The organism is Cupriavidus sp. TMH.W2 (assembly GCF_050847365.1).
Taxonomy (GTDB): domain Bacteria; phylum Pseudomonadota; class Gammaproteobacteria; order Burkholderiales; family Burkholderiaceae; genus Cupriavidus.
The window spans coordinates 904,444-1,015,367 of sequence record NZ_CP193793.1; the positions used below are offsets into that span (position 1 = coordinate 904,444).

Here is a 110,924-nt window from a genome sequence, read left to right on the forward strand (position 1 = left end):
GCTGCGGCAGGCGGGGCCCGCCGAATCGCCTGGCTCGGCGCTGGTCTTCATCGGTGCCTTCGATGCCGCGGCGGAACCTGCCATCCGTGCTTGCATGGAGGCCGCGCTGGCCTGAGCCGCGCTGCCAGTGCCCTGCAATGCGGTGTCCCCCGGACCAGCGCTTCAGGTATGTAACTCGCCCGGCGAGCCATGAGGGCCTGGCGGCCTGCCCCAGTCGCCGCGCTCGAACTCCGCAATCACCTGCGCCCCAAGCAGCAGCAAGGTCGCGGCAATCTCCAGGCTCAGCAGCACCACGATCGCCGTGGTGAGCGAGCCGTAGACCCGGCTGACTTGCGACAGCGTGGTGAAGTACCACACCAGCACATGGCGCGAGATCTCCCACAGCACCGCCGCCATCAACGCCCCGCACAGTGCATGCCACAGCGACAGCCTGCCAACCGGCATCACCATGTAGATCGACGTGAGCATCAGCACTTCGCCAATGAAGCCGAGCAGGTAGAGCAGGCCGGTCGAGAGCCGGCCCAGGGACCAGTCGTGGCCCAGCACTTCCACATGCCGTTCGCCTATGACCAGCAGGCTGCCTGACACCACCGTGACCAGCAGGAGGCCCACGCTCAATATTGCAATGTAGCAATAGGGCAGCAGCGCCGAGACCAGGAAATGCCGGCGCCGGATCGCCACGCGGTGCTCGAAGATGACCGACATGGCGTTCTCCAGCACCGTGAAGGCGAGCGAGCTGAAGAACAGCATGGTGCCCAGCAGCACCCAGCCGATCGTGCCACGGTTGCGCAGAAAGGCGGCCAGCTCGGTAATCAGCGCCCTGGACTGCCCCGGCACCACCCACTCAAGGTAGCGCGCGAGCGTGGACAGCAGCAGCGCAGGCTCGATCACGTGCGACAGTGCAATCACCATCAGGATCAGCAGCGGCACAATCGACAGCAGCGCGTAGTAGGCCACCGCACCGGCCAGCAGCAGGCCCTGGTTGGCGCGGAACTGCCTGAGCGTGTGCCAGGCAAAGCGCCCCGGATGACGGAGCAGGTCGCGGACGCGGGCGTCTGGAAGCTGCATGGCGGACGTTGGGGAGGAGCAGTTTCGCCATTATGCGGCTTGCGGTGCCGGTGTAGTGGAACGACACCAATCGCTGCGCCGCACACTGCGGCACCTGCTGCTGCCGTCCGACATTCCGCCGGGTTATGCCTCCATTCCGAATAGATCATTGTGGTCATGTCCCGCGGCCATGCAACATGGCGCCTGCGGCCTGCACCACGCGGGCTAGCATCTCATGCACATAAGGCGGCGCACCGTGCGTGCAGCCGCTTAGACAAGGATGGAGACAGCATGCAAGGGCTTTCGGTGTCGCGCGGGACGGGACTCAGGCGCAGTCTGGTGTGGTTGGCGGTGGCGCTGCTGGTGACGCCGATGAGCGTGTCGCTGGCGCAGGGCGCCGGCCAGCCCTCGGCCGTTGCCGCGGACGAGGTCATGCAGGGCTTTCCGCCGCCGCCCGACAAGCAAGTCAGCCGCGGCAACGGCCTGCGCCCGCCATATATGCGCTGGGCGTTCCGGCATGCGCGCGAGATGTCGTTCACGGCGGGTATCCGGCACGCCAGCCAGCCGCTGGCCCTGGCGGGTCAGCCCGGTACCGGGCTGGACGGCACCACGTTTGCCATCGCGGGAAACACCATCCGGCTGGCCGACTACCTGCGCGATACCCATACCGACGGCTTTATCGTGCTGCACCAGGGCAAGGTCGTCTATGAGCGCTACTTCGCCGGCTTTGATCCCCACCAGCCGCATATCTGGGCCTCGATGACAAAGTCGGTCACCGGTCTGCTGGCCGCCATGCTGGTGGAGGAGGGCAAGCTCGATCCGCAGGCCCGGCTGGCGCAGTATGTGCCGGAGCTGGCCGGCAACCCGTTCGGCGAGGCTACGGTGCAGCAGAACCTGGACATGGAGGTGCCGGTGGGCTACCCCGAGGCGCTCCCGCCGGACCTGGGGCTGTTCGGGGCGGTGGGGATCGTGCCGCGCAAGGCGGATGCGCCCGACACCATCTATGACTTTCTCAAGGTCGTCCACGCCACCGGCGGGCGCGATGCGGGCGGCGGGGGCGGCATCTGGTACTACCAGAACGGCTCGCCGGAAGCGGTGGCATGGGCGCTGCGGCGCATTACCGGCAAGAGCTGGGCGCAACTGGTGACTGAGCGGCTGTGGTCGCGCTTTGCCGACGATGATGCCTACACCCAGGTGGACCGCCAGGGCACGGAAATGGCGAGCGGCGGCATGAACTCCACGCTGCGTGACGCCGCCCGCTTTGCCGAGGCCGTGCGGCGGGCGGCGGCGGGCGATGCTTCGGGCGGGATCTCGCCGGCGGCGGTGCGTATCGCGCTGCAGCCTGCCGGCAACCAGGCCCGCTTTGCGCGCGGCAACGCCATGCCGGGCCGCGACGGCTATGGCTATCGCAACTACTGGTTCCAGCGCAACGACGGCGACGGCAGCATCGAGGCCAGCGGACGCTTCGGGCAGAAAATCTATATCAACCCGGCCAAGGGGCTGACCGTGGTGAAGTTCTCCGCCAGCCCCGACGGCGCCGCGCGTGCAACCAGCGCTGCCGGGGTGCGCAAGCGCGACGATCCGGCGCGCGCGCTCGAATCCGCCGAGGTCATGGTGGCCGCGGCGCTCGCGATCCATCGCGTGGTCAGCCGCTGAGCGACGCCGGGCAGGGCCCGGCAACGCCTCCCGACTCACTTCTCACGCACGCCGCCAAGTCGTGCGGAGGATAGCTGCGCGCCTGCAGCGGCGTAATGCCGGACCGTTGTTGTCCGGTAATCCTCGCACGCCTGTGCAGTCCGCGATCCAGCCATCGGCAGCTTCGCCGTGGCGATGACCAACCACAACGAAACAGGATGGAGACCATGAAAGTCAAGCTTGAAAAGCTGATGCTGCCGGCGGCGCTGGGCATGCTGGCCGGCACCGCGCAGGCGGACGTGACGCTATATGGCGTGGCCGATGCCAATATCGAATACGTCAACCACTTGTCGGCGACGCTGCCGACGCAGGCGGGCTTTCCGGGGCCGGGACATAGCCGCGTGGCGCTGAGCTCCGGCGGCTTGTCCGGCTCGCGCTGGGGCCTGCGCGGCACCGAGGACCTGGGCGACAGCCTCAAGGCGGTGTTCGTGCTGGAGAGCGGCTTCGGCATCGACGATGGCCGCCTGACGCAATCCGGCCGGGTGTTCGGCCGCCAGGCATTTGTCGGCCTGCAGAGCGAGCGTGCCGGCCGCCTGACCTTCGGGCGCCAGTACACGTCAATTTTCGATGCCCTCTCCAACTTCTCGCCCAGTGGCTATTCGACCCAGTATGAGCCGATCGCGGCGCAGCTAGGCCTGGACTTCCGCTCGGACAACAACGTCAAGTACACGGGCACGTTCGGGGGGGTGACCGCCATCGGCAACTATTCGTTCGGCAACGGCGTGTTCGGCGCCGGCGAGGTCGCGGGGCAATCGCGCCGGGATACGGGATTTGGCGCCGGCCTCAACTACTTTGCCGGTGGCTTCGGCGCGGCGCTGGCGTTCAACCGCTACAACCCGACGCTGGCGACGGGTGGCGCCGTCGGCAACTTCCGCAAGGCCGGCGCCGCGCTCAGCTATCGCAACGGTCCGGTCAAGCTGATGGGCGGCTATCGCTGGGGGCTCAACAAGTCGGCCGATGGCGCGACCATCGTGCGTGACGATTACTACTGGGCCGGCATCAACTACCGCGCCACCGCCAGCCTGGACCTGACGCTTGCGTACTACTACGACGACGTCAAGGCGCTGGCCGGCAGCAATGTGAAGAACCCCTGGCAGGTGAGTTTTATCGCCGACTACAGCCTGTCAAAGCGTACCGACGTCTATCTGACCACGGCCTATGTCCAGCATGCCGGCATCAACTTCGATACCTCGGCGGTGAGCTTTGCCAACGGGTATTTCCTTGGCAGCGGGCATCGCAGCATGACGGCGGTGGCGGTGGGGATGCGGCATCGGTTCTGAGCGCGGAGGAACTGGCCGCGCCGTTTTGCCGGAGCGGCCCGCAAACCATCGGCTGACGGCGGCCCAGCGTTTGCTGGAGACGACTGACAAGGGTGTCGACCTGATAGCGGAGCTGGCCGGGTTTGGATCCGCCGTTTCCTTCCGGCAGCGCTTCACCCAGGCATTTGCCGTTTCTCCGTCTGCTTACCGCAAGCAGTTCGGCGCCACGGTGCCGCCGGACAGGTTCAGCTGACCTTCATCAGGAAGGAGGTCGCCGTGCGGATCTCGTCGAAATTGGTGACCAGGCCAAAGCTCAGCAGGAACATGCCCACATGGAACAAGCCCTGGTGCCGTTCGGAGAAATTCAGGAAAGGTGCCGCGATCGGCTCGCGGTACCGCGTCTGAGTCAGCAGCAGGCAAGTCAATACGCCCAGTACGGCCCCGCCCAGCACGTCGGTCGGATAATGCAGTCCGACAAAAACTCGTGCCATGCAGATAAACAGGATGGCATACGCCAGTGCCAGCATGCCAATCCGCCTGGACGCGACCATCACGCCGGTTGCCACGGCGCACCACAACATTGCGTGGTCGCTCGGAAACGAACTCCATGTTCGCACGGTGTCTTCCGAGCCGAGGAGAAAGCGCAGTCCCAACTCGGGATCGGCCAGGGGACGGGCGCGGAATGGCAGCCAGTGTGCCATGACGCGTCCCAGCACCAATACGCAAAAACCGGCAACGATTGTCGCGACCACGATTTCATGATCGCGCCGCTTGTCGGCGCGGTCACGAAACCAGATCCACCATAACAACGCAATCATGGGCAGGCCGCGCAGCATGTAGAACTGGGTCGTGGCCAGGAGAGCGCGGTCGAAGAGGGGCCAGCGGAAAGTAAACTGGTTCAGGAAGTGAATGATGGTGCTGTCGAAGGCGTTCATCACCAGCCCTTCTTGTCAGAAAATAGTGATTGGCAGTCACTTATTCATATTCCGTGAGTATAGATTCGGATCACGCCTGGACAATGAGGAAATATGTCATTTCGGTTAATTGGCGCACATATGGTGTTGCACATCGAATAAAGGGCAACTCGATATCAGCAGGCTGCGCCCGTCGTCGACGCGGCAGTAGCCGGGCCCGGCACGGGCGTGCCCACGCTATTTGCGGCCTTCGGCGATCAGTGCGCTGAGTTGACGCAGGTCAGCCGGCTTGACCAGGTAGTGATCGATTGCGGTTTCCTTGTGCCGGTCATGGTCAGGCTTTCCATACCCGCTGAGCGCTACCACCAGCAGATTGGACTGATCCGGCATCGAGCGGATCCGTCGTGCCACTTCATACCCGTCAAGGTCTGGCAGGCCAATATCCAGCAAGAGGACCTCTGCCCGGAAGCGCTTCAGGCATTTGATCGCGCTCAGGCCATCCCGCGCCACGAGAACCTCGTGACCGTCAAGCCGCAGCAATGCCGCCGTGCTTTGGGCGGCGTCGTCGTTATCGTCGACCACCAGGATGCGGCGGCGGGGGGCTGCTTGCGCGGGCCTGGCATCTATTGCGGGTTGGCGCGCCGGCAACGTTTCATCGGACATCACCGGTAGCCGTACGACAAACCTGCTGCCGCGGTTGCGGCCTTCACTGTAAGCCTCCACGGTGCCGCCATGGAGCTCGACCAGCTTGCGCACCAACGCCAGTCCCACCCCCAGGCCCGCTGCCCGCCGCTCAGGGGAAGGGGCCGCCTGGACAAAGAGATCGAAGATTCTTGCAATGACTTCCTGCTCCATCCCGATGCCATTGTCGGCAAGAGTCATGACGGCCTCTTCCCCCTGGCGCAGCAGGCCCAGTTCGATGCGGCCGCCGTCGGGTGTGTACTTGATGGCATTCAACAGCAGATTGTTGGCAATCTGCTCCAGCCGCAAGGAATCGCCGAAGACCACCAGGGGGGGGGCCGGCAAGGAAAGCACGAGCTGCTGTTGATGAGAGTCGGCGAGCGGGCGCAATGCCTCGACGGCGTGGACGACCGCCTCTTTGAAATCGACGCGGGCGGTTTTCAGGGTAATGATGCCCCGCGTGATCCGGGAGACGTCGAGCAGATCATCCACCAGGCTGATCTCGTGGTCCAGCTGCCGCTGCATGGCGGCTTGTGTCGCCTTGACCGTTGCGGCATCGGTGGTACCCCGCTGCCATAACAGAAGTCCATTGCGGATCGCAGCGAGGGGATTGCGCAATTCATGACCCAGCATGGCGAGGAACTCATTTTTCTGGCGGTCAGCTTCCTGCAGCCTGGAGAAATCCGCCTGCTGCTGGGTAATGTCTTCGATCGTCAGCAGGATCAGCGCCTGGGCGGGCCAGTCCAGGCGCCGCGCATTCAGCCGCATGGTATGCATGCCGATGTGCGGAAACGCATGGCGGATCTCGTAATCGTGCACCACGGTCCGCTGGGGGAGTATGTCTTCCAGCAGTTCGCGCAACGCCGGAATATCCCACTGGCCGTTCCCAAGCGCGTACAGGTGCGTGCCGATCGTGCTTTCGGCCGTGGTCGCGAACACGCGGCAGAAGGCGGTGTTGGCACGCTTGACCCGAAGGTCGCCACTGAGCACCAGGATGGGCTCGGTGATGGTCTCGATGATCGCCTCGGCGAAATCACGGCTACGCGCCACGTCCGCATGCAGTTCCTTGAGCTCGCGCACGCGAAAGCGCAGTTCGTCGTTGGTGGTGGACAGCTCTTCATTGATCGACTGGAGTTCCTCCTTGGCGGTTTCCAGTTCTTCGTTGGTGCTGCGGAACTCCTCGTTGCTGGACAGAAGCTCTTCCTCGCTCGATTTCAGTTCCTCGCGAGCGCTCTCATGCTCTTCCAGCGCCGCCCTCAGCCGTTCCCGGGTAGCGTTGAGTTCCGTGGCAAGCCGCGCGATCTCTTCGTCCTTGTCGTCGCGCGAGCGGGCGGCACTGCGGCCGATGCGCTGTTGCAGCGCCTGGAGCATCCACGTCCTGAGCGGGCCACCGGCGCCTTCTGGTGACATTCCTGCCTGCTGCGGGGCTTCGAAGAAGACCAGAAACCAGCGGGCGTCGATTCCGGCGATCTGCACGGGGTGCACTTCCAGGCTGGCATCAGTGGTCGTGCCGTCCGTGGCGGATAGGCGCAAGCCCGACCTGCGAACCGGCACGCCGTCCTGTCGTACCTGCTTGATGGCTTCGGTCACCGCAAGGAATACTTCTGGCCTGGCCAGCCGTTGCAAGTTGTTGCTTGGCGGGCCTTCGCGATTGACCAGCCATGCGCTGGTATCGCCCCGAAACTCGACGATGTTGAGATCGTCGTCGCAGACAACGCCAGGCGGGGCGTAACGCCGCAGTGCCTTGCGGTCGGCCTCGGCGCGCAACTGCGCCTCGCTGGCGGTTTCCTGGACTGTGGGGGCGCTCACACTGGCGCTGTCCTGCGCACGTGGCGCCGTCATGCTCCCCATGGAGGGTCCCCGCGCGCGATCGGGCCGCGGTTTCCTGATATAGACCTTTGACCGCGTACTCTCCAGCACCCCGAAGTATTCCGAGAAAGCGCCGACAGTTTCGGACGGGCCAAGCATCAGGATCCCTTCTGGACGAAGCGCGTAATGGAAAAGCGGCAGGATATGGCGCTGCAGTATCGGGTCCAGGTAGATCAGCAGGTTCCGGCAACTGACCAGGTCCATGCGTGAGAACGGCGGGTCCTGGGCCACGTTGTGGCGCGCAAAGGTACACAGGTCCCGAATCGACTTGTCGATGCGATAGTGGTCGCCATCGGGCACGAAGTACTGCTTAAGCCGCTCGGGGGAGACGTTGCGAGCGATGTTCTCGATATACCGGCCGGCGCGGGCCGCTTCGAGCGCATCCAGGCTGATATCCGTGCCGAAGATCTGGACTGGCGTATCGGCAAGCCGGGACCCAAGATACTCGGCAAGGCAGATCGCAATGGAATAGACCTCTTCGCCACTGGCGCAGCCCGGCACCCATATCCGCACCGGCAGGTTTGCCCGCCGCTCACCCAGGATGCGTGGGAAAACGTTCTGCACGAGCGCTTCAAACGTCTCGGGGTCGCGGAAGAATTCGGTGACGCGAATGAGCAGGTCGCGACCCAGGGCCAGCGTCTCGGCGGGATCGGCTTCCAGTATGCCGATGTAATCCGTCAACGATGCCGCCTGCCGCAACGCCATGCGACGTGACAGCCTGCGTGCGATGGTGCCGCGCTTGTAATGACTGAAGTCGATCTCGCAGGCCTTGTGGAGCAGCCAGAACACATGCTGCAGTCCCCGATCGGCCGGGTCGTTTTCGTGGCTCGCTGTCTGGTGTCCGTCCGGCAAGCCCTGCGGCCGCGCAATGATCCGCTGGACCTGCGCAGCGATATCGCGCGGCGGCAGGACATAATCGACAGCGCCCGTGCCGATTGCCGCGCGGGGCATGCTGTCGAACTTTGCAGAGACCGGATCCTGGGCGAAGGTAAATCCGCCTTCGCGCTGAATTGCCTGCAAGCCGAGCGCACCATCGGAACCGCTGCCCGAAAGGACGACTCCCATGGCATGCGATCCGAGGTCAGAAGCCAGTGAATCGAGCAGGTCATCGATCGGCATGGGAGGCCCGAGCGTCCTGTCGCGGGCTTGCAGGCGGATCCGTTGCTGGGCCACCAGCATGCGGGTATTGGGCGGGATGACGTAGATGTGATTGGCAAGAATCCGCAGCCCGTCCGCGCCTTCCAGGACCTGCATCCTGGTCTGCGACGAGAGAATGCCCGGCAGCAGGCTGTCCCGGGACGGATCGAGGTGCTGGACGACCAGGAATGCCGCACCGCTGTCGGCGGGCATGCTCGCGAGAAACTCCGACAGTGCTTCGAGTCCTCCTGCGGAAGCGCCGATTCCAACGATCGGTGCCGGGGGAGGGCCCGGCGGTGAGAGGTCAGGAGAAGTATTGGTCACGAGGCGGTTACGGAGAATGCCGCCGGGATTCGTGGCTTGGCGGCACAGGTTCTCTACACATCATAAGCTAGTTGGCCGGGCCTGGGCACTTTGGGCGCCGCCGCGATCGTGGGATCACAAGGTTGCGAATATCCAGCTGAACCGCTCCGGCTTTCGTGGAGGCCTCTTGGCTTGAGTCAGGCCGACATGGCCTGCTGCTCAAGTTGGCAATATGAGCACGCGTTGATACTACGCGCAGTCGTATGGTGAGCAACCGCCGGCAGGGTAACGATGTCATCGTGGATGACTGCGTAGTCCGGATTTTCAGGGATGGATTGGTTCATGCCTGTGCGGCTTTCACGAGGACTGCCCGACGGTGCCGAAGCACCGTCAGACCAGAGGCATTGCTATGCTGCAAGCGGCCCGGTTGCCATCAAGGCATCCAGCTTTGCTTTCACCATTTCAAGCAGGCAGAGCGCACTGAAGCACGCATCCGAGCGCACGCTTTGCTGCTCCAGCAGTACGAGTACGCCTTCAATGCCGGCGCGCACTTCATGCAGGCACGCGTTGGTTTCGATTGCATCGACCATTACTGACTCCTTACCAGGTTAATGCGCGCCACTCATTTGAAGGTGAGGGTGGCGGGCCAGACAGCGAGGGTGGAAACCCGGTCAGAACAGGGAAGAACCTGGCCAGCCTTGCAGCTGCCTCGCTCGGCCCGCCATAGAACCAAACATGTTCGTGCGAGCACAGGCGTTGCCGTTTGAAAGCGCAACGCCTGTCCCTGTTCCGACCTTCGGGTTTCCACGCCCGGTCATCGGCGATCCGATGACGCAGTCAGTATTTCCTGCCGGAGTCATGCAGGCGATAAGAGAAGTCGCATTCGGAAGGGGCGGGCGAAGCTTGCCGGAACGCAGGTGGGTGGGGAATCGCTGAGTATTGAAATGCGAGGTGGTCGCTGTATGGCAGGTTGCCATGCTTGACGGGCGTGGGCTGTTTCGCCGGCGTAGCTGGCGGGCCTCCTGCTTGTTGGCTTGCTTGGGGTATGTCGGTCGGGTTCAATGTTGTCGTAGGTTTTACGGCCTGGTTCCGCCCTGCTGGGCGGGTCACTTTTTGTCCGAGCCCTCCATGTCAGGATAGTTGTCGCCTCGCCGCCTTTCGATGAAGGACAATGGAGGGCGGTAACGGTTGGAAGATGAAGCGTTATCCGGCGGAGTACAAGGAATGGGTGGTTGAGCAGATGATGCCGCCCTTGAATCGGTCGGTTGTGGAGTTGGCCAAGGAGACGGGTGTCACGACGGTGAGCCTGCGTACGTGGCGCAACGAAGCCCGAGAGCAAGGACAGGTTGTGCCAGGCAACGGCAAGCAGAGTGACAAGTGGTCAAGTGCGGACAAGTTCCGGGTGGTGCTGGAGACAGCGCCCCTGAGCGAGGCGGAGCTGTCCGAATACTGCCGCAGGAAGGGCATTCAGCCGGAACAGATCCGGCAGTGGCGCGCCGCCTGTGAGCAGGCTAACGCGAAGACGCTGGCCAAGCCCGGCCTGGCGCAGCGCCGCGAGGAAGAGACTGCCCAGAAACGGATCCGCGATCTGGAGCGCGAACTCAAGCGCAAGAATGCGGCGCTGGCGGAGACAGCGGCGCTGCTGGTGCTGCGAAAAAAAGCCGAGGCGATCTGGGGAAGGGACGAGGAGGACTGATCAACGTCTCGGATCGCCGCGAAGCCATCATGTTGATCGATGAAGCGGTAAAGAGCGGTGCGCGTCAAGCCAGCGCCTGCAGGGAGTTGGGCCTGAACGAGCGCACCTTGCAGCGCTGGCGTCATGTGCCTGCGGATGGCCGCCCGGGCGCGCAGCGCCCAGTGCCGGCCAATAAGCTCAGCGAGGCGGAGCGGCAGGCCGTGCTGGCCGCGGCCAACCAGCGCGGCTACGAGAGCCTGACGCCGCACCAGATCGTGCCGAAGCTGGCCGACGAAGGCCGCTATGTGGCCTCGGAGTCGACGTTCTACCGCGTGCTCAAGGCCGAAGGCCAGGCGCGCCGGCGCGGGCGCAGCCACAATGCCAAGTCCTCGCGCCCGCTGACTACACACCGCGCCGACGGACCGAACCAGGTGTGGTGCTGGGACATCACGTGGATGCCCACGACGGTGAAAGGTCGCTTCTTTTACTGGTACATGATGCAGGACATCTACAGCCGCAAGCTGGTAGTCAACGAGGTGCACGAGAGCGAATCGGCTGAACATGCCAGCCAACTGCTGTCGCTAGGCTGCCTGCGCGAGCAGACCGCCGGGCGGCCGCTGGTGCTGCATTCGGACAATGGCAGCGTCATGAAAGGAGGGACGATGCTGGCGACGATGGGTTACCTGGGCGTGCAGCCCTCATACAGTCGCCCGCGCGTGAGCAATGACAACGCTTACGCAGAAGCGCTGTTCCGCACAGCCAAGTATTGCCCGCTGTGGCCGGATCGGCCATTCGATACGCTGCAGCAAGCGCGCGATTGGGTCCATCGGTTCGTGCACTGGTACAACGAGGAGCACCGCCACAGTGGCCTGAAGTACGTCACGCCGAACCAGCGGCACCGCGAGGAAGCGGTGCCCCTGCTGGCGCGACGCACGATGCTGTATCAGGCAGCCCGCACCCGACATCCGCAGCGCTGGTCGCGGGGAATCCGGAATTGGAAGCTGGAGCCAGTGGTCTACCTGAACCCCGAGCGAGCTGAACAGGAACCCAAGGAATACCGGAAAGCTGCATGACGGCGAACGCGACAACTACCTTGACACACACCGCTCGGACAAAAAGTGACCCGCCCAGCAGGGCGGAACCAGGCCGTAAAACCTACGACAACATCGAACCCGACCGACACACCCAAGCAAGCCAACCAGCAGCAAACCTGCCGGCTACGCCGACGAAACAGCCCCAGCCAACACAGTACACCGCGAAAGGCCGCACCGAGTTGGAGGAAGGGCGGAGAGGCCCCAGCGCCTGCGCGGTGGGGTCGACAACATGTACAAAGGGAACCTTCAGCACTGACTCAATCTCGAGCGCCACCCGGTGCAGCACTACAGCTTCCCTTCGATCGACTTGCGTTCCATCCAGATTTCCTGCACGAACGGATCCGTGACGCCATAGATGCCATGCCCTTTGCGCATGATCAAGTTCGTCGCCATCAGTTCATTGACCACCGGCTGAGCCTCCTCGATACGGACTTCTCGTCCGATTGCTGCGGAGTACGCGGCGGCGGCTTCTGCGGAGAACAATCCGCGGGCGTCTCCGTCAGACAAGGCAATGCGATTGAAGATCGCGGTGGCTAACCCACCCAACTGTTCGAGCTTCATCAGTTCCAGATCCGCGGCGGTCGATCGGAGCGTGTTGGCGATGACAGGGAGGTGTTCATCCGGATCACTGCCCGGGGGCAGGTGAAAATGCAATTGCCGTAACGCCTTGATCATCTCTTCCGGACGGCTTCCCAACGTATGGAATGCCTGGACTGCTACCTCCCGTGAAGGAAGGGAACTGAACCCCTCTGCCAATAGGCGGCCCAGCAGGTACGCGACATAGTCTTCGCCCAGTACAGGGTAAGAGACCGAGGTGGCGCCAGCGAAAGCCTGATTGCGGCGTGCCGTGAGCTCGCCCACCAGCGCCCGGTGCGAGCCAGTGCCTACGAAGAGAAAGTACCCTGGCGTGCCGGGGCGCGGGTTTATGGCGTCGCGCGCGGCCTTGAGCGCCAACAGCATCCGGTTACCCTCGTCGGACGTAATGGCGTGCTGCACCTCGTCTACGATCAGCACGACGTTGGTTTTTGCCTTGTCGACCACCTCCGCCAGCACCTGTGCCAGCGTGGCTCCTCCGGGCTCGCCTACGCTGTCCAGCTTGAATCCGAATTTGAAGCCCAAGGCGCCGACGTCAGCGCCGGATACCCGCTTGAGGTGCTTGAGTGCATTGGAGCCAGGCCGCTCCAACTCGGTCAATGTCCTTTTCACCGCTGCCAGAATGAGTGCGGCGGGGCTGCGCTGGGTGTCGCTCCAGAGGTCGACATAGATCACGATCGCGCCGTCCGCCTCAAGAGCCGGAACGAGGTCATTGATCAAGAACGTCGTCTTGCCGGTGCGCCGCAGTCCGGACAAGAACAGGCCGGAGCGCAAACCTTCATCCAAGACCCCGGGGTGCAACAATTGCCGGGCCATCTGGTCGGCCAGTGCTGGGCGGCGATAGATGTTTGTCATGATGCACTTATCGTGAATTATTGGATTTCAATAATTATAGCCAAACAATAATTCGCAATAAACCATGTGCGTGGAAGGCGTCCATCCCGTTTGAGCGACGCAAAAGTATCTTCCTGACGGATGTACTCTGCCGTTACTCCGGGTTGTGCTCGCCCACTTGCGCCACAAAATCCTCTCCCTCCGGCAAGCCCAGCGAGAACTTCACCGGAAAATTCACAGCAATCCCGCTTTCCTCAGGCAGCGGCCGCACCACCGCCCGCGCCTGCACATGCGCATCCTCAAACAACGCGCCAGCCCCCAGCACCGGCGAGAACGGAATATCCAGCGGCCCGAAGAACATCTCCCAATCGGCCAGGTCGCGCGTGCGGAACACCCCTGCCATCAAATCATTGACCTCCACCTTGTGCCCATACCGCCCGGCCCGCGTGGCAAAGCGCTGATCACGCAAGGCCGGAAACTCGTCGCCCAGCGCCTCGCACAGGTTGACCCAGAACTTGTTCTCCAGGATACCCATCGCCAGATGCCGGCCATCGCGCGTTTCAAAGAGATCGTTCTCCGGCATCACGGTAGGCGATGCCTGCGGCGATGCCTCATGCCCGCGCGCGGCCCACGCGCCATGGGCGGTCCACGACAGGATCGCGTCATGGATCGAAACATCCAGATGCTGCCCCTGCCCGTTCTGGCGCGCGCTCATGATCGCCACGGCAAGCGACAGTGCCGCGTAGCCGGAGGCGGCATAGTCCGATACCCGCACGCGTGGGCGCGAGACCGAGTCGTGCACCTGCACCGGTGTCGCCCAGTAGCCGGCCAGCGCCAGGTAGTTCAGGTCATGGCCTGCATGGCTGGCGTAGGGGCCAGTCTGACCGAAGCCGGACACCGAGCACATCACGATGGCGGGATTGACCGCCGCCAGCGCTTCATAGCCCAGCCCGAGCCGCGCCATCACGCCGGGGCGGAAGCCTTCGACTACGGCGTCGGCATTGCGGACCAGTTCCAGAAAAGCGTCGCGGCCGGCATCGGTCTTCAGGTCCAGCGCGACCGAGCGCTTGCCACGGTTGAACTGGGCAAACACCGTCGGGCCAAGCTGCCGTGCGGTATCGCCGGTGCCGGGCTGTTCGACCTTGATGACATTGGCGCCCAGTTGGCGCAGCAGGCTGCATGCGTGCGGACCGGGCAGCAACTGGCTGATGTCGATGATGGTGACGTCCTTGAGGCAGGACCATTCTGGCTTCATGTCGGGCCTTTGCGGGAAGACAGCGAGAGGGGGCGCACGCGCGCAAGGTGGCGTGCGGCGGGGGCGGGCAGGCGCCTCAGCCCAGGTCGCCGACCATGCCGATCGACTTGATCAGCTCACCGTAACGCGCGTTGTCGCTGGCAACCATGGTGCCGAACTGTGCGGGCGAGGCGCTGCGGCGCAGCTCGCCGGCATTGGCCTTGAGCTGAGCGTCGAACACGCCTGCCGCCTGCAAGGCGCTGACTGCAGCGTGGAACTTCTGCGTTAGTTCGGCCGGGAAATTGGCCGGTGCGAACAGGCCGCTCCAGTTGTCGATGACAAAGCCCGGCGGCAGCGCTTCCGCCATGGTCGGCACGTCGGGGAAGAAGGGCGAACGGGCGGCGGCGGTGACGGCGAGCACCCTGACCTGGTGATTGCGCACGTACTGCGTCGCGGTGCCGAGCACCGGCATGCCGAACTGGGTTTGCCCGCCCATCATGGCGGTGATGATTTCCGGCGCGCCCTTGTAGGGAATATGCACGGCTTCGCAGCCGGTCTGGTGCAGCATGGTTTCCACCGCAAGATGGGCGATGCTGCCCTTGCCGCCGGAGCCGTAGTTGAACTTGCCCGGCGCCTTCTTCATCGCGGCGATCAGTTCGGCAGCGGTCTTGCAGGGCGACGAGACCGGCACCACCAGCGCGGACGGTCCGCCGGACAGCGCGGTGATCGGCGTGAAGTCATGCGCCGGGTCGTACGGCATCTTGCGGTACATGTGCACGTTGATTACGTGCGTATTGGCCAGGATGCCCAATGTATAGCCATCGGGAGCGGCACGGCGCAGCGCGCTGGCGCCGATGATGCCGCCGGCGCCGGGCATGTTCTCGACCACCAGCGGCTGGCCGAGTATCTTGCCCAGCTCCGCCGACAGCGTGCGGGCCACGTTGTCTGGCGTGCTGCCGGCGATAAACGGAACGATCAGCCGGATCGGGCGGTTGGGGTAGCTGGATGATGCGATGGCGGCGCGGGCCGGCAGCAGCAGGCTGCCCAGCGCGGCGGCGCCGGCGGTGGCAAGCCAGTTTCGGCGGTTCATGCGTGGTCTCCGAGGTCTTGTCGTAATGTCCTGATGCCGGCGGCGACCGTGCCGCCGGCACGGTCAGGCCTTCTGCTGCTGCAGCGGTTCGAGGATGGCGCGCGCAATGGTGTTGCGCTGGATCTCGCTGGTGCCGGTGAAGATGCGGAACATGCGCAGCTTGCGGAAGGTCTGCTCCACCGGGTGGCCGCGCGTGACGCCGACATTGCCGTGGATCTGCACGGCCTTGTCCGCCACCTCGAAGCAGCGCTCCGAGACAAAGAGCTTGCACGCCGCGGCCTTCATGCGCAGGTCGGCGCCGGCATCGGCCAGCGCGGCGGTATGCGCGATCATGCTTTCGCAGGCCCACAGCGCGGCGGCCATGTCGGCCAGCATGTGCTGGATCGCCTGGAAACGCGCGATCGGCCCGCCGAACTGGCGGCGCCGGCCGGCATATTCCACCGACGACTCATACGCCCTGGTGGCCAGCCCCAGCATGGTGGGGCAGTGCAGCAGGCGGTTCACGTTGATGCGCGACATGCCCAGCTTGAAGCCGTTGCCTTCGCCGCCAAAGATATTGGCGCGCGGCACGCGCACGTTCTCGAAGCGGATGTCGCCGTCGATATGCTGGCCCGACATCGGCACGTATTCATTGGTCACGGTCACGCCCGGCAGGTCCAGGTCGACCAGCACCGCGGTGATGGCCGGGGGCGTGGTGGTGGCGTCGGTCACGCACATGACGATGGCAAAGTCAGCGAACGGCGCGCCGCTGATGTAGTGCTTGCCGCCGTTGATGACCAACTCATCGCCATCGGCCACGGCCGAGGTCTTGATGCTTTGCGCGTCGGAGCCGGAATGCGTTTCCGTGAGCGCGAAGCAGGTCGATTTCTCGCCGCGGATCACGGGCTCGAAGTAGCGCTTGAGCTGGTCCGGCGTGGCGTACTTGAGCATATTGCCCACGCGCGGCGGGCCGCCCAGGTCGCCCAGCACATGCGCGGCCAGCGTGGCGCCGCTGGCGGCCAGGTCGGCCTTGAGCGCGCATTGTTCCTGGATATTCAGGCCCTTGCCGCCCAGCGATGTCGGCAGGCAGGCGGCGTAGAAGCCCAGCTCGCTGGACCGGCGCCAGACATTGCGCAGGGTCTCGCGCGGCCACGGGTCTTCGGCGCCCAGGCCGAGCTCCTGTTCCAGCGGGCGCAATTCTTCGTCGATAAATCTGCGGATGCCGGCGCGGGTTTCCAGCAGTACGGGATTGGTCAGGTGCTCGAACATGGCGGCTTCCTTCAATTCACGCGGCGCGCGACGCCTTGCCAGTAGCGTTCGCGCACGATCTTGCGGGCCAGCTTGCCGCTGGCGTTCTTGGGCAGCTCGGCGACAAAATCCACCGAGCGCGGCGACTTGTAGTCGGCAATACGCTCGCGGCAGTGCGCGATCAGCTGCTGCGCGGTGGCCTCACGCCCGGGGCGCAGCGTGACCACGGCCTTGACGCTTTCGCCCCAGGTGTCGTCCGGCACGCTGATGACGCAGGCTTCCAGCACATCGGGGTGCTGGTACAGCGTGGCTTCCACCTCGGTCGGATAGACGTTGAATCCGCCGGAGATGATCATGTCCTTCTTGCGGTCGACCAGGTACAGGTAGCCGGCCTCGTCCACGCGCGCCATGTCGCCGGTGTGCAGCCAGCCGTCGATGACGGTTTCGCGCGTCAGCCCGGGCTCGTTAAAGTAGCCGTGGAACACGTCTTCGCCGCGGATTACCAGCTCGCCGATCTCGCCCACGGCGACTTCGTTGCCTTGCTCGTCGACCACGCGCACTTCGGTCTCGCCCAGGGCGCGGCCGCACGAGGCCAGGCGTTCGGGGTGGTTGGCGATGGCGTCGGCATGGTCGATGGTGGACAGGCGCGTGACGCCGGAAGTCGATTCGCTGGCGCCATAGCCTTGCGACAGGATCGGGCCGATGCGCTCCCAGGCCTCGCGGATGCGCGCCGGCGCCATCGGGGCGGCGCCGTAGGCCAGGGTCTTCAGGCTGGACAGGTCGGCCTGCGCCAGCGTGGGCTCGGCCAGCAGCATGTTGATCATGGCCGGGACCATGAAGACATGGGTGATGCGCAGGCGCGCCACCTCGGCCAGGAAGTGCGCGGGCTCGAATTTCTCGAACAGCACCAGCGTGGCGCCCAGGTACAGGTAGGGCTGCATCAGCATGCCGGAGGCGTGCGTGACCGGCCCGATCAGCGCCAGGCGGTCGCCGGGGCGGGCGGGGCGGTCCATGCCGGTCACCATCTTGCGCAGCGCCGCCATGCGGTTGCCGTAGCTCTGCATGGCAGCCTTGATCTTGCCGGTGGAGCCCGACGAGAAGTGCAGCACGGCCAGGTCGTCGGCCGCGGGGGCGATCTCCGGCAGCGTGGTGCCGGCGTTGGCCAGCAGCGCTTCATATTCGACATAGCCCGCCGGGGCGTCGCCGATGGCGATAAAGGTCTCGATGCTACCGAAGCCCGCCGTGGTGCGCGCATAGCCGGTGTAGCCGGGGCCGGCGATCAGCACGCGCGGGGTGCAGTTCTCGACCACGTCGCTGGCCTCGGCCGCGGTGAAGCGCGGGTTGAGCGCCGCCTTGACCAGCCCGGACTTGTACAGCGCGCACTCCAGTTCGACCAGCTCGGGCCGGTTGCGCGACTGCACCGCGACGCGGTCGCCGGGCCGCAGGCCCAGTGCCAGCAGCGCATTGGCCAGGCGCGTGGAGCGTTCGTCCAGCTGGCGATAGGTCACCACCCGGTCCTGGTAGAGGATGGCGGGCTGGTCGCCCCAGTAGCGCGCGGCGCGGCGCAGGAAATACGCGAAACCCATGCTGTCTCCGTTGATGCTTGATGATTCTGGCGAGCGTTTTAGCGTGTGCTCGTGCGCCGTAGTCTGTAAGATGGCAGGCATCACCACAATGACGCATTGGCTATAAAGTCATAACCATCAGGAATGTGAGGCAATGGAGACGCGGGATATCGAATACATCCTCGCCGTGGCGGCGCATGGCGGTATCGGCCGGGCGGCCGATGCGCTGGGCATCAGCCAGCCGGCGCTGACCAAGGCGGTGCAGCGGGTGGAGACGCAGGCCGGGCTGCCGCTGTTCGAGCGCACCGCCAACGGCATGACCGCCACCTATGCAGGCACGCGCTTCCTGGAGCGCGCACGGCGCATCCAGCTGGAATACGAGGACGGCATCAAGGAGATGCTGGGCATCCGCACCGGCGAGCAGGGCGTCCTGCGCATGGGCTATTCGCCGTCAATCCCGGGCAGCGTGATCCTGGGCGCTTGCCGGCAACTGATGCGCGAGCGGCCCGTGGCACGGCTACGGCTGCGGCACCGGCTGGCGCGGGACCTGCTGGACCTGCTGGCGGCCGGGGACCTGGACGTTGCCGTGGCACCGACGCCGTCCGGCGCGCTGGCGACGGCCTTTGCGGTGCAGCCGCTCTTCGACGACCGGCTGGTGGTGGTGGCTGACGAGGGTCACGCCTTGCTGCGGCGGCGCAAGCTGCGGCTAGCGGATCTGGCGGACCAGGAGTGGCTGCTGCCCGAAGGGCATATCACGCTGCGCCAGCAGGTGGACGCGGCATTCCGCCAACACGGCCTGCCGGAGATCAAGCCGCGCATCGAGATCGACTTCGGCAGCACCTCGCTGTTCGCGCTGATGCAGGGCACGCAGATGCTGAGCATTGCCAATGAAGGCGGCGATGCCATGCAGCACGGCCTGCGTGCGCTGCCGCTGGGCGTGGAAGAACTGGACCTGCGCCGCAGCATCGGCGTGATCTCGCGCGAGGGCGCCTACCTGTCGCCGCTGGCGCAGCGCCTGACGGTGCTGCTGCGCGAGCACAGCCGCTGAGCCGGCGCCAGCGGGATTGGGCTACTGCAGCGGGATCTTTGCCACCGTGGCCAGCCGCTTCCAGCGCTGGATTTCGTCCTTCTGGTACTGCCGCATCTCGGCCGGCGACGACAGGATCAACTCGGCCGACAGGCGCGCGTAGTAGTCGCGCACGTCGGGGGCATTGCCGGCCTGCGCGAACAGGTCCTGCAGCCGCTTCACCACCGCCGGCGGGGTCATTGCCGAGACCGCCGCGGCCACCCAGTTGTAGGCCAGGAAGTCCGGCAGGCCGGCTTCGACGATAGAGGGTACGTCCGGCAGTAGCGGCAAGCGCTGCGGCGCGGTGAAGGCCAGCGCGCGGACCTTGCCGCCGCGGACCAGTTCGATGGCGCCGGAGGCATCCACCACGGCGAAGTCGACGTTGGCCGCCATCACGCCGTTGATGGCGTCGCCGGCGCCCTTGTACGGCACGGCGGTGGTCTTGATGCGGGCCAGCTCGTTGAGCCACTCGGAGTAGATCGTGTAGGAGATCGAGCCAGAGCCGTAGTTGAGCGCGCCAGGGCGCTTGCGGGCATCGTCCAGCAGTTCGGCCAGCGTACGGTAGCGCGAGTTTGCCGGCACGATGATCACGCATGGCCCGCGCGACAGCAGCGTGATCGGCGCGAAGTCCGTCAAGGGGTCATAGGGCAGCTTGCGGAAGGTGGCGGCGTTGGTCGACAGCGTGGAATTGCTGCCGATAAAGACCGTGTAGCCGTCAGGCGGCGCGTTCAGCGCGGTCCGCACGCCAATAAAGCCGTTGCCGCCGGGCTTGTTCTCGACTACCACGCCCTGGCCGGTCAGCTCGCCGATCTTCTTGGCGAACATGCGCGCGGCGGTATCGGTGCCGCTGCCGGAGGGGAACGGCACGATGAAGCGGATCGGGCGAGCCGGGAAGGCGTCGGCGGGTTCGGCGGCGAAGGCCGCCAGCGGCGTAGCCGCGCCGATGGCCGCCAGCGCGGCTGCGGCCAATCCAAGGAAGCGGCGGCGGGAACGGAAAGCCTGATGCATGGTGTCTCCTGAAAGTGGAAGCCCGGCGTGTTCCCGCCGGTGCAAGGGATCGATGAGGGCTCAGCGGCGCAGGCCGAGCAGGTCGCGGGCGATGACCCAGCGGTGCACCTCGCTGGGCCCTTCGTAGATGCGCATCAGGCGGGTCTCGTTGGCCATCTGCTGCAGCGGCAGTTCCTTGGTCATGCCCATCGCGCCGAAGGTCTGCATGGCATGGTCGATCACGTATTCGTCCAGCCGCCGCATGGTGAACAAGCTTTCAGTGAGGGTGTCTGCGCCGCACATGCAATGTTGGAGAGTAAATCGTGCCAAGTTCTCAGATCAATGTTTCGACCTGTCGATGCGCTGACTCGGGGTCGAGGTACTTCAGCAACTTGCTAGTGAGTACGCAGGTCAGAAAGGAACTTGCGCGCTCGTTCGCTAGTAGGTTTCGAGAAAAACTCGTCCGGTACTCCGACCTCGACCAAACTCCCCTGATCCATGAACCACACCCGGTCCGCAACCTCCCGAGCAAAATTCATCTCGTGTGTGACACACATCATCGTCATGCCATCGCGCGCCAGTGACTTCATCACCTGCAACACCTCGCCAACCATCTCAGGATCTAAGGCACTGGTCGGTTCGTCAAACAGCATGGCGGGGGGATCCATCGCCAACGCTCGCGCAATTGCTACACGCTGCTGCTGGCCTCCCGAAAGTTGTCCAGGAAATGCGTCGACCTTCGATGCTAGACCGACACGATCGAGCAATTCGAGAGCACGGGTTCTCGCCTCTGCGCGCCGCTCTTTGCGTACATTGACCGGTCCGAGCATGATGTTCTGGGCAACGGAAAGATGCGGAAACAGGTTGAAGCTCTGGAATACGAAGCCAACTTGGCTGCGAAGCTTGTTGATATCGACCGATGACGCATGTACGTCGTTGCCGTCGAAATGAATTGCTCCACTTTGGATCTCCTCCAGGCGGTTCACGGTTCGAATCAGCGTGGACTTCCCTGAGCCAGATGGCCCACACACGACAACGACTTCACCTTTGTGGACATCAGCGCTGATGCTGCTTAGCGCGCGATACTCCCCGTACCACTTGCTGACGTCCTTGAAGGAAAGGAGAGGTTCTTTCCTGAGATTCATGTTCACGCGGCTGTCTCCGTAGTGGTGGTAGAGGGTGATACAACAGCCACCACGGACTGGCGGCTTCCTTCGCGTCGAGCTGTGATTCGGCGCTCAAGGAAGCGCGCCAGTTGCGTTAGCGAGAAACAGAGACAGAAGTAAATGGCGGCAAGGATGAAGTACACCTGGAATGGCTGCGTCATGAGCGAACTGTTGATCTGCGTCGCCGCAAAGGTGACTTCGTTCACGCTGATCACATACCCCAGCGAGGTTTCCTTGATCGTTGAAACGAACTGGCTGACCAAGGCCGGAATCATGTTGTAGAGGGCTTGGGGGAGGATTACCTTCCTCATGGCCTGGATGTAGCTCAGCCCCACGGCACGCGCTGCTTCGGCTTGCCCCTTGGGCATGCCCTCAATACCGGATCGCACGATCTCGGACAGGTAGGCCGCTTGGTAGATCACAAGTGTCACCACCATGGTCGTGAAACCAGTGACCGTGCGGCCAATGAGCAAAGGGACGAAGAAGTACACCCAGAAAATGAACATCAGCAGCGGTACGCCGCGCGCGACATAGACCAGCGCACTCGCAGGCCAGCGCAGCCAGCGAAAGGGACTGAGGCGTGCGAGTGCGATCATTACGCCAATCGGAAGGGCGAGCGTCAAGCCAAGCAAGGAAAGAAGCAGTGTGACCGCCAATCCCCCGAGCGGCCCATTGGGGTACTGACCTACGAGCAGCAAAGTGCCATAGTCAAGCAGGATGAGAAGAATGCTATCCACAGTCTACCTCGCTCTAATCCGATAGCGACCTTCAAGAAATGTTCCTGCTTTCATGATCACCAAGGAAAATCCAAGGTAGATCACAGTGGATAGCAGGTAAATTTCCACGGTCCTGAACGACTGGCTCTCAATTTCACGGGTTGCATAAGTCAACTCCGCAACGCCAATTGCCATGGCCAGGCTGGTGTTCTTGAACAGCAGTACCGTATAACTCACCAGGGTAGGCAGTGCAATCCGCAGCGCCTGAGGGATCACCACGAGACGCGCTGCCTGAAGATAGGAAAGGCCGATGGCGCGCGCGGCCTCTAACTGAGACTTTGGAATGGATCGGATCCCCCCGCGCAACCCTTCGGAAACATAGGCTGCCATGCACAGCCCCCCTGCAATGAAAGCCAGCACGAATGCGCTGTTATGTGCATTGATCCACTGCTGCCATGGCAGCGGCAAGAGCGCGGGAATGCCGAAGTACCAAAGGAAAACCTGAACCAGCATGGGCACGTTCTGGTGATACTCAACATAGATCGCTACCGCAATCTTTGCTATTCGGATGTTGCTCATGCGTGCCACGGCAAGCATGGTCCCCAAGGCCATCGCGAGCAACCACGCCGCCAGCGTGAGTTCAAACATTGTGATGACGCCGTCAAGGATCCATTTCGGATAGTCACCTCGCAGCAACACTGAAAAGTCGAGCTTGTGATCCACGGTCAGTTTCCTGTTGCAGTATGTGGATCAGCCTTTGATCGGCTCAATCTTGAAGCCGCGCTTCATCTTGTAGATGGTCTGGCTACCCAGCCACTTGTCGAAGATCTGCTGCGCCTCTCCCGATTTCTCCATCGCCTGCAGCACGGCGTTCACGTGCCTGATCAAGCCCGGCTCGCTTCTGCGCATGCCGATTCCCCACGGTTCAGACGCCAGTGATGGCTCGAGCTTCACGATGGGGACGGTGCTTTCGGATTGCAGGCGATACTTCTCGAGGTAGAGTTCCCCAATGGCAAAGGCATCTACTTTCCCTTGCAGCATCGCGAGAAAGGCGCTCGGTGGATCCTGGAAGGTGATGGTCGTAGCCCCGGGAACTGCCTTGCGCACAAGCATCTCGGAACTGGAGCCCTTGAGAGCGCTGACGCGCTTTCCTGACACATCCTGGAGGGATTTGTATCCGCTGTCCTTGCGTGCCGCCATCTTCTGCTCGCTCACAAAATACTGGTCGCTGAAGGCAATCTGCTCAGCGCGTTCGGCGGTCCACCCCAGGCTGGCAATGACCACGTCAACACGACCTTGTTGAAGTTCAGGGACGCGTGCTGCCACGGAAATGAGCTTCAGCTCTAGCTGCGCACCGAGGGACTTTGCCAAGGCCCTGCAGAAGTCCACGTCGTAGCCCTCAACCTCGCGGGTTTTCGTATTGGAGAAGCTGAAGGGCTCGGCGGTACCGAGCGTCCCGCAGACGAACACCCGCTTTGATTTGATGTCCGCCAGTTGGTCCGCGCGCGCGGGGTTGCCCAGCAGCATCAGGGCGGCACTGGCTACGAGAGCCAGAACAGAAGTCTTCATGGTGTCTTCTCCAGACGGTTTCGCGATGGGTGACGCTCAGGAGAGGTCGTTCACAGCATCCCGAAGGAAGTTGCAACCTTGCTCAATCAATTCGACGGAAGTGGCAAAGGAGATGCGGAGATGTTGGGGCATCCCATAGGATGTTCCGTCGATCACTGCCAAACTTGCGTTTTCCAGAAAGTAGCGCATGACGTCAACATCGGAGGAAAGAACCCCTCCCTCAGGCGTCACCCGCCCCATAAGCCCTGCCACACTGGGGAAGACGTAGAACGCGCCGTCTGGCGACACGCAGTCGATACCAGGGATTTTTTTCAGGAGCTCCACAATGAGATCCCTGCGCTGGCCGTAGATTGCCACCGCATCTGCAACGCATTGCTGCGGCCCATTGAGTGCCTCCGCAGCCGCCGCCTGGGCCATGGCATTCGGGCACGACGTGCTCTGTGACAGCAACATCGCAATTGCCTGCACCAGCGGCGTTGGGCCTGCGCCGTAGCCGATACGCCAGCCCGTCATCGCATAGGCTTTGGAAACGCCATCGATGATCAGCGTCCGCTCCGCCAGTTCCGGAACCACCTGGAGCATAGAAGCATGCTTTACTTCGCCATAGACGAAATGCTCATAGATCTCGTCGGTCATCAGCCAGACATGAGGATGCCGCTGCAGTACGGCACCCAATGCGACCAGTTCGTTGGCTGTGTACACCGCTCCGGTCGGGTTGTTGGGTGTGTTCAACACCAGCCACTTCGTGCGAGGAGACAGCGCTGATTCCAGAGCCTCCGGCGTCAGCTTGAATCCGTGGCTTGCATCGCTGGATACGACGACGGCCTTGCCCCCATGGAGCGCTACCATGTCTGGATACGAAACCCAGTACGGTGCAGGCACCACGACTTCGTCTCCCTCATTCAAGGTAGCTGCGAAGGCGTTGTAGATGATGTGTTTTGCGCCATTCCCGACAACGATGTTTTCGGGCTTGAATTCCAGCGTGTTCTCGCGCCGAAATTTGCTGGCGATTGCCTGCCGCAGAGCGAGCGTTCCGCTGGGCGACGTGTAACGCGTCTGTCCCGATAGCAAGGCGGCTATGCCGCTGTCCACGATGTGCTTCGGTGTCAGGAAGTCGGGCTCGCCGATGGTAAAGTCGACGATGCTCCGACCTGCCGCGCGCAACGCATCGACACGCGTCTTGGCCGCCATGCTTGGCGAAGGCTTGACGCCGTCAAGGCGGTGGGCCAGCAAGGTTTTCATGAAGTCCTCCGGATACGAAGCGGACGTGAGTTGAGTGATGCGTTGGATCAAAGACCGTAAGGACCAAGTGCCTTGGCGAGCCACGATTGCTCCACCATTCCGTTGGCGATTTCGGCCCTGATAGCCTCCTCGATCTGAATGGTTCGGTCGATCACCTGAAGAAGGCGCGGGCCGCCGGAGAGCGTCCAGCAGGTCGGCAGGGGCGGGGTCCGCGTAGGGTGGATAGCAAAGCCAGCAGCAGTCATCGCCAAGGTCTCAGTTTGAATCGTGCTGATCGAACAAGCACGCCGGATTCATTGCCAGCACGCGATGAATTACTTCCGAGTCGTTGTCGAACCAGCGTGCGAAAGCGTTGAGGAGCTGGCCAGCATCCACCGGCTTCTTAATACCTACATGTGGCCAGTCCGTTCCCCAAATCACCTGCCCTGGCGCATCACCATAGAAGACGTGGGCGCGTTCAATGACGCGACTATCCATAAGGTCGTCCGACAAGCGATAGCCGATCAACTTTACCCATGCTCCTCGCTCGACGAGTAATTTTCGGATAGCCAGAGTTGTCGGATGAGCTACTCCGAACTCTGGGGGCAAGCCACCCATATGATCGATGACGATTTTGCACGGCAACGCTTCCAATACAGGCAGCAATTCTGGCCATTGTGTTGGACCAGGAAGTACTTCCGCATGCCAACCGAACTCGGCAATGCGAGGCGCAAGCGCGACCATCGCTTGCGTTCCTACGGTGCCACCGAGCCCATTGGTGATAAAGCGCATCCCGCGCACGCCGATACCATGCAAGCGTTCGATTTCCGCGTCATCAATCGACTGACCCGCAACTACCACACCGCGTAGGATGCCGGGTTCATCAGTAAGTGCCTCGATCACGCCAGTGTTATCCGTGCCAAAGACGCTCGCCTGGATAACAGCGCCTCGTTGAAGGCCTAGCGCTGCCCTCATCTTTCTATGCTTCTCCGGTGGAGCCGGTGCAGGGAGATAGCTGGCGTCAGAGACGAGCGCCCAGTTCCCGCGCGGCGTCACGTGTGAATGGCAATCCCATGCCCCACCCGGCACGACGAAAGTGGGCGTCGTATAGGACTCGGGCGGCGGCAGACTTTCCTGATCCACGATGGACATACTCAAATCCCGTACCGTAAGATTGGCCTGCTCATGCGCGCAGGTAAATGTCGAAGAGTGCATCGCCAGACATAAATCGCTTTACGTTGGCAACAATAGCGCTGATTCGACGAGCTTCGAGTTCCTCCGTCCAGCCCGCCGCATGTGGAGTCATGACGACGTTGTCGAGGTCAGCGAATGGCCGCGTCGCCGGTGCGCAAATCTTCTCGCCCGCCTCCGGATAGCGGTACCAGGTGTCGATCACAGCGCCGCGGATTCGCTTCTCTCGCAATGCCTCGTACAGCGCATCTTCGTCAACGACAGATCCTCGCGCGATATTGATCAGGACTGCGTCTGCTTTCATGCGCGCCAGTTGTGCCGCACCGATCAGTCCTTGCGTCTCTGGCCCTCCGGGTACGGACAAGAGAACATAGTCACTTTGCGCCAGCAGATCGTCGAGACCATCGGCCCCCTTGTACCACTCGAGACTGTGATCGATCCCCGGGTTGCGGCTGACAGCAATGACTCGCATTCTGAAAGCCTTGCTTAACTCCGCTACGCGGTGGCCAATACGACCGTACCCCACCAGTCCGATGGTGCGCCCCTGAAGTTCCTGATGTTTGCGGCCAAGTACCGAGGCACCTCCCCACCCCCAGCGAGCTGCGCGCAACTCGCTGTCCATCTCCCTTAGGGGTATGGCTGACTGCAGCATCGCGAGCATCACGTACTCCGCAATTGGGTCGATGCCAACATTCGTGTTGCAGACCACTGAGCCCGTAGGCAACCATGCCCGATCGAGCCAATCCATTCCGGAAAATGGCACCAGTAGCAGCCTTAATTTCTCGGCATTCTGGAGCGTTCGTTTCAACAGCGTTCGTTTTTCGTGGAGTACCCACTCGGCCGACGCGACAATCACTTCAGCTTCCCTTGCGATCTCCACCATCCGCTCTGCACCTTCGGAGGGCATCCAGAGGTCTACAACGCTCTCCTGGCCTACGGCATGTTTCACCGGGTCAAGAAAAACTTTCCCGTACTCTCCTGTCAATACCACGCGTAACATTGGCGGCTTCCTTTGGATTCACATCTCAAGAGATTGCTCGATTGACGTTCGGCTTTTCAAATTTCAACTTCACTGATTCTCGGTTGATCATTGAGCAACCGCCGCTGTACCTTACCGACTCCGGTGTCCAGAGGAAGCTTTTCAATTCGAATGAGCCGCGTGGGGTGCATGTATTTCGGCAAATCAAACAGCGCCGCATGCACTTCGGACTCGAGGACAGGATGCGCGGTCGTGTAGAGCACGACCTCGTGTCCACGCGCCGGGGAATCTGTCCGCCAAAGTGCGAACTCGCCGAGAGACGTGACCCGCTTCAACCGCTCCTCAACAAATCCGATCGGAACATACTCGCCGTTAACGCGAATGGAATCACTCATTCGCTCAATAAAGATGAGATTTCCACACGAGTCTTGACGCCCACGATCTCCTGTCCTGAACCATCCTTCGGCGTCGGTCTGCGCCAGTACCTCTCCATCTCGTAGATACCCTGAGAACAAGGTCTGATGATGCAACCCACGCACCCAGATTTCGCCGTCGTCGGCTATGCGATATTCGACGTCTGAGCGGGGCTGGCCTGCCATGCTAGACGGACCTTCCGGCGGAAATTCGGCGTCGTCCGGACGCACGATGCGCGTATGGCAAAGGCCGCCAGCTTCCGTTGATCCATACCCCGTCACACCGATCGGGATATCAAATTTTTCAAGAAAATCCGGCACGCACCCGAAGGCTATTCTGATCTGGTGACCCTGTGCTTCTGCTCGCGTCGTTTTGGCCATCAACAGATTTGCCGGCGGCTGATGCAATATCATCGCGGTAATGTGGTGCGCCTTGGCCAGCGACCAGAAATCTTGCGCCTGGAAGCGATCCATCGAAAGCAACGACGCACGCGCCGTGAGCGAACCCACGACGCCGTACCCCATCGGATTGATGTGGAACAGCGGCAACGGCGAGAGGACCCGGTCGTAATGTGAGAGTCCATGCGAATCGGCAATAAAGCGGCCCAACCGAATGAAATAGCCATGACTAAGCGCGCAGAACTTCGGCAGTCCAGTCGTTCCCGATGTATGGATATAGGCCGCTACGTCGGCGGGGTCTGCGCAGCGTCCATCGCTATCGGACACCAGGTCGACGCGGGAGAGGAGGGGCCTTTGCACGGAAACTTCACCTTGCCATGCTCCCGTCAAATCCAACTGTGCTTCAGTCCTGTCAACCAATCCTCCTGGACTGCGGCCCAGCCAGAAGATGGCACGCGCGCCCAGGTTGTCGAGCATCGCGCCAAGCAATTCATCGGGATATGATGGGTTAATCAATGCCGTCTGCAGCCCCACGAACTGGGCTGCCATCCAGGTGACAAGGTACCCCGCGCTATTAGGACCGATGAAAGCTACGAGGTCTCCTCTCCGGAAGCCGGCATCGCGAAATTGAGCCGCGACTGTTCGAGCCCGTTCAACAAATCGATGCAATGAGTCGTTTTGTGAAAAGGTACCGAAGGATGCGTCGGGATGATCGAGGGCTGCAACCTCGATCAGCTCGGTCAGATTGTTCATGCCAGCCCCATCAGTTGAGCATCCTTCAGAATGCATTTTGCGACGTGATTCTTGAGGATTTCACTCGATCCACCGGCCACGCGCAGCAGTTTCACGTCGAGCATGTACTGGCCGAAGTTCTGCTCCTCATACAAACCATATCCACCGATCAAGGCGTAGACGTCGCTCACAACTCGCTCGGCGGCCTTGATCGCGAGATGCTTCGCGACACTGGTTTGCATCGCGTGGTCGTGACCTTGTTGTGCGAGGTTGGCTGCGTGATCACGGGCCAATGCCGCGGCGTGGATCTCCGCATAGCATTCGGCAATCGTCCATTGGTTCCCCTGAAAATCTGCGACGACAGCGGACCCGACCGGGCGGGTAACCGCATATCTGGAGGCTTCGGCAAGAGCACGCCGCGCGATACCGATCAGCGTAGACGCGTTCCCTAGCCGGCTCACATTGAAGGTGGATACAAAGGTTGCAAGGCCCTTGCCTACCTCGCCAAGAATCGCGCCGTCTCCAACGCGAACATCATCAAAGTACATGTTCGCTGTCGGCGAATAGCGAAGTCCGATGGGATGGGTATGTTCGCGCCGAACACCAGGCTGATCAGTATCTACAAGAAATGCGGTCAGCCCTTCCGGAGCCATCGCGTAGACGAGCGTCAGGTCACTCTCGACACCCATATTGATGTGGCACTTCTCTCCGCTAATGAGCCACCCGCCACCTTCACGCCTGGCGGTGGTCTGAAGATTTTTCAAGGATGAGGCGGCGGATGGTTCGGATATCGATTCAGAAAACAGGATGCTCCCGTTTGCCAGCCCAGGGAGGTACTTCGACTTCTGCTCCGGTGTTCCCCAGTCGTTCAGCCAGCGTTCGCCTTGGGCCTGCGTCTGCCCACTTACCAGGCCGTAGCGGCCCAGTTCCTCCTCCACCAGGCAGTACTCAGGCACACCGAAACCCAACCCCCCGTACTCCCGGGGTGTAAGCATTCCGAGAAGGCCTCGCCGCCCGAGTTCATTGAACGCCTGACGAGGAAACACGCCTTCACGTGCTGCCTTGGCCATGTCGCCCTGGATGACCCCAGCAAATTCCCGAATGTTCTCGATTGCGGAAGAAGCCCAGGCCGGGTCTTTCAGACGTAGTTCCAGATTCATTGCTGTGTCTCGCAGGTGGTTTCGTTTATCATTTGATTGTCCGGACAATGATAGGGCGAAGCGTTTCTGGCGTCAAGGCTGTGGTTCCGCTAACATCGCCTTTCGTTTGGCGACGAACGAAACTGGTGACCATCCCGATGGATGGCCACTTCGACTCCCCGGATGCTTACCTCAACATTCGCTAACGCGACGACCGTGAAACATATTCAACACAGCATGACGTGCCCGCGCGCCCGGCCTTCTATACCAGCACATGTATCACGTAGGAACGGGCGTGACCTCGAGCACGGCCTGAGCTGCGCGGCTCGGTCGCACTACGGCCAAAGGACCGCCGCGGCGATCCGGTTGTCAACGAACGCTCGTCCGGGCGAGGAACATCAGTGATGAGTCCCACGCCACATTCCAGCCTGGACAATCTCGGATCCCGCCCGCCCAAACATCTGTTGCTGGCGCAGTCGCTCCTCGCCGATATCCGCAGCGGCCGATATCCGGTGGAATCTCTCTTACCCACAGAGGAAGCCCTATGCACGATGTTCGGAGTTAGCCGTTTCACCGTTCGCTCTGCGCTACGCGCGCTGCAGGACCGAGGATATGTTCGAAAGCAGAGGCCAATCGGAACGCGGGTAATCGCAGACAGTACCGAAGACCAGCAGACCATAAGGCTGACGTCGCTAGGTGATCTTGCTCAGCTCGCCGAAGGCGGTCAGCAGATGATCACCGCAAGCGCCGATATCGCCGCTGATCCGACGCTGGCTAGCACCATTGGTTGCGCTGTTGGTCAACACTGGCGGCACCTTGAAGTCCTGCGCTGGACAAGCGGTAACAAGGAAGCGCCGGCGATGCTTAGCCATTTATGGATTCATCCCATGTACTCGGGCGTCGCTCAAGGTCTCCACCTCAATCGGATCTCCCCCGTTGTCATCTTTATCGAGCAGATTGGGCAACAATTCGGCGATCGTCCGTCCGACATCCAGCAAACAGTCAGTGCATTCAATATAAAGGGACATCCGGCTCGTGCGCTGCAGGTCAAGAACGGTACTCCTGGCCTTCGTATCCAGCGCTGGTTCCGCAACAGTTCCGGCGAGTTGATCCTTTATGCCGACGGTTTTTATAACGGGCTCCTATATAAATACCAAACAACCCTGCATTTGAATAATTGAGGCTGGTGCTCGGATCATTGAGCGACGGAACGCCCTTCAGCGCACTTCCGTGGCCCGAAGATTGGACGGTGGAAATGGGGTATCAGCGTGCTGCCTTCACCTGTCGACCACGATGTCAATCGGCTCGCAATCCGAGAGGCGTCCACATAGGTCTTTCCCTGATACGGCTCTGTTCCATCAAAGTTCACAAGGAGGATGCGGGGCGCTGCTACTGCAGCGGGATCTTTGCCACCGTGGCCAGCCGCTTCCAGCGCTGGATTTCGTCCTTCTGGTACTGCCGCATCTCGGCCGGCGACGACAGGATCAGCCTGGTCGACTGACGCGTGTAGTACTCGCGCACATCCGGGGCATTGCCGGCCTGCGCGAACAGGTCCTGCAACCGCTTCACCACCGCCGGCGGCGTCTTCACCGAGACCGCCGCGGCCACCCAGTTGTAGGCCAGGAAGTCAGGCAGGCCGGCCTCGACGATGGAGGGCACGTCCGGCAGCAGCGGCGAGCGCTGCGGCGCGGTGAAGGCCAGCCCGCGCACCTTGCCGCCGCGGACCAGTTCGATGGCGCCGGTGGCGTCCACCACGGCAAAATCGACATTGGCCGCCATCACGCCGTTGATGGCGTCGCCCGCGCCTTTGTACGGCACGGCGGTGGTTTTGATCCGGGCCAGTTCGTTGAGCCATTCCGAATAGAGCGTGTAGGAGATCGAGCCCGAACCGTAGTTGAGCGCGCCTGGGCGCTTGCGGGCATCTTCCAGCAGTTCCGTCAGCGTGCGGTAGGGCGAGTTTGCCGGCACGATGATCACGCATGGCCCGCGCGACAGCAGCGTGATCGGCGCGAAGTCCGCCAACGGGTCATACGGCAGCTTGCGGAAGGTGGCGGCATTGGTCGACAGCGTGGAATTGCTGCCGATAAAGACGGTGTAGCCGTCGGGCGGCGCGTTCAGCGCGGTCTGCACGCCGATAAAGCCGTTGCCGCCGGGCTTGTTCTCCACCACCACGCCCTGGCCGGTCAGCTCGCCGATCTTCTTGGCGAACATGCGCGCGGTGGTGTCGGTGCCGCTGCCGGAAGGGAAGGGCACGATGAAGCGGATCGGGCGAGCCGGGAAGGCGTCGGCGGGTTCGGCGGCGAAGGCCGCCGGCGGCGCTGCCGTGCCGATGGCCGCCAGCGCGGCAGCAGCCAGTCCAAGAAAGCGGCGGCGTGAACGGAAGGAAAGTGGCATGGTGTCTCCTGAGCGTGGAAAGCCCGGCGTGTTTCCGCCGGTGCAAGGGGATAAACGCGGGCTCAGCGGCGCAGGCCGAGCAGGTCGCGGGCGATGACCCAGCGGTGCACCTCGCTGGGCCCTTCATAGATGCGCATCAGGCGGGTCTCGTTGGCCATCTGCTGCAGCGGCAGCTCCTTGGTCATGCCCATCGCGCCGAAGGTCTGCATGGCATGGTCGATCACGTCCCAGGCCATTTCGGTGGCGAATACCTTGATCATCGATACCTGCGTGCGCGCCTCGTCGCCGGCGTCGATGCGGCTGGCGGCTTCGTAGGTCATCAGGCGGCAGGCGTGGATGCGCGTGGCGGCGTCGGCCACCCACCACTGGATCGCCTGGCGCTGCGCCAGCGGCGCGCCAAAGGTCTGGCGCTGCGGCGCGTACTCGCAGATCATGTCCAGCGCCCGCTGCGCCCGGCCGATGCACCACGCGGCCATCTGCACGCGGCGCGTGGACAGCCGCGCCTGCATCGGCGCAAAGCCCTGGCCTTCGGTGCCGAGCAGCTGCGCGGCGGGGATGCGGCAGTCCTCCAGCACCACCTCGTAAGTCGATGCCCCGCCGATCATCGGGATGCGGCGCTCCACGCGCAAGCCCGGCGTGCCGCGCTCGACGATAAAGGCCGAGATGCCGCCGCGCGCGCCCCGGGCCTTGTCGGTCACGGCCATGACGATGGTCCAGTCGGCGCGGGCGGCGCGGCTGATCCAGATCTTGCGGCCGTTCAGCACCCAATGGTCGCCGTCGCGCTCGGCGCGCGTGGTCATCATGGCGGGGTCGCCGCCGGCGCCGGGCTCTGAGATGGCGATGGCCGACACGGTCTCGCCGCGCGCGTAGGGGGCCAGGTAGCGTTCGCGCTGGGCTTCGCTGGCGGTCAGCATCAGCATGCGCAGGTTGGGCGAGTCGGGCGGCAACTCGTAGGGCGTGATGGTCTTGCCCAGTTCTTCATTGACGCCCACCATCGCCACCGCCGGCAGGTCGGAGCCGCCCATCTCTGTGGGAGCATCCAGGCCCCACAGGCCCAGTTCACGCGACATCCCGTCAAGCCGCGCGTGCTCTTCCGGCAGCAGTGTCATCTGCCCGCCAGCGGCTTCGCGCGCCAGCACCGCCGGTTCGAGCGGGATCAGCTGCTCGCGCACAAAGCGCGCAACCAGGTCCTTGAGCATCCGGTGCTCCTGGTCCAGTTCAAAGTTCATGACTGTGTTCTCCTGATTCGTTATCGCTGGCCCGCGCCCTGCGCGATGCCCAGTTCCTGCAAGACCTCGGCGGTGTGTTCGCCCAGCGCCGGCGCATGGCGGCGCAGCGACAGCGGCGTGGCCGAGAAGCGCGCGGCGGGCCGCACTTCGCGCAGCGGGCCTTCGGTGGGGTGCCGGGTTTCCTGGAACAGGCCGACGGCGCGCAGGTGCGGGTGGTCGACCAGCGCATCCAGGCCGTAGATCGGCGTGGCTGGGATGTCGAGCGACTCGAACAGCTCCATCCATTCGCCGGTGGTGCGCGCGGGCGTCAGCTCGGCCAGGTGCCCATACAGCGCGCGGATATTGGCGTTGCGCTGCGCGCGGTCGGCCACCTCGTAGCGCTCGGCCAGATCGTCGCGGCCCACCGCGCGGAAGAAGGCCTGCCAGTGGCGCTCGGTGTAGGGCAGGGCGCAGATCCAGCCGTCGCGGGTCGGCGCGGGACGGCGCCCGCCTTGCAGCAGGCGGGCGTAGCCGGCGCCGGTGGGTGCGGGATCGAAGGTCAGGCCGCCCAGGTGCTCGGCCATCACGAAAGCGGCCATGGTCTCCAGCATCGGCACCTCCACCGACTGGCCGACGCCGTGGCGCTCGCGGTACAGCAGGGCGGCCAGCACGGCATTGGCCAGCGCCAGCCCGGTGGTCTTGTCGGCAAGCAGGCTGGGCACGTACTCCGGGCGCTCGCCGGTGGTGGTGCCCAGCGCGACCAGCCCGCAGCCGGCCTGGATGATGTCGTCGAAGGCCGGCTTGTCGCGGTGCGGGCCGTCCTGGCCGAAGCCGGTGGCCACGCAGTAGACGATGCGCGGGTTGATGCGCGCCACCTCGGCATAGCCAAAGCCCAGCCGCTCGATCGCGGCCACACGCATGTTGTGCACCAGCACGTCGGCGCCGGCGATCAGCCCGCGCAGCGCCTCGGCGCCCTCGGCGCTCTTCAGGTCGAGCACGACCGAGCGCTTGTTGCGGTTCAGCGCCAGGTAAATCGAGCTCATGCCGGGGTGCTGCGAGACGCCGTTGGCGCGCATCAGGTCGCCCTCGGGGCCTTCGACCTTGATCACGTCGGCGCCAAAGTCGGCCAGCACCTGCGTGGCCAGCGGGCCGAGCACGACCGCGGTGAGGTCCAGCACGCGGATGCCGTCCAGCGGGCCGGCCGGGGTGGCGCGGGTGTCTTGTTCGCTCATCAGGCTTACTCCCTCAGCGGCGCTTGAACACAGGGGCGCGACGCGCGGCCATGGCGGCCACCCCCTCGCGGAAGTCTTCGCTGCGGAACTGTCCGTGCTGGATCGCCAGCTCACGCTGGTTGATCTCGGCGATGCGGTCGGCCAGCCCTTCGCGCAGGGTCGCGCGCGTGGATTCCACGGCCAGCGGGGCGGATGCGGCAATCTCCTGCGCCAGCGTCATGGCGCGGGCGTTGACCTCGGCCTTGGGCACCAGTTCGTCGGCCAGGCCGATCTCGACCGCGTCGGCGCCGGTGATGCGCCGGCCGGTGTAGAACAGCAGCGCGGCCTGCTGCTCGCCCACCAGCCGCGGCAGCGTCAGGCTCATGCCGAAACCGGGGTGGAAGCCCAGCCGGTTGAAGTTGGCGCTGAAGCGCGCCTCGGCGCAGGTCACGCGGAAGTCCGCCACTAGCGCCAGCCCCATGCCGGCGCCGATGGCGGCGCCTTCCACTGCGGCCACGATGGGTTTGCGGTTGCGGTAGAGCTTCATCGCATGCGCGTAGAAGCCGGCCGGGTCGTTGGCCACCTCGCCCTGGTCGGCGCCGCTGAAGTCGGCGCCGGCGCAGAACGCGCTGACGCCGGAGGCCAGCACGATGGCGCGGCATTCGTCGTCATCGTCAAGCGCCTGCAGGGTGTCGGCCAGGCGCCGCATGATGTCGGCATCGACAAAGTTGTGCGGCGGGCGGGACAGGACGATGCGGGCGACGTGGCCCTCGCGGGTGACCTGGATATCGGCTTGGGATGACATGCTGGGCGCTCCTCTGTGGTGTGCCGGCTCATTCGGTTTCAGGGCCGGGATGCACACAGTATTCGCGCTGCGCCGCCGCGCCGCTATACTAAAATTTCACTAACTGAAATTATGGACGATGCCGGACCCTGTGCTGCCAGAGGCCTCCACCCGCCGCGTGACCCACCAGACCGGCCGCTTCACCCGCGACACCGCGGGCAGCCAGTCGCTGGAGCGCGGGCTGGTACTGCTGCGGGCCTTCCGGGTCGGCACCACCAGCCTGACCAATGCCGAGCTGGCGGCGCGCACCGGCCTGCCGCGCCCCACCGTCAGCCGGCTGACACGCTCGCTGGTGGATGCCGGGTTCCTGCGCTATGACGTCAACGAGCGCGCCTACCGGCTGGCGCCGGTGGTGCTGAGCCTGGCCGACGCCTTCCACCAGTCCAGCCGCGCGCCGGACATTGCCCTGCCGCTGATGCGCAAGGTGGCCGAGGCCGGCAAGGTCAACGTGGGGCTGGCCGTGGGGGACCAGCTGGAGATGGTGTACCTGGCATCGATCCGGCACAGCCGCGACAGTGTCTCGCGCACGCGGCGCGTGGTGCCGGGCTCGCGCGTGCCGATGGAGATGACGGCGATCGGGCTGTCATGGCTGGCGGCGCAGCCGGAAGGGGTGCGGGAGGATCTGCTGGCCGGCATCGCCGCGCGCCAGGGTGAAGCCTGGGCCGGCATGCGGGCGCAGGTGCTGCGCGGCATTGCGCAGGCGCAACGGCGCGGCTACTGCACCGCGGCCTACCAGCCCGGACATCTGCTGGCCGTGGGGGCCGCTTTCTCTGGCCCGGACCAGCAGCTGTACGGGCTCAATATCAGCTTCCCGCACAGCGAGAGCGAGCGCAGCCGCGACAACGCCCGCTATGCGGTCCAGCTGGCGCGGCTGGTGGCGGACATTCAGGAGGCCTGGCGCCGAGCCGCTGGGTAGCCCGCGCTGGCGACAAAGCCGGTCAATCCTGCACGGTGACGATGGTCACGCGACGATTCTCAGGTGCAGCGGGGTTTTGCAGATTCAGCGGCTCGGTAGATCCTTTGCCGAGCGGCGTCAGCCGATCCGCGGCGACCCCCCCCTCCGCTGTGAGGTACTCCGCCACTTTCACCGCACGGCTCTCGGAAAGCTTCAAGTTGGCATTTGCCGAGCCGCGCGGGTCCGCATGCCCTTCGATACGGAACTTGTATGGCGAGAGCCTTTCCGAGCGCAGCGCGCGGGCGACCTTGCTGAGCGCGGCACGCGCACCTTCGGTCAGTTTCGAGGAATTGCTCTTGAAGGTGATCAGCAACTGTGCGGATGGATCCTTTGCCGGCCTGGCAGCTTCCGGCGCCGCATAGACATCGCGGTGCATGATGCCAAGCGTCTGATCCCTGTCGGCCTCCCCTGCCGGAGTCAGGGCATTGGTGATGGTCTCCTCGTTGATGTCCTGCTCGTTCATGATCCTGTCGTCGGCGCGAGCGGCAGGCCAGGCAGCCAGGATGCAGAGCGCCATGATCGGCATGCGCAGCCAGCGCTGCACACCGATAGTGACATGCGTGATCTTTGCCATGTTGGATCTCCAGGTATTTGCGTGCTTCCACGCCAATGCGACGCGCCGCCGCGAACGTCGCCAATCATCAGGGGCAGCCGATGGCATGCGCCAGTCCCGTTCAATGACTCCTATTCCAGGCATTGAACAAGTGCAGAAATCTGGCGGAGTCTTGTGCCTGGCTTCATTTCCGGAACCTCAAGCGTGGAAGGCACCGGCGCGCCTTGCCTGGCGTTGAGGAACCGTGCAAGGTCCTCTGCGCAAACGGCGACGCTGAGTTCCGGGTTGTTGGCATACCGGCCCACGATCATGCCAACCAGTACCCCGCTTGCGTCGACCACGGCGCCGCCGCTGTTGCCTTCATGCAAGGCGGCGCGCAGTACCAGAAGGCGATGGCCTTTGGGCTGTGCGGTGCCGCGCAAGTATCCACGGGTCATGACAGGCTCGAGCGGCGAGGACGGCGTGAGGCCAAAGCCGATCGTATAGACCGACATGCCCTGATGGACGGAGACGGCGAGGGGTCGCGCAGGCATCTTCACGGCGTGGTTCGTTGCGAGCAACGCCACATCCAGTTGCTCGTCGATTGCCACCAGGGTTGCATGCAGGCTCGTCATGTCGAGCGGCCAGACGTTGATCCGCTGGCATCCGCGAACAACGTGCGCGCTGGTCAGCATTTCACCAGACTGGGTGACAAAGAACGCCGTGCCACTGCGAAGCATCCCGTCGTGGCGCTTTCCCGTCCCGTCGGCGCGGCTTGCAAGCTCCGTGGTGCCCGCGGCGTCCATGCCGGCGACGAGATGCCCGTTATCGAACAGCTCGGCGCGCGCCGCTCCCGCGCACACGCTCCAGATACCGATCCACCCCATTGCCAGCAGCAGGGACAACAGTAAGGAACGTGCGTCTCGGTGCATGACCAGATGCGGAAAATGACTACTGGCTGGCAAGCACCCATTCACCGTTGGCGTTACGGCATGCCTGTGAGGTCTGTTCGTACGTCTTGCCTTCTTTCACATAGGTCTCGCTGAACTTCCGGCAGGTCTGGGCACTCGGTGACTTCGAATACCCACTGAGCGGCTTGATGGTGCCGGAATTTCCCGTCTTGGCGTTATGCCAGGTCCTTGGCTGGTTGTTCGGGGTGGTCTGCAAGGCATGCTTCAAAGCGGCCTCGCGCGCTTCGCGGTCGCGTTCATCCATCTCCCTGCCGATAATGCCGCCAAGCAGCGCACCGGCCAGGCCGCCCGCGACGATGGCGCCCGTGTTGCCATGGCTGAGAATGCCACCGAGCGCAGCGCCCGTACCAGCACCGATCAGCGCGCCGGAGGTGGTCTTGTTCATGCCGGTGGACTGGCCCTCCGCGCATCCCGCAAGAATCGCGCTGGCGGCCGCGGCGCAGCCAATGGCAATGGTCCAATTGTTCATGGCATTCTCCCTCTGACTACCCGGTAGGATTTCCCTCAATGACTACAATGCCCAGACACCGACGCGAGCGCGTCTTGCCTCCTGCTCGGCAGTGACGTATCGCGCGGGCGCACCGTCCCTTGAGCGCGCCCAGCCATTTCGAATGGCATGCTCGCCAATGTCTTCCCCATCCGCGAAGCACTGAAAGCCCTTGTCTTTGGCAAAACACTGCAGCTGGTTGCCCTTGCCCTTGAGGTAACGCTGCATAGCCTGGGCCGGCTTTCCGTCTTCACCCCGGATGGAGGACAGGTTGACGATCTTCCCTGAGACAATCAGTGCTCCCGAATCCAGGACCTGGGCGACCTTTCCCTCAAGGTCTGGCCTGGCTTGCTGCGCTGGCGGATTACTACTGTTCGGTCCTCTCGGGGGCAACGACGGGCTCGCCGGGGTCGATGGCGTCGGGATCAGGGCGATCGGCGGAAGGTTGATCGGCTGCTCCTCCGCCGGTGGTTCGGGCACGGCAATCTGGTGCGGAACATCCTCGGCCGAGGAGGCCGATGGGGGGGAGGGTTGCGGCTGCCGCATCAGTACCGTCATGAGTATGCCTGCGCCGACGATCAGGCCGGCGGCGGTCGCGCCCAAGGCGAAAACGCGAGAGCGCGGGCGCGCCAGGACCGAATCCGGCCTGATGGACGTGCTGAAGGTTGTCGGATGCGCAATGGGGCGGGAATGCGGTTCTGTTGCAGCCGCCGGAGGTACTGACGATGCCGCGGCATTGGCCGTGCACTGAGCGCAATCCACATGGCTGCGCAGTCGGGTGCCTGTATTCACGTCTGGGTTCACACTGGTGCTCACGTCCGGGTTCACGCCAGTGTTCACGCTTTGGATCGTGCTTGTGTTCACGCCTGCAGTACGGGTCGCCAGAAGGTCTAGCGTGTTGTAGGTCTGCAGCACGCCCTCGCGCACGATATCCGGCGCATCCGCAAACAGCGGCAAAGCCGCCAGTGCGCGGCCAAAGTCCTCCACCGTGTCGAAGCGCTCCTCAGGGGCCTTGGCAAGCGCGCGCATCAGTGCGCTTTCGACGCCGCGATCGAGGTCCGGACACAATGGGGCCAGCGAGGGCGGTACGGCTTCTACCTGCGCGCGGATCAGCTCATAGTCGCTGGTCGCGTTGAAAGGCAGTCTCCCGGATACCAGTTCGTACAGAACCGTGGCAAGGCTATACAGGTCGCTGCGGCCGTCGCCCTCGTGGCCGCGCAATTGCTCCGGCGAGGCGTAAGCCAGTGTGCCGACGACATCGCCCTGTTGCGTGAGGCGTTGCGAACCCTGAATGCGCGCAATGCCGAAATCCATGATTTTCAGCGTGCCGCTTTCCGTGAGCATCAGGTTGGACGGCTTGATATCCCGGTGAATCACGCCCATCTTGTGCGCGTAGCGCAGGCCCATGATGGCTTGAACGATGACCGCGAGGCTGTCCCGCACGGGAAACTTGCCGATGCGCTGCAGGATGGTCTCCAGCGTGTCGCCGTGAACCAGCTCCATCACCATGCACATGGTGTCGCCATCCTTGAACAGCGCATACAGTGTGGTGATATTCGGATGGTTCAGCTTGGCAAGGCTGGTCGCCTCAGCGCGAAAGCGGTCCAGGAATCCCTTGTCGAGGCTAAGTTCAGGCCGAAGGGTTTTGATCGCCACATCACGCTCAAGCTCGGTATCGAAGGCGCCATAGACTTCGCCGATCCCGCCACGCCCCAGCAGGGTGCGAATTTCGTAGTGGCCGATCTGCCTGACTGACATGGCGAATCCATCAACCCAATACGTTCAGAAAGCGCTGGTCTCGCGTGTTGAGCGAACTGACGCGCCAGGCGCCGGCGGTAGCTGCTGCACACTGCAGATGGCGACCGACGCGTTATCCAGCCCTCCCGCCAGGCGGGCAAGCTCAATCAGCTGTTGACAGGCCTCGAACAGGTCAAACCTCATGATCACCGATGCGATCGTCGTGTCGTCGATCTGGTCGCTGATGCCGTCAGTGCATAGCATCAGGAAATCGTCATGTTCCAGGGGAAACCCATCCAGCGAAATCGCTGGCTCGTGGTCCGGCGCTCCGAGGGCCCGCAGCAGTACATTCTTGTCGGGGTGTCTGTTGGCCTCTTCAGCCGTGAGCAATCCCTGGCGGAACAGTTCACCCACCATGGAGTCGTCTTCCGTCAATTGCCGAAACTCGCGTTGGCGAAGCAGGTAGATCCGGCTGTCGCCGACGTGGACGATATAAGCCAGGTCATTGACAATGGCAAGCGCGCTGCAGGTGGTTCCCATGCCATCGCAACTCGGGTCGTCCGCGGCCAGTTTCCCGATCGCCTGATTGGCAACGGCAAATGCATGCTTCAGCGCATCCGTGGGCAGGCCCGGATTGCGGTAATACTCGTGCAGCACCGTGCTCAGCGCAATCCGGCTCGCCACTTCGCCTGCCGCATGCCCCCCCATGCCATCGGCCACGACGGCAAGTGTGCCGGCGCGCGCAAACGGATCGTCCTCGCGAGGAATCATGCAGCCGATCGCGTCTTCGTTCTGGCTGCGCACGCAACCGACGTCGCTAAGCATCGAACACCTGACCATCAGTCGGGATCGATCTGCTTGACGGGCCTGGCCGGCGCACATGGCAACGTTCCCCGTTGGACTCAGTTAAGCAGCAAGTCGAGCCCGTACTTGATCGGGACCGCGAACGTCACGCGTTCGTCGCCGCTCGAGCGAGAATAGGTGAACAGCCCGATTACCTTGCCGTCGCGGTCGAACACGGGGCCCCCGCTGTTGCCGTGGCCTGTCGCGGTCACCGTAAGCTGATAGACATCACCCAGGTCATCGAACGTCTGGACATTCTTTTCAGACTTGACCGTGTCGCCGACCTTGGCAATGATGCCTTCGGTCACGGTGGGCTGAGGAATCAGTTCGAGGAGATTGGTAATATTGCCGCCTTCGCTGGATTGAACGATGGCGTGCTTCTCTTCGGATATGCCCGGATAGCCAAGCACTGTCACCCGCTCGCCCACGCGCGGTCGCGAACCCACCGATGCCAGGTTGATCGTGGGTAATTTGCGGGTCGCATCAATCTTGATTTCCGCCACATCCGCTTCGGCCGACGCCTTGACCAGACGTGCCTCGATGCTGTCCCGCGTATCGGGGAAGCGTACCGACAAGCTTTCATTGCGCCCCTCGAGATGGGCCATGGAGATGGTCCCGAGCCCCATGCCCCCTGGTGCCGCGAAGTTCGGCCTGACCAGCTTCACCGGGTGGTCGAAGTCCCAGCCTTTGAGATGCCGGTAGGCCTTCGGGTTGATGCGCGCCATGCTGACTTCACCCTGGCCGCTCGTCGAGATGCGGATCAAGATGCCGCCATTCGAGTCGAAATCCATCCAGCCCGGCACCTTCCAACCTTGCGCGACATGCTTGTTCGTCAGAATGAAGCCCTGGTCCTTGACCACGAAACCGCTGCCGCGCCCACCTACCTCGATCGGAATGCCGCGATGATCATCGTCGTCAGTCGTCAGCCAGCGCTGCACCGGATTGTTGTCGATCTGGAGAAAGCAGGGGAGGCGCAGGTTCTCGACGATGCAAATACGCTGATAGACAGGCCGACCCGTATTCTTGTCCACGATGTGCCAGCGTGCCTCCACGACCACCGTTGCCGCACCGAAGTCCGCGACGATTGCCTCGGGGCTCTTGCCAAACAGGATCCCGAAGTGCGCAAGCGCGCCGACGACGATGGCCGCGAGCGCGGCGACAGTGCCAGCGCCGATGATCAGCCTGCGCCCGGTGGAGCGCCGTTCCTGGGTCATCATCCGCAGTACGGTCTGCTTGCCGACGCGATCATCCGCGGCCGGAGTCGGCGCCGAGTGGACAGCGTCCGCCGGGGGCTGCCCCACCCGGACTTCGTGCATCCCCCCCTCGTGTGCTCTGGCCTGCGCTGTCGCCGAGACCGCGGAGGGCGCCGCAGCCGCGGGATGTCCCGCGCGCGTTTCCACTAGGGCTTTCGCGTTCAGGCGTGTCGGTGCAGGAGCGGAAACGGAAGCCGGCCGAGGTTCCAGATCGAAGGCCAGGCGCGGTCCGCCTTCGCCCAGTTCGATCGTGTCACCCGGTTGCAGCGGCGTTTCATCCTTGACCGGGCGGCCGTTGAGGAATGTGCCGTTGCTGCTGCCCAGGTCGACCAGCATGTAGCGCGCCGCATCGTCTTGCCTGATCTGAATGGCGGCGTGCTGGCGGCTCACCAGATCGTCGCGTTGCGGATCGAAGATGACGGTGGCGGCCGGGTCGCGGCCGAGGATCAGTTTGTCGAACCGATCCACCTCGAACTGCTCGATTTGATGGGCCTTGGAGCCCGATAGATGCGTGAGGATAATGCGTGTCATCCCGGTCTCCCTTATGGTTGCCGGGTAGCTCTTTTGAAGCTATCGATATCGCAGGACTTGTCGGGGCCAATGCTGCCGCCATTTATTTTTGTCTTATGCGCAGGGATGGGAACGAGCCTCGGTTCAGCCGCCAGGACCCTGATGCCGGACTGCGCCCGCACTGGCATGACATGACGTGACAAAGCCTCGCCTCGTCCCATCGCAATGGAACGTGGGCGTAATACGGACAAACGCGAGGACCGCCAACGCATGCGCGCCCCTGAACGGTGCCGGCACCGCCGGCAGCCTCCCCCGGGCACTCGAAATGCGCTTGTTGGCGCTAGAAGTGACGCTAAAGTGGTTCTTCTCGAAAGAGTATAGGTAATGCCGAATCGGTTCGCAAAAGTGCGAACTACCCTGGGTAGCCGCTGTTCACCCCGTGCAATGGCAGGCCCGCTCAGTACACCGACGGCATCCCCTGCGGCCGGTTCTTGAAGCGCCGGTGGATCCAGTAATACTGCTCCGGCATGGTCGCGATCTGGGTTTCGAGGAAGGCGTTCATGCGGCGCGAATCTTCCTCGACGCTGCCGGAAGGAAAGCCTTCCAGCGGATCGAATACGCGCAGCCGGTAGCCGCGGTAGTCGGGCAGCACCTCGGTGGTGAACGGCACCACGCGCGCGCCGGTCATGCTGGCCAGGCGCGAGGCCGAGGTCAGCGTGCAGGCCGGCACGCCAAAGAACGGCACGAACACCGAATCGGCGACGCCGAAATCCATGTCCGCCGCCAGCATCACGGGGCAGCCGGCGCGCAGGGCGCGCACCACCTGCTTGCCGCTGCCATGGCGTGGGATCATCTCGGCGCCGAAACGCCCGCGCTGCGTGCGCGAGATCTCTTCCAGCAGCCGGCTCGACATCCTGGTGTACAGCGAGGCCACGGGGTGGCGCATCGAGTAGTACATGCAGCCGGCCTCTATGCCGACGAAATGGAAGCCCATGAAGATGGTCGGATGCTCCGCGCAGGAGGCCAGGTCAATGCGCGTATCCAGCTCGACCAGCTTGCCCAGGCGCTCGGCGCTGCCGAACCACTGCACGCCGCGCTCCAGGTAGCTGCGCAGGACATGGCCGAAGTGGTTCCGCGCCAGCTGCTCGCGCGCGTCCGCGTCCATGTCCGGGAAGCACAGGGCCAGGTTGGTATGGACAATGCGCCGGCGGCGGCTGGGGATGCGGTACAGCAGCTTGCCGATGGCGTCGCCCAGCCGGGCGGTCAGGCCATACGGCAAGGCGGCGAAGAGCTTGAAGACTGCGATGGTCAGTGCAGTCTGGAGCCGGTGGGTCATGAAGATCCTGGAGAGCGGCAGCGGCGGTCGGGGCGGCGGCCCCGGGGCAGGCGGCTGCGCGGCAATGATTCGGCGCCACGGGCTGGTGGCGGGCGGGATGCGCGCAAGAAGGCGGGAAGAGCAAGGGCCGGCCCCCGGCACATGCCTGGCGCCTGGCGCGGCACGGTGTGCGCGTCGGGGGCTGACAAAGCCAGGCGGGACGCAAGGCCCCATCCCCGGCGCGGCGCAGGGGATGATTGGGGCCGCTTGAGTGCGCTATGCGTCGCTGCGCAGGCTTTCGCTGAGGGCGCACTGTAGCACGATGCCACGGTTCAAGGCCGACAGTTACCGCCCGTAGCAACCGGAGAGGGGCACAGGGCAGGAAAATAGCGATTTGTGGCGAATCGCTATTTTCACGGGCGGCCTCGCAACGCCCGCGATAATGTGCGAGCGATTAATCGACCGGACTTCGATTGGATACCGGCAGAAACGCCCGACCGAATCGGGTCAGGTTTTCTTTAGCTCGCCGAGATAATAGTTGACCTCCGCCAGCAGTGCGCTGTGGAATTCTGCCGGCAGGACGTGATCATCGGTCAGAGACAGCAACTGGTTGATGCGCAGGCAGAAGCGGCGCTGCGCCCTGGCGCGCTCGGCGGGCGGCAGGGCCACGACCAGCGCATACAGCAGCTCGCGTATCACCAGCAGCCGGGCGCCATATTGGATCATGGCGTCGCCCTGCGTCTTGAGGTTGTGGGCAATCTGTTCCGGCATGCCGGTGCCGTTGGCGCCGGCCGGCGCGGGCTGCGGCGCGCCGCGCTCCTGGCTGCCGGTTTCGGGCGCCGCGGTGCCCAGCATCTTGCCAAGCATATGGATTCTGAACATGGGCGAGGCTCCGGGAGTGCCGGGGGCGGGGTGGTCGAATGTATCCATCATGAAAGCGCGCGGGTGGACGGACTGTGCGCCAGCAGACAATGCGCGATCATGCGCCGGTCAGCCCGTCATCATGCGGGGGCATGGCCTTGCGGCCCTTGCCCGCGCGCGCCGGCGGCAGGCATAGCCCGCAGACGTAGCGGCGGCGCGCATCGTTGGCGCGCACGACATAGTTGCCGCGGCAGCATTGGCAGCACGCCAGTTGCAGCATGCCGTGCTCATAGAAGCGAACCAGCATCCAGGCACGGGTAAAGCTCAGCTGCGCGGCTTCGCCCGTGACGCACAAGTGCTCGCGGTACATGCGGAAGCTGGACAGGGTCGCGCGGATACCGTCCAGGCTGCCGGCACGCGTCATGAAGCGGTAAGCGCCAAGCAGCATCGAGGCATGGGCGTTGGGGCGCCAGGTCACGAACCAGTCTGTCGAGAACGGCAGCATGCCCTTGGGGGGCGACACGCCGCACAGTTCCTTGTACAGCCGGATCAGTCGCACGCGTGGGAGCGACACCTCGGATTCCAGCACCTGCAGGCGCGCGCCCATGCCGATCAGCTCGATCGCCAGACGGGTCTGCTCCATATCCTGCAGCACGCTCTTGCCGGCTGGCGGGAGCATTTGGTGTGGTGCCGCTGCCGCCGGCTTGCCGGGCATGAGGGTGCCGGCGATAGTTCGTGCGTCCATGGTCTCCTCCGGGGATATGTCCGAGACGGGGCGCGGGCCGATACCAGTCAGCAACCGGTTTGTCCCGCACGTCTCCGATAATCATGGCCCGCGCAGCGCACGGCACTGTTTGTCGAGGGCCTGGGGCTCAGGTTTTTCGTAGTCGAGGAGGATTCTTTGATCGGTCAGGGGGTTATAACCATGACCTGCGTCAACGGTCGGATTTCCATATTTGCTGGCCACGCATATCAGTGCCGCATATTGGTGCCACTTATCGGCGGCGACTGATTGGGCCTGATGCTTCTCATGCATTGCACAGTCCATGCCTGGCTGTAGGAGAAGCGCCCCCACGCTATCGGACGGACGCCGATTTAACGATCTTACCGATGCACTACGCTGCAAGAACATCCACGGCACGGAGCGACCCATGGCTGCGAACTTCCTGATCAGGCGGACGGCGCAAGGCTGGGAGCTGACGGTCGAAAGTGCCCGCAGGGGCCTGGTTCATTGCGACGATCGTGACATCGTCGTCAACATCGGCCTGGCCGCGGCCAGGCGGCGCGGCGTTGCGCTGATCGTGCAGGAAGAAGAGGACGAGGCCCCGCATGGGCTCATGCCCCTGCTCGCCTGATTCCAGGCGGTTCCCAGCCTTGTGGCGTCAGAACACCCCAAGCCCCAACCCGGCCGCCAACCCTTCCCCAAGCTCTGCACAACGCGCCAGGTCTGGTGCTTCGATTTGCTTGGGCGCGAGGATGCGCTCGGGCGTCTGCGCATGCGTGCAGACGATCAGCCCGGGCGCCACGCAGTTGAGCCGCCAGCCGGTGGCGATGCGGTCGATCTGGCGCAGTGCGTTCTGGCCGTCGCTGCCGGCGCAGATCATGGTGGCGTAGGGACGGCCGTTGATGCGGTCCAGCGCGGCGTAATAGCAGCGGTCGAAGAAGTCCTTCATCATCCCTGCCATGGCGGCCAGGTTCTCCGGCGTGGCGAAGAGATAGCCGTCGGCGGCAAGGACATCGTCGGGGCCGGCCTCGGCCGCGGTTTTGAGCACGACCGTGACGCCGGGCTGCCGGCGGGCCGCTGCGGCGGCGGCCTCGGCCATCTGCCGGGTGCCTCCGGTCATGGTGTGATAGACGATCAGCAGCGTTTTCATGCTTGCGCGTGAGCCATGTGCGGCCCTGTGCCGTACGTGGAAGACTGTATCACGCGGGTTCCGGTGCTTCGCGTACGGCACGAGGCATGCGCGCCGGCGACGGCAGTTATCGTAGAATCCGGGGCTGGCGCACCTGCCATTCCTCCATGCCCAAAGCCAAAACCCCCGTCATTGACCGCTCCGCCAGCGAGCAGGCCATCCAGTTGCTGGATGCCGCCACCGATCATGTTCTTGCCAACGGCCTGGGCGATCTTTCCCTGCGCAGCGTTGCGGAGGCGCTGGGCACGAGCCACCGCATGCTGATCTACTACTTTGGGTCCGGGGATGGCTTCTGGCAGGCGCTGCTGCATCGCATCCGACACGCGGAGCAGTCGGCGCGCCAGCGCGTGGAACTGGCGGGCATGGATCCCGGTGCCGCGATGGAGGCGGCGTGGGAGCGCTATGCCGCGCCAGGCTACCTGCCGATCATGCAGCTGATGTTCGAGATCTACGGCAGGGCCATCCACGACCGCGAGCGCTTCAGCGGCTTTCTCGAAGATGTCGTCGGCAGCTGGACGACCACGCTGGCGGCACGCCTGCAGCGAGACCTGGGCCTGAGCGCGGCCGAGGCCAGGCTGCGCGCGCGGGTGGAGCTTGCCACCGTGCGCGGGCTGCTGCTGGACCTGGTTACCACCGGTGACCGCAAGGGCACGACAGCCGCGCTGAAGTATTTCGCCGCCATGATGGCGGCACCTCCCCAAACCGGCAAGTAACGGCATTTTTGCGCTGGCATCGGCGTAAACCCTCATTATACCCTTTGATGTACCACATGGTACATTTCGATCCACGCCTGCGGGAGCAGGGCGAATCGTGGCAAACCAACAGGGTGCAATATGGATCGGCGACAACTACTGGCCTGGGCGGCCGGAACCGCGGTGGCGATGGCGCTGCCAGGTATCGGGCAGGCGCAGGCCTTCCCTTCGAAACCCGTGCGGCTGGTCGTGCCGCAGGCCGGGGGTACCGGCAATGACGTGCTGGCGCGCGCGCTGGCGGAGCAGCTCAGCCGCGCCTGGCACCAGCCGGTGGTGGTAGAGAACAAGCCCGGGGCCAACGGCACGCTGGCGATCAGCTATGTGATCGGGCAGCCCGCCGACGGCTACACGCTGTTCTTCGCCGGCGTGTCCAACCTGAGCTTCAATCCCTTCCTGTATCCGAAGCTGCCGTACAACCCGGGCCGGGACCTGGCCGGCGTGGCGATGCTTGCCAACTCGCCCTTCGTCTTTGTCGCGGCGCCGGCGCTCAAGGTCAATACGTTCCAGGATTTCGTGCGGATGGCCAAGGCCCGGCCGGGCGAGATCAGCTTTGCTTCAGGTGGCATCGGCAACTCCACCCACCTGGCCATGGAACTGGTCGCGCAGCGCACCGGCATCCGGCTGCAGCATGTGCCGTTCAACGGCACCGGCGGCTCGACCAGCCTGATGAACGGGCAGACGCCGGTGATGATGAATGTCCTCGCGGGCGTGCAGCCCTTTATTGCCGGCAAGAAACTGGTTCCGCTGGCCGTCACCGGCGACAAGCGGCTGCCGGCGTTGCCGGCGGTGCCCACCTTCAAGGAGCTTGGCTACGATGTGCAGGTACCCGGGTGGTACGCGATCGTTGCCCGCTCGGGCACGCCCGCGGCGGTCGTCAGCAAGGTCAATGCCGACATCAACCAGATCCTGGACGACCCGAACTTCCAGGAGAAGCTCGGCTTCCAGTTCCTGGAAGCGATCAAGGGGCCGCCGTCCGAGGTCGAGCGCTACATGAAGCGCGACGCCGACACCTGGGGCCCCATCATCCGCAAACTCGCTATTTCTCTCTGAGGGCCGCTGCCATGGCACATCTCACCAAAGCCGTACGCGACTATCGTCTGGCGGCCATGCACAGGCTGATGGACAAGCTGCGCGTCGACGCGCTGGTGTTCGGCACGCCCGACTTCTTCCAATACGCCACCAACTTCCAGCTCGACGTCTGGCCGTGGGAGCGGCCGGTGTTCGTGGTGGTGCCGCGCCATGGCGACACCTTCGCGGTGATGAACGAACTGTCGACCAATCACATGCGCTTTGCTACCGAGAAGGGCACGGTCTGGCTGACGGACGTGACCTTCTACACCGAGCATCCGCGCGTGTCCAACCGGCTGCCGCTGCCGTCGCAATTGCCCGAGGTCGTCGCGGCATTGCTTGGCGCGAAAGGGCTTGGCATGTCGCGCATTGCGGTCGATGTCCAGCATCCGATCCTGGCTGGTGCGCAGCGCTACCTGCCCGAACTCACGCTGCGTCCGGCGATGGCCGAGATGCGCGGCCTGCGCTGGGTCAAGCATGCGGAGGAACTACAGGTCATGCGCGAGCTTGGGGCACTGACGGACTGGGTGCAGGACCGGTATCGCGAGAACATCCGGCCCGGCCGGCTGGTGCAGGAACTCGACCACGCCATGGCGGCGTTGATGTCGGAAGAGGCGGCGCTGCGCTTCCCGGGCGAGGATTTCGACATCCTCAAGTGCTGGACGCTGAGCGGGCCGGCATCCGCATCGCCACACGGCGACGGGGCCGCCTGCGGCGCACGGATCTGCGCTGGCGACACCATTGTCAACCTTGTGCTGCCGCGCCTGAACGGGCTCTATGTCGAGAATGAGCGCACCTGGTTTTGCGGCCGGCCTGGCGACGAGCAGGCGCGGCTCTACCAGGTTGCCGCAAGGGCCACCGACGCCGCGGTCGCCGCGGCGGTGGTCGGCAAGCGCGTATGCGATATGGATGCGGCCGCGCAGGCCGTGATCGAGCAGGCCGGCTGCGGGGACTATGTATTCCACCGCACCGGCCATGCCGTCGGCCTGATGCTGCACGAATACCCGGAGGACATGGCCTTCAACACCCGCACGCTGCTTGCCGGCGAGGTGTATTCGGCGGAGCCGGGCCTCTATGTCTACGGCCTCGGCGGCTTCCGGCTGGACGACACCGTGGTGGTGGGCGACCGTCCGGAAGTCATCGTCAAGACGCCGAAGACGCTGGAGTACGCTACCGTGGCCTAGCAGCCCGCGGCGCAGTTCAGTCGAGCGTCACCCCCGTATCCGCCGTCAGCTTCAGCACCACCGGCAAGTAGGCCTTGTAAGCAGCCTCCGCCTGTGCCGGCGTGTTGCCGAGCGGCTCCGCGCCCATGTCCAGGATGCGTCGCTGCATGTCGGCGCTGGCGACCAGGCTGACGGCTTCGCGGCCCAGGCGGTCGATGATCTCCTGCGGCGTTTTCGCGGGCGCCATCAGCGTGATCGGCCCGGTCAGGCGGAACGGTTCGTCGGCGTAGCCGGCTTCGGTGAAGGTCGGCACGTCGGGCAGGCCCTGCGCGCGGCGCGTGCCGGTGACGGCGAGGGGGCGCAGTTTGCCCGTGGCGAAGTGTTGCCTGAGCGCCGTCACCGAGCCCACCGTCACGTTGACCTGGCCGGCCAGCAAATCAGTCACCATCGGCCCTTCGCCGCGATAGGGGACGTGCAGCATGTCTGCCCGGTATTGCCTGGCGAAGTAGGTCTGGATGGTATGCGGCTGCGTGCCCGGGCCCCAGGACCCCATGCGCATCTTGCCGGGCGACGCCTTGGCATAGGCCAGCAGTTCGGCAACGGTCCTGGCCGGCACGCCGCTGTTGACGGCCAGCACGGTGCGCGCGGTGGCGATGTCGGAGATCGGGCGCAGGTCGGTGCGCGGGTCGTACGGCAGCTTCTTGTACAGCGCCAGGTTGGACGTGATCGGGCCGGGAATGGTCATCAGTAGCGTATAGCCGTCCGGTGCCGACTTGGCCACGTAGTCGGTGCCGATGATGCCGCCGGCGCCGCCCTTGTTCTCGACCACCACGGTCTTGCCGAGCTGGCGCGACAGGCCGTCGCCGATGGCGCGCGCCAGCGTGTCGGTCAGGCCGCCCGGCGGATAGGCGACGATCAGGTGGACGGGCTTGGCCGGGTAGGCGCCCTGTGCGGCGGCGGGCAAGGGCGCAACGGCGAGGGCCGCGACGGCGAGCAGGGGCAGCGTGGCTTGCAGCAGCGTGCCGCGCAGCCGGTGCAGAACAGGGGCAGCGGTCATCATGATGGCGTTGTCTCCTTGGGGTGGGATGTCACGTGTTGCCGTACGTCTAAGGGGTGTCTCACTCCAGCTTGATGCCGCGCGCCTTGATCAGCTGGCCCCATTTGCCGATCTCCTGGTCGATGAAGGCGGAAAACGTGCTGCCCGGCTCGGGGTGCGGCTCAAGACCCAGCCCCAGCAGTTTCTGCCGGATATCGGCGTCAGCCAGCACGGCGGAGGCCTCGCGGTTCAACCGCTCGGCGACGGCGGGCGGCGTGCCGGCTGGCGCGACCAGCCCGAACCAGCCGTAGCCGACCATGCCCGGGTAGCCCTGTTCGGCGAAGGTGGGCGCATCCGGATAGACCGGCGAGCGCTGTTCCGAGGCCACGGCCAGCACGCGCAGCTTGCCGGCCTTGATGAACGGCAGCGCCGAGGTGATGGCGGTCAGGGTGGCGTCCGCGCGGCCGGCCAGCAGTTCGGTATAGGCGGTGGCGTCGCCGCGGTAGTGCACGTTCAGCAGCCTGAACTTGCCGACCTGCCCGAACAGTTCGGCAGTCAGGTGCGGGCCGGAGCCCGCGCCCGGCGATGCCAGCGTCACGCCCTCCGGCTTGTCCCGCGCCATGCGCACGAAGTCGGCGACGGTGCGCGCCGGCGAACTGGCATTGACGATCAGGAAGACCGGGCCCAGCACACGCGGCCCGACCGGCACGAAGTCCTTGTGGACGTCGTAGCGCTGCGCGATGCCTGCCGCGGTATTGATGGCGAAGGGCGCGGCGGCCCACAGCAGCGTGTAGCCGTCCGGCGCGGCATGAGCCACCTGCTCGGTGGCCAGGCGCGTGCCGGCGCCGGGTTTGTTCTCGACCACCACCTGCTGGCCGAGCTTGTGGCCCAGTGCCTCGGCAAGGATGCGGGCGGAGATGTCGTTGGAGCCGCCCGCACCGTAGGGCGACACCAGCTTGACCGGTCGCGACGGATACGTTTGCCCGTGCGCGGGACTGGCCTGGCACAGCATCGCCAGGCCGGCAGTGAGCAAGGCTCGGGCGAAGACAGAGGGCTGATTCATGATGCTTCCTTCACGCGCCGCAGCGGCGGGATCACGTAGTCGCCGGCCATGAAGCCGTTGGTGGGGTGGTAAAGGCGCAGGATCAGGTAGAAGGGGGCGTCTGGCGCCGGCAACCAGTTCTGCTGTGCCTGTGCCGGGCGCTGGTGCGAGAGGGTCAGCGTGAGGCCGCCGTCGGCATCGTATTGCAGGCCCGGGCTGCGGTCGCCCAGCGCATAGCGGCCGATCGCGTTGTCGGTGAAGAAGCGGTCGGCCCCGTAGAGAGATACCGACCAGAATGCCTGCGCCGGCGGCAGGTGGCCCGCCGGGAAGTGCAGGGCGTAGGTGTGGCGTCCATGCAGCAGTTCGCCGTCGGCGTCGTAGTCGGCGGCGGCGTAGACGGCCTCGTCGGCGCGCAGCGCGCCCAGGCCTTTCATGGCGGTGACGGCGCGCTGCATCCAGTCATTGCCATAACGGCCCAGCACCAGGCTGTAGGTCCAGCTCTTGCGCGCATGGCTGCGGGTACTGGCCTCGATCAGCGCCATGCCTTCGCGCCAGGCGCGGGCCAGGCCCTGCTGCACCGCGGGCCGCAGCGCGCCCACGTCGACGGGCTCGCCGGCGCGGATGCCGCACTTGCGCAGCAGCGACAGCAGGCCAGCGGCGGAAGGCTCGGCCGGATACTCGCGCAGCGCGTTGAAGATATTGGCGAAGAAGTCCAGCGCCGGGCCGCCGCCGTCCTGCCAGTCGCGCACGCACGCGGGCTGATGGCGGGTGCCGCCAGACAGTCGGAAGCCGTTCTCGAAGGCGCTGGCTGCCGGCAGGTCGTCGGCGCTGGTAACAAGCACGCGGCCCAGCATCCACACCAGCGACGTCGGGCAATGCACCACATGTGGCCCTTCTGCGTGCTGGCCGGGGCCGGCCAGCACGATGTCAGCGCCGGTGGCGGGCACGTTGCGCGGACCCAGGTTCTCGAAGTTGTTGGTCCAGGCGTCCAGCAACTCCACCACGTAATAGCGGCTCGCATCCGGCAGCGCAGGCACGTGCAGCGTGACCGGACCATCGGCCAGGTTGATCCAGGCGCAGAAGTAGAGCAGGTCATTGGCCGGCGTGACGATGTCGCGGTCCAGGTGCGTCCACGGCTGCTTGCTGGCCGACAGCGTGTTGACGGGCGCGCGCCCGTAGCCGGTGGCTTGCGCGACGGACGTTTGCAGGCGGCAGGTGCGCAGGCTTTCAAACAGCGGATAGGTGGCCACCACCAGCGGCAGCGCTGCCGCAACCGTCAGGGCCTCCTGGGGCGTGTCGATGGGCGCGCCGGCAAGGAAGGGCGCAGTGGCTTGGTTCATCGCGTTGTCTCCGTCGGCTTTTGTCAATGACCGGCTGCGCTTGTCCGTCGCGCACAAGGTCACCACGGCATCATCAGCTCGTCACACCCGCGCTGGCGCCGCGATTCCTGTCATGGCTGTGTCCGAACATGTTGTCATGACATGTTATGATGAGTCAACGTTGTTATGATAAGTAGATGCCCGCATGGGCCACCCCATGAACACCGCCAATTTCGTGACAACAAGCTCCCTGCCTCGCTTCAAGCAGATCGAAGTCGCGCTGCGCCAGCGCATCGTCAACAACGAATGGACGCCGGGCATCAAGCTGCCGTCGGAAGCCGAGCTGATGGCTGAGTTCGGCGTCAGCCGCATCACCGTGCGCCAGTCGCTGGCGTCGCTGCTTGCGGAGGGGCTGATCGAAACGGTCCACGGCAAGGGCAGCTTTGTCAGCCGTCCGGCGGGGCAGGCGGACCTGGGGCCCTTGACCGGCTTTTACGACCACATGCGCGCGCGCGGGCACGAAGCGCACGGCAAGCTGCTGTCGACCCGGCTGATTGCGGCGCCGGCCATCGCCACCGATGCGCTGCGGCTGCCGCCGGGAACCAGGCTGCTGTGCGTGACCATGCTCAAGTCCGTGGCCGGCACACCGGTGGCGGTCGGCATGACGATGGCGCCCGAACCCCTGATGCGCGCCATCCTGGAGCACGACCTGGAAAACCACGACGCGTTGATGATCGTCGAGGCCCGCCTGGGCTATCGCCTCAAGTACCTGCACACGGAAAGCGCGGCAATCCCCGCCACGGCGCAAGCCGCGGGCCGGCTGAAGGTGGAACCGGGCGAGCCGCTCCTGCGCATCCGCTTTACGCCGCACGATATCGACGACAAGCCGCTGGCCTATTCCGAATTCATGTTCCGTGGCGACAAGTTCACCTACAAGGCCTGCGTGCGGCGCTAGCCTGTTCACCTATAAAACGTACGCGCACGTTTTATAGGTGAACAGGCCCTCGGGCCGTCGGCAGTGGCGCCAAGGGAACTTTCGCGAGCGCGCCGTGGCCTGAGCTGCATCGGGGCCGGCGCCAGGGTGGTGCAGTCCCGCGCCGCCCCGTCGCAGGAGTCCACGATGCTTTCGCCCCTTCTCCCACGTTCTTTGTCCACCGCGCTGGTGCTGGTATTGTCAGCCGCTGGCGCGCCGGTGGCGCTCGCAGCCGCAAAGGCCGGAGCGGCCGGGCCGCATGGCAAGGAAGCGGCTCCTGAGGCCGCCTGCAAGAAGGCCGTCAAGGCGGCGTTGCCCAATCCCGGCAGCTTCAAGTGGGTCAGCGCCACGATCCGCAATGTCGACAAAGACGCCTACAGCGTGGTAGCCGATGTCGAATACCTGGCGCCGGACGGCGCGGTGCGCGTAGCCATGGTCCAGTGTGACGTGCAGCGTACGCCGGGCAACCAGTTCGTCGTGCCCAAGCTGCGGCTGCCGCAATAGCCCTCGTTCACCCGCCTCTTTCGGCCATCCGGCTGACTCTCGATTAATTAAATGTGGACACTGTCCATCCCGTTTGCTAGTTTATGTGTACGGTATCCACAAATACGCTTTTGAAACACCAGGGAGACTGCGAATGAAGACCGAAGCACAGAAGGAGCACCGCTGGCTGCAACGGCTGGTGGGCAACTGGCTTGCCGAAGGCGAGGCAGCGATGGGACCGGGCCAGCCGGTGCAGAAGTGGGAAATCCCGGAGCGGGTGAGCAGCGTCGGCGGCGTCTGGGTGCAATGCGTGACGCAGGGGGACATGCCCGGTTGCGGGCCGTCCACCACGGTCATGACGCTGGGCTACGACCCGGCGCGCAAGCATTTTGTCGGGACCTTCATCGGCTCGATGATGACCCATCTGTGGATCTATGAGGGCGACCTCGACACCGGCGGCCAGCAACTGACGCTGCGTGCCGAGGGCCCGGACTGCTCGGGCAACGGGCGCATGGCCCATTACCGCGACGTGATCACCTTCAAGGACGATGACCACCGCGACCTGGCGTCCTACATGCAGGCCGAGAGCGGCGAGTGGACTCAGATCATGAGCGCCAGCTATCGCCGCCAGCGGTAAGCCTCCGGGAGCGGGGGGCGCGCCGGGCTCCGGTGCGCGCTCCCGCTGTGCCGGCCGCTACGAAGCGTGGCCGCGCGGCAGGGCGGCGGGGCGGGCGATGCCCCAGACGTCCAGCAGCGGCTCAAAATGCGGTGTGTTTTCGCGCGGGGCGGGTGTCACGCGCCGCGGCGGTGGCAAGGGCCGGCCAGTCAGGACAAGCGGGGTGTCGGCTTCAGGCGGCGAGTCCGGCTCGCCTGCGTAGGCCACGACGCCCATCTGGCGGGCCGATTTGAGCGCGCGGGTCAGTTCCGCGGCGCTCAGGCGGCTGGCGGCGGCAAGCCGGTGCCGGGGCATGGGCCCCTTGGCACGCAGGCTGGAAATCAAGGCCATCACGCAATCCCGGGTGGTTCGATTCATTTCGCTGCGTCAGGAAAATGGTGCAGCGGCGGGCCCGCCGATCGGGCCCGCCGCGTAGGGGTACCCATTCTTTCGCAGGGGTCATGGCCTTGCCAACCGGATATGACACTTGTTCACATTTCCTGGCAGTGGAAAGAAAATTCGCCAGGATGGGGCATTAGTGGCGCGTTTCGGGATCGCCAGCCGGAAACTTGCGATCCGTGCCGTCGCGCGGCGTCAGCATCGTGCCATGCCGGCGCCACTTGCGCGCATGCCTGGCCTGGACGTCTTCGGCAATCGCGTGCAGTTCGGCAACCCTGGCGTCGAGTGGGTCGGGATAAATGTCCAGCGGACGGTATCTGAGGAGGAGGCGCATCACGGGTCTCGGTTGATTCTGGATAGCGGCTTTCTGCCTGTTTCCAGTATTGGCGGTGGACCCGTGGTTTTCATCAGTGGATGTGGGGCACTTGACCTGACTCAATGCGTTTCGCGCAATGAACCATTGCGGCCCGCCTGCACAGCAGGCGCGGGGGGAAATGATGGGAGCGGCCGGCTGGTTGACCCGGCGAGGCCAGCCAGTGCGGCCAGCATATCCGGTGCCATGGCAGCGGCGCCGCGATGGCGCTGCCTGCGGTGGTGGCATGTTGCGCATTCTGCTGACACCGCGGTAGGACGAAAGCCGACTTTTTGCGCTGTCCGCGGTTGCTACGATCCAATTGCCGGCTGGGCAAGAGGCTGCCCGGTCAAGCCACTCCTACCCATTCCATCCCGGCGGCGCATGCCGCATCCACACGAAGCAAGGAGATCACCATGAGAAAGCTATACGCACTGTTTGCCCTCGCTGGCGTGCTGCTGGTCACCGGTTGCAACACCATGGCGGGTGCGGGCAAGGATATCGAGCGCGGCGGCGAAAAGGTGCAGGGCGCGGCGGAAAGCACCAAGCAGAAGATGTAAGCATCTGCTGGCCCCGCTTGCAGCATGAATGACGACGGCCCGCACTCAGGCGCGGGCCGTCGTCATTCATGCGTGCTCCCTGCGGCATGGTGCCGATCGACGGTACCCTGGCCTGCTTCATCGCGCTTGCCTGTGATCACCAGCGCAATGCCGCCCAGTACCGCCGCCGCGCTCAGTGCCAGCCGCAAGGTCAGCGCTTCACCGAGCAGCGCGATGCCGCCCACTGCCGTGATGACCGGCACGCTCAACTGCACCGTTGCGGCGGTGGCCGCCCTGAGCTGTGGCACCGCGGTGTACCAGATGACATAGCCAAGCCCGGAGGTGATGGCGCCGGAGAGCACCGCATAGGCTAGTCCCGCGCTGTCCAGCGAGCGCTGCGCGTGGATGGCCGCGCCGAGCGCCAGTGCCATGGGCACGGCGCGCACAAAGTTGCCCGCGGTGGTCTCGACCGGATCCGCGGCACGCTTGCCACGCAGCGAATAGACACCCCAGGCGATGCCCGCCGCGATCATCAGCAGCGATGAGGCCAGCGGCGGCGTGGCCAGGCTCGGGACCATCAGCCATACCAGGCCGGCCAGGGCCAGTGCCAGGCCGCTCCACTGCTGCGCGCGCAGCGCTTCGCCGGCATAGAGGCCATAGCCAACCATGGTGGCCTGCACCGCGGCGAACAGCAGCAGCGCCCCGATGCCCGCGCTCAGGCGCTCATACGCGAATGAGAACGTCGCCGCATAGCAGAACAGGGCCAGCGCGGAAACCCAGTTGCCGCCCAGCGAAATCCCACGTATACCGGCGCGGCTCACCTGCCGCCGCGCCATCACGATGAGCCACAGCACCGCCGCTGCGGCCGCCAACCGCGCCAGGGTGAACGTCCCCGCGTCGATGGTGGTGCCTTTCAGCGCCAGCCGGCACAGCAGGGAATTGCCAGCAAACGCCAGCATCGCCAGCACCGTCAGCAGGACGGTGTTGGCGTGCGGCATGCGGGCAGGCGTAGCCGCCTCAGCCGGCCGGAGGCTCATCGCCGATGGCGAACGAGGACAGGTGCTCGATCGCGCGGACCAGGCCGGAATGATCCCAGCCCGCGCCGCCCAGCCCGCTGCAGACATTGAACAGCTGCTGGCACGACGCCGTGTTGGGCAGGCCCACGCCAAGCTGGCGCGCAGTGGACAGCGCCAGGTCCAGGTCCTTCTGGTGCAGCGCGATGCGGAAGCCCGGGGCGAAGGTGCGCTTGATCATCCGTTCGCCGTGCACTTCCAGGATGCGCGAACTGGCAAAGCCGCCCATCAGCGCCTCGCGCACGCGCGCGGGATCGGCGCCGGCGCGGGCGGCCAGCACCAGGGCCTCGCTGACCGCCTCGATGGTCAGGGCCACGATCACCTGGTTGGCCACCTTGGCCACCTGGCCGTCGCCGGCCTCGCCCACGCGCGTGATGTTCTTGCCCATCAGCTGCAGGATCGGCAGCACGCGGTCGAACACTTCCTGCTTGCCGCCGGCCATGATCGACAGCGTGCCCGCCTTGGCCCCGACTTCGCCGCCTGAAACCGGTGCGTCGACGTAGTCGGCGCCGATGGCCTCGATGCAGCGCGCGAACTCGCGCGTGGCGATCGGCGAAATCGAGCTCATGTCGATCACCGTGACACCGCCCGCCGTGTCGGCAAGGCCGTCAGCAACCCCTTTCTCGCCGAACAGCACGCGCTCCACGTCGGGCGTGTCGGGCAGCATCAGGATGATGGTTTCCGACTGCCTTGCCACGTCCTCGGCGCTGGCGCAGGGTGTCACGCCAGCATCCTGCAGGTCCTGCGGCACGCCGCTGCGCGTGTGTGCAAACACGGTATGCCCGCCGTCGACAAGGTGTTGCACCATGGGCTTACCCATTACGCCAAGTCCGATAAAGCCGATCTTGCTCATGTCAGTGTCCGGTAGTGGTCAGGCGCCAGCCCTGCCGCGCGTCGCGCACGACGCCGGGTTCATCTCTGATGATAGTCAGTCGCACGCCAGCGCAGACAGCGGCCCCGGCGCAGGATCCCGCGCTACGTGCTGGCCTGGCAGGCCGGCGAGCTGCAGCTGAACCCAACCTTGGCAAGGATGCGGAAAAAAGCCCCGGGGCGTGCGGCGGCAAGGCAATGGGGCTTCATGATACGGCGCGGCGCGCGGATGGCAGCGGCGGCGTGGCCGGTGATCGGCAACGGCTTAAGCGCGCGGCGCGGCTTCGGCAGCCGGTTGGGCAAGGATTTCGCGGATGCGGGCCAGGTAGCTGTCGCCCACCGCGCGGTGCATGCGTGCCGCCTCGGCCGCGAACTGGCGCCGGCTGGGCGGGCGGATGCCCAGGCTGCGGCAGATCGTGGAAAGGTAAGGCTTGCGCTGGCCTCCAAGGCGCAGCGCCGCGGTCTGCAGCGCGGCATCGCCGATGCGGCCTCGCAGCCAGGCCAGCACTTGGCGGTCATAGTCGTTTTGCACCCGAATCAGGTGTTCCATGGGCACGCCTCCTACTGTTCATCCATACAGGTACTGTAAATATATACAGTATCCGGATGGATGCAAGGCGGTCGGCGGCCATGATCTGATTGGCAAAGGTAAAGTATCCTATAAGCCACCCAATGCGTTCACGGTGAATGCCAGAATCCCCATGTTGAACAGAAACGCGGCCATGCAATGGCCCAGGGCCACCCGGCGCATGTGGGCGCCGGCGATGGTCACGTCCGAAGTCTGGAAGCTCATGCCCAGCGTGAAACTGAAGTAAAGGAAGTCCCAATAGCCGGGCTCCTGCACGCCCGGCACCTGCAGCCCGCCCTGGTCGCCGGTGGCGGTCTGGAGGTAGAAGAGATGCGCGTAGTGCAGCGTGAAAACGGTGTTGGCAAACAGCCAGGACAGGATGAGCGTGGAGACGATCAGCACAATGTCGGCCCAGTGCGGTTTCTCTGGGCGAGCGATCAGCGTGCCGATTGCGACCAGGACGACCATCGACAGCAGCACGGTGATCGCAAGCAATGCCACGCGGTTGGCATCGTTGTCCTCCGCCGTGCGCCGCATGGCCGCGGGATCCGCGCGCAACAGCGGCAGCGCGGCGGCAAGAAAGACAAGAACCGCAATATCGAAGCCGACCAGCAGGGCGATGCGCGGCTCCGCGCCAAGCGCGCCCGCGGCAACGGTCGCGGCAATCAAGATGGCTGCGCACAGCAGAAAGCGTGCGGGTGCGATGCGCTTGCCGATGGCAAAGCAGGCAGGTCTGTTCATAGGGCAATCATCCGGATGAGTCTTCGCGAGGGAAGGACGCTGGTCGTCCGCGAATGATATCCGTGCCGTTGTGCAGTCTGTAACGCGGCCTGCGCCTTTCATCTGGCGGCATCGAGGCTGATGTGGTGTTGGCGCAGGAGGCCGGCCTGGCAATCGACAACGGCGTGGTGGCCGATGAATCTCCGCAGACGAGCGCGTCTGGCAGCTATGCCGCAGCGTTGCACGGACCCCGCTGACAGAGGCCGCTGCCGCCTCCGCCAGCGGGCCGGGCCGCTCCCCTCCTGACCTCGACTGCCCCCTCGCAAGAGGCAGGCAATGCCGAGGTTTGGCTCATTTGGCCGCCTCTCGTTGACTATGGCTTTGGAAGCCCCTGGCGGGGCCATTGTTATGTGGCCGACGACGGGCAAATGATGGTCATGATGATATCGAAATCGTACAAAAGTCATACCCTGCTATACAGGAGGGTGCCTTTGACGGCGCGCAGGCATGAGCGGCGCGGTCAAAGGCTTTCCGGCTTGCGGGTCCTGCACGGGTTTTATCGATGCCACCCACTGTACAGGTGCTGGCGCGTGGTCTAGTCTTCACGTTGACCCGCGTTCAGGTGAATCCGGGCGGAGGGGCTAATCAAAGCGCCAGTATCGGGGTAATGCCGTTCAGTTAACCACCGTCGTCCCCGTGAAAGCGGGGACCCAGTGACTTCATCCCCAAAGGGGACGTGAAAGACGCTGGATTCCCGCCTGCGCGGGAATGACGGTAGCGTTTGATACCTTAACTGAACGGCATTACCAGTACCGGGGGGTTCTGGACTGCCATGAGTATCGAGATCGGAAAAGACATCACCGGGTTTGCCGACCAGTTGCTGGACGCCGTGTTCCTGGTCGACACCGGCGGCCGCATCCAGTATGTCAGTGCGGCCTGCGAAGGCATTTTTGGCTATAAGCCGAGGGATATGACGGGCGAGTTCATCATCGATCTCGTCATGCCTGCCGACCAGGACCGGACCATTGCCGAGGTCAAGCAGGTCATGTCCGGGCAGAAGCGGATCGGTTTTGAAAACCGCTATCGCCACAAAAACGGCAGCGCCGTCCATATCATGTGGTCTGCCGGATGGCTCCAGTCGGAACGGCTGCGGGTCGGGGTTGCCCGCGATATCACGGCACTGAAGAAAGATCGGGTGCTTGAACTGGCCCTGGCGCTCTCTTCGGTTCCGTTGGCACCGCACGAGCAGAAGGTTCTGCGGCTGCTGTTGACCGATGCATCGGAAAAGCAGATCGCCCAGCGCCTCGGGCTGGCGGTTTCAACGACCCATTCCTATGTGACCGGCATCTTCCGGAAATTCGGCGTCAGGGGCCGTGCCGGATTGATGAGCCTGTGGCTGGAAAACCTGACCAGGGATTAGCGGCAGCGGCAAATCGAGCGCTTGCCTGGGCTCAGTTGCTCAACTTCCTGGCCGCGGCCTGCAGTCCGTTCAGAATGCTGTCCGCAAGCCCCGGGGGGAAGTCTTCAGGCAGCTGGGCGCGCACCGCATGCACAACCCCCGGCGTGCGGGCAATCAAGTCATCCACGACGACACCGACGTCTTTGCCGTCGGGCGCGACGATGCCGAGGCGCTGGCCCACGCCCAGCCAATGCCGGCGCAGGATCTCGCGCATCCGCCAGTGTGCGTTCTTCGAGCGCACAGCCATGGCCATCCTGGCACTGTGCGGCGAGAGCTTGCCGGGTCCTTCGCCAAGCAGAGGGTAGGCCGACATCACGTCGTACAGCGGGGTGAGCATATAGGTGCCGCCCGGGCGCAAGAACAGGCTGAAATTCTTGGCGTGGCCATCGGTCGCGCACAGCATCCAGAACAGGATCTGCGCCCGGAAGAATTGCAGCCTGTCGGCATCGCGATGCATGGAGCCATCGAGCAGTCCCATGATCTGGCCTGCCCCTGGACCGCCGTCGGATTCGTACTTCAGGTGTGGAGGCGTGCCGGTTGCCTGGCACATGTCCTCCTGGGGCACACGGATAAGCCATCGGCCCCCGCGCTCCCACCAGCGCCGGTCAAACCGTTCCACACAGAGCACCTTCTGATCTTCAAAGCGCAATGGCTCGCAGCTTGCCACGGGCAATCCGTAGGCCCTCAGAATCAGGGAGCAGAGCCACTCGTTTTCGACCGATTCGGTCAGGTCGAATTTCATGTTGCCCACCAGCCCCATCGGCAGCTTGAAGATGTGGGTGGTTGGCGTTGCGCCGTGCGGCCGGCACCACTGGCCTTCATTCAGCAGGAAGGCAGTCTTTTCCTGAGCGCCGGCGATAGAGATACGGAAGTCCTCGTCATCGCCAGGGACGCCGCCAGGTGCCGGGGGTGCGACGGTTGCGCGCAGGATCTGTGCGACCTCCTGCTCGCTGAGGGATTGCGCCTCCACGCGCTGCACGCCGACTGGCACGGCGCCGTCCGGGAGGATTTGCAGGGCCCCTACGCAGTCGCGGCCAATCTGCGCCAGCAAGTCAAAGGCTTCAGCGGTCCTGGCCTGGAAGCGGCGCGCGATTCGTTCCCGGATGGCCTGGCTGTCCGGCAGCAGGTTGTCAAAATACGACCGCACCTTCTCGCCACGAAGAGGCGCGTTGCCGGGGGTGAACGGCAAGGACAGCGACAGGGGGCGGCCATGCGCCGAGGCGGCCCATTCCGGGGCGTACACCAGGGTATCGCCCTGGCGCGGATTGACTTGCCAGGTCCCGACATGGGCACCGTTCATCCACAGGCCCAGGGCCCGAGTATGCGAGCGGCGTCCCATCGCATCACCATGGTTGGTCGGACGGTACGCCTGACGGGCCGGCTGGCGCCGCGGGGGCCTGACCATCCTTGCGCAACACCAGCTCCACACCCAGGATCGCCAGCAGACGCATCAACCGGCCGGTGCTCACCGCCTCGGCGTTGCGCTCGAGCGCGGACAACGTCTGCTGTGTAACGCCCAGGCGCCTTGCCACCTGCGCCTGAGTCATGCCGGCATCCTTGCGGAACGCCTGCAGGAGGGTCGGAAGCTGCTCAGGGGTGCGTAGCGTGTAGTCGGGCATACAACGTATGGATTGTATTTACTATATACAAAGAATATGCTGTTTTCTGGTGATACGCAATCTGGGTTGTATTTGTTGAGTACAAACTATAGTTTGTGTTTAGCTCATACCGTGGCGATCGGCGTGACCGGCGACCCCACCGCGCCGGGCAGGCGCAGAGGCGGCGCGGTCAGCTGGAAGCGCGTGCGGCCATTGGCGCGCAGCCAGTCCGCCAGTTCGCGCAGGTACCACAGCTCGCCCAGCGGCAGGCCCAGCTTGAACAGGCAGTGGTGGTGCAGCGGCAGCAGCGGGTGGCGCTTGTCGCCGTCGGGCGCGGGGCGCGCGGGGTAGCGTTCGACCGCGTAGTTGTCGGCGATCAGCGCGGCGATGCCGGCGTCGGTGATCCAGTTCAGCAATTTGTCGTCGCGGCCGTCGAGCGCGCAGCAGCTGTGGTGCAGCACGGCTTCGTCGGGCTCGCGCTGCATCGACAGCACTACCTCGGCAAAGCCCGTGCGCAGCAGCAGCATGTCGCCGCGCTCGACTTCCACCTTGCCGGCGTCCAGCGCGTGCATCAGGTCATCGTAGCCGACATTGCGGAAGTCCATGCCGAAGGTGTGCGCCAGGTCCAGCAGCACGCCGCGGCCCTGCATGCCCTTGACCGCGAAGTTCTCGATGCCGAGCGCGTGCGCCGCGCTGTGGTCGTGGCCGCAGGGGTGCGCGGCGAAGTTGTCGTCCTCGGCATAGTCCACCGGGCCGACGATATGCTCGTTGGCGCGGTAGCCGTTGTAATAGACGCGCTCGGGCCGGCCGTCGCCGTCGGCGTCGAACAGCGCGCCCACGTGCGCCAGCGCATCCCATTGCGTGCTGTACTGCAGGCACAGCAGCACCTGGTCGTCGCTGATGACGTCGGTGGCGGCCGGGTCCACCCTGGCCAGCGGGAAGTTGGTGAAGGGCGTGTCGTCGCGGAAGGTGGGCCGCAGCACCGGCGGGTGCCGGCGCGGGTTGAGCTTGTTGCCGCCGGGGTAGTCCAGCGGCAGCGACAGGCAGAAACTGATGCCGGCCTGCACCTCGCGCGCGCCTTTGACGACCTGCTCCGGCCCGATCAGGTTGATGCGGCCAAGCTGGTCATCGGGGCCGAAGTCACCCCAGTTGGAACCTTGCGGACGTTGCTTCCAGCGCATGAGTCATGCCTCCTGTCGTAGGCGTGGCCGAAGGAGCGGCCGGGCGGTGTGGGTCGTAAGCGGGACACGCTGCGCGATGTGCGTGGCCACGCGGGGTGTCTTTATCCGGCTCACCTGGCATGAAACCGGTTGCACCCTTATAGGCGATGTCGCAGGGGGCGGTCATTTTGCGGTGCAGCAGAATATCGGCTGCCCGGCATTTCGCCGAGCGTGCCTGGCGCCTGTTTATCATAGGTTGTCGTACAGCACCCCGGGGAAGTGGCGAACAATTGATTCGCAATGGGTGGGAGGTAGGGGAATTACCGGGACCTTTTGTATCATCGGGGAGATAGAGTGTTGTCTGACAACATAACACTGCGGCCGCGTGAGCGCGCCGGGTTTGGAGATGACATGGCAGCGATGCCGACAGCGCCCGGGCAACCGGCGCGCCCCCTCTACATCGCGATGGACGCGAACGACAATGTCGCGATCGTGGCCAACGACGGCGGCCTGTCGGCGGGAACGGAATTCCCCTGCGGCCTGGTGCTGACTGAGGCCGTGCCCCAGGGCCACAAGGTCGCGCTGGCCGACCTGCGCGAGGGCGACGCGGTGATCCGCTACAACGTGGTGATCGGCTATGCGCTGAAAGACCTGCCGCGCGGCAGCTGGGTCAACGAGCGCGTGATCCGCATGCCGGCCGCGCCCGAGCTGCACGACCTGCCGGTCGGCACGCGCGTGGCACCACTGCCGCCGCTGGACGGCTATACCTTCGAGGGCTACCGCAATGCGGATGGCTCGGTCGGCACGCGCAATATCCTGGGCATTACCACCACGGTGCAGTGCGTGGAGGGCGTGGTGGAGCTTGCCGTGCGCCGCATCAGGGAAGAGTTGCTGCCGAAGTACCCCAACGTCGACGACGTGGTGGGCCTGGAGCACACCTACGGTTGCGGCGTGGCGATCGACGCGCCCGATGCCGGCATCCCGATCCGCACTATCCGCAATATCGCGCTGAACCCCAATTTTGGCGGCGAGGTGATGATCGTCAGCCTGGGCTGCGAGAAGCTGCAGCCTGCGCGCCTGATCGGCGCCGTCACTATCCCGATCCAGAAGGAAGGGGAGCCCGACGTGGTGTGCCTGCAGGACGAGCAGCACGTGGGCTTTGCCTCGATGATCGATGCGATCATGGCCACCGCGGAAAAGCACCTGGCGCGCCTGAATGCACGCCGGCGCGAAACCTGCCCGGCGTCGGACTTGATGGTCGGCGTCCAGTGCGGCGGCAGCGATGCCTTCTCCGGCGTCACCGCCAACCCTGCGGTGGGCTTCGCCACCGACCTGCTGGTGCGCGCCGGCGCCACGGTGATGTTCTCCGAGGTGACCGAGGTGCGCGACGGCATCGACCAGCTCACCGCGCGCGCGGCCACGCCCGAGGTGGCCGAGGCGCTGGTGCGGCAGATGGCCTGGTACGACCGCTACCTGGAGCAAGGCAAGGTCGACCGCAGCGCCAACACCACCCCCGGCAACAAGAAGGGCGGCCTGTCCAACATCGTGGAAAAGGCGATGGGCTCGATCGTCAAGTCCGGCACCGGCCCGATCCACGGCGTCAGCGGCCCGGGCGAAAAGGTCGCGCAGAAGGGGCTGATCTATGCCGCCACGCCCGCCGGCGATTTTGTCTGCGGCACGCTGCAGCTGGCCGCCGGCATGAACCTGCACGTGTTCACCACCGGGCGCGGCACGCCGTACGGGCTGGCCGAAGTGCCGGTGATCAAGGTGTCCACCCGCAACGACCTGGCGCGGCGCTGGCACGACCTGATGGATGTCAACGCCGGCCGCATCGCGACCGGCGAGGCCACCATCGAGGAAGTGGGCTGGGAGCTGTTCCACGCGCTGCTGGCCGTGGCCAGCGGCAGGAAATCCTGGGCCGAGCACTGGAAGATCCGCAATGCGCTGGTGCTGTTCAACCCGGCGCCGGTGACCTGAGCCGCGGGTCTGACGCGCTACGTGCGCCCGCGCAACGGCTTGAGCAGATGCGACAGGCCGTTATGATCCAGTTCGTGCATCAGCGCCAGCAGCGCGCCGATCTGCCCCGGCGGGAAGCCCTCGCGGGCGAACCAGTTCAGGTAGTTCCCCGGCAGGTCGGCGATCAGCGTGCCCTTGTGCTTTCCAAAAGGCATGGTGACTGTGACCAGCCGCTTCAGGGCGTCGGCGTCGAATTCGGTCATGGGTGGCGGTAAGTCGGAAGGCTCAACGCTATCACAGTCGCGGAATGCCGCCACGCGCAACGGCGAGCGGCGGAGCATGCTCAGGATTTGAGCGGCCGGGGCCTTGCCGCTGTCGCCTCTTCCACAGCCGCGCGCACGCATTCGGCCAGCAGTTCTGACGCCCGCGTGCGCGTCGCGCGGGCCGCGCGCGCGATCACCAGCGGCTGGCGCACGGTGTCTTCCCGTATCGGCTTTTCCACGACGGAGGTGACCTGGGACGAGGCGGGTGCCTGCGTGATCAGCAGCGCCGCGCCCAGTCCGTTCGCCACCATGCCGCGCGCCAGCTCCAGCTTGTGCCTCGACCTCGTCGATGATCGGCGCGCACTATCTGGCCACAGACTCCGTCCTGATCGGCGGCGACGACAGCCTGCGTGCGCGCTACCTGCCCGGCGCGGCCGCCGGCACCCGGCTGGGCGCCTTCGCGCTGACAGAACCGCGCGCCGGCTCCAACCCCGCCGACATGGCCACGCGCGCCACGCCGGACGGCGACGGCTACCGCCTGCGCGGAGTCAAGCATTTCATCTCCAACGCCGATGCGGCGGACTTTATCGTGGTCTACGCCAAGACCGACCCGACTGCGGGCACGCGCGGCATCAGCGCCTTCGTGGTGGACCGGCACAGCGAAGGCGTGGAGATCGCGCCCGCCGAGAAACTGATGGGCATTCGCGGCGCGCCGGCCCATGAGGTGGCGCTGGACTGCTTCGTGCCCGCCGCCAACCGGCTGGGGCCGGAGGGCACGGGCTTTCGCACCGCGATGAAGGTGCTGGACAACAGCCGCCTCGACGTGGCCGCCACCAGCCTGGGCATCGCCGAGGCGGCGCTGGCCTGCTCGGTGGAATGGGCCCGGCAGCGCCAGGTCGGCGGCGAGCCGCTGGCGCGCAAGCAAGGCCTGCAATGGATGTTTGCGGACATGCGCACGCGCCTGGAGGCAGCCTGGCTGCTGACGCTGCAGGCCGCGGTGCGGCGCCGGGACGGCGAGCCCTTCACCGAGCAGGCGTCGATGGCCAAGCTCTATGCCTCGGAGATGGTCGGATTTGTCACCGATGCCGCGTTGCAGATCCACGGCGGCTATGGCTTCACGCGCGAAATGCCGCTGGAGCGGCTGGTGCGCGATGCGCGGATCCTGCGCATCTACGAGGGTTCGTCGGAAATCCAGCGGACGGTGATCGCGCGCGCGGTGCTGGCGTAGACGCCGCTGGATAGCCGAGGGCGGGGGCGCTCAGGGTGCCCAGGCATCCTGTACTTCTGCAACCAGTTCATTGGCGCGCCCCTGGTAGCGTGGCGAGAAATGAAACGGTGTCACCGCGCGGGCCCCGACGCAGCGCGCGATCAGTCCGGCCTGGGCAGCGGTGAGGTGGTTCTTGCGCAGGCCGTGCTCCCGGTCGGCATCCAGAAACACGCTCTCGATGAAAAGCTGGTCGACGCCTTGCATCCGTTGCGACAGCGCTTGCACGTTCTCGCTGGTATAACGCAGGTCGGTAACATAGCCGATGCGCCGGCCGGGCTTGACATCCAGGATCAGCCGGCTTAGCTCTCCGACGGTTCGCGTCGCCGCATGGTCGCCGCTGCGGTCCCGCCACTGCACAAGAATCGGCGCATCGGCGGCGGCTCCGGTCAGGACGGCATGCTTGAGTTGGCGCAGCCAGGCGCCGGTTGTCAGGCCGGATTCCGCCAGGCGTTCCTTGTTGATGCCGAGCCGGGCCTTTTCCTCCAGAAGGTAGGCCAGGCATGGAATCCCATGGTCGACAAAGCAGGCGCGCACCTGAAACGTCGGCTCGTCGTGCACGATATCGCCGGTTCTCTCGGCAGGCGCTTGGTCATCCCTGGCAAAGCCGTGACGGCTGGAAAAGCCGGCGCGCCGCATCTGCCCGTCCAGGCCAAGTTCGATCGCTTCAATGACCAGCTCAGTGGCATAGCGATGCACCACGTTCCACGTATAGGCAAGCAGCTTGTGTTCGACCTGCGCCAGGAATCCCGGCCCGCCGACCAGCACGATGTGCGGCTTGCGCCCGAGCAGCACCCGCAGCAGCTTGTCAAAGCCAGAGAAATGATCCATGTGCGCGTGCGTGACAAACACATGCGACAAGCGCATCAGCTCGCGCGGCATCAGCCGGGCGATGTCGCCCAGGTCGAACAGCAGCGCACGCCGTTCGTCCAGGAAGTCTACGAACAGTCCCGGGTCGCCAAAGGCATCGTTGACGAGGCGGGCTTCCAGCAAGGGGCGCATGATCAGTCGACCAGGGCTCAGGTAGCGGCGCGTGCTTGTCGGGGCGGCAAGTCACCGTCCGGATAGCAGTTGGCGAAGCAACAGCTGCACGATTCGTTCGTGCTCTTCCAGCGCCGCTTCGAGCGTGTGCGCGCCATAACTCTCATTGTCCTGCCCGGCCAGCCCGGTCACGCGGGTGATGAACAATGGGGTGTCCGTCGGTGCGGCCTCCGACACGCCGCGGAACCGGGTTGTCACCATGCCGCCGGACTGCTCCAGCAGGGTGCGGCGGAATACCAGGTCGTTCTCCGCCATCCAGCGGGACCATTCGTCGTGGTCGCTTACCTGGATTGGCTGGTTCTTCTCATCAAGGATATAGAAGCGGCGCCATGCCTGTGGACCGAGACGAGGCTTCATCGAACGCCACCTCCATGCGGTTGTGCCCGGGATGGCACCCGGATTCGGCGGGCAACCCGGGACGAAGTGCCTGATGCTGGCCATTCTGCGCGGGAACGACGGTCGCACGTTGACTGGGATTAGCCCTACAGCCAGTCTATTTAACGTCCGCCACAAACCGGAGTAGATTTAAACGGACAGGCGCACACAGGGCTGCGCTGGCTGCCTGCTTCCGGGGAGTCAGCGTGTCCGTCGCCAGGGAGGGGGTGCATCATGGACGAAGACACGGTTGTCACCGTCACGGTACAAGACAACGGCCCGTACCGTATAAAAGGTCCCGTCAGGATCGTGACCCCGGCAGGCGCCAGCTTCGCTTTCGAGGGCGATCAGGTCTGGCTGTGCCGTTGTGGCCATTCTGACAACAAGCCGTTCTGCGATGGCTCGCACAAACGCCAGGGGTTCTGCAGCACGCCACAGCCGAAGTCTTGAGCCGCCTGTGATCGCACGACTTCCAGCGCGGCTGCGGGGTCAGGGCGCGGCGTGTGTTTCGGGCGTTTCAGGCGTGGCAGGCGTGGCAGCCGTGGCAGGCTTGGCTTTCGGGGGGCGGGAACCGCCGGCGCGGCGGGCCTTCAGTTGCCGGGCACGCTTGGCATCCGCCTCGCTGACGACGCCGGCCTCATTGCCTTCCAGGTCCAGGCGCTTGGCGCCTTCCACCATGCAGGACCAGTAGCGTGCGCCGCTGCACCAGGTGCGGATCGCTTCACGCAGTTCTGCCTCGTTCAGGGCAAGCCTGGCCGCATGCTGAGTCAGATCCTCGAAGGTGCCGACCTTCAGCGGCACCTTGGGCGCCGGGTTTTTCGGGAAGGCCTTGGGGAAGTGCTTCTGCAGCCGTGCAATGGAATGCACCACCGGATCGACCGGCTTCGCCTGCGCGGCTGTCGGCGCAGGACGCCGGCCCTTGGCGCCAGCGGGGGCGTCCGCACCCGCGCCGGAGCGAGCGGCGGTACGTTCGCCGTCACGGGTTCCGGTACGTTCGCCGTTGGGCGTGCCTTTGCGTGCGCCCTGGCGTGCGCCCTTGCCCGATTCGGCGGCCGCCTTCTTCGCGAGTTGGTCCCTTAGTGCTGCGAGTTGTTCAAAGCCCATGATGTCTGCCGTTGTATGAACCGGGATTGTAGCAAGGCTGGGCCGCCGGCATGTCCGGCAGGATCGTGGCGGACCGGACGGTTACGGCCTGGGCCGCGCCCGGGCTGCCGAAGCCCGCCACTCCCGGAACACCGCATCCAGGCAGGCGGCGGAATCGCAATGGTCCCGCTTCTGGCGAAACGCCGCAATGTCTGCCGCGGAAATGGCCCCCGCCTTGAGCAGCCGCTGCTGGTCGGCATAGATGCGTTGATAACCCATGGAAAACAGCGCGGATTCGCAGATCAGCCGCTGCGCCTGGCTGGTGCCGGCGGGCTTGGCCGATGGATCGCAGTCGATGTCGGTGGCCTGCGCGGCACCCAGGAAGGTCAGGCCGGCGGCGGCCAGGCAAAGGCGGGCGAGGAGGATGAGGAGGGTCATGACACGGGTTTGCGGGTGCCAGACCAGATCCGGCGTGGGTTCCCCGCAATGTTACAGCGCAATATCCTCTGGGGTTATGCTATGGCTGGAACAATAGCAGTTGTGTCGCGGGATCGTTGAGGAAATTGCAACACTGCAAAAGCTGCGCTTGCGCAGGGCCAGACGGCCTGGCCCTGCCGCTTACCTCACATCCGTCCCTTCCAGGGCACCAGCCACTTGGCCAGCTTGCGCATCAGCAGGTCGAAGACATAGGCAATCAGCCCGATCAGGATAATGCCCATGATCACCACGTCGGTACGCAGGAAGTTGGACGCATTGAGCACCATCTGGCCAAGGCCGGCGGTGGCCGCGACCATCTCGGCGGCGACCAGCGTGGTCCAGCCGAAGCCGATGGCAATGCGCATGCCGGTCAGGATATCGGGCAGCGCCGCGGGGATCACCACATGGCGCACCACCTGCCACGGCGTGGCGCCCATCGAGTACGCCGCGTTGATCTGCTCGATGGTGACCGAGCGCACGCCGGCCTGGGCCGACATCGCCAGCGGCGCGAAGCAGGCCAGGAAGATCAGCAGCACCTTCGAGGTCTCGTCGATGCCGAACCAGATCACGATCAGCGGCAGGTAGGCCAGCGGCGGCAGGGGGCGGTAGAACTCGATCGGCGGATCGAAGATGCCGCGTGCGACGCGCGACACCCCCATCATCACGCCGATCGGCACCGCCGTGGCCACGGCCAGCGCGAAGGCGCCGAACACGCGCACCATGCTGGCGGCGAAATGCTCGGTCAGCGGCTGGCCGCCTTGCAGGTTGCCCTGCCAGGCATCGATGAAAGCGGTGAAGATCGATTCAGGCGTCGGCAGGAACAGCGGCGGCAGCCAGCGCAGATGGCTGGCAATCCACCATAGTGCGAGCAGTGCCACCACGGTGATGGTGGAGATGCGGGAACTCGAGCCCTCGCCCGGCAGGCGGTAGCCCGACACAGTCTTCATGGGCCGGCTGGGCGCGGCCGCGGCCGGGGCCACTGCCGGGGCGCTTGGCGGGGGTTCGATGCGTTGGACGGAAGCGGACATTGGGGTCTCCTCAGGCAGTGGCATGGATCAGGTCGACGATCTCTTCGCGGTAGCGGATGAACTCCGGGTCGGACTTGACCGCGCGGGCGTCCCCGCATTCGATGAAGCGGCGCGCGAACGGCAGTTCATAGGTATGCGCGATGCGCCCGGGCGAGGGCGTCATGACGATCAGCCGCGTGGCCAGGAAGAGCGCCTCTTCCACGCTGTGCGTGATGAAGAAGACGATCTTCTGCTCGCGTGCCCAGAGCTTCAGGATCAGCGCCTGGATCGACTCACGCGTGAGCGCGTCGAGCGCGCCCAGCGGTTCGTCCATCAGCATCACCGCCGGATCGCAGGCGAGCGCGCGGGCAATCCCGACGCGCTGCTGCATCCCGCCCGACAGCTGGTAGACCGGCTTGGCGGCGACGCTTTCCAGGCCGACGGCGGCCAGCTTCTCATGGCCGATGCGCAGGCGCTCGGCGCGCGCCACGCCGCGCAGGCGCAGCCCCAGCGCTACGTTGTCCTCCACGCTGAGCCAAGGCATCAGGGCATGCTTCTGGAACACCACGCCGCGTTCGGCGCCGGGGCCGTGCACGGGCTTGCCGCTCAGCCGGATCTCGCCTTCCGAGGGCTCCATGAAGCCTGCGATGCATGACAGCAAGGTGGTCTTGCCGCAGCCGGAGGCACCCAGCGCGACGACGAAGTCGCCGCGCTCCATGGTGAGGTTGACCTGCGACAGGGCCAGCGTCTTCGCGCCGCCGGCCGTGCCGTAGTTGACACTGACGTTATCGATTTCGAGTTTGTACATGATGGGCTTCCGCAACTGGACTTCCGGGGCCGCCGCACGAACGGGGCGCGCGGCGGCCGTCTTCAGCAACCGGGGGGCGCGTTCAGCGCAACGCCCGCTTTGCCCATTCCGCATTGACGCCGGGGCTGTAGTCCGGCAGGACGGTCTGGATGGTGCCTTGCTCCTTGAGGAACTGCGCTGCGGACTGCAGCGCGCGCGCCGCGCCGCCGCCCAGCCAGCGCTCGGAGACCTGCTCCTGCAGCGTGGGGAAGCTGTACAGCGCCATGCTCGCGGGCACCGTCTCAGCCTTGGCGCCGGAGATCTTGGCCACCGCCTTCACCATGGGCGAGTCGGCAGTCCAGGATGCCTTGTTCTTGCGGTAGTTCTCATCGGCGGCGGCCAGCACGCGCACCAGCTTGACCATGAACTCGGGGTTTTCACGGGCAAATTTCTTGTTGGCGATCATGCCGTCGAAGGTCGCCTTGCCGGTGTCGGCGGCGATTTGCCCCGAGGTCATCAGGACCGTGCCCGACTGCTTGAGCTTGGCCAGCACCGGGTCCCAGATAAAGGTGGCGTCGATGTCGCCACGCTCCCAGGCGGCGGCGACTTCGGGCGGACGCATATTGACGATGCGCACGTCCTTCGGATTGATCTTGGCGCGCTCCAGTGCGACCAGCGTGTGGTAATGCGTGGTCGACACGAACGGCACCCCGACGCGCTTGCCCTTCAGGTCGGCGATGCTGGTGATCTTGCTGCCGTTGCGCGCGACCATGGCTTCGGCCGCGTTGATGTCGTCCAGGATCCAGAACAGTTCAACGTCCAGACCCTGCGACAGGGCCGATGCGATCGGCGAAGTCCCTGCTTCGCCGATGGCGATCTGGCCCGAGGCCATGGCCCGGATCACATCCCCGCCGCCGCCGAACTGGCGGAACGAGACCGTGTAGCCGGTCTGCTTTTCCAGCTCCTTCATGTCCTGCGCATAGCGCCAGGGCACCACCATGTCCTGGTAAGCAATCACTACATTCTTGCTTTCGGCGTGTGCGGCCGGCGCCAGCGCCGCCACCAGGACTACACACGTTGCAATCTGCTTGATCCACCGCATGGTTGTGCTCCTCGGAAGGAAAAATAGGTTTGGGGGTGACGGCTTTATAGGTGAGTGCGATTCCGGGCCTATAGGACCAGTTGCCGGAATTCGCTGGGGCCAGAGCAGGCCGCGTGGGCGCAGGCCGCGCCGGGCCGCGAAGAGCGGTGGCGCGGTGATGCGTCAATCATGGAAATCCTGTAGCGGCCTCGGACGCGGCCAGGGCCGTGCCTAAGGCACTTGCCGGGGTCGTCAAGACGGCCGGCGCGCGGCCTGGCGCCGCAGGCGGCGGTCAGGCGCTAAGGGAGAACCCGGGGTCGAAGGTTTGCCGCACGTCGAGCGGTTGCCTGAGCAGCCCCGCCTTCTGGTAGAAACCGGCCGTGCGCTGCTGCTCGGCACGTCCCTGCGCTTGCGCAGTGCCGGCGGCGAAGGTGGTGAAGGTCAGGATGGGGCCGGAGGCCAGCGCCGCAGTGGCGGCGGCGCCCTGGCGCAGGAACTGTCGTCGGGAAGCGGTCATGGTGTTCTGGAGGCTGCAAGAACCCATGAACGTACGCCGGCCCCGCGCGAACACAAACAAATAATTCCGGCATTCGATATGCGCGGCGCAGTGGGCAATCAGGATGCCTTCGACAACGGCGAGATGCGCTTCCAGTGCGCGTCCTCCTTCGGCAACTCGCCCGGCGCAATGCCTCATGGATAATCGCGGGAACGCCGAACTACAGGGGAAGTGCCATGTCGCCGGTCCTGGCATTCAAGCTGGTGCTGCTTTCGCTGGTAGCCATCGTTGGCCTGGAGTTGCTGGCCAACCGGTTGCGGCTGCCGCCTGCGGCTGCCTTCCTTGTCGGCGGCATCGCCATGGCGTTCGTGCCGGGGCTGCCCGCAGTGGAGCTTGACCCGGACCTGGTCCTGGTCGTCTTCCTGCCCCCGCTGCTGATGGACGGCGCGTACTTTTCCGTCTGGGATGAGTTCCGCCGCAACCTGCGCGGCATCCTGATGCTGGCGATCGGGGCGGTGCTGTTCACGACCCTGGTCGTCGGCGTGCTGGTTCATCTGGTGGTGCCAGGTCTGCCCTGGGCCGCATGCTTTGCGCTGGGCGCCATTGTTTCGCCGCCGGATGCGGTGGCGGCAAAGGCTGTGCTGGAACGCCTGTCCCTGCCGCGGCGGATGACGGCGCTGCTGGAAGGCGAAAGCCTGCTCAACGACGCGTCCGGGCTGGTGCTGTACCGCTTCGCGCTGGCGGCCGCGCTGACCGGCGCCTTCAGCATGCGCCACGCCGCGATGGAATTCGGCGTGCTGGCCGTGGGCGGCGTCGCGGTCGGCGGCGCGGTCGGTGTCGCGCTGGTGCTCCTGCTCAGGTTGCTCAGGGACGAGTACCTGGCGATCACGGCATCGGTGCTGTCGGCGTGGATCAGCTATATCGCCGGCGAATGGCTGGAGGTGTCGGGCGTGATCGCCACGGTCACCACCGGCATGCTGCTGGGCTGGCACCAGCACCAGGTCTTCTCGGCGTCGGCACGCACGCGCGGCACGGCGTTCTGGCAGTTCATGGTGTTCCTGCTTGAAGCGCTGGTCTTTATCCTGATCGGCTTGTCGCTGCGCGGTGTGATCGGGCGGCTCGGCGGCACGGCCGATGCCGCGGCCCAGCTGGCGCAGCCGGTCGCCGTGGTGATCGCGGCGGTGGTGCTCTCGCGCTTTATCTGGGTGTTTGCCAGCGAAGGGCTCAAGGCGGCATGGAACCGCTTGCTGCGCAGGGACTCGCAGGGACCGGACTGGCGCTCCGCGACGATCGTAAGCTGGGCGGGGATGCGCGGCGTGGTCACGCTGGCGATTGCGCTGGCCCTGCCGGAGGCCATGCCGGGCCGCGACCTGATCCTGGTGGCGGCGTTTGCGGTGATCCTGGTGACGGTGCTGGGGCAGGGCGCCACCATCGGCCCGCTGATCCGTCTGTTTGACGTGCGCAAGATCCAGCAGGGCGGCGTCGCGAAGCTGACCGAGGCCCAGGCCTGGGCGCGGCTCGAGAACATCCAGGTGGAAGCGATCCGTCCGCTCGTGTTCGACGCCAACGGCGACCTGCTGCACCCCCGGCTGTGGGAGCAGTACAACTACCGGGCACAAATCACCAACCGCTACAAGGACACCGAGTTTCCCGACGACGAACGCTCGGCCCACTTTGCGGTGGTGCTCGCCGGGGCTAGCCGCGGCCCGGGCCGAACTGCTGAAGATGCATCGCGCCGGGCAGCTTACCGACGAACTGCTGCGCCATATGGAGCGCGACCTTGACCTGCAGGAAGTCTCGGCGCTGCACGTCCGGGGTGGCGTCCCGGCAGAGTAAGTGAAACCTGACAACTGACCGACGGATCCTTCGCGACGGCTTTGGCGGCCTGGTTTGCCTGTCTCGGGCATCACCGCAGCTTTACCAGGGCCGCAGCGGAGATGGGCGGCTGTAGCGCCCTTTCGGCATTTCTGTCTGGACATGTATCGTTCCGTGCGCTCGATACAATGCGGTACAAAACGGAAGTCTGGCAGGCGCCGCAACCGTCATGACAGGGAGCATCAGAGTTTGGTGGACTCCGCGGGGTCTCGTTGCGAGCGGATCTCTTCGGGGCTGAGGATGATATAGCCCAGCGATTTGAGCAACTGCACCGCCTCCAGCTCCGCGTCGAGGTACACCGGGTGATCCGGGCGCCGTACGCGCGGCGCCGCCGGAAGCCACGCGGCGCCAGCGTGCGGCGCGGGCGCTGCGTGTTCATCCGGCCATCGTGCGGTCAGGATGCGGCAGTGCTCAAGGTTGGCCGTCCACGTAACGTCGACGGCGGCATTGAATCTGCCGGTGCAAAGCCGCAACCGCTTCAGGGCCTTCAGCCAGTTGACGAAGGCATCCCGCTCCGACGGCTGGTAGCCCCTGAGCAGGGTTTCTAGATAGATCTGCGCAGAACGCCCGTCGAGCGCCTGATCGTCTTCGAGCAAGGCAATCTCAAGCGCCACGTGCTTGCGGCCGTCGTGATCATAGATCGCGCATTCGCCGTCCGCCACGCCTTCGCGCAGCAACTCGCACAGCAATACCCAGGCCCTTGGGTTCTTGTCGAGCCGCCCGTCGAGGGTCGGGTCTATCCGGGCGAGAAGCTCCGGCATGGAGCGCGCCTCGCCAGACTGGACGGCCGATGCAAAGGCCATCGCGTTGGCAGATGGCTTGTCACCATGTGCCAGCAGCTGCAGGGAGGCTTCTTTCAGCTCGCGGATTTCCGCGGCAGTATCCACCGCATGCATCCAGGCATAGTCCTCCAGGTTTGCGCACAGCTTGCGCGCAGCCCTGGCCAACTGGCCGGCCAGCGTCTGAACGAAACTGGTGCAAAGCACGCAGCCGCACTCAAGGCGGCCTGCATGCAGAAAGCCTGCGTACAGCCGTTCCCGGTGTCCGCAGTGCCCGCATTCGAGTGAAAAGCCGCCCTGACGTGCCGGCCGCTGCGTCGCGAGCAGCCCGTCGACCTGATAGTGCGCCAGCCCGCCGCAGCAGGGGCAGATCCATTGCAGCTTGTGCGCGCCGTCGCGGGGCCCTGCTGCCCGCTCGAACTGGCGCTCGATGGCGCTGCGTGGAATGCCCTGCGCCCGCCCGACCACATCCGCGCAGTGGCGCCAATAGCAATACGAGTGCGCAGCAGCCGCTACCTCAGGCGCCAGGCGCTGCAGCTCGGGCAGCAGGTCTGCGTTGCGCCGGATCTCGTCCGCCATCGCGTCGACCAGCGCCGGCCCGCCCGGCATCGCCGCTTCGAGGGCGGCGCGGCTCTGTTGCAGGAAATCGGGCGCGTAGACCCGGCGGATGAAGTCCTCGTTCTCGAGCCAGAACAGATGCCCGGGAAGGGCTTCCAGCACGTCGATCCCGTCCCGGACTTCCGTCATGCCGGCGCAGGCGAGAAACGTGAACGGCTTACTGAACAGGAATTCGTCTGTCATGTTGTCGTCAACGGTGTATCCCGCCCGCGAGCTTCCAACAAGCCCGCGTGCGATGGTATCACCCCGTGACTCGGCCAAGGCAAACGCAAACGCACGGGTAGCGCCATCTGGGTGGCGTCACCCGTTTCGGGGACTTTCCCCTTCTTGTTGTCAGATCGGTATGGGATCTGAGCAGATATTTTTATCTGCCGCACTGGACAGCATAGGCGACACGACGCCTTCCTTACAGAGGAATCGAGCACCTTTCACATTGAGAAATTCCGCGTATCAAGGTGCCGCAGTGATTGCGCCGCTACCTCGGGCACACGGCCACGCACTGCATGAAACCCGCGCGGCCTGGGGCCGTCGGTTACAGCGGGGCAGGCTGGGGCGGCGCGGCAGGCGCGGAGGCCGCGGGCTTTTGGTTGCCGCCGCCGCTGTATGAAAAATACCTGGCCTTGGCACCCTTGGCCCAGTACGCCACCGTGAAGTGCTTGCTGTCGCGCCCGTAGAGCAGCTCCAGGCTGCCATTGGCCGCCCCCCATTCGGCGTAGCCGTTCTCGGCCGCGGCTTCGGTCTTGCGCAGTGAGGCATAGCGCTCATCGAGCTTCTTGCGCACCTCATCCAGTGCCGGGCGCTCGAACGTCATGGTGATCAGCGCCACGGCATCCTGGGCATCGCAGTTCAGGACCACGCGCGTCAGGCCGGGAAGGTGGAAGCGCTCCAGATGCTTGAGCTCCACGGTATCGCCGCCCGCCCACTCGGACTTGCCGGTCTTTGCGTGGTTTTGCGGCGGCGCCAGGCGCGAGCATTTGGTCTTGCCTAGTTCCAGGCCCAGCGGCGCAGCGGTGTTGCCAGCGGCTTCAGGCTGGGCAGGGGAGGCCGCGTGGGTGGAAACGGATGCCAGCAGCGCGGCGCAGAGCAGGGTGAACTGCTTCAGGTTGAGGCGGGAAAGGGCTTTCACGGTCTTGATAGAGGTTGCCAGCCGGAATTCTACGGCTTTCTTGTCGAATACCGTTCACGTCGACGCCGGCTTACGGGCCTTGCATCCCCGATCAGTCTGCCATATAGTTCTATATATAGAACTATAGATATAATACAGGAGCAAGGATGGAGGCAAGGACTGGGGCGCTGGCTGGCGTCAAGGTCGTGGATATCACGGCGGTATTCATGGGTCCCTCGGCCACGCAAATGCTTGGTGACCTGGGTGCGGACGTAATCAAGGTGGAGCCGCCCGCCGGCGACAGCACCCGAGGCATCGGGCCTTGCGGCAATGAGAAGATGGGGCCGCTCTTCCTGGGACTGAACCGCAACAAGCGCAGCATCGTGCTGGACCTGAAGTCTCCGCAGGGGCGGGAAGCGCTGTTGCGCCTGGTCGAGGATGCGGACGTGCTCGCGTACAACGTGCGGCCGCAGGCGATGCAGCGCCTGGGCCTGGACTACGAGACGCTGGCGCAGATCAATCCGCGGCTGGTCTATGTCGGCATGTTCGGCTTTTCGCAGCGCGGGCGCTATGCCCCGCAGGCGGCGTTCGATGACCTGATCCAGGCTGCGACCGGCTTGCCGCAGGCAGTGGCCTTGGGGACTGGCGATATTCCACGCTATCTTCCGCTGACGATCGCGGACCGTTCCGTGGGGCTCTATGCCTTCGGCGTGATTTGCGCCGCGCTCTATGCTCGCGAGCGCACCGGCCGTGGCCAGCGCGTCGATGTGCCGATGTTCGAAACGATGGTGCCTTACGTGATGGGCGACCATCTCTATGGCGAGACCTTCGTGCCAGCCAAGGGCGGATTCGGTTATCCGCGCCTGCTGTCTCCCGAGCGTCGGCCTTACCGGACACAAGATGGCCATGTCTGCTGCCTGATCTATCACGACCACCACTGGCGTGCCTTTCTCAAGGTCATCGGCAAGCCCGATCTGTACGACGGCGATCCCCGCTTCGCTGACATCACCACCCGGACTGCGCACATCACCGAGCTCTACGGCATGGTCAGCGACGAACTGGCCAAGCGGTCCACTGAGGAATGGCGGGTGTTGCTGAAGGAGGCCGATATTCCGGTGTTTCCCATGCATACCTTTGCATCGCTGCTCGATGATCCGCACCTGAACGACATCGGCTTTTTCAATGAATCCGATCATCCGGCGGTGGGCCGCATCCGCGAAATGGCGGTGCCCAGCGAATGGCATGGCACGCCGCCGTCGCAGCGCCGCCACGCACCGGCATTGGGCGAGCATAGCCGCGAAGTGCTGCGCGAAGCCGGCTACAACGAGGCCGATATCGACAGTCTGATGGCGTCCGGGGCATCGTGCGAACCGCGCCCGGCGTCGGCGCAAGCGGGGACTGACCATGCATGAAGAACTTCTGGGCGAAGTCCGCGGCGCTGTCCTCTGGCTGACCATCAACCGGCCCGAGCGCCGCAACGCCATCAATCCGGCGGTACTGGACGGCCTGCACGCGGGAATCGGACGTGCCAATGCTGACGATGGCATTCGCGCCGTGGTCATCACTGGCGCGGGTGACCAGGCCTTCTGCGCGGGCGCCGACCTGCAGACTGGAACATCGTTTGCCTTCGACTATTCGGAGCCGGGCCAGCGGCTTGCGGACCTGCTGCGCCGTGCGCGGCGTTCCAATGTACCGCTGATCGCGCGCGTCAACGGCGCCTGCATGGCCGGCGGCATGGGCCTGATGGCCATGTGCGACATGGCGGTGGCCAGCGATCGGGCCGTGTTCGGCCTGCCCGAGGTCAAGGTAGGGGTCTTCCCGGCGCAGGTGCTGAGCGTGCTCCAGCACCTGGTGCCGCGGCGCGTGCTCAACGAACTCTGCCTGTGCGGCGAGCCGCTGTCCGCGCAGGAAGCGCTGGCGGCTGGACTGGTCAACCATGTCAGTGCGGATCTCGACGGCAAGCTCGAATGGCTGCTGGGCCGGCTGCTGGACAAGTCGCCCGCCGCGATCCGGCGTGGCCTCTACACGCTCAAGCACATCGACGCCATGTCCTTCGAGCAGTCGATGGCATTCACGGAAAGCCAGATCGGCCTGTTCGCCATGACCGAGGACGCGCGCGAGGGGCAGCTCGCCTTCCGCGAGAAGCGCAAGCCGAACTGGACTGGCAAGTAGGCAAGGAGACAGGGCAATGCATGACAAGACAGTCCGCATAGGCGGTGCGTCAGGCTTCTGGGGCGACAGCAGCGTGGGCGCGCCGCAACTGGTGCGCCATGGCGAAATCGACTACCTGGTATTCGACTACCTGGCGGAGCTGACCATGTCGGTACTGGCCGCGGCGCGGCTGCGCAAGCCGGAACTCGGCTATGCCACCGACTTCGTGACGGTGACGATGAAGAGTCTGTTGCGGGAGATCGTCGAGCGCAATATCCGTGTGGTCAGCAACGCCGGCGGCATCAATCCGCAAGGCTGCGCGCAGGCGCTGGCGGCGATTGCCGCCGAGCAGGGCATCGGCGTGCGCATCGCCGTGGTGGAGGGCGACGATGTCATGCCGATGGTGGCATCGCTGCGCCAGGCAGGCATCGTGGACATGCAGAAGGGATTGCCGCTGCCGGACAGGCTGGTCAGTGCCAATGCCTATCTTGGCGCGCAGCCGGTCTGCCAGGCGCTGGACCAGGGCGCGCAGATCGTCATTACGGGCCGCTGCGTGGACAGCGCCGTGACCCTGGGCGTCCTGATGCATGAGTTCGGCTGGCAGGCGGACGACTATGACCGGCTGGCGCAGGGCAGCCTGGCCGGCCATATCATCGAGTGCGGCTGCCAGGCGACTGGCGGGCTGCATACCGACTGGGAGCAGGTGCCCGACTGGCCGAACATCGGCTATCCGGTGGTCGAGTGCCGGGCCGACGGCAGCTTCCTGGTGGGCAAGCCGCCTGCCACGGGCGGGCTGGTCAGCACGGCCACGGTGGGCGAGCAAGTGCTGTATGAGATCGGCGACCCCGCAGCTTACCGGTTGCCGGACGTGACCTGCGATTTCACGCAGGTGGCGCTGCGCCAGGCCGGGCCGGACCTGGTCGAGGTGCGCGGCGCGCGGGGGCGAGCCCCGGGCAACTGCTACAAGGTCAGTGCCACCTATATGGACGGCTTCCGGTGCAACGCCCAGCTGACCATCGTCGGTATCGACGCCGTGGCCAAGGCAGAGCGCACGGCCGAGGCGATCCTGGCCCGCACGCGCAGGCTTTTTGCGGAAGGCGGCTGGGGCGACTACACCCGGACCCGGGTGGAAGTGCTGGGTGCTGAATCCTGCTTCGGGCCGCATGCCGCCACGCGCCATACCCGCGAGGCAATCATGCGGCTGGCGGTCATGCATCCCGAGAAGGCGGCGCTGGAGCTGTTTGCGCGCGAAATCGCCGCAGCCGGCACGAGCTGGTCGCCGGGGACCACGGGATCAGGCGGCGGCAGGGCCAGCCCATCGCCGTCGATCCGGCAATATGCCTTCCTGCTCGACAAGGCGGTGCTGGCGCCCACGGTGGTGATGGACGGCGCGCGGACTGCCGTTGCCCTCCCGGCGGCGCACACGGCGACGGATGAAACCAGGTCGCAGGAGCCGGCCTCCGGCGCCGTCCCGGCTGGCGGCGACAGCATTGAAGTCCCGCTGATCCGGCTGGCCTACGGGCGCAGCGGCGACAAGGGCGATATCTCCAATATCGGCCTGATCGCGCGTCGGCCGGAATACGTTCCTGTGTTGCGCGCGGAAATCACGGCCGACCGGGTGGCTGACTGGCTGAGTCACCTGGTGAAGGGGCCCGTCACACGCTATGACTTGCCGGGCTTTGACGCGATGAACTTCGTTTGCGAATCAGCCCTTGACGGCGGCGGCATGGCATCGCTGCGCAATGACCCGCTTGGCAAGGGGATGGCGCAGATCCTGCTGGCTATGCCTGTGCGCGTGCCGCGGAGCCTGCTGTCATGACGCGCGCCACGGCAAGTATCGCCGCCAATGACGGCATTGCGCTGACCGACGACAACGCCGGCGGCGTCACCCGCTACCGCCAACTGGCCAGCGTGCTGCGCCACAAGATCGTCGCGGGCGAGTATCCGGTCGGGCACCAGCTGCCCACGGTGGAGCATCTGGCACAGGCGTATGGCATTGCCAAAGTCACAGTGCGGCAGGCCTATGCCTTGTTGACCGAGGAAGGGCTGATCAGCAGCCAGCGGGGGCGGGGCACGCACGTCATCATGGCGCCGTCCGGGCCGGGCGAAGGCATGCGAACGGCGATCAATGATGTCTCGGTCGGCGCCAGTGATCTCGAAATCCGCATCCTGGAAAAGCGCAAGGGTGCGAGCCTGCCGCCCGGGCTTGCCACTTGCGGCGTGCTGATGGACCGCTACGTGATGCTGCGCAAGCTGCATGTGCATGATGGCATGCCGTTTTGCCTGATCGAGCTGTATGTGGCGGAACCCGTGTTCGCCAGGTTCCCGCGCGGCGGCGAGAAGTACCACAAGATTGCACACCTGCTGCGGGAGCAACTGGGCGACCGCCTTGGCATGATGCGCCAGACCATGACCGTGGAGCCCGCCGACGTCATGCTGGCGCGCTTTCTGGACTATGCCTTTGCGGCACCGGTGGCGCGCATCGTCCGCACGACGCTGGATGTCGATGGTAACGTGCTCACGGCGGGCCGCTTCTGGTATCGCGGCGACCGCTTCATCCTTGACGTGGAAATGCCTGCTCAGCTGACCGAGCGCTACCCCGAACTGGCCATACCGAAAGCTGCCGCCCGGGAAGAAGAAGGAGACAACCCATGACGTTGCAATGCGTACGACGCGCCGCCGATGTGCCCGCCTATCCCCCGCCTGTCCCCCGGCGAACCATACCGATGGGGTGACCCCCGCCCCCTGTCGGCACACGAACAATCAACAGATGCCCAAGGCACGAGGAGACAACCATGATTCATCCATGCATGCGCAAGAGGGCCATCGGACTGCTGTTACCGCTGGCTGCTGCCACGGCAGCTATCGGCACGGCGCAGGCCGCGGACGCCGGCCAATACCCTGAAAAGGCGGTCCGCGTCATCGTGCCGTTTCCCGCGGGCAGCGGCACCGACAGCAGCGCGCGCTTTGTCGGCGAGCAGATCACCGCGCAGACGGGCAAGCCCGTGGTGGTGGACAACCGCCCTGGCGCCAATGGCTTCATTGCCGCCAAGGCTGTCGCCGGCGCAACCGGCGACGGCTACACCATGCTGGTGACGACCAACACCACGCATGCCGCCAATGCGTCCTTGTTCAAGAAGCTGCCCTATGACCCGATCAAGGATTTCGCTCCGGCATCGCTGATCGTCAAGAGCGGGCTGGTGCTGGTGGTGCCGCCCGACAGTCCTGTCCGCACGCTGGCGGACCTGACGGCGCTGGCCAAGGCCAGGCAGGGGGCGCTCACGTTTGCCAGCGGCAGTTCATCGACCCGGATCGCCAGTGAACTCTACAAGATGCTGGCCGGCGTGCAGGCGCTGCATGTGCCGTACAAGGGGGTGCCGCTGGCGCTCACCGACCTGATGGGACACCAGGTCGACTTCATGATCAGCGATATCTCGCCAGCCATGTCGCTGATCCAGGGTGGCAAACTGCGCGCCATTGCGGTGACCACCGCGCAGCGCAATCCGGTACTGCAGGATGTTCCGACGATGGCCGAGAGCGGCCTGCCAGGCTATGAGATGGTGGCGTGGGCGGCAGCCTTCTTCCCGGCCGGGACGCCAAAGCCCGTGGTGGACCGCATGAGCGAACTGATGCGCAAGGGGCTGACCGGTCCGGCGGCCACCGAGTACTTTGCCCGCACGGGGGGCCAGCCTGCGCCGTCCACGCCCGAGGAACTGGCGGCCTTTGTACGCAGCGAAACCCTGAAATGGGCCAAGGTGATCAAGGCTGCGGGAATCGAGCCTGAGTGAGGGGTTGATGGGCCTTGAGGTGCCAGCCCTTCCAGCAGAACCTTACGTCTTGTCTGCTTGCGCCGGCATGAACCGCCGCGTGGCGAGCGCCGCTCGCGGATGGTGGAGAAGCGGACCAGGGAGCCGGTGCCGCAAATGACGCCCCGGACCTGCGACGGTGATGTCCTGTTGCCCGGGGGGCAGAGGTGCGCAAGCCGCGGTAGTCAGGGCAGGCCAGTCAATGCCAAGCCGCCACACATTGCCGACGTCCGCGCCCCGCCATGCTCAGAAGATCGTCTTCATCCCGATCATCGCGCCCAACTGGTTGCCGCCCGGCGCCGGATTTGCGCCGACGGCAGCGGAGCTGACCGAATAGTTCGACGTCCCGCGGTTATCGATATAGCCAACGGTGCCATAGACGGAGGTGCGCTTCGTGAAGGCATAGACGCCGCGCGCCGCAAACAGCCAGGCCTTGTTGCTGCTGGCGTGAAAGCGCAGGTAGAACGCCTCGGCGTCGATGCTGAACGCAGCGGTGACCGGGTAGGAGGCGCCGCCGTACCACAGGTCGCTGCGTGGCGTGGTGCCGGCGCGATTGTCGCGGCGGATCCAGCCGGCGCCGATCTTGGCATTGGCGACGAAGACGTAGCCGTTGATGGTCAGGCGGTCGTCATGCAGGGCCCCACTGGCCGGAGAGGCCGACCAGTGCCTGGCGGCCGAACAGCCGGCCACCCTGGTTGGCGGCGCCGCTGACCGGCCCAAAGCCCGATTCAAGCACGAACAGCGACTTCAGCCCGCCGCCAAGGTCTTCCGTGCCGCGCAGGCCCCAGCGCGACGGAACGGTGCCGGACAGGTTGGGCATGCGCAGAACGCTGTCATGGCCGCTGCCGACGCGGTTGACATACTCGATGCCGGTATCGACCACGCCGTAAAGCGTGACCGATTGGGCGCAGGCGGGTGCGCAGGCCAGCGCGAGGGCGCTCGCGGCCGATGCATGGCGAAGCATGAAGTCCCTTGGTTGTGGTTTTGAGAGGAAGGGCGGCGCCGTCGGCGCGCGTGTGTGCGGTTTCCTGCGTGTTTGCAGCAAACGGCGGGAAGGCCTGGATGGGTATGTGGGATGCGGCGGACCCCGGCATGGGCCGGCGCCGCATTCCAGGGATCAGTGTCCGGGCGAGGATGGGACCGTGGCCGCAGTCACGGCGGTGCGCGCCTCGCTGGCGAGGGCAATGGCAAACAGCACGGCGGCCAGCAGCATGGGCGCCGCCAGTGCGGCCGAGTAAGCCGTGCGCGACCAGCCGGCGGCGATCAGCACGCCGGCAAGGTAGGGCCCGAGCGTGCCGCCCAGGCGCCCGAAGCCCAGCGCCAGCCCTGTGCCCGTGGTGCGCACCTGGGGCGGGAACACGCGTGGGGCCAGCGCATACAGGCAGACCACGGCGCCGTTCATGAAGAAGCCGATCAGCGCGGCCATGGCGATCAGGTTGGCAGTGGTGGCGGGAATGAGCGTGAATACCACCACGCTGGCAAAGCATAAGCCCAGGTAGGCGATCGCCATGCGGCGCAGGCCGTACCGTGCCGTGGCCCAGCCCAGGGCAATGCCGCCGACCACGCCGGACAGGTTCATCACCACCGAGCCGGAGATGCCGCTCTCCACGGTCATGCCCATGTCGACCAGCATCTTCGGCGTCCAACTGAGCAGGAAGTAGAACGTCAGCATGACCAGCAGGAACGCTGCCGAGGCCAGCACGGTGCTGCGGCGCTGCGCGCCTGCAAACAGCGCAGCGAAGCTCGGGCGTGCCGGTCCGGTGCGCGGCTCGGGCAGGGCCTCGAGCGGCGCGTGACCCAGGCGGAACAGGATGCGGTTGACCGCGTCGAGCGCGCCATCGGGGCGCCTGGCCACCAGGAAGCCAAGCGACTCCGGCAGCAATGCCATGGCGGCCGGGAACATCAGGATCGAGAGCATGCCGCCGGTCAGGAACACGGAGCGCCAGCCATGGTGCGTGACCAGGTAGACCGAAGCCAGCCCGCCGATCGTCGCGCCGACTGAGTAGCCCACGGTCATCATGCTGATATTCAGGTCGCGGCGCCTCGATGACGAGTACTCGGCCACCAGCGTATTGATGCTCGGCAGCACGCCGCCAATGCCCAGCCCGGTGACAAAACGCAGCAGGCCAAGCTGGGTCACGTTCGCGGCGAAGGCCGAGGCGATCATGCCCACGCTAAGCAGCACCAGGCAGGCCAGCACGGTCGGCCGCCGTCCGGCGCGGTCTGCGATGGGCGCAATCGTCAGCGACCCGATGGCCATGCCGGCCAGGCTGGCGCTGAACAGCACGCCGAGCTCGGTCGGCTTCAGGCCCCAGTCCCGGGCGATGGATGGCGCCGTCAGCGCCAGCGCCAGCACGTCAAAGCCGTCCAGCATGTTGATCGCCACGCAGATGGCGACGGCGGCGATCTGGAACCACGACATGTCGCGGTCATGGATCAGTGCGTCAAGCCTGCTCGCACTGGCAGCGGTTTCCTGATGCATGTTGTCTCCCGTTATTGTTGTGCGCGCCATCAGGGTGAGGCGCGGGTTTGGCGCAGGGCGCATGGCCGCCCTCGTTCCTGGCGCTACGCCTGTGCGGCGTAAAGCCAGTTCACCGGCGAATAGTCGTCGGCCTGGCGGCCTGCCAGCAGCGCATTGCGCACGCTGGCGCCCACCGGTTCCATATGGATGATTTCGCCGAAAATCCGGGCCGTATGCTGGACCCGGGCCGTGCGCGGCCGCCTGACACCGGCATAGGCCTCGAGCGCCGCGGCCGGGTCGCCGGGGTTCGCAGCGAAGGCATCGGCCAGCGTGCAGGCGTCTTCAAGGGCCTGTGCCGCGCCTTGTGCCAGGTACTGCAGCATCGGGTGGGCGGCGTCGCCCAGCAGGGCAATGCGCCCGCGTGTCCATTGCGGGATGGGCTCGCGGTCGAACAGCGGCCAGCGCCGGTTGGTGGCGATCATGGTCAGTGCATCGCGGACTTCCGGGCAGGCCGTGGCAAAGCGCTCGGCCATCTCCGCCTGGTTGCCCCAGTCGTCGTGATCCGGCGAGTAGCGGTCGCTGCGGAAGACCGCAACCTGGTTGTAGAGTTCGCCGCGCCGCACCGGGTACTGCACCAGGTGCATGTCGGGGCCGGTCCACATCATCACGTTGTCGCTGCCGGCGTGGGCCGACATGCGTGCCATCGGGATCGTGCCGCGGTAGGCCACGTAGTGCGAGCACACCGGCTCGCGCGCGCCGGCCAGCGCGCTACGCACGGCCGAGCGCAATCCGTCCGCGCCGATCAGTGCGTCGCATCGGTAGACCGCGCCGTCGGCGCAGCGCGCCTCGGCGGTGTCGCCATGGTCGGTTACCGTGGTCACGTGCCGGTTGGTCTCCAGCGTGATCCGGGGGTGCTCGAGGCAGGCGTCAAGCAGGGCTTCAAGCAGGTCGCTGCGATGCATGACCACGTAGGGGTAGCCATAGCACGCCTGGAACCTGTCGCCCAGGTCCATCGCCGTCACGCTCTGTCCCGAGAGGGCATCCATCCAGACCAGGCGCTGCGGGAAGACGGCGGTCTTCCACACATTGGCGAGCACGCCGAGACGGTCCAGCGCGCGCGATGCGTTGGGCGCAAGCTGCAGCCCTGCGCCGACTTCGCTGAAGGCCTCGGCGCGTTCGATGACATGGACCTGCTGGCCTTGCTGCGCCAGCGCGAGTGCCGCGGCCAGGCCGCCGATTCCGCCACCCACGACCAGGGTGGCGACTGTGTTGATTTGGCTCATACTGATTTCCGGTTTGCTGCTGGGGCGTCAGGCATGGGCGCGTCAGGCCGCGCGCACCTGGACTTGCATCTGGCCGACGTGCTCAATGCGCGCACTGATGACGTCGCCGGGCACCACCGGCCCGACCCCGTCGGGGGTGCCGGTAAAGATCACGTCGCCGGGCAGCAGCGTGTAATAGGTGGAGGCCCATGCGATCAGTTCAGGGATGCCGATGACCAGGTCGCGGGTGTTGGCCCGCTGGCGCAGTTCGCCGTTGACATGGAGTTCGATGTCCAGGGCGCCTGGGTTGGCCACCTCGTCGGCCGTCGTCAGCCACGGGCCGAGTACCGAATAGCTGTCGATCGACTTGCGCAGCGATCGCTCTTCCGGGCCGCGCACGGTCATGTCCAGGCCGATGGCATAGCCGGCCACGTAGTCCAGCGCTTGCGCAACCGGAACGCGGTCCGCGGGCTTGCCGATCACGACCGCCAACTCCAATTCATGGTCGTTGCGCCGATCGAGGTGGCGCAGCGCCACGCCGTCGCCGGGACCCGCCAGGGAACTGCTGGCCTTCAGGAACAGGCCAACCTCTTCAATGCGCTTGAGGTGGTGCGCATGGAACGTGGCCGGGTCGCCCTGCGCCTCGGCCATGTGCTTGAGGTAGTTCACCGGCGCCGCCGGCAGCTTGGTGGCGTAACTCACCGGGCTGTTGAGGGTCACCGAGGCCAGCGGCAAGCGGCTTGCCGAGCCAGCCAGCTCTCTTGCTGCCTTCATGACCTGCGGCAGGTTCGCGATCAGCGGGTCGCATTGCGGCACTGGCCAGCGATGGGTTGGCAGGACCTCGAGGGCGGCGGTGATGTCGAGGATTTCATCGCCCTGGACCAGGCCGAGCTTGTTGTTGTCAAAGCGACAGATATGCATGGATGACTCCGGAATAAGAGGGATCGATAGCTCAGGCGAAGTGCCGTTCCTGGAAAAAACCGAGCTTCCGGTGCAGGGGCTCGTCGTCGATACGCAGCAGGCAGGACGGGCCGCCGTGCACGTCGGCACGGTGTGAGATTTCGGCAAAGGCGGGCGCCGTAAAGGTGTCGCCGGCACTCCAGGCAAAGGACTGGCCGTCGATGGTGGATTCACCATTGCCTTCAATGACGTGGAACACGGCGGCCGGCGAGCGCGGAACCGGGGTGCGTGCGCGGCCGGCGGGCAGCAGCGTGGCGGTGAAACCAATCACCGGCAGGCAGCTTTGGCCGGTCTCCGGGTTGACATAGGAAAGCTCGACTGCAGCGCCGTCCGCGGCATGCCGGGCAAGCTCCAGCAGGCCGGCACGCGTGCGCTGCCACGGAAAGCGCAACATCGGGTAGGGATGGGCGCGCTGCATGGCAGGCGGAATTGCCAGCCCGTCAGCCAGCAGACGGCTTTGCAGCGTGGCCAGCGTGTCCTCGGCATTGCAGCCGGGCGTGCCGGCCTGCGCATAGGACGCTTCCACAGCGGTGAACACTGGCAGGTCGAGCACGTCGAGCCATGTCACCGGGCCAGTGCCCTGGTGCCCATGGTCGTGCCATTGGCCCGACGGCGTCAGGATGACATCGCCGCGCTCCATGTCGCAGCGCTGGCCATTGACCACCGTGAAGCCGCCATTGCCTTCGATGACCACGCGTGCGGCGCTGGGCGAATGCCGGTGCGTGGGTGCCGTTTCACCGGGCAGGATCAGCTGAATGCCCGCATAGACGCCGCCGGTGGCCTGCATCGCGGCGGGGCCGCGGCCGGGGTCGCTCAGCACCAGCACGCGGCGCTCGGCCTTCTCGACCGGCACCTGCTCTCCGGCCTGCAGCAGCAGGGGCCGGATATCCCGGTAGCGCCACAGGTTGGCAACGGTCAGGCCGGCGGGGCGGCCGTGCGGCAAGGCGCCGGACAGGTGCTCCCATAGCGGGGTCAGGCCAGTGGCGGCCAGCTTTTTACGGTAGTCGGCAGACAACGCTGCGGCGGGGTGATGCATGTCACGTCCTCGGGTAGTTCGTCACCGATATGATAGTCACAATAGTGATTATCAGTACTGGGGTTAACCTGAGGTACCATGCGGCATCGCCTGCAACGCCCTGGTATGGAAATGGAAGACAACAGCCTTGAAGTGATCCTGTACGACAAGCCCGGACACCTGATCCGCCGGCTCCAGCAGATCGCGACCACCGTCTTCCTGGAGGAAACGGCCGGCTTCGACACCACGCCGGTGCAGTATGGTGCGCTCGCGGCCGTGCGTGCTCACCCGGGCATCGACCAGCTCAGGGTGGCGCAGGCGATCGGCTTCGACCGCAACACGATTTCAGGGGTGGTGGAGCGGCTGGAGGCCAAGGGCCTGGTCTCGCGCGAGACCGGCACCGACCGGCGCACCAAGCTGCTGTATCTGACGGAAGCGGGGAAGGCGCTGCTGCAGCAGATGTACCCGGGCACCGAGCGCGCCCAGGACCGCATGCTGACCGGCCTGACCAAGGCGGAGAAGGCGGCGTTCGTGAAGATGCTCAAGCGTGTTGTCGACGCCAACAACGAAGTGAGCCGGGTGCCGGTGTCGGCGCCGCCGCGGCGCGGATAGATCCCTGTGAAGGAAAAGGGCCCGGCATTGCCAGGCCCGGTAGCGCCTTATCGTCGCCCGTGCTGAAAGTACGGGCGACTTTCTTTTGCGTTCAGCTACCCCGATACGTCCCGAAGCTCCAGGGCGAACACAGCAACGGCACATGGTAATGCTGCGCCGCGTCCGCAATGGTGAAGCGCACGGGCACGATGTCGGCGAAGACATCGGGGGTGCGGAAGTAGTCCGCCACCCAGAAGCGCAATTCGAACTCGCCCGAACGCGCCTGCGCCGGCGGCAGCATCGGCGCGTCGGTGCGGCCGTCGCTGTTGGTGCGGGCGCGCGCGATCAGCCGGGGCGGCTGGGTGCCGACGTCGAACAGTTCCACCTGCATGCCGGCCACGGGGCGGCCCAGGGATACGTCGAGCACATGTGTGCTGATGCCTGCCATGATGCGTTTGTCTCCGGGTTGGGCCGTGGCGTCAGCTGCCGCGGTAGTAGTTGTAGCTCCACGGCCCGAACAGCACGGGCAGGTGGATGCGCTGGCTGGCGTCGGTGACACGCAGGCGCAGCGGGATCTTCGACAGGAAGGATGGCTGCGGCAGGCAGGCCTTGCGCGCGGCAAAGTACTCGTCCGCATGCAGGATCAGTTCGTAGGTGCCGGTGCGGTAGCTGTCGCCGATCAGCAGCGGCGGTTCGCTGCGGCCGTTGGCGGCCAATGTGATGGTCTGCAGTGGCGTGCGCTGGCCATTGTCGATGCGGAACATGTCCACGCGCATGCCGGCCGCGGGCGTGCCGTGGTAGGTGTCCAGCGCGTGCAGCGTCAGGCGCGGGCTCAGGCCGCCTTGCTGTACTGGCGCGGCGGTCTGGTTGGGGGCTGCGGCGTCGGGCGTGGCGCCCCAGCTGGCGCCGGCCAGCAGCGCGCCGCCGCCCAGCGACATCGATTGCAGCGCGAAGCGCCGGCGGGCGGGATCGAAAGACTGGTCGTCCATGTCAGGCTCCTTGCCTGGCTTGCTTGCCGCCCAGTTGGCGGATGCCGACCAGCACCAGCACCGCGGCCAGCACTTCGATCACCGCCACCAGGTACAGCCCGGAGGTGAGCTTGCCGGTAGTGTTCTTGATCAGCCCCATCACATAGGGCGCGCCAAAGCCGGCCAGGTTGGCGACCGAGTTGATCAGGGCCACGCCCACTGCGGCGGCGCTGCCCGCCAGGTAGCGGTTGGGCAGCTGCCAGAACACGGGGATGGCGCTCATGGTGCCGACCAGGGCGGCGGTCATGGCCAGCAGCGCGATCACCGGCGACAGCACCTGCGCGCCCAGCAGCACGGCCAGCAGGGCCATGGCACCGCCGCCGACCAGCGCCGCGCCGCTGAAGTGCCAGCGCACTTCGTCGCGGCGGTCGGAATGCGCGCCGTTGAGGATCATGCCGGCGGCGCCGCACAGGTAGGCCACGGCCGCGATCCAGCCCACCGCCATCGGGGTGGTGAAGCCCACGTCCTTGATGATGGTCGGGATCCAGAAGGTCAGTGTCGAATTGGCGCACAGCAGGCAGAAGAAGATCGCGATCAGCAGCCACACCTTGGGGTTGGTGAAGAGCGTGCGCCAGTCGTCGCCGCGCTCGCCCAGGGCGGCGTTGTCGCGCTTGAGGGCCTCCTGCACCACGCGCTTCTCGGCATCGGAAAGCCAGCGTGCCTGCTCGGGCTTGTCGGTCATGTAGAACCAGGCAAAGACGCCGGCCAGCACCGACGGGATGCCTTCCACGATGAACAGCCACTGCCAGCCGTGCATGCCGTTGACGCCGGCCATGCGGGTCATGATCCAGCCGGCCAGCGGGCCGCCCAGCACGCCGGCGATGGCCGACGCGGACATGAAGGTGCCGAAGGCACGCGCGCGGCGCTGCGACGGGTACCAGTAGGTCAGGTACAGGATCACGCCAGGGTAGAAGCCGGCTTCGAACGCCCCCAGCAGGAAGCGCAGGATGTAGAACTGCGTGGGCGTGGTGACATAGGTCTGCAGCAGGCAGATCACGCCCCAGCAGATGGTGATGCGCATGATCGTCTTCTTGGCACCGATCTTCTGCAGCAGCATGTTCGACGGCACTTCGAAGAAGAAGTAGCCGAGGAAGAAGATGCCGGCGCCCAGCCCGTACACGGCCTCGCTGAAGCCCAGCGAATCCAGCATCTGCAGCTTGGCGAAGCCGATGTTCACGCGGTCCAGCCAGGCCAGCACCCACAGTACCCCCAGGAAGGGCAGCAGGCGCCAGCTAACCTTGCGGTAGACGCTGTCCTGGGCGTCGTCGGCGATGCCGGCAAATACCGGGACGCCTTGCTTCGTGATCGACATGATGTCTCCTGTCTTGTGGTGTTCTGCCAGGTCTTGCCTGGCGGCGGTGCATGCCGACCGCCGGGTTGGAAGCAAGTATATGAATGGCTCGCCAATGCGAAACGAGGGGGCTGGTATAGGGCCCATAGCAGCGCCGATATGGGCCGCAATCCCTTGTCTGATGCGGGTTTGCGGGTGGCGCGGGCGGGCCTCCGCGGACCTATGGATTACCCTAGCCAGGCCGTTTCCCGGCGGGGCGGCACGCGGGACGGGTGCGCTTGTCCGCGTTCCACCGGTTGCCGTGCGGTGCGCGACACGCTACAAAGTCGCCATTGCCTGGCACGCCACCGCCGCCCGGAGCGGCGGCGGCCGCACCCGCCAGGCCTTCCAGATTCCAGCCACGGACCCAACATGATTCGCGCCGACGACCCGTTCGATACCTACCTGCTGCGCGTGCTGTGCATCCTGATCGCCGAGCAGAGCGTGTCGCGCACGGCGATCCGACTGAACCAGTCGCAGCCGGCCATCAGCGCCGCGCTCAAGCGCCTGCGCGCGATCTTCAACGACCCGCTGCTCACCCGCGAGAAAAACGTGATGGTGCCGACCGAGCGCGCGCTGCAGCTCGCGCGCAATGCCCAGGCCGCGCTCAGCGCGCTGGACAACCTGCTGGTCTCGGACGACCGCTTCGATCCCGCCACCACCGAGCAGAGCTTTGTGGTGGCAATGCCGGACTACCTGGCGCCGCCGTTCTTTGCGCACGTTGTGCGCGCCATGCGGCGCGCGGCGCCCCACGCGCGGCTGTCGGCGCTGCCGCTGGGGGCCACCTTCGACTATGAGCAGGCGCTGTCGGCGGGTTCGGTCGATATCGTGATCGGGAACTGGCCCAACCCGCCCGAGCACCTGCACCTGTCGGTGCTGCTGGAAGACGAGGTGGTGTGCGTGGTGGCGCAGGACAGCGTGCATGCGCAGCCCGGCAAGTTCACCGCCCAGGCCTATCTGGGCGCGTCGCATATCGTGCCCACGCCGTATTCGCGCGACCAGCGCGGTCTGGTCGATGCCGGCCTGAGCACCATGCGCGTGCACCGGGACAACCGCGTCAGCTGTCCCTACTTCAACCTGGCGCCCAGCCTGATTCCCGGCACCGACCTGATCCTGACCACGGCACGCCACTTCGCCAACTACCATGCGCAGCATGTGCCGCTTGCCGTGCTGGAGCCGCCAATCGAGTTCCCGTTCATGCGCTTCTACCAGCTGTGGCATCCGTCGCGCCACCGCTCGGCCGCGCATGTCTGGCTGCGCGGCATGCTGACTGCCGCGTCGCGGGAGTTGCGCGATTTGCGCGATATGCGTCGCTAGCGGTATCGGTTTCTGTTATGCGATCTATAGGGCGCGGGCTCTCGCCGCTGCGGCGAGCCGTTCCTATACTCGGCCCCGTATCCAACGATTCCCAGTGCGCGGGATCCCTACGGGAGCAGCATCCATGTCTCAACCACTCGACCTGGCGTCGGTCAATGCCCTGGACGAAGCGGCTTTTGCCGATGCCTTCGGCAGCGTATTCGAACACTTTCCGCAGGCCGCCGAAGGCGCCTGGGCGCAGCGGCCGTTCGCGTCGGCAACGGCGCTGCACGGCGCCATGATGGACGTGGTGCGCAAGCTCGACGAGCCGCGCCAGCGCGATTTCCTGAACCTGCACCCGCAGCTGTCGGCACGCAATATCCGCGCGGGCACGATGACGGCCGACTCCAACGCCGAGCAGAAGAGCGCCGGCCTGGATGCGATGTCGGCGCAGCAGGAAGCCGCCCTGGACCAGCTCAACGCGGACTACCAGGCGCGCCATGGCTTCCCGTTCATCATCTGCGTGCGCCATTACACCCGCGAAGGCATCTTCGCCGCGTTCGAGCGCCGCATCGGCCGCAGCACGCAGCAGGAACTGGACGAAGCGCTGGCACAGATCGCGGCGATCACGCGGGGACGGCTGGAGGCGCGGCTGGCCGGTTGAGTCCGGCGCTTATCCAAAGGCTTCAAGGCCCAGCGCCAGCATCCCCACCAGGATAAGGCTGAGGGCCCAGACCGCTTCCAGGTTGAACCAGCTCCGCGAGACGAACTTCAACCCCAGGTAGCGGTAGACCAGCCACGCCATGCCGCCGCCCACGGTGAACATCGCCAGCGTGTGGATGATGGCGACGACCAGCGCCATGCCCAGGTTGGCGCTGGCGAGCGTGGCGGCTGCCTGGTGTCCTGGCTCCGTCCTGACACGGCAGAGTCCGAGGTAGACCGGCACCAGCATCAGTCCCGCGCCATGCGCAATTGCCACCGCGAACGACCATAGCGCGAGCCGCGATGGCGCGATGCGCACCAGTGCCCGCGGGTGGCCCCGCCTGAGCAGCAGCACGATGCCACAGCCGATCAGCAGCACGCTGGCGCCGATGCGGATCTGCGCCTGCCACGCGACCAGGGCGGACAGCATGCCGAAGGGCAGCGTCACCGCCAGTATCGCCAGCGCATGACCGAAAGCCAGATACCCCAGCGCGGCAACGAGGGCGCGGCTGCTTTGCGCCAGCAACCCGTTCGACACCGCCAGCGGCCACCCCATGGCCGGGCTGATGCCGTGATAGAGGCCGCTGGCCAGCACGGCCGACCAGAGGCCGATCTGCTCCCAGGCGTGACCGGTCAAGCCTTGACCGACGGATAGCAAAACGAATCGGTCGAGCAGTCGCCGCCTTCCAGCCGGATCTGGTGGGCGCGGTAGCCTTGCGGAAACTCGACCCAGTAGTCGTCGGCCAGCGTCAGCCCGCCGTCCGGTCCGGCATGCGCCATGACCTGGGTGCCGGGGATGCCGCCGGGGTAGAACTGGTTGTCCCAGCTGGAGTAGAGCGAGTTGGTCCAGTAGACGCGCTTGCCGTCGCGGCTGATCTCGACCATCTGCGGGCCGCCGGTGAAAGGTTTGCCGTTGGGATGCGGCGTGCGGCGGACGATGCCGCCGATATGGACCGAGCCGGCGAGCTTCAGGTTGCGCGGATCGCTTACGTCGTACTGCCGCATCTCGCCGGTGCCCCAGCAAGACACGTAGAGAAACTTGTCGTCGAGGGACAAATCGATATCGGTCACCAGCGGCGGCACGGCGCCGAAGCCCTGCAGCAGCGGCGGCAGCAGGCTTGCGTCGGCGGGTTCGGGCGGGATGGTTGCGGTCTTCTCGGCGTGGAACTTGCCGCCCTCGCGCCACCAGGTCCAGATCGAACCTTCCAGGTTGGTGGTATCGACCACCACGCCGACAAAGCCGTATTCGCGGATCGGGTCATGCGCCGGCCGGACTTCCAGCGCCATCTGGTGGTTGGCACCCAGGTCGATGGTCTGCACGTTGCGGCGCGCGCGCAAATCCCAGAAATGCAGCTTGTGGCCGTAGCGGTTGCCCAGCAGGTCCTCGGGCACCAGCCCGTTCTCGAACTGCGGGGGCAGGGCCCATTCGCTGGACACCATGTAGTCGCGCGGCAGGTTCCACCAGAAGTCGTAGTGCTTCTCCTGCTCGCCGCGGTCGATCTCCCAGCGGCCCAGCACGTCGAAGGTCTCGCAGTCCATGATGAAGATGCCGGGCGTGCCGCCGGTGCCATCCGGGCCGCTGCCGCCGAGCGTGCTGACATAGATGCCTTCCGGACCGCAATGCACGGTATGGGGCCGGGAGTAGCCGGTCTTGCGGAAGATCTCGTCCGGCTCGATGATCTTGTGGATGCGTGCCTGCGTCGGATGCGGCTTGGTGTCGACGATATACAGGCGCGACGACCGCATGCCCGGGATGATCAGGTAGCGCCGTTCGAGGAAGGCATGGCCGGTCAGCGGCGACAGCGACGACGAGCACGCATTCCAGCCGAAGTGATGCAGCTCGTCGCCCTTGTTGGTCATCGGCACGGTATGCACGACCTGGCTGTAGGTCGGCGAGCCGGGCTTGGCGTCGATGACCGCGAGCGCGTCCGGCTGCGAGGCGTCGGGGCTGAGCAGCACCGTATAGGCAAAGGATTCCGCCGGTGCGCCGATCGCAAGTTCCGGCGAGGCGTGAAACGTCGGATCTGGCCGCATATTCATGGTGAGCCCTCCTTGTTTTGCTGGACGTCGCGACATCGCCGGCGCATCACTTGGCCGTAGCGCATGGCCGAGGTGCAGGGGAAGCCTACTTAGCCTAGGTCGTTCTCAAACCTGAGTCAAAGCCGCAAGCACTCCGGCAGGGCGGGGATTCATGCGCGCAAAAGGTCCGGTTTGCGAAATACAGATTTACGAAAAGCAGTAGATCGCGCAGAAATGATGCCTCCGGTTCGCACACATGCGATGCCGGCATGCGGGCAATGACGAGTGAAATGGAAACCAGGCAATGGAAGCGGTGAAACCTGAAGGCGTGGGCGAGGAATTCTGCCTGGACAATCCGGCACTGGAAAGCATCGGCGTCAGGATCACCCAGTGGCGCGACGACTATGTAGAGCTTGAACTGCCGCTCGCGCCCAATATGCTCAACCGCAGCCGGGTGGTGCATGGCGGCACGATCTGCACCTTGCTCGACGCCGCCACCGGCTACTCCGGCCTTTACTCGGCGCCGGGCGAGGCCCCGCGCCACGCGGTCACGCTGTCGCTGACCTCGAACTTCCTGAGCAACGGCACGGGGAAGCTGCTGACGGCGAAAGGCATGGTCGACCGCCGCGGGCGTTCGATCTTCTTTTCGCGTGCAGAGGTGTGGCTGGACGGGGAACTGCTGGTGGCAACGGGTGTTGCCACGATGAAGTACCTGAAGTAGACGGCGCGTCTCAGGCGCCGTCCTGGCGCCAGCGCGTCGGCGACTTGCCGAACTGTGCCGCGAACCAGCGCGAGAATGCGCTGGATTCCGAAAACCCCAGCAGCGTGGCCACCTGGGTGAGCGGCCGCTGCGGATCCTGCAGGTAGCGTTGCGCAAGCTCGCGGCGCACTTCATTGACCAGCGCCGAGAAGGTTTCGCCATCCTGTTCCAGCTGGCGCTGCAGCGTGCGCGGACTGATGCCCAGGCTCTGCGCGACCTGTTCCACCGCGCCGCGGCCGCGCGGCAACAGCTGGTGCAGGCTGCGCCGGACGTCGGCCGCAATCGAAGGCTTGCCGGCGCCCGGCTGCAGGTCCAGGAATCCCCTGGCGTACCCGGCCAGGCTGGCATCGGCCATGGGGTTGACGCGATCCAGGTCGCCGCTGGCCAGCACCAGCCCGTCGAATTCCGACCCGAACTCGATATGTTGCCCGAACAGGCGCCGGTGGATCTGCAGGTCGGCCGGCGCCGCATGGGCGAAGTGCACGCTGTGCGGCTTCCAGGACGCGCCCAGTATGGCGCGGATCAGGCTGTACAAGGCGGCAACGGTCAGTTCCATGGCCTGCCTGCCGGGCTGGTGCCGGCCTGTCTGCAACGTCACATGCAGCACCGCGATATCGGGATACTCGGTGACCAGGATCGAGACGGAGTCGCTGAGCCAGTGGCGGTAGCGCTCGATCTCCGCCAGCGCGTGGCGCAGCGTGGGCTGGTGCTGCAGCAGCAGGCTGACCGGGCCGAAGTCGGACAGGCGCCAAGATTCCCCCACCATCAGGCCAAGCGAATGACAGGCCGTCACCCGCGCCGATGCCTCCAGCACGTCGGCCAGGCGCGCTTCCGGGATGCGCAGTTCCGGAGTGTACAGGCAGGCCTGGTCCAGGCCTGCCTGGGCCACCATGCGCGCCGGATCCAGGCCCGCGCCCCGGGCAATCGCCAGGTATTTGGTCAGGGAAGCGCTGCGAACAAGGACGGTCATAAGGCTGCCGCGAGAGTGGGGGCGTTGGTCGGGGGCGTCATCAAATGTCAAATCCTGGCGCGATGGGTCAAGGGCGCTGCGCCATGGCGGTCTGACAATCGTTCCCGTCGCGCCAATGATAGCGGCGCGGGCAGGACACGACAATCAGGAGACAGCCTTGGCAAAAGTCATTCGCATGTACGAAACCGGAGGGCCCGAAGTCCTCCGCTATGAGGACGCCGAGGTAGGCGACCCGGGCCCGGGCGAGGTACGGATCCGCCACGTCGCCGTGGGGCTGAATTATGCCGACACCTACTTCCGCAACGGGACCTACCCGGTGCCACTGCCCAACGGCATGGGCGTGGAGGCAGCCGGCGTAGTGCAGGCGGTCGGGCCCGGCGTGACCCATGTCGCGGAGGGCGATCGCGTCACATATACCGGCTTTATCAATACGCTGGGCGCCTACAGCACGGAGCGCCTGGTGCCCGCCGCACCGCTGATCCGCCTGCCGGACGCAATCAGCTTCGAGACCGCCGCGGCGATGACCATGCGCGGCCTGACCTGCGCCTACCTGATGCGCCGCATCTATCCGTTCCAGGCGGGCGAGGCCATCCTGCTGCACGCGGCTGCCGGCGGCGTGGGGCTGATCGTCTCGCAATGGGCCAGGCTGCTCGGCCTGACCGTGATCGGCACCGTCTCGACCGAGGCCAAGGCAGAGCTGGCGCGTGCCCATGGCTGCGACCACATCATCAACTACAGCCATGAAGACGTGGCCAAGCGGGTGCGCGAGCTGACCGACGGCGCGGGCGTGTCCGTGGTCTTCGACAGCGTGGGCAAGAGCACCTTCATGGCGTCGCTGGATTCGCTGAAGCGGCGCGGGCTGATGGTCTGCGTGGGCACGGCCTCCGGCACCATCCCGCCGTTTGATCCGCAGTTGCTGGCGCGGAAGGGTTCGGTCTACCTGACCCGTCCGGCCCTGGCCGACTACATTGCGGACCCCGCCGAAAAGGCCGAACTGGCCGCAGAGGTCTTCGGCCACGTTGCCGCGGGCCGACTCCGCATCGAAATCAACCAGCGCTATGCGCTGCAGGATGCCGTCCAGGCCCACCGGGACCTGGAGTCACGCAAGACCACCGGGTCTTCGATCTTTGTGCTGTAAAGGAGCGTCAATATGCGAGTCCAACCTCTTACCTGCACCATCGGCGCCGAAGTCCGGGGTGTCAGCCTGGCCGATGCCGCGCGCGACGAAGCGCTGTTTGCCGAGATCAAGTCCCTGCTGCTCACGCACAAGGTGCTGTTCCTGCGCGACCAGGAGATCTCGCGCGCCGACCACGTGGCGTTCGCGCGCCGCTTCGGCGAACTGGAAGACCATCCCGTGGCCGGCAGTGATCCCGACCATCCCGGCCTGGTCCAGATCTATCGCAGCGACAAGCGCGAGAACTACGAGAACAGCTACCACACCGACGGCAGCTGGCGCGAATGCCCGCCCATGGGCTGCGTGCTGCGTTGCATCGAGTCCCCGCCGGTCGGTGGCGACACCATCTGGGTGAACATGGCGGCCGCCTACGAGCACCTGCCCGAGGAAATCAAGCAGCGTATCGCCGGCCTGCGCGCCAAGCACGGCATCGAGCATTCGTTCGGCGCGGCAATGAGCCCGGAAAACCGCGCGAAGCTGGCCGCCCAGTACCCCGCGGTCGAGCACCCGGTGGTGCGCACGCATCCGGAAACCGGCGAGAAGGTGCTCTACGTCTGCGGCTTCTCCACGCACTTTGTCAACTTCCACACCCCTGAGAACGTGCGCTACGGGCAGGACAAGACCCCGGGCGCCAGCCACCTGCTGAACTACCTGATCAGCCAGGCGGCGATCCCCGAATATCAGGTGCGCTTTCGCTGGGAGCCCAACAGCGTGGCCATCTGGGACAACCGCTGCACCCAGCACTACGCAGTGCAGGACTACTGGCCGGCCCCGCGCAAGATGGAGCGCGCAGCCATCATCGGCGACAAGCCGTTCTGAGGCGCGCCAGCCGCCCCCCAGGCCGGGCCTTGCCACGTGCCTTAACAAATGGAGACATGCCGTGAACTACCTCGATGGGTCCTTGTTCCCTGAAAACCAGCAGCCGCTGATCATTACCGCGGCACCTTACGCACCGGGCTGGCTGCCCTCCGATTTCCCGGAGGACATCCCCGTGACGATGGAAGACCAGATCCAGAAGGCCGTGGACTGCTACAACGCCGGCGCGACCGTGCTGCACCTGCATGTGCGCGAACTCGACGGCAAGGGCTCGAAGCGCCTGTCCAAGTTCAACGAGCTGATCGCCGGGGTGCGCAAGGCCGTGCCGGAGATGATCATCCAGGTGGGCGGATCGATCAGCTTTGCGCCGGAAAACGAAGGCGATGCCGCCAAGTGGCTGTCCGACGACACGCGCCACATGCTTGCCGAGCTTGACCCCGTTCCGGACCAGGTGACCGTCACGGTGAACACCTCGCAGATGAACGTCACGGAGCATGCGGAGCTCGCGGATTTCAAGGGCACCTCGCGCGAGAACCCCGCGATTTTCAACGCGTACAAGGAAATGACGGTTCCCGCCCAGCCTGGCTGGGTCGAAGAGCACATCCGCCGCCTTTCCGCCGCCGGCATCCAGAGTGCATTCCAGTGCTACAACATCAACAGCTTCGAATCCGTGGAGCGGCTGATCCGGCGAGGCGTCTACAAGGGCCCGCTGGTCATGAACTGGGTGGCAATCAGCGGCGGCATGGATGCGCCCAGCGTCTTCAACCTTTCCAACATCGTTCGTGCCGTCCCGGATGGCGCGGTGCTGACCGTCGAAAGCTCGGTGCGCAACGTGTTGCCTGTCAACATGATGGGGATCGCCCTGGGCCTGCATGTGCGCTGCGGGACCGAGGACTGCCTCTGGAACCAGTCGCGCACGGCCAAGATGAGCACCGTGAAGCAGATTGAGCAGCTGGTGCGCATCGCGGGCGAGTTCGGCCGCAAGGTGGCAACGGCCCAGGAAGCGCGCGACATCCAGAAGATCGGCGTGTTCTACGACACGGTCGAAGAGACGCTGGAGGCCAACGGGTTCGCGCCGAACCGCAATGGCGGCAATCAAGGCTTCCTGCGCAAGGCGGCCTGAGCCGGACCGGCTGGCACTGACGATCAGCCAGCAGAAGGGCAAGGGCGGCAAGCCAACGGCTCACGACGAAGCCGGCTGCTGCCCTGATCAACCCTCGCACACTCGGAGACAAATATGAATCAAGCAGAACCGTCGGCGCGCCGCAGGGCGTCGCTGTCATGCATGTTCGGCCTTGCACTGTCGGTTGCGCTGCCGGCAGCGTTCCCATTGGCCGCCCATGCCCAGGCGTGGCCGACCAAGGTGGTCAGGATCGTGGTTGGCGGCCCCGCCGGCGGCACCGCCGATATCCTCGGGCGCCTGCTGGCCGAGGGGCTGACGCAGTCGCTGGGCAAGCCGGTGATCGTCGAGCAGAAGCCGGGCGGCGCCGGTGCGATCGCGGTCAGCGCGCTGCTTTCCGCACCCCACGACGGGCATACGCTGCTGTTGATCCAGGGTGGCATCGTCTCCGAAACGCCGCTGGCGCAGAAGGTTTCGTTCGATCCCTTCAAGGACCTGAAACCCATCGCCCAGGTGGCCCGCACCGGCCTGGTGCTGGTGGGCAACCCGAAGCTGCCGGCCAAGAACCTTACCGAGCTGCTTGCCTACATCAAGAGCAAGCCCGGGCAGATTGACTATGCCTCGTATGCCACCGGCATGCGCGGGCAGACCATCGGCGTCCAGTTCAACCGCCTCGCGGGCGTGAACATGACCCATGTCGGCTACAAGGGCTCGCCGCCCGCGCTGCAGGACGTGATGGGCGGCCACGTGCCGCTGATGTTCGACAGCCTGGCCACGTCGCTGCCGCTGATCAAGACCGGCAAGCTCAAGGCCTATGCCGTGGCTTACCCGAAGCGCATTGCCGCGCTGCCGGATGTGCCCACCTTTGCCGAAGTCGGCTACCCGGCGATGACGGAGCCTGGCTGGATGGGCGTGTGGCTGCCGCCGGACGTGCCGGCGGCGGTGCAGGAGAAGATCCGCAATGCCACCCTGGCCATCGTGCAGCAGCCTGGCTACCGCGAGCACATGACGACCATGGGCATGGACACCGGGCAGCCGCTCAGCAGCGAGGCGCTGTCCAAGGATGCGCGCGCCGCCTATGAGCGCCAGGCGGAACTGCTGCGGTCGATTCATTTCGTGCCGGAATAGCCGGAACGGGGAGGGCAGTATACTCCGGTACTTTCACCGCTTTTACCAAGCCTGCCGAACCATGAGCGCACTCCCTCCCTGCCCGCAATGTCACTCCGAGTTCACCTATGAAGACGGGGGGCTCTATATCTGCCCGGAATGCGCGCATGAATGGTCGGCGCAGGCCACTGCACCGGCAGAGGCAGAGGCGAGGGTCCATCGCGATGCAGCCGGCAATGTGCTGCAGGACGGCGACACCGTCACCGTCATCAAGGACCTGAAGCTGAAAGGCTCGGCCGGCGTGGTCAAGATGGGTACCAAGGTGAAGAATATCCGCCTGGTCGACAGTGATCACGATATCGATTGCAAGATCGATGGCTTCGGCGCCATGAGCCTGAAGTCGGAGTTTGTCAGGAAGGTGTGACTTGGCCTTCCACATCGACATGTCGCGCAGGATGCAGTCCGGCAGCGTATAGGCCGCTACGCCCATGGGCCGGCCTGCCTTCACCAGCAGGCGCACCTTGGCGGCCTCGAACAGCGGGTGGGTGATCGGCAAGGTCACCAGTTCGCGAGCCTGAAATTCACGATAAGCCGCGCCCCCACGATCAGCGTGATGCCCGGCCTGCCCGGAACATTGGTTCAGTGATGCCAGGCAGCCTTTCGCTTTCCTGCACGCTTCGCACTACCGACCTGGCCGTGTCCCGCGCTTTAGCGCTCCGTGAAGCTGCGCCCGAACCCCCTCAGGCAGTGCGCCTGAGCACCAATTGGGTGGTAGCTCGCAAATGTTCGGCTAAGAGCGTACTGGCGCGGTGCGCGTCCCGCGCCAGCGCGGCATCGACGATTTGCTGATGCTCGGCGCGCACGTCGCGTGTCGCGTCGGCGCGCTTGCCCTTGCCCTTGCTTGGTCGGGGGGAGTTTGCGACCGACAGGTTGCGGTAGCGAGCGGTCTGGTCGCGCAGCAGTTCGGCCAGTGCCACCAGCCATTTGGAGTCGCACCCGCCGATGAGCGCCGAATGGAAAGCCATGTGCGCGCGTTCCCACTCGGCGTCAACGCCGGCAGCCCCCTCGGCCAGCATCGGCAGGCGGCTCAGGCGATGGTGTGCCCCGGCGAGCTTCTCCTCCCAATCCAGGTCGCCATGCTCGATCGAACGCCGCAGCGCCTCGCATTCGATATGAATGCGCGCTTCGGTGATGTCGGCCAGTTCCTCGGCGGAGACCTCGGCCACACGGAAACCGCGCTGGTCCTCGGCGATGACGAAGCCGCTTGTGGCTAGTCGCGAAAGTGCCTCCCGCATGGGGATGGCACCAGCGCTGTAACGGTCACACAGTTCTCTGATTTGCAGCTTGGAGCCGGGCGGCAATGTGCCGTTGATGATGTCCAGACGGATGCTGGCGGCCAGAGTCGAGGCCATGGTCCGGGAGGTCGTGGAGTTGGTTTGCATGCTGGGATCCATCTGACTATATGCAAATGTAGCGCAACCTCTGCATCTCCGCCATCTATATAGGGAAACCGAGAATATATATTTTATATGGATCGCATATTATCCAGCCATCGATCACCTGCCTGCACGCTCCGTGCGGCCGCTTTCTGAAAGGGCTACCCAATGAAACTCGCTACCTTCCTGCTTGACGGCCAGCGCCGCGTCGGTGCCCTGACCGAGCGCGGCCTGACCGTGCTTGACACCGCCGCAGGCGCTGATCTCGGGGATCTGCTGCGCCGCGGTGCAGACCTGACCGTGCTGCAGACGATGCTGGCGCGCAGCACGCACCTCGTGGATCCGGCCGCGGTCACGTTCCTGCCGCCGGTGGCCGAGCCGCCGAAGATCATCTGCGTTGGCCTGAACTACGCCGATCACACCAAGGAGAGCCCGTATGAGCAGCCCGAGTACCCGACGCTGTTCCTGCGCGTGGCTACCAGCCTCACGGCGCACGACGCGGCGGTCGAACGTCCGCTGGTCAGCGACTCGCTGGACTTTGAAGGCGAAATGGTGGTCGTGCTCGGCAAGGGCGGCCGTCGCATTCCAAAGGAAAAGGCGCTGGAGTGCGTCTTCGGCTACGCAGTGGGCAATGAGATCTCGGTGCGCGAGTACCAGTTCAAGTCGCCGCAGTGGACAGTAGGCAAGAACTTCGATGGCACCGGTGCCTGGGGGCCTTACGTGGTCACTGCCGATGAGCTTCCCGCGGGCGGCAAGGGCCTGAAGATCGAGACGCGCCTGAACGGCCAGACCGTGCAGTCGTCCAACACCGACGACATGATCTATGACGTCGCCACGGTCATCGCCACCGTCAGCGAGGCCATCACGCTGCAGGCTGGCGACATCATCTTCTCGGGTACGCCCGCCGGCGTCGGCTTTGGCCGCACGCCCAAGCTCTACATGCACGACGGCGACAAGGTGGAGGTCGAGATCGAGCGCATCGGCCTGCTGCGCAACGCGATCCGCGACGAGACGCGCGCCTGAGCCCACGCCGCCCAGTGCAACCCTGTCGAACCAAAGGAGATAACCCGTGCGCAAGATCGAAGTTCCTGTGTTTATCGCCGGTGCTGGCCCTACCGGCCTGACATCGACCTGCCTGCTGGCCACGCAAGGCATCGAGACGCTGACCATCACCCGCTATCCAGGCACGGCCAATTCCCCGCGCGCCCACATCACCAACCAGCGCACGATGGAGGTCTTCCGCGACCTCGGGATCGAGCCGCGCGTGATGCAGGCTGCCACGCCCAGCGAGCTGATGAGCAACAACGTCTGGGCGACCAGCTTTGCCGGCACCGAGATCGCCCGGCTGCAGACCTGGGGCACCTTGCCCGAGCGGAAAGCCGACTACGAGCTGGCCAGCCCCTCGGGCATGTGCAATATCCCGCAGCACCTGATGGAGCCCATCCTGCTCGACGTGGCGCGCGAGCGTGGCGGCAAGTTCCTGTTCAACACCGAACTGATTTCGATGAAGCAGGACGCCGAGCACGTCTACTCGCTCTGCCGTGACCGCATCACCGGCGAGGAGTTCGAGGTGGTGTCGCAGTACGCGATCGGCGCGGACGGCGACAACAGCGTCGTGGTCAAAGAAATCGGATTTCCCACCGAAGGCCAGATGGGCCTGGGCGCTGCGGTCAACGTATGGGTGGAAGCAGATCTCGCGAAGTACGCTGCGCATCGTCCGGGCGTGTTGTACTGGATGACCCAGCCCGGCAATAACTACTGGGTGGGCAGCGGCACCTGGATCAGCGTGCGGCCATGGAACGAGTGGGTGCTGCTGTTCATGTACGACCCGTCGCAGGGCGAACCCGACCTCAGCGAAGCGGCGCTGACCGAACGCGCCCGCGCCACCATCGGCGACCCGGAGATTCCGCTCAGGATCAAGGCCGTGTCAAAGTGGACCATCAACCAGGTGGTGGCCAAGAACATGAATAAAGGCCGCGTGCTGATTGCCGGCAACGCCGCCCACCGCCACCCGCCCGCCAACGGCCTGGGCACCAACACCTGCGTGCAGGACACCTTCAACCTGGCCTGGAAGCTTGCGCTGGTGCTCAAGGGCCAGGCCGGGCCGGCACTGCTCGACACCTATACCCACGAGCGCCAGCCGGTTGCAGAGCAAGTGGTCAACCGCGCGATGAAATCCGTGCGCAACATGCTGCCGATCTCGGAGGCGCTTGGCTTCGCGCCGGGGCAGGACGAGGCCGCCGGGTGGGCCAACGTCCATGAGTTGTTCAGCGACACGCCGCACGGCCGCGAGCGTCGTCAGATACTGCGCGACGCGGTCGAGCTGCAGAACTACCAGTTCAACTGCCATGGCGTCGAGCTTGGGCAGATGTACACCTCAGCCGCCATCGTTCAGGACGGCACGTTGAGGCCCACGCCCACACGTGACCCTGAGCTTTACCACCAGCCGACCACGCATCCGGGCGCCAGCCTTCCGCATGCGTGGCTGCAGCGCGGCCAGGAGCGCTTGTCCACGCTCGACCTCGTCGGTCGAGGCCGGTTCACGTTGCTCACTGGGGTGGGTGGTGCGGCGTGGCGCGAGGCGGCGGCGCAGGTGTCGGCAGAACTTGGCATGCCGATCGACGTGGTCTCCATCGGCGGCCCCGACTGCGATGCGCACGACGTCTACGGCCGCTGGCACAAGCGGTCGGAGATTTCCGATGCCGGTTGCCTGCTGGTGCGTCCGGATCGCCACGTGGCCTGGCGCCAGGTCGACGCAAGCCAGATGGATCGCCTCGGCGACGTGCTGCGCGGCATCCTGGCGCTGCCCGCCGGCGCCTGAAGCCTGTTGCCAATCAAGGAGACAACGATGTCCTGGAATCAAGCCGGCGAATCCCGCTACGGCGTTCATTCGGTCGATCATTTCGCGCTTGAGGTGCCGTCACTGAACGACGCCCGGCGTTTTTTTGAAAACTTTGGTCTCGATGTCGGCAGCGCTGGCCACGGGATCGAACTGAGGACCTTCGGCAATGCGCATGTATGGGGTCGGGTGGACGAAGGCGCGCGCAAGTGCCTGGCGTACCTGAGCTTCAATTGCTGGGCCGACGAATACGAGGACCTGGTCGCACAGATTCAGGCCCACGGCGCACGGCCGGCGCCGGCCGGCAGCCGCGCTGATGGCAACGGTTATTGGTTCCTCGACCCGGACGGGAACCTGCTCCAGGTCAAAGTCGGGCAGAAGACCACGCCCACCGCCCCCAGTCCGCAGTCCGGGACGGCGCGGCGCGCCGGCCAGCGCGCTGTGCGCAGCCGCAGCGAAGGCTCGCGCGTACGGCCGCGTCGCCTGTCGCACATTTTGATGTTCAGCGCCGATATCAATCGCTCGATCGCCTTCTATCGCGATGCGCTGGGCCTGCGGCTGTCGGACCGCTCGCGCGACGCGGTAGCCTTTATGCATGCTCGGCATGGCTCGGATCATCACCTGGTGGCCTTCGCCGCGAGTTCGGCCCGGGGCTGGCATCACAGCGCGTGGGATGTCGACGGTGTCGACGAGGTCGGCAAGGGCGCCGAGCAGATGCGCAAGGCTGGCTATGCCGAGGGCTGGGGCCTGGGCCGGCACGTGCTTGGCTCCAACTACTTTTACTACGTGCGTGACCCCTGGGGGTCGTTTGCCGAGTATTCGGCCGACATTGACTTCGTGCCCACCGGCACGCCCTGGCCGGCGGGCGACTACCCGATCGAAGATTCGCTGTATCTGTGGGGGCCGGAACTACCGGACTACTTCATCCACAACAGCGAGGCCTGAAATCCCCCTTGCCCGTTGCCGATGCAGCCGTCAGGCTGCAGGGCGCCGCTCATCCCGAATGTTCAGGAGTCGTCCCATGCTCAAGTCCGTTTCCCGCCGCCGCGCCCTCGGCCAGCCATTCTTGCTCAATGGCGAGCAACGTGTCGGGGTTCTCGACGCCCATACCGTGTCCTCTTTGCCCAGCACGCTGGCCACCGACGTTGGCCAGTTGATCCAGAAGCTGGCTGGCGGCCAGACATTGGCAGCGGGGCTGGTCTGGCCGGCTGGCGATTATCCACCCGAAGACTTGCTCTACCTCTGGGGCTCGGAATTGCCTCGATATTTCATCGAAAATACTGAGGTCTGATCGACCACGATGCAGAAAATAGTAGGGGGAAAAGTTGCTATTTTCCGAGCAATTGGATCTTAGTAGGTATGCCGCTAAGCAATCGCTGTAACCAGCGCCGACCTGCAAGGTATCGATGTTATAGCCGTGGCGGTCACCGATCCTGCGCATCTTGACCGGACCGTTGCGTAAAGAGATTTTGGGGCGCACTCGCATGGTTGCTCTCCCGGCACAGTGGCCGGACTCAGCCAAGGTATCCAAGGACTAGACCCGCTGTGGAGTTGGAGATCAGTTCAGTAGTGAATTGAGGGTGCCAGGCGCGGCGCCATGCCGGATTGCCGCGCACGGCGCAAAGACAAAACCAAACAAGACGGCGGAGCGCGTGCGTGCATCCGCTGCCAACCAAAGGCCAGGAGACGCCACGTCAATCGATTTCACATACTCGGCACGAGTGCCGATACCCGGGGGGACCTAGTGTTCGCTTAGGCGCCGCGGCAACGATTCGGGTCTGCGGCTGGCGCGAGCGCGCATTTACCAGTTCAAGCAAAGAAGTGCAGTGCAACCCTGCAGGGCGGCGTGCGCCCACGGCAGGTGTGTGCGCACGCGAGGGCAAGTCGCGGGGGCATTGCCAGCGCGTCCTGCATGCCGTGTGCACAAGCAGCGGTTGGGTGACCTTTTCAGAAAGTGGACATGAGTCATGAAACGTATCAAACGCATCATTCTGTCGGGCTTGCCGCTCGCCATCATTGGGGGCCTTCTCTATGCCGGCCTGTTCGTCAAGCCCAGGCCGGTCGGCAAGGCGGTCGAGCAGCCGCTTGTCGAACGAGGTGACGCCTTCTACGGCATCGCCGTCCTGCCCGGTGGCCAGATGTGGGCGGTGGGCACCAACGGCAAGATCCTGCACAGCGACGATGCCGGGCAGAAATGGAGCAGGCAGGGCACGGCCAGCCACGAGACCTTGCAGGATGTCGCCGCCTGGGATGGGCGCCGGGCCGTTGCAGTCGGCAATGAAGGCGTGGTCCTGACCACGGACGACGCCGGGCATACCTGGGCGCCGGCACAAGCCCCGAAGTCGGCGATCAGCAACAAGCTGATGCGGGTGCAAGTGAGCCAGGACGGCGGCGCCTGGGCGGTCGGCAGTGGCGGGGCGTTGCTGCGTTCCCGTGACTATGGCAAGACCTGGCAATCTGCGGCGCAGGGCGAGGACACCGCGTGGAATGGCATTGCCTTTGACGGGCAACTTGGATGCCTGGTGGGCGAGTTCGGCCAGATCCGCATTTCCAGCGACGGCGGCGAGCGCTGGACCAGCGTCGCCAGCCCGGTCAAGCAAAGCCTGATGTCGGTCAGGTTCCGGGGCGCCAGCGACGCCGTAGCCGTCGGCCTGGGCGGCACGGTACTGGTCAGCCATGACGGCGGCACCAGTTGGAAACAGGCCGCCAGGGCGACACAGGAGGACCTCTTCGATGTTGCCTGGGATGGCAGGCAATGGATCGCGGTGGGCGACAAGGGGATCGTCCTGGTGGCCGGCGACGATGCCGGCAACTGGCGGCAGACCCGCTTCGCCCCGCAGGACCGTGGCTGGTACACCAGGGTGCAGCCACGAGGCGGCAAGTACTACGTCGCCGGATCGCGCCTTGCCATGGAAGAGATGGCCGCCTTGTAACGCCGGTCAACAGGAATCTGGAGGAGAACATGAATACGATGGAACAGGGCAGGCTCGAACGCTTCGTCGAGGCCTGCATACGCCGGCGGGCTTACGTGACCGGCATCTTCCTTCTGGTGACGGCAGCGATGCTGGTAGCCGCCCTGAGGGTGGAGGTCAGAACCGTCTTCGAAGACCTGCTGCCGGGCAGCCACCCCTATATCCAGGTCCATGAGAAGTACAAGCAGGCGTTCGGCGGCTCGAACGTGGTCAGCATCGTGCTTGAGTCCGAGAAAGGGGACATCTTCAACACCGCCTTCCTCACCAAGATCAAGACGGTCACGTCCGCGTTGCAGCAGGTCGACGGCGCGAATCAGTTCCAGATTGTTTCGCTGGCATCGCGCAAGCTCAAGGAGATCCGCGGTTCGACCGAGGCCATCGATTCAAGGCCGCTGATGTGGCCCGATGTCCCGCACGACCAGGCGGGGCTGGATGCCCTCAAGCAGGCGGTCCTGAACAATCCGCTGGCCTATGGCGTCTATGTTTCGAAAGACCTCAAGGCTGCCCTGGTCACGGTGGATTTCTATGAGAACGCAGCCGACTACAACAAGATTTTCCCGCAGGTGATGGCCATCGCCGATGCGGCGCGCGGCGACGGCGTGCGGGTGCGCGTGACCGGCGAGCCCATCCTCTACGGCTGGGTCAACCACTTCCTGCCGGAGACCCTGCACATCTTCCTGTTCACGATCGGCTGCCTGGTCCTGCTGCTGTTCATCATTGCCCGTACCTGGCGCGGCACGCTGCTGCCTCTGCTGGCGGGACTGAGCAGCGCCATCTGGGCGCTGGGCGCGGCACGCCTGCTGGGCTTCAATCTGGATCCGCTGGTGATCGTGATCGCCTTCC

107 protein-coding genes and 8 pseudogenes (2 of these 115 only partly in view) are annotated in these 110,924 nt (G+C 65.1%); 41 read left to right on the forward strand and 74 right to left on the reverse strand.

What is annotated here, in order from left to right; translation table 11 throughout:
- Positions 1-115: the 3' portion of a CobW family GTP-binding protein gene (locus ACREYQ_RS21685; protein ID WP_432262223.1), read on the forward strand. It extends 836 nt beyond the left edge of the window; the window shows 115 of its 951 coding nt (coding positions 837-951); its start codon lies beyond the left edge, outside the window; it ends in the stop codon at positions 113-115.
- 47 nt (positions 116-162) lie between these two features.
- Here the strand turns inward: ACREYQ_RS21685 and ACREYQ_RS21690 are convergent, their stop codons facing one another.
- The gene (locus ACREYQ_RS21690; RefSeq protein WP_432262224.1) at positions 163-1,068 is read right to left on the reverse strand and encodes a YihY/virulence factor BrkB family protein; all 906 of its coding nucleotides are present in this window, start codon (positions 1,066-1,068) and stop codon (positions 163-165) included.
- A gap of 270 nt (positions 1,069-1,338) precedes the next feature.
- Here ACREYQ_RS21690 and ACREYQ_RS21695 point away from each other — a divergent pair, with 270 nt between their 5' ends.
- The 3 genes and pseudogenes from ACREYQ_RS21695 to ACREYQ_RS21705 form a co-directional block, all read left to right on the forward strand.
- A complete protein-coding gene (locus tag ACREYQ_RS21695) occupies positions 1,339-2,703 on the forward strand; it encodes a serine hydrolase domain-containing protein (RefSeq protein WP_432262225.1) in 1,365 nt (454 codons plus the stop codon).
- A gap of 206 nt (positions 2,704-2,909) precedes the next feature.
- Positions 2,910-4,022: a porin gene (locus ACREYQ_RS21700; protein WP_432262226.1), complete on the forward strand. Its 1,113-nt coding sequence runs from the start codon at positions 2,910-2,912 to the stop codon at positions 4,020-4,022.
- Between the two features lie 43 nt (positions 4,023-4,065).
- A pseudogene (locus ACREYQ_RS21705) lies at positions 4,066-4,254 on the forward strand (helix-turn-helix domain-containing protein); the annotation flags it as partial.
- On the opposite strand, the gene ACREYQ_RS21710 reads toward ACREYQ_RS21705, so the two are convergent.
- The 4 genes from ACREYQ_RS21710 to ACREYQ_RS21725 all read right to left on the reverse strand — a co-directional run bounded on the left by ACREYQ_RS21710 (position 4,247) and on the right by ACREYQ_RS21725 (position 9,495).
- Positions 4,247-4,936, reverse strand: coding sequence for a phosphatase PAP2 family protein (locus ACREYQ_RS21710; RefSeq protein ID WP_432262227.1), 690 nt, complete (start codon positions 4,934-4,936; stop codon positions 4,247-4,249). The pseudogene ACREYQ_RS21705 and the gene ACREYQ_RS21710 overlap by 8 nt on opposite strands.
- A gap of 216 nt (positions 4,937-5,152) precedes the next feature.
- Positions 5,153-8,815, reverse strand: coding sequence for a CheR family methyltransferase (locus tag ACREYQ_RS21715; protein ID WP_432262228.1), 3,663 nt, complete (start codon positions 8,813-8,815; stop codon positions 5,153-5,155).
- Between the two features lie 287 nt (positions 8,816-9,102).
- Positions 9,103-9,249 carry a hypothetical protein gene (locus ACREYQ_RS21720; RefSeq protein WP_432262229.1) on the reverse strand — a complete coding sequence of 49 codons (147 nt, stop codon included), beginning with the start codon at positions 9,247-9,249 and terminating at the stop codon, positions 9,103-9,105.
- Between the two features lie 63 nt (positions 9,250-9,312).
- Positions 9,313-9,495 (reverse strand): hypothetical protein, encoded by a 183-nt coding sequence (locus tag ACREYQ_RS21725; protein ID WP_432262230.1) that lies wholly within the window; start codon positions 9,493-9,495, stop codon positions 9,313-9,315.
- A gap of 605 nt (positions 9,496-10,100) precedes the next feature.
- Between ACREYQ_RS21725 and ACREYQ_RS21730 the strand changes: the two genes are divergently transcribed.
- Positions 10,101-11,653 (forward strand): IS3 family transposase gene (locus tag ACREYQ_RS21730; protein WP_432258890.1). Its coding sequence is split into 2 segments (ribosomal slippage): positions 10,101-10,587 and positions 10,587-11,653, totalling 1,554 coding nucleotides; the frame shifts between segments, so codons are not numbered across the junction.
- 306 nt (positions 11,654-11,959) lie between these two features.
- Here the strand turns inward: ACREYQ_RS21730 and ACREYQ_RS21735 are convergent.
- From ACREYQ_RS21735 to ACREYQ_RS21755, 5 genes are all read right to left on the reverse strand, one after another.
- The gene (locus ACREYQ_RS21735) at positions 11,960-13,123 is read right to left on the reverse strand and encodes an AAA family ATPase (protein WP_432262231.1); all 1,164 of its coding nucleotides are present in this window, start codon (positions 13,121-13,123) and stop codon (positions 11,960-11,962) included.
- A 133-nt stretch (positions 13,124-13,256) separates the two neighbouring features.
- The gene (locus ACREYQ_RS21740; protein WP_432262232.1) at positions 13,257-14,357 is read right to left on the reverse strand and encodes a CaiB/BaiF CoA transferase family protein; all 1,101 of its coding nucleotides are present in this window, start codon (positions 14,355-14,357) and stop codon (positions 13,257-13,259) included.
- A gap of 76 nt (positions 14,358-14,433) precedes the next feature.
- Positions 14,434-15,426, reverse strand: a complete 993-nt coding sequence (locus ACREYQ_RS21745; RefSeq protein ID WP_432262233.1) for a tripartite tricarboxylate transporter substrate binding protein — start codon at positions 15,424-15,426, stop codon at positions 14,434-14,436.
- Positions 15,427-15,489: 63 nt separating this feature from the next.
- On the reverse strand, positions 15,490-16,674 hold the full coding sequence (locus tag ACREYQ_RS21750) for an acyl-CoA dehydrogenase family protein (protein ID WP_432262234.1): 1,185 nt from the start codon (positions 16,672-16,674) through the stop codon (positions 15,490-15,492).
- 11 nt (positions 16,675-16,685) lie between these two features.
- Entirely contained in the window at positions 16,686-18,239 is a 1,554-nt protein-coding gene (locus tag ACREYQ_RS21755) for an AMP-binding protein (RefSeq protein ID WP_432262235.1), read from the reverse strand.
- A 133-nt stretch (positions 18,240-18,372) separates the two neighbouring features.
- On the opposite strand from ACREYQ_RS21755, the gene ACREYQ_RS21760 reads away from it, so the two are divergent.
- A complete protein-coding gene (locus ACREYQ_RS21760) occupies positions 18,373-19,266 on the forward strand; it encodes a LysR family transcriptional regulator (protein ID WP_432262236.1) in 894 nt (297 codons plus the stop codon).
- A gap of 21 nt (positions 19,267-19,287) precedes the next feature.
- On the opposite strand, the gene ACREYQ_RS21765 is transcribed toward ACREYQ_RS21760, so the two are convergent.
- The 12 genes and pseudogenes from ACREYQ_RS21765 to ACREYQ_RS21820 form a co-directional block, all read right to left on the reverse strand.
- Complete coding sequence (locus ACREYQ_RS21765) at positions 19,288-20,292, reverse strand: tripartite tricarboxylate transporter substrate binding protein (RefSeq protein ID WP_432262237.1); 1,005 nt, start codon at positions 20,290-20,292, stop codon at positions 19,288-19,290.
- A 60-nt stretch (positions 20,293-20,352) separates the two neighbouring features.
- A pseudogene (locus tag ACREYQ_RS21770) lies at positions 20,353-20,514 on the reverse strand (acyl-CoA dehydrogenase family protein); the annotation flags it as partial.
- 152 nt (positions 20,515-20,666) lie between these two features.
- Positions 20,667-21,416 carry an amino acid ABC transporter ATP-binding protein gene (locus tag ACREYQ_RS21775; protein ID WP_432262621.1) on the reverse strand — a complete coding sequence of 250 codons (750 nt, stop codon included), beginning with the start codon at positions 21,414-21,416 and terminating at the stop codon, positions 20,667-20,669.
- A 2-nt stretch (positions 21,417-21,418) separates the two neighbouring features.
- Entirely contained in the window at positions 21,419-22,165 is a 747-nt protein-coding gene (locus ACREYQ_RS21780; protein WP_432262622.1) for an amino acid ABC transporter permease, read from the reverse strand.
- Positions 22,166-22,177: 12 nt separating this feature from the next.
- A complete protein-coding gene (locus tag ACREYQ_RS21785; protein WP_078199616.1) occupies positions 22,178-22,876 on the reverse strand; it encodes an amino acid ABC transporter permease in 699 nt (232 codons plus the stop codon).
- A gap of 27 nt (positions 22,877-22,903) precedes the next feature.
- The gene (locus ACREYQ_RS21790; RefSeq protein ID WP_432262238.1) at positions 22,904-23,722 is read right to left on the reverse strand and encodes an ABC transporter substrate-binding protein; all 819 of its coding nucleotides are present in this window, start codon (positions 23,720-23,722) and stop codon (positions 22,904-22,906) included.
- A 36-nt stretch (positions 23,723-23,758) separates the two neighbouring features.
- A complete protein-coding gene (locus ACREYQ_RS21795) occupies positions 23,759-24,964 on the reverse strand; it encodes an aminotransferase class I/II-fold pyridoxal phosphate-dependent enzyme (protein ID WP_432262239.1) in 1,206 nt (401 codons plus the stop codon).
- 47 nt (positions 24,965-25,011) lie between these two features.
- Positions 25,012-25,209 carry a hypothetical protein gene (locus ACREYQ_RS21800; RefSeq protein ID WP_432262240.1) on the reverse strand — a complete coding sequence of 66 codons (198 nt, stop codon included), beginning with the start codon at positions 25,207-25,209 and terminating at the stop codon, positions 25,012-25,014.
- A 10-nt stretch (positions 25,210-25,219) separates the two neighbouring features.
- Complete coding sequence (locus ACREYQ_RS21805; protein ID WP_432262241.1) at positions 25,220-26,095, reverse strand: amidohydrolase family protein; 876 nt, start codon at positions 26,093-26,095, stop codon at positions 25,220-25,222.
- 31 nt (positions 26,096-26,126) lie between these two features.
- On the reverse strand, positions 26,127-27,134 hold the full coding sequence (locus tag ACREYQ_RS21810) for a 2-hydroxyacid dehydrogenase (protein ID WP_432262242.1): 1,008 nt from the start codon (positions 27,132-27,134) through the stop codon (positions 26,127-26,129).
- 56 nt (positions 27,135-27,190) lie between these two features.
- Complete coding sequence (locus ACREYQ_RS21815; RefSeq protein WP_432262243.1) at positions 27,191-28,678, reverse strand: class I adenylate-forming enzyme family protein; 1,488 nt, start codon at positions 28,676-28,678, stop codon at positions 27,191-27,193.
- A complete protein-coding gene (locus tag ACREYQ_RS21820) occupies positions 28,675-29,817 on the reverse strand; it encodes an acyl-CoA dehydrogenase family protein (RefSeq protein WP_432262244.1) in 1,143 nt (380 codons plus the stop codon). Before ACREYQ_RS21820 ends, ACREYQ_RS21815 begins: the two co-directional genes overlap by 4 nt.
- Positions 29,818-30,200: 383 nt before the next feature.
- Here ACREYQ_RS21820 and ACREYQ_RS21825 point away from each other — a divergent pair, with 383 nt between their 5' ends.
- Positions 30,201-30,977: a GntR family transcriptional regulator gene (locus ACREYQ_RS21825; RefSeq protein ID WP_432262245.1), complete on the forward strand. Its 777-nt coding sequence runs from the start codon at positions 30,201-30,203 to the stop codon at positions 30,975-30,977.
- A 208-nt stretch (positions 30,978-31,185) separates the two neighbouring features.
- Here the strand turns inward: ACREYQ_RS21825 and ACREYQ_RS21830 are convergent, their stop codons facing one another.
- From ACREYQ_RS21830 to ACREYQ_RS21845, 4 genes are all read right to left on the reverse strand, one after another.
- The gene (locus ACREYQ_RS21830) at positions 31,186-32,190 is read right to left on the reverse strand and encodes a Bug family tripartite tricarboxylate transporter substrate binding protein (RefSeq protein ID WP_432262246.1); all 1,005 of its coding nucleotides are present in this window, start codon (positions 32,188-32,190) and stop codon (positions 31,186-31,188) included.
- A gap of 62 nt (positions 32,191-32,252) precedes the next feature.
- Positions 32,253-33,419 (reverse strand): acyl-CoA dehydrogenase family protein, encoded by a 1,167-nt coding sequence (locus ACREYQ_RS21835; RefSeq protein WP_432262247.1) that lies wholly within the window; start codon positions 33,417-33,419, stop codon positions 32,253-32,255.
- 20 nt (positions 33,420-33,439) lie between these two features.
- Positions 33,440-34,630, reverse strand: coding sequence for a CaiB/BaiF CoA transferase family protein (locus tag ACREYQ_RS21840; RefSeq protein ID WP_432262248.1), 1,191 nt, complete (start codon positions 34,628-34,630; stop codon positions 33,440-33,442).
- A gap of 13 nt (positions 34,631-34,643) precedes the next feature.
- A complete protein-coding gene (locus ACREYQ_RS21845) occupies positions 34,644-35,414 on the reverse strand; it encodes an enoyl-CoA hydratase/isomerase family protein (protein WP_432262249.1) in 771 nt (256 codons plus the stop codon).
- A gap of 118 nt (positions 35,415-35,532) precedes the next feature.
- On the opposite strand from ACREYQ_RS21845, the gene ACREYQ_RS21850 reads away from it, so the two are divergent.
- Complete coding sequence (locus ACREYQ_RS21850; RefSeq protein WP_432262250.1) at positions 35,533-36,369, forward strand: IclR family transcriptional regulator; 837 nt, start codon at positions 35,533-35,535, stop codon at positions 36,367-36,369.
- A gap of 22 nt (positions 36,370-36,391) precedes the next feature.
- Here the strand turns inward: ACREYQ_RS21850 and ACREYQ_RS21855 are convergent, their stop codons facing one another.
- The 10 genes from ACREYQ_RS21855 to ACREYQ_RS21900 all read right to left on the reverse strand — a co-directional run bounded on the left by ACREYQ_RS21855 (position 36,392) and on the right by ACREYQ_RS21900 (position 45,953).
- Positions 36,392-36,982, reverse strand: coding sequence for an OmpA family protein (locus ACREYQ_RS21855; RefSeq protein ID WP_432262251.1), 591 nt, complete (start codon positions 36,980-36,982; stop codon positions 36,392-36,394).
- Positions 36,983-37,092: 110 nt separating this feature from the next.
- A complete protein-coding gene (locus ACREYQ_RS21860; RefSeq protein WP_432262252.1) occupies positions 37,093-37,845 on the reverse strand; it encodes a S1 family peptidase in 753 nt (250 codons plus the stop codon).
- Positions 37,846-37,891: 46 nt separating this feature from the next.
- On the reverse strand, positions 37,892-38,380 hold the full coding sequence (locus tag ACREYQ_RS21865) for an RT0821/Lpp0805 family surface protein (protein WP_432262253.1): 489 nt from the start codon (positions 38,378-38,380) through the stop codon (positions 37,892-37,894).
- Positions 38,381-38,422: 42 nt separating this feature from the next.
- A complete protein-coding gene (locus ACREYQ_RS21870) occupies positions 38,423-40,156 on the reverse strand; it encodes a protein kinase domain-containing protein (protein WP_432262254.1) in 1,734 nt (577 codons plus the stop codon).
- A gap of 24 nt (positions 40,157-40,180) precedes the next feature.
- Positions 40,181-40,960 (reverse strand): protein phosphatase 2C domain-containing protein, encoded by a 780-nt coding sequence (locus tag ACREYQ_RS21875; protein ID WP_432262255.1) that lies wholly within the window; start codon positions 40,958-40,960, stop codon positions 40,181-40,183.
- 77 nt (positions 40,961-41,037) lie between these two features.
- Positions 41,038-42,762 (reverse strand): trypsin-like peptidase domain-containing protein, encoded by a 1,725-nt coding sequence (locus ACREYQ_RS21880; protein WP_432262256.1) that lies wholly within the window; start codon positions 42,760-42,762, stop codon positions 41,038-41,040.
- A gap of 436 nt (positions 42,763-43,198) precedes the next feature.
- Positions 43,199-44,077: a lipid A biosynthesis lauroyl acyltransferase gene (locus tag ACREYQ_RS21885; RefSeq protein ID WP_432262257.1), complete on the reverse strand. Its 879-nt coding sequence runs from the start codon at positions 44,075-44,077 to the stop codon at positions 43,199-43,201.
- A gap of 486 nt (positions 44,078-44,563) precedes the next feature.
- Positions 44,564-44,938, reverse strand: a complete 375-nt coding sequence (locus ACREYQ_RS21890; RefSeq protein ID WP_432262258.1) for a hypothetical protein — start codon at positions 44,936-44,938, stop codon at positions 44,564-44,566.
- A gap of 97 nt (positions 44,939-45,035) precedes the next feature.
- Entirely contained in the window at positions 45,036-45,662 is a 627-nt protein-coding gene (gene flhC / locus ACREYQ_RS21895) for a flagellar transcriptional regulator FlhC (protein WP_432262259.1), read from the reverse strand.
- 81 nt (positions 45,663-45,743) lie between these two features.
- On the reverse strand, positions 45,744-45,953 hold the full coding sequence (locus ACREYQ_RS21900) for a hypothetical protein (RefSeq protein ID WP_432262260.1): 210 nt from the start codon (positions 45,951-45,953) through the stop codon (positions 45,744-45,746).
- Positions 45,954-46,068: 115 nt separating this feature from the next.
- Here ACREYQ_RS21900 and ACREYQ_RS21905 point away from each other — a divergent pair, with 115 nt between their 5' ends.
- Complete coding sequence (locus ACREYQ_RS21905; RefSeq protein WP_432262261.1) at positions 46,069-46,272, forward strand: hypothetical protein; 204 nt, start codon at positions 46,069-46,071, stop codon at positions 46,270-46,272.
- A gap of 27 nt (positions 46,273-46,299) precedes the next feature.
- Here the strand turns inward: ACREYQ_RS21905 and ACREYQ_RS21910 are convergent, their stop codons facing one another.
- Positions 46,300-46,791, reverse strand: coding sequence for a flavodoxin family protein (locus ACREYQ_RS21910; protein ID WP_432262262.1), 492 nt, complete (start codon positions 46,789-46,791; stop codon positions 46,300-46,302).
- A 146-nt stretch (positions 46,792-46,937) separates the two neighbouring features.
- Between ACREYQ_RS21910 and ACREYQ_RS21915 the strand changes: the two genes are divergently transcribed.
- The 3 genes from ACREYQ_RS21915 (at position 46,938) to ACREYQ_RS21925 (ending at position 49,834) form a co-directional block, all read left to right on the forward strand.
- Positions 46,938-47,543, forward strand: a complete 606-nt coding sequence (locus ACREYQ_RS21915) for a TetR/AcrR family transcriptional regulator (RefSeq protein ID WP_432262263.1) — start codon at positions 46,938-46,940, stop codon at positions 47,541-47,543.
- A 120-nt stretch (positions 47,544-47,663) separates the two neighbouring features.
- On the forward strand, positions 47,664-48,632 hold the full coding sequence (locus tag ACREYQ_RS21920) for a Bug family tripartite tricarboxylate transporter substrate binding protein (protein WP_432262264.1): 969 nt from the start codon (positions 47,664-47,666) through the stop codon (positions 48,630-48,632).
- A gap of 11 nt (positions 48,633-48,643) precedes the next feature.
- Positions 48,644-49,834 carry a M24 family metallopeptidase gene (locus tag ACREYQ_RS21925; RefSeq protein WP_432262265.1) on the forward strand — a complete coding sequence of 397 codons (1,191 nt, stop codon included), beginning with the start codon at positions 48,644-48,646 and terminating at the stop codon, positions 49,832-49,834.
- A 16-nt stretch (positions 49,835-49,850) separates the two neighbouring features.
- On the opposite strand, the gene ACREYQ_RS21930 is transcribed toward ACREYQ_RS21925, so the two are convergent.
- From ACREYQ_RS21930 to ACREYQ_RS21940, 3 genes are read right to left on the reverse strand one after another with little or no spacing between them, the layout of a single operon-like run.
- Entirely contained in the window at positions 49,851-50,873 is a 1,023-nt protein-coding gene (locus ACREYQ_RS21930) for a Bug family tripartite tricarboxylate transporter substrate binding protein (RefSeq protein WP_432262266.1), read from the reverse strand.
- A gap of 58 nt (positions 50,874-50,931) precedes the next feature.
- Complete coding sequence (locus ACREYQ_RS21935; protein WP_432262267.1) at positions 50,932-51,912, reverse strand: Bug family tripartite tricarboxylate transporter substrate binding protein; 981 nt, start codon at positions 51,910-51,912, stop codon at positions 50,932-50,934.
- Positions 51,909-53,231: a DUF1254 domain-containing protein gene (locus ACREYQ_RS21940; RefSeq protein ID WP_432262268.1), complete on the reverse strand. Its 1,323-nt coding sequence runs from the start codon at positions 53,229-53,231 to the stop codon at positions 51,909-51,911. Before ACREYQ_RS21940 ends, ACREYQ_RS21935 begins: the two co-directional genes overlap by 4 nt.
- A gap of 196 nt (positions 53,232-53,427) precedes the next feature.
- Between ACREYQ_RS21940 and ACREYQ_RS21945 the strand changes: the two genes are divergently transcribed.
- The 3 genes from ACREYQ_RS21945 to ACREYQ_RS21955 all read left to right on the forward strand — a co-directional run bounded on the left by ACREYQ_RS21945 (position 53,428) and on the right by ACREYQ_RS21955 (position 55,303).
- The gene (locus ACREYQ_RS21945) at positions 53,428-54,165 is read left to right on the forward strand and encodes a GntR family transcriptional regulator (protein ID WP_432262269.1); all 738 of its coding nucleotides are present in this window, start codon (positions 53,428-53,430) and stop codon (positions 54,163-54,165) included.
- Between the two features lie 165 nt (positions 54,166-54,330).
- Entirely contained in the window at positions 54,331-54,687 is a 357-nt protein-coding gene (locus tag ACREYQ_RS21950; RefSeq protein ID WP_432262270.1) for a DUF2880 domain-containing protein, read from the forward strand.
- Positions 54,688-54,820: 133 nt separating this feature from the next.
- A complete protein-coding gene (locus tag ACREYQ_RS21955; protein ID WP_432262271.1) occupies positions 54,821-55,303 on the forward strand; it encodes a DUF1579 domain-containing protein in 483 nt (160 codons plus the stop codon).
- 57 nt (positions 55,304-55,360) lie between these two features.
- Here ACREYQ_RS21955 and ACREYQ_RS21960 read toward each other — a convergent pair whose 3' ends face one another.
- Together ACREYQ_RS21960 and ACREYQ_RS21965 are read right to left on the reverse strand one after the other, a co-directional pair.
- Complete coding sequence (locus tag ACREYQ_RS21960; protein WP_432262272.1) at positions 55,361-55,699, reverse strand: hypothetical protein; 339 nt, start codon at positions 55,697-55,699, stop codon at positions 55,361-55,363.
- A 157-nt stretch (positions 55,700-55,856) separates the two neighbouring features.
- Positions 55,857-56,054: a hypothetical protein gene (locus tag ACREYQ_RS21965; RefSeq protein WP_432262273.1), complete on the reverse strand. Its 198-nt coding sequence runs from the start codon at positions 56,052-56,054 to the stop codon at positions 55,857-55,859.
- Positions 56,055-56,488: 434 nt separating this feature from the next.
- Here ACREYQ_RS21965 and ACREYQ_RS21970 point away from each other — a divergent pair, with 434 nt between their 5' ends.
- A complete protein-coding gene (locus tag ACREYQ_RS21970) occupies positions 56,489-56,632 on the forward strand; it encodes an entericidin A/B family lipoprotein (RefSeq protein WP_432262274.1) in 144 nt (47 codons plus the stop codon).
- Positions 56,633-56,694: 62 nt separating this feature from the next.
- Here ACREYQ_RS21970 and ACREYQ_RS21975 read toward each other — a convergent pair whose 3' ends face one another.
- The 4 genes from ACREYQ_RS21975 to ACREYQ_RS21990 form a co-directional block, all read right to left on the reverse strand.
- Positions 56,695-57,609 (reverse strand): DMT family transporter, encoded by a 915-nt coding sequence (locus tag ACREYQ_RS21975; protein ID WP_432262275.1) that lies wholly within the window; start codon positions 57,607-57,609, stop codon positions 56,695-56,697.
- Positions 57,610-57,628: 19 nt separating this feature from the next.
- The gene (locus ACREYQ_RS21980; RefSeq protein ID WP_432262276.1) at positions 57,629-58,537 is read right to left on the reverse strand and encodes a 2-hydroxy-3-oxopropionate reductase; all 909 of its coding nucleotides are present in this window, start codon (positions 58,535-58,537) and stop codon (positions 57,629-57,631) included.
- 282 nt (positions 58,538-58,819) lie between these two features.
- Positions 58,820-59,104: a hypothetical protein gene (locus ACREYQ_RS21985; RefSeq protein ID WP_432262277.1), complete on the reverse strand. Its 285-nt coding sequence runs from the start codon at positions 59,102-59,104 to the stop codon at positions 58,820-58,822.
- A gap of 108 nt (positions 59,105-59,212) precedes the next feature.
- Positions 59,213-59,965, reverse strand: a complete 753-nt coding sequence (locus ACREYQ_RS21990) for a DUF1345 domain-containing protein (protein ID WP_432262278.1) — start codon at positions 59,963-59,965, stop codon at positions 59,213-59,215.
- Between the two features lie 709 nt (positions 59,966-60,674).
- On the opposite strand from ACREYQ_RS21990, the gene ACREYQ_RS21995 reads away from it, so the two are divergent.
- Entirely contained in the window at positions 60,675-61,262 is a 588-nt protein-coding gene (locus ACREYQ_RS21995) for a helix-turn-helix transcriptional regulator (RefSeq protein ID WP_432262279.1), read from the forward strand.
- Positions 61,263-61,293: 31 nt separating this feature from the next.
- Here ACREYQ_RS21995 and ACREYQ_RS22000 read toward each other — a convergent pair whose 3' ends face one another.
- The 3 genes from ACREYQ_RS22000 to ACREYQ_RS22010 form a co-directional block, all read right to left on the reverse strand.
- Positions 61,294-62,640, reverse strand: coding sequence for a type II toxin-antitoxin system HipA family toxin (locus ACREYQ_RS22000; protein ID WP_432262280.1), 1,347 nt, complete (start codon positions 62,638-62,640; stop codon positions 61,294-61,296).
- A 4-nt stretch (positions 62,641-62,644) separates the two neighbouring features.
- The gene (locus ACREYQ_RS22005) at positions 62,645-62,920 is read right to left on the reverse strand and encodes a helix-turn-helix transcriptional regulator (RefSeq protein ID WP_432262281.1); all 276 of its coding nucleotides are present in this window, start codon (positions 62,918-62,920) and stop codon (positions 62,645-62,647) included.
- A gap of 104 nt (positions 62,921-63,024) precedes the next feature.
- Entirely contained in the window at positions 63,025-64,080 is a 1,056-nt protein-coding gene (locus tag ACREYQ_RS22010) for a cyclase family protein (protein WP_432262282.1), read from the reverse strand.
- A gap of 390 nt (positions 64,081-64,470) precedes the next feature.
- Here ACREYQ_RS22010 and garD point away from each other — a divergent pair, with 390 nt between their 5' ends.
- The gene (gene garD, locus ACREYQ_RS22015; RefSeq protein WP_432262283.1) at positions 64,471-66,036 is read left to right on the forward strand and encodes a galactarate dehydratase; all 1,566 of its coding nucleotides are present in this window, start codon (positions 64,471-64,473) and stop codon (positions 66,034-66,036) included.
- Between the two features lie 17 nt (positions 66,037-66,053).
- Here the strand turns inward: garD and ACREYQ_RS22020 are convergent, their stop codons facing one another.
- Together ACREYQ_RS22020 and ACREYQ_RS22025 are read right to left on the reverse strand one after the other, a co-directional pair.
- Positions 66,054-66,278 carry a DUF3820 family protein gene (locus ACREYQ_RS22020; RefSeq protein WP_432262284.1) on the reverse strand — a complete coding sequence of 75 codons (225 nt, stop codon included), beginning with the start codon at positions 66,276-66,278 and terminating at the stop codon, positions 66,054-66,056.
- 80 nt (positions 66,279-66,358) lie between these two features.
- Positions 66,359-66,607 (reverse strand): annotated as a pseudogene (locus ACREYQ_RS22025) (LysR family transcriptional regulator); the annotation flags it as partial.
- Here ACREYQ_RS22025 and ACREYQ_RS22030 point away from each other — a divergent pair.
- Positions 66,601-67,506 (forward strand): annotated as a pseudogene (locus ACREYQ_RS22030) (acyl-CoA dehydrogenase family protein); the annotation flags it as partial. The pseudogenes ACREYQ_RS22025 and ACREYQ_RS22030 sit on opposite strands and share 7 nt — an antisense overlap.
- 30 nt (positions 67,507-67,536) lie before the next feature.
- Here ACREYQ_RS22030 and ACREYQ_RS22035 read toward each other — a convergent pair.
- Entirely contained in the window at positions 67,537-68,544 is a 1,008-nt protein-coding gene (locus tag ACREYQ_RS22035) for a ribonuclease Z (protein ID WP_432262285.1), read from the reverse strand.
- Between the two features lie 51 nt (positions 68,545-68,595).
- Positions 68,596-68,940, reverse strand: a complete 345-nt coding sequence (locus tag ACREYQ_RS22040; protein WP_432262286.1) for a hypothetical protein — start codon at positions 68,938-68,940, stop codon at positions 68,596-68,598.
- Positions 68,941-69,192: 252 nt separating this feature from the next.
- On the opposite strand from ACREYQ_RS22040, the gene ACREYQ_RS22045 reads away from it, so the two are divergent.
- On the forward strand, positions 69,193-69,408 hold the full coding sequence (locus tag ACREYQ_RS22045; protein ID WP_432262287.1) for a CDGSH iron-sulfur domain-containing protein: 216 nt from the start codon (positions 69,193-69,195) through the stop codon (positions 69,406-69,408).
- A 39-nt stretch (positions 69,409-69,447) separates the two neighbouring features.
- On the opposite strand, the gene ACREYQ_RS22050 is transcribed toward ACREYQ_RS22045, so the two are convergent.
- The 6 genes and pseudogenes from ACREYQ_RS22050 to ACREYQ_RS22075 form a co-directional block, all read right to left on the reverse strand.
- Positions 69,448-70,062 carry a ProQ/FinO family protein gene (locus tag ACREYQ_RS22050; RefSeq protein ID WP_432262288.1) on the reverse strand — a complete coding sequence of 205 codons (615 nt, stop codon included), beginning with the start codon at positions 70,060-70,062 and terminating at the stop codon, positions 69,448-69,450.
- Between the two features lie 81 nt (positions 70,063-70,143).
- Positions 70,144-70,479: a hypothetical protein gene (locus ACREYQ_RS22055; RefSeq protein ID WP_432262289.1), complete on the reverse strand. Its 336-nt coding sequence runs from the start codon at positions 70,477-70,479 to the stop codon at positions 70,144-70,146.
- Positions 70,480-70,664: 185 nt separating this feature from the next.
- Entirely contained in the window at positions 70,665-71,546 is an 882-nt protein-coding gene (locus ACREYQ_RS22060; protein ID WP_432262290.1) for an ABC transporter permease subunit, read from the reverse strand.
- 10 nt (positions 71,547-71,556) lie between these two features.
- Positions 71,557-72,333, reverse strand: coding sequence for a taurine ABC transporter ATP-binding protein (locus ACREYQ_RS22065; RefSeq protein ID WP_432262291.1), 777 nt, complete (start codon positions 72,331-72,333; stop codon positions 71,557-71,559).
- 82 nt (positions 72,334-72,415) lie between these two features.
- Positions 72,416-73,414 (reverse strand): taurine ABC transporter substrate-binding protein, encoded by a 999-nt coding sequence (tauA, locus tag ACREYQ_RS22070; RefSeq protein WP_432262292.1) that lies wholly within the window; start codon positions 73,412-73,414, stop codon positions 72,416-72,418.
- Positions 73,415-73,685: 271 nt separating this feature from the next.
- Positions 73,686-73,790: pseudogene (locus tag ACREYQ_RS22075) on the reverse strand (ABC transporter substrate-binding protein); the annotation flags it as partial.
- A 335-nt stretch (positions 73,791-74,125) separates the two neighbouring features.
- On the opposite strand from ACREYQ_RS22075, the pseudogene ACREYQ_RS22080 reads away from it, so the two are divergent.
- A pseudogene (locus tag ACREYQ_RS22080) lies at positions 74,126-75,725 on the forward strand (Na+/H+ antiporter).
- A 221-nt stretch (positions 75,726-75,946) separates the two neighbouring features.
- Here ACREYQ_RS22080 and ACREYQ_RS22085 read toward each other — a convergent pair.
- Together ACREYQ_RS22085 and ACREYQ_RS22090 are read right to left on the reverse strand one after the other, a co-directional pair.
- Positions 75,947-77,344, reverse strand: a complete 1,398-nt coding sequence (locus tag ACREYQ_RS22085; RefSeq protein ID WP_432262293.1) for a hypothetical protein — start codon at positions 77,342-77,344, stop codon at positions 75,947-75,949.
- Between the two features lie 349 nt (positions 77,345-77,693).
- On the reverse strand, positions 77,694-78,287 hold the full coding sequence (locus tag ACREYQ_RS22090; RefSeq protein WP_432262294.1) for a hypothetical protein: 594 nt from the start codon (positions 78,285-78,287) through the stop codon (positions 77,694-77,696).
- Positions 78,288-78,433: 146 nt separating this feature from the next.
- Between ACREYQ_RS22090 and ACREYQ_RS22095 the strand changes: the two genes are divergently transcribed.
- From ACREYQ_RS22095 to ACREYQ_RS22115, 5 genes are all read left to right on the forward strand, one after another.
- Complete coding sequence (locus tag ACREYQ_RS22095; protein ID WP_432262295.1) at positions 78,434-79,678, forward strand: CaiB/BaiF CoA transferase family protein; 1,245 nt, start codon at positions 78,434-78,436, stop codon at positions 79,676-79,678.
- The gene (locus tag ACREYQ_RS22100; protein ID WP_432262296.1) at positions 79,671-80,438 is read left to right on the forward strand and encodes an enoyl-CoA hydratase/isomerase family protein; all 768 of its coding nucleotides are present in this window, start codon (positions 79,671-79,673) and stop codon (positions 80,436-80,438) included. Before ACREYQ_RS22095 ends, ACREYQ_RS22100 begins: the two co-directional genes overlap by 8 nt.
- A gap of 16 nt (positions 80,439-80,454) precedes the next feature.
- Positions 80,455-82,236 (forward strand): acyclic terpene utilization AtuA family protein, encoded by a 1,782-nt coding sequence (locus ACREYQ_RS22105; protein ID WP_432262297.1) that lies wholly within the window; start codon positions 80,455-80,457, stop codon positions 82,234-82,236.
- Complete coding sequence (locus ACREYQ_RS22110; protein WP_432262298.1) at positions 82,233-83,072, forward strand: GntR family transcriptional regulator; 840 nt, start codon at positions 82,233-82,235, stop codon at positions 83,070-83,072. The genes ACREYQ_RS22105 and ACREYQ_RS22110 overlap by 4 nt, the downstream gene beginning before the upstream one ends.
- A gap of 140 nt (positions 83,073-83,212) precedes the next feature.
- A complete protein-coding gene (locus ACREYQ_RS22115; RefSeq protein WP_432262299.1) occupies positions 83,213-84,205 on the forward strand; it encodes a Bug family tripartite tricarboxylate transporter substrate binding protein in 993 nt (330 codons plus the stop codon).
- 264 nt (positions 84,206-84,469) lie between these two features.
- Here ACREYQ_RS22115 and ACREYQ_RS22120 read toward each other — a convergent pair.
- The 5 genes and pseudogenes from ACREYQ_RS22120 to ACREYQ_RS22140 all read right to left on the reverse strand — a co-directional run bounded on the left by ACREYQ_RS22120 (position 84,470) and on the right by ACREYQ_RS22140 (position 89,942).
- Positions 84,470-85,187, reverse strand: a pseudogene (locus tag ACREYQ_RS22120) (porin).
- A 153-nt stretch (positions 85,188-85,340) separates the two neighbouring features.
- The gene (locus ACREYQ_RS22125) at positions 85,341-86,705 is read right to left on the reverse strand and encodes an MFS transporter (protein WP_432262300.1); all 1,365 of its coding nucleotides are present in this window, start codon (positions 86,703-86,705) and stop codon (positions 85,341-85,343) included.
- 83 nt (positions 86,706-86,788) lie between these two features.
- Positions 86,789-87,967, reverse strand: a complete 1,179-nt coding sequence (locus tag ACREYQ_RS22130) for an FAD-dependent monooxygenase (protein ID WP_432262301.1) — start codon at positions 87,965-87,967, stop codon at positions 86,789-86,791.
- A gap of 42 nt (positions 87,968-88,009) precedes the next feature.
- Positions 88,010-88,867, reverse strand: coding sequence for a fumarylacetoacetate hydrolase family protein (locus tag ACREYQ_RS22135; RefSeq protein ID WP_432262302.1), 858 nt, complete (start codon positions 88,865-88,867; stop codon positions 88,010-88,012).
- Between the two features lie 31 nt (positions 88,868-88,898).
- Positions 88,899-89,942, reverse strand: a complete 1,044-nt coding sequence (locus ACREYQ_RS22140) for a cupin domain-containing protein (protein ID WP_432262303.1) — start codon at positions 89,940-89,942, stop codon at positions 88,899-88,901.
- A gap of 111 nt (positions 89,943-90,053) precedes the next feature.
- Here ACREYQ_RS22140 and ACREYQ_RS22145 point away from each other — a divergent pair, with 111 nt between their 5' ends.
- Positions 90,054-90,533: a MarR family winged helix-turn-helix transcriptional regulator gene (locus tag ACREYQ_RS22145; RefSeq protein ID WP_432262304.1), complete on the forward strand. Its 480-nt coding sequence runs from the start codon at positions 90,054-90,056 to the stop codon at positions 90,531-90,533.
- 91 nt (positions 90,534-90,624) lie between these two features.
- Here the strand turns inward: ACREYQ_RS22145 and uraH are convergent, their stop codons facing one another.
- The 3 genes from uraH to ACREYQ_RS22160 are packed head-to-tail and all read right to left on the reverse strand — an operon-like array spanning position 90,625 to position 92,852.
- Positions 90,625-90,960, reverse strand: a complete 336-nt coding sequence (uraH, locus tag ACREYQ_RS22150; RefSeq protein WP_432262305.1) for a hydroxyisourate hydrolase — start codon at positions 90,958-90,960, stop codon at positions 90,625-90,627.
- Positions 90,961-90,991: 31 nt separating this feature from the next.
- Positions 90,992-91,501: a hydroxyisourate hydrolase gene (locus ACREYQ_RS22155; protein WP_432262306.1), complete on the reverse strand. Its 510-nt coding sequence runs from the start codon at positions 91,499-91,501 to the stop codon at positions 90,992-90,994.
- 1 nt (position 91,502) lies between these two features.
- Entirely contained in the window at positions 91,503-92,852 is a 1,350-nt protein-coding gene (locus tag ACREYQ_RS22160; protein ID WP_432262307.1) for an MFS transporter, read from the reverse strand.
- Positions 92,853-93,242: 390 nt separating this feature from the next.
- Here ACREYQ_RS22160 and ACREYQ_RS22165 point away from each other — a divergent pair, with 390 nt between their 5' ends.
- Together ACREYQ_RS22165 and uraD are read left to right on the forward strand one after the other, a co-directional pair.
- Complete coding sequence (locus tag ACREYQ_RS22165) at positions 93,243-94,187, forward strand: LysR family transcriptional regulator (RefSeq protein WP_432262308.1); 945 nt, start codon at positions 93,243-93,245, stop codon at positions 94,185-94,187.
- A 124-nt stretch (positions 94,188-94,311) separates the two neighbouring features.
- Positions 94,312-94,830 (forward strand): 2-oxo-4-hydroxy-4-carboxy-5-ureidoimidazoline decarboxylase, encoded by a 519-nt coding sequence (gene uraD / locus ACREYQ_RS22170; protein WP_432262309.1) that lies wholly within the window; start codon positions 94,312-94,314, stop codon positions 94,828-94,830.
- Between the two features lie 9 nt (positions 94,831-94,839).
- Here the strand turns inward: uraD and ACREYQ_RS22175 are convergent, their stop codons facing one another.
- Complete coding sequence (locus ACREYQ_RS22175; protein ID WP_432262310.1) at positions 94,840-95,505, reverse strand: hypothetical protein; 666 nt, start codon at positions 95,503-95,505, stop codon at positions 94,840-94,842.
- Complete coding sequence (locus ACREYQ_RS22180) at positions 95,502-96,908, reverse strand: selenium-binding protein SBP56-related protein (RefSeq protein WP_432262311.1); 1,407 nt, start codon at positions 96,906-96,908, stop codon at positions 95,502-95,504. The genes ACREYQ_RS22175 and ACREYQ_RS22180 overlap by 4 nt, the downstream gene beginning before the upstream one ends.
- Before the next feature lie 283 nt (positions 96,909-97,191).
- Between ACREYQ_RS22180 and ACREYQ_RS22185 the strand changes: the two genes are divergently transcribed.
- Positions 97,192-97,608, forward strand: coding sequence for a PaaI family thioesterase (locus tag ACREYQ_RS22185; protein WP_432262312.1), 417 nt, complete (start codon positions 97,192-97,194; stop codon positions 97,606-97,608).
- A 10-nt stretch (positions 97,609-97,618) separates the two neighbouring features.
- Here ACREYQ_RS22185 and ACREYQ_RS22190 read toward each other — a convergent pair whose 3' ends face one another.
- Positions 97,619-98,617: an AraC family transcriptional regulator gene (locus ACREYQ_RS22190; RefSeq protein WP_432262313.1), complete on the reverse strand. Its 999-nt coding sequence runs from the start codon at positions 98,615-98,617 to the stop codon at positions 97,619-97,621.
- Between the two features lie 157 nt (positions 98,618-98,774).
- On the opposite strand from ACREYQ_RS22190, the gene ACREYQ_RS22195 reads away from it, so the two are divergent.
- The 5 genes from ACREYQ_RS22195 to ACREYQ_RS22215 all read left to right on the forward strand — a co-directional run bounded on the left by ACREYQ_RS22195 (position 98,775) and on the right by ACREYQ_RS22215 (position 103,258).
- A complete protein-coding gene (locus ACREYQ_RS22195) occupies positions 98,775-99,755 on the forward strand; it encodes a quinone oxidoreductase family protein (protein WP_432262314.1) in 981 nt (326 codons plus the stop codon).
- 12 nt (positions 99,756-99,767) lie between these two features.
- Positions 99,768-100,610: a TauD/TfdA dioxygenase family protein gene (locus ACREYQ_RS22200; protein ID WP_432262315.1), complete on the forward strand. Its 843-nt coding sequence runs from the start codon at positions 99,768-99,770 to the stop codon at positions 100,608-100,610.
- Between the two features lie 61 nt (positions 100,611-100,671).
- Positions 100,672-101,730 (forward strand): 3-keto-5-aminohexanoate cleavage protein, encoded by a 1,059-nt coding sequence (locus tag ACREYQ_RS22205; RefSeq protein ID WP_432262316.1) that lies wholly within the window; start codon positions 100,672-100,674, stop codon positions 101,728-101,730.
- A gap of 114 nt (positions 101,731-101,844) precedes the next feature.
- Positions 101,845-102,855 carry a Bug family tripartite tricarboxylate transporter substrate binding protein gene (locus ACREYQ_RS22210; protein ID WP_432262317.1) on the forward strand — a complete coding sequence of 337 codons (1,011 nt, stop codon included), beginning with the start codon at positions 101,845-101,847 and terminating at the stop codon, positions 102,853-102,855.
- Positions 102,856-102,916: 61 nt separating this feature from the next.
- The gene (locus ACREYQ_RS22215; protein ID WP_432262318.1) at positions 102,917-103,258 is read left to right on the forward strand and encodes a zinc ribbon domain-containing protein YjdM; all 342 of its coding nucleotides are present in this window, start codon (positions 102,917-102,919) and stop codon (positions 103,256-103,258) included.
- A gap of 9 nt (positions 103,259-103,267) precedes the next feature.
- Here ACREYQ_RS22215 and ACREYQ_RS22220 read toward each other — a convergent pair.
- Together ACREYQ_RS22220 and ACREYQ_RS22225 are read right to left on the reverse strand one after the other, a co-directional pair.
- Positions 103,268-103,429: pseudogene (locus tag ACREYQ_RS22220) on the reverse strand (LysR family transcriptional regulator); the annotation flags it as partial.
- A 145-nt stretch (positions 103,430-103,574) separates the two neighbouring features.
- Positions 103,575-104,276, reverse strand: a complete 702-nt coding sequence (locus tag ACREYQ_RS22225; RefSeq protein WP_432262319.1) for a GntR family transcriptional regulator — start codon at positions 104,274-104,276, stop codon at positions 103,575-103,577.
- Between the two features lie 162 nt (positions 104,277-104,438).
- On the opposite strand from ACREYQ_RS22225, the gene ACREYQ_RS22230 reads away from it, so the two are divergent.
- The 6 genes from ACREYQ_RS22230 to ACREYQ_RS22255 form a co-directional block, all read left to right on the forward strand.
- On the forward strand, positions 104,439-105,293 hold the full coding sequence (locus ACREYQ_RS22230; RefSeq protein WP_432262320.1) for a fumarylacetoacetate hydrolase family protein: 855 nt from the start codon (positions 104,439-104,441) through the stop codon (positions 105,291-105,293).
- Positions 105,294-105,339: 46 nt separating this feature from the next.
- On the forward strand, positions 105,340-107,091 hold the full coding sequence (locus tag ACREYQ_RS22235; RefSeq protein ID WP_432262321.1) for an FAD-dependent monooxygenase: 1,752 nt from the start codon (positions 105,340-105,342) through the stop codon (positions 107,089-107,091).
- Positions 107,092-107,118: 27 nt separating this feature from the next.
- Positions 107,119-108,054 (forward strand): VOC family protein, encoded by a 936-nt coding sequence (locus ACREYQ_RS22240; RefSeq protein WP_432262623.1) that lies wholly within the window; start codon positions 107,119-107,121, stop codon positions 108,052-108,054.
- Positions 108,055-108,130: 76 nt separating this feature from the next.
- The gene (locus ACREYQ_RS22245) at positions 108,131-108,400 is read left to right on the forward strand and encodes a hypothetical protein (RefSeq protein WP_432262322.1); all 270 of its coding nucleotides are present in this window, start codon (positions 108,131-108,133) and stop codon (positions 108,398-108,400) included.
- A 676-nt stretch (positions 108,401-109,076) separates the two neighbouring features.
- On the forward strand, positions 109,077-110,042 hold the full coding sequence (locus ACREYQ_RS22250; RefSeq protein ID WP_432262323.1) for a WD40/YVTN/BNR-like repeat-containing protein: 966 nt from the start codon (positions 109,077-109,079) through the stop codon (positions 110,040-110,042).
- A 29-nt stretch (positions 110,043-110,071) separates the two neighbouring features.
- On the forward strand, positions 110,072-110,924 hold the 5' end (the start) of the coding sequence (locus ACREYQ_RS22255) for an efflux RND transporter permease subunit (RefSeq protein ID WP_432262324.1). It continues 1,538 nt past the right edge of the window; only the first 853 of its 2,391 coding nucleotides appear in the window; its start codon is at positions 110,072-110,074; the stop codon falls past the right edge of the window.

Bases quoted from the DNA above. Each gene is read 5' to 3' on its own strand.
- ACREYQ_RS21690 (WP_432262224.1), bottom strand. From the start codon at position 1,068: ATGCAGCTTCCAGACGCCCGCGTCCGCGACCTGCTCCGTCATCCGGGG.
- ACREYQ_RS21695 (WP_432262225.1), top strand. From the start codon at position 1,339: ATGCAAGGGCTTTCGGTGTCGCGCGGGACGGGACTCAGGCGCAGTCTG.
- ACREYQ_RS21700 (WP_432262226.1), top strand. From the start codon at position 2,910: ATGAAAGTCAAGCTTGAAAAGCTGATGCTGCCGGCGGCGCTGGGCATG.
- ACREYQ_RS21710 (WP_432262227.1), bottom strand. From the start codon at position 4,936: ATGAACGCCTTCGACAGCACCATCATTCACTTCCTGAACCAGTTTACT.
- ACREYQ_RS21715 (WP_432262228.1), bottom strand. From the start codon at position 8,815: ATGCCCGCCGACAGCGGTGCGGCATTCCTGGTCGTCCAGCACCTCGAT.
- ACREYQ_RS21720 (WP_432262229.1), bottom strand. From the start codon at position 9,249: ATGAACCAATCCATCCCTGAAAATCCGGACTACGCAGTCATCCACGAT.
- ACREYQ_RS21725 (WP_432262230.1), bottom strand. From the start codon at position 9,495: ATGGTCGATGCAATCGAAACCAACGCGTGCCTGCATGAAGTGCGCGCC.
- ACREYQ_RS21735 (WP_432262231.1), bottom strand. From the start codon at position 13,123: ATGACAAACATCTATCGCCGCCCAGCACTGGCCGACCAGATGGCCCGG.
- ACREYQ_RS21740 (WP_432262232.1), bottom strand. From the start codon at position 14,357: ATGAAGCCAGAATGGTCCTGCCTCAAGGACGTCACCATCATCGACATC.
- ACREYQ_RS21745 (WP_432262233.1), bottom strand. From the start codon at position 15,426: ATGAACCGCCGAAACTGGCTTGCCACCGCCGGCGCCGCCGCGCTGGGC.
- ACREYQ_RS21750 (WP_432262234.1), bottom strand. From the start codon at position 16,674: ATGTTCGAGCACCTGACCAATCCCGTACTGCTGGAAACCCGCGCCGGC.
- ACREYQ_RS21755 (WP_432262235.1), bottom strand. From the start codon at position 18,239: ATGGGTTTCGCGTATTTCCTGCGCCGCGCCGCGCGCTACTGGGGCGAC.
- ACREYQ_RS21760 (WP_432262236.1), top strand. From the start codon at position 18,373: ATGGAGACGCGGGATATCGAATACATCCTCGCCGTGGCGGCGCATGGC.
- ACREYQ_RS21765 (WP_432262237.1), bottom strand. From the start codon at position 20,292: ATGCATCAGGCTTTCCGTTCCCGCCGCCGCTTCCTTGGATTGGCCGCA.
- ACREYQ_RS21775 (WP_432262621.1), bottom strand. From the start codon at position 21,416: ATGAATCTCAGGAAAGAACCTCTCCTTTCCTTCAAGGACGTCAGCAAG.
- ACREYQ_RS21790 (WP_432262238.1), bottom strand. From the start codon at position 23,722: ATGAAGACTTCTGTTCTGGCTCTCGTAGCCAGTGCCGCCCTGATGCTG.
- ACREYQ_RS21795 (WP_432262239.1), bottom strand. From the start codon at position 24,964: ATGAAAACCTTGCTGGCCCACCGCCTTGACGGCGTCAAGCCTTCGCCA.
- ACREYQ_RS21800 (WP_432262240.1), bottom strand. From the start codon at position 25,209: ATGACTGCTGCTGGCTTTGCTATCCACCCTACGCGGACCCCGCCCCTG.
- ACREYQ_RS21805 (WP_432262241.1), bottom strand. From the start codon at position 26,095: ATGTCCATCGTGGATCAGGAAAGTCTGCCGCCGCCCGAGTCCTATACG.
- ACREYQ_RS21810 (WP_432262242.1), bottom strand. From the start codon at position 27,134: ATGTTACGCGTGGTATTGACAGGAGAGTACGGGAAAGTTTTTCTTGAC.
- ACREYQ_RS21815 (WP_432262243.1), bottom strand. From the start codon at position 28,678: ATGAACAATCTGACCGAGCTGATCGAGGTTGCAGCCCTCGATCATCCC.
- ACREYQ_RS21820 (WP_432262244.1), bottom strand. From the start codon at position 29,817: ATGAATCTGGAACTACGTCTGAAAGACCCGGCCTGGGCTTCTTCCGCA.
- ACREYQ_RS21825 (WP_432262245.1), top strand. From the start codon at position 30,201: ATGAGTCCCACGCCACATTCCAGCCTGGACAATCTCGGATCCCGCCCG.
- ACREYQ_RS21830 (WP_432262246.1), bottom strand. From the start codon at position 32,190: ATGCCACTTTCCTTCCGTTCACGCCGCCGCTTTCTTGGACTGGCTGCT.
- ACREYQ_RS21835 (WP_432262247.1), bottom strand. From the start codon at position 33,419: ATGAACTTTGAACTGGACCAGGAGCACCGGATGCTCAAGGACCTGGTT.
- ACREYQ_RS21840 (WP_432262248.1), bottom strand. From the start codon at position 34,630: ATGAGCGAACAAGACACCCGCGCCACCCCGGCCGGCCCGCTGGACGGC.
- ACREYQ_RS21845 (WP_432262249.1), bottom strand. From the start codon at position 35,414: ATGTCATCCCAAGCCGATATCCAGGTCACCCGCGAGGGCCACGTCGCC.
- ACREYQ_RS21850 (WP_432262250.1), top strand. From the start codon at position 35,533: ATGCCGGACCCTGTGCTGCCAGAGGCCTCCACCCGCCGCGTGACCCAC.
- ACREYQ_RS21855 (WP_432262251.1), bottom strand. From the start codon at position 36,982: ATGGCAAAGATCACGCATGTCACTATCGGTGTGCAGCGCTGGCTGCGC.
- ACREYQ_RS21865 (WP_432262253.1), bottom strand. From the start codon at position 38,380: ATGAACAATTGGACCATTGCCATTGGCTGCGCCGCGGCCGCCAGCGCG.
- ACREYQ_RS21870 (WP_432262254.1), bottom strand. From the start codon at position 40,156: ATGTCAGTCAGGCAGATCGGCCACTACGAAATTCGCACCCTGCTGGGG.
- ACREYQ_RS21875 (WP_432262255.1), bottom strand. From the start codon at position 40,960: ATGCTTAGCGACGTCGGTTGCGTGCGCAGCCAGAACGAAGACGCGATC.
- ACREYQ_RS21880 (WP_432262256.1), bottom strand. From the start codon at position 42,762: ATGACACGCATTATCCTCACGCATCTATCGGGCTCCAAGGCCCATCAA.
- ACREYQ_RS21885 (WP_432262257.1), bottom strand. From the start codon at position 44,077: ATGACCCACCGGCTCCAGACTGCACTGACCATCGCAGTCTTCAAGCTC.
- ACREYQ_RS21890 (WP_432262258.1), bottom strand. From the start codon at position 44,938: ATGTTCAGAATCCATATGCTTGGCAAGATGCTGGGCACCGCGGCGCCC.
- flhC (WP_432262259.1), bottom strand. From the start codon at position 45,662: ATGGACGCACGAACTATCGCCGGCACCCTCATGCCCGGCAAGCCGGCG.
- ACREYQ_RS21900 (WP_432262260.1), bottom strand. From the start codon at position 45,953: ATGCATGAGAAGCATCAGGCCCAATCAGTCGCCGCCGATAAGTGGCAC.
- ACREYQ_RS21905 (WP_432262261.1), top strand. From the start codon at position 46,069: ATGGCTGCGAACTTCCTGATCAGGCGGACGGCGCAAGGCTGGGAGCTG.
- ACREYQ_RS21910 (WP_432262262.1), bottom strand. From the start codon at position 46,791: ATGAAAACGCTGCTGATCGTCTATCACACCATGACCGGAGGCACCCGG.
- ACREYQ_RS21915 (WP_432262263.1), top strand. From the start codon at position 46,938: ATGCCCAAAGCCAAAACCCCCGTCATTGACCGCTCCGCCAGCGAGCAG.
- ACREYQ_RS21920 (WP_432262264.1), top strand. From the start codon at position 47,664: ATGGATCGGCGACAACTACTGGCCTGGGCGGCCGGAACCGCGGTGGCG.
- ACREYQ_RS21925 (WP_432262265.1), top strand. From the start codon at position 48,644: ATGGCACATCTCACCAAAGCCGTACGCGACTATCGTCTGGCGGCCATG.
- ACREYQ_RS21930 (WP_432262266.1), bottom strand. From the start codon at position 50,873: ATGATGACCGCTGCCCCTGTTCTGCACCGGCTGCGCGGCACGCTGCTG.
- ACREYQ_RS21935 (WP_432262267.1), bottom strand. From the start codon at position 51,912: ATGAATCAGCCCTCTGTCTTCGCCCGAGCCTTGCTCACTGCCGGCCTG.
- ACREYQ_RS21940 (WP_432262268.1), bottom strand. From the start codon at position 53,231: ATGAACCAAGCCACTGCGCCCTTCCTTGCCGGCGCGCCCATCGACACG.
- ACREYQ_RS21945 (WP_432262269.1), top strand. From the start codon at position 53,428: ATGAACACCGCCAATTTCGTGACAACAAGCTCCCTGCCTCGCTTCAAG.
- ACREYQ_RS21950 (WP_432262270.1), top strand. From the start codon at position 54,331: ATGCTTTCGCCCCTTCTCCCACGTTCTTTGTCCACCGCGCTGGTGCTG.
- ACREYQ_RS21955 (WP_432262271.1), top strand. From the start codon at position 54,821: ATGAAGACCGAAGCACAGAAGGAGCACCGCTGGCTGCAACGGCTGGTG.
- ACREYQ_RS21960 (WP_432262272.1), bottom strand. From the start codon at position 55,699: ATGAATCGAACCACCCGGGATTGCGTGATGGCCTTGATTTCCAGCCTG.
- ACREYQ_RS21965 (WP_432262273.1), bottom strand. From the start codon at position 56,054: ATGCGCCTCCTCCTCAGATACCGTCCGCTGGACATTTATCCCGACCCA.
- ACREYQ_RS21970 (WP_432262274.1), top strand. From the start codon at position 56,489: ATGAGAAAGCTATACGCACTGTTTGCCCTCGCTGGCGTGCTGCTGGTC.
- ACREYQ_RS21975 (WP_432262275.1), bottom strand. From the start codon at position 57,609: ATGCCGCACGCCAACACCGTCCTGCTGACGGTGCTGGCGATGCTGGCG.
- ACREYQ_RS21980 (WP_432262276.1), bottom strand. From the start codon at position 58,537: ATGAGCAAGATCGGCTTTATCGGACTTGGCGTAATGGGTAAGCCCATG.
- ACREYQ_RS21985 (WP_432262277.1), bottom strand. From the start codon at position 59,104: ATGGAACACCTGATTCGGGTGCAAAACGACTATGACCGCCAAGTGCTG.
- ACREYQ_RS21990 (WP_432262278.1), bottom strand. From the start codon at position 59,965: ATGAAAGGCGCAGGCCGCGTTACAGACTGCACAACGGCACGGATATCA.
- ACREYQ_RS21995 (WP_432262279.1), top strand. From the start codon at position 60,675: ATGAGTATCGAGATCGGAAAAGACATCACCGGGTTTGCCGACCAGTTG.
- ACREYQ_RS22000 (WP_432262280.1), bottom strand. From the start codon at position 62,640: ATGGGACGCCGCTCGCATACTCGGGCCCTGGGCCTGTGGATGAACGGT.
- ACREYQ_RS22005 (WP_432262281.1), bottom strand. From the start codon at position 62,920: ATGCCCGACTACACGCTACGCACCCCTGAGCAGCTTCCGACCCTCCTG.
- ACREYQ_RS22010 (WP_432262282.1), bottom strand. From the start codon at position 64,080: ATGCGCTGGAAGCAACGTCCGCAAGGTTCCAACTGGGGTGACTTCGGC.
- garD (WP_432262283.1), top strand. From the start codon at position 64,471: ATGGCAGCGATGCCGACAGCGCCCGGGCAACCGGCGCGCCCCCTCTAC.
- ACREYQ_RS22020 (WP_432262284.1), bottom strand. From the start codon at position 66,278: ATGACCGAATTCGACGCCGACGCCCTGAAGCGGCTGGTCACAGTCACC.
- ACREYQ_RS22035 (WP_432262285.1), bottom strand. From the start codon at position 68,544: ATGCGCCCCTTGCTGGAAGCCCGCCTCGTCAACGATGCCTTTGGCGAC.
- ACREYQ_RS22040 (WP_432262286.1), bottom strand. From the start codon at position 68,940: ATGAAGCCTCGTCTCGGTCCACAGGCATGGCGCCGCTTCTATATCCTT.
- ACREYQ_RS22045 (WP_432262287.1), top strand. From the start codon at position 69,193: ATGGACGAAGACACGGTTGTCACCGTCACGGTACAAGACAACGGCCCG.
- ACREYQ_RS22050 (WP_432262288.1), bottom strand. From the start codon at position 70,062: ATGGGCTTTGAACAACTCGCAGCACTAAGGGACCAACTCGCGAAGAAG.
- ACREYQ_RS22055 (WP_432262289.1), bottom strand. From the start codon at position 70,479: ATGACCCTCCTCATCCTCCTCGCCCGCCTTTGCCTGGCCGCCGCCGGC.
- ACREYQ_RS22060 (WP_432262290.1), bottom strand. From the start codon at position 71,546: ATGTCCGCTTCCGTCCAACGCATCGAACCCCCGCCAAGCGCCCCGGCA.
- ACREYQ_RS22065 (WP_432262291.1), bottom strand. From the start codon at position 72,333: ATGTACAAACTCGAAATCGATAACGTCAGTGTCAACTACGGCACGGCC.
- tauA (WP_432262292.1), bottom strand. From the start codon at position 73,414: ATGCGGTGGATCAAGCAGATTGCAACGTGTGTAGTCCTGGTGGCGGCG.
- ACREYQ_RS22085 (WP_432262293.1), bottom strand. From the start codon at position 77,344: ATGACAGACGAATTCCTGTTCAGTAAGCCGTTCACGTTTCTCGCCTGC.
- ACREYQ_RS22095 (WP_432262295.1), top strand. From the start codon at position 78,434: ATGGAGGCAAGGACTGGGGCGCTGGCTGGCGTCAAGGTCGTGGATATC.
- ACREYQ_RS22100 (WP_432262296.1), top strand. From the start codon at position 79,671: ATGCATGAAGAACTTCTGGGCGAAGTCCGCGGCGCTGTCCTCTGGCTG.
- ACREYQ_RS22105 (WP_432262297.1), top strand. From the start codon at position 80,455: ATGCATGACAAGACAGTCCGCATAGGCGGTGCGTCAGGCTTCTGGGGC.
- ACREYQ_RS22110 (WP_432262298.1), top strand. From the start codon at position 82,233: ATGACGCGCGCCACGGCAAGTATCGCCGCCAATGACGGCATTGCGCTG.
- ACREYQ_RS22115 (WP_432262299.1), top strand. From the start codon at position 83,213: ATGATTCATCCATGCATGCGCAAGAGGGCCATCGGACTGCTGTTACCG.
- ACREYQ_RS22125 (WP_432262300.1), bottom strand. From the start codon at position 86,705: ATGCATCAGGAAACCGCTGCCAGTGCGAGCAGGCTTGACGCACTGATC.
- ACREYQ_RS22130 (WP_432262301.1), bottom strand. From the start codon at position 87,967: ATGAGCCAAATCAACACAGTCGCCACCCTGGTCGTGGGTGGCGGAATC.
- ACREYQ_RS22135 (WP_432262302.1), bottom strand. From the start codon at position 88,867: ATGCATATCTGTCGCTTTGACAACAACAAGCTCGGCCTGGTCCAGGGC.
- ACREYQ_RS22140 (WP_432262303.1), bottom strand. From the start codon at position 89,942: ATGCATCACCCCGCCGCAGCGTTGTCTGCCGACTACCGTAAAAAGCTG.
- ACREYQ_RS22145 (WP_432262304.1), top strand. From the start codon at position 90,054: ATGGAAGACAACAGCCTTGAAGTGATCCTGTACGACAAGCCCGGACAC.
- uraH (WP_432262305.1), bottom strand. From the start codon at position 90,960: ATGGCAGGCATCAGCACACATGTGCTCGACGTATCCCTGGGCCGCCCC.
- ACREYQ_RS22155 (WP_432262306.1), bottom strand. From the start codon at position 91,501: ATGGACGACCAGTCTTTCGATCCCGCCCGCCGGCGCTTCGCGCTGCAA.
- ACREYQ_RS22160 (WP_432262307.1), bottom strand. From the start codon at position 92,852: ATGTCGATCACGAAGCAAGGCGTCCCGGTATTTGCCGGCATCGCCGAC.
- ACREYQ_RS22165 (WP_432262308.1), top strand. From the start codon at position 93,243: ATGATTCGCGCCGACGACCCGTTCGATACCTACCTGCTGCGCGTGCTG.
- uraD (WP_432262309.1), top strand. From the start codon at position 94,312: ATGTCTCAACCACTCGACCTGGCGTCGGTCAATGCCCTGGACGAAGCG.
- ACREYQ_RS22180 (WP_432262311.1), bottom strand. From the start codon at position 96,908: ATGAATATGCGGCCAGATCCGACGTTTCACGCCTCGCCGGAACTTGCG.
- ACREYQ_RS22185 (WP_432262312.1), top strand. From the start codon at position 97,192: ATGGAAGCGGTGAAACCTGAAGGCGTGGGCGAGGAATTCTGCCTGGAC.
- ACREYQ_RS22190 (WP_432262313.1), bottom strand. From the start codon at position 98,617: ATGACCGTCCTTGTTCGCAGCGCTTCCCTGACCAAATACCTGGCGATT.
- ACREYQ_RS22200 (WP_432262315.1), top strand. From the start codon at position 99,768: ATGCGAGTCCAACCTCTTACCTGCACCATCGGCGCCGAAGTCCGGGGT.
- ACREYQ_RS22210 (WP_432262317.1), top strand. From the start codon at position 101,845: ATGAATCAAGCAGAACCGTCGGCGCGCCGCAGGGCGTCGCTGTCATGC.
- ACREYQ_RS22215 (WP_432262318.1), top strand. From the start codon at position 102,917: ATGAGCGCACTCCCTCCCTGCCCGCAATGTCACTCCGAGTTCACCTAT.
- ACREYQ_RS22225 (WP_432262319.1), bottom strand. From the start codon at position 104,276: ATGCAAACCAACTCCACGACCTCCCGGACCATGGCCTCGACTCTGGCC.
- ACREYQ_RS22230 (WP_432262320.1), top strand. From the start codon at position 104,439: ATGAAACTCGCTACCTTCCTGCTTGACGGCCAGCGCCGCGTCGGTGCC.
- ACREYQ_RS22240 (WP_432262623.1), top strand. From the start codon at position 107,119: ATGTCCTGGAATCAAGCCGGCGAATCCCGCTACGGCGTTCATTCGGTC.
- ACREYQ_RS22245 (WP_432262322.1), top strand. From the start codon at position 108,131: ATGCTCAAGTCCGTTTCCCGCCGCCGCGCCCTCGGCCAGCCATTCTTG.
- ACREYQ_RS22250 (WP_432262323.1), top strand. From the start codon at position 109,077: ATGAAACGTATCAAACGCATCATTCTGTCGGGCTTGCCGCTCGCCATC.